Genomic DNA, 112,071 nt, shown 5'->3' with positions numbered 1-112,071 from the left:
ACCAGATCCTGAATTTCAGCCGCCAGGGACCGCAGGAACGCCGCCCCCTGAAGCTGATCCCGCTGATCAAGGAGGCCATGAAGCTCCTGCGCTCCAGCATTCCTTCCAGCGTGGCGATCCATACCGTGTTCGAGACGCGGGAGGATCTGGCCCTGGCCGACCCGACCCAGTTCCACCAGATCGTGCTCAACCTCTGCGCCAACGCGGCCCAGGCCATGGGCGAGCGCGGCGGCGAGCTGGTCATCCGCCTCGCCGACGCGGACGAGAACGCCCCTGCCCGACTCCACGATCCGCGCTGGTTCCTGCACCTCAGCGTGAGCGACACGGGTCCGGGCATGGATCCGGAAATCATGGAACGCATCTTCGAGCCGTTCTTCACGACCAAGGCACCGGGCGAAGGCACGGGCCTGGGCCTTTCCGTGGTCCACGGCATCGTCAAGACCCACGAGGGCGCGGTCAGCGTGGAGAGCGAAAAGGGACGCGGAAGCACGTTCCACGTCTACCTGCCGCGCGCCCGCGCCGAGGCCGCTCCGGCTCCGGCCGCGCTGCCCGTGCTCCAGCCCGGCAAGGGCCGCGTGCTCGTGGTGGACGACGAAAAGCCCCTGGTGGACATCGCCCGCGAGATGCTCGAAGGCTTCGGCTTCGAGGTCACGGCGCGCACCTCCAGCGTGGAGGCGCTGGAAGCCTTCCGCTTCCGGCCCGAAGACTTCGACCTCGTGGTCACGGACTACGCCATGCCGAACATGACCGGGGTGGAACTGAGCCAGGAGCTGCTGAAGATCCGGCCCGGCCTGCCCGTGATCCTCTGCACGGGCTTCTCGGACACCATCAGCGTGGAACGCGCCCAATCCCTGGGCATCTGCGACGTGATCATGAAGCCCATCCTGAAGAACAAGCTCGTGCAGAGCGTGAGCCGCCTGCTGGAAACTCCGCCGAACGGCGACCCCGACGCCTGAAGACCTCGTTGCCTCAATATCCCGACGAAAACGCGCCCTGCGCCCGAAACGGCGCGGCGGATTATTCCACGAAGTAGGAGATGCGGGTGCGCGGGCTGAGGTAGGCCAGAATTTCCGCAGGCAGATGGCTGAGCCGGATGCTTTTCTCCACCTTCAGTTCCGGCTCTTCGGCCAGGTCCACGATCAGGGCTTCCTTGCGCGGTATTTCCGGGTCGTACATGACCAGGCTGGGGCAGAGCTGGTTGTCCGGGTTCACGGCCATGACCATGCCGATGGAGCCGTTGCTGAGCTGGACCACCGTGCCCGGCGGATAGACGCCCATGCAGCGGATGAACAGGGAGAGCAGTTCGGCGTCGAGCTGGTCGCGCCGCTGGGTGAACATGTAGGAAAGGGAAAGATACGGGGTCAGGGAGCGGTCCGGATCCTGGTGGTTGCAGAGGTTGTCGTAGACGTTGGCCACGGCCAGAAGGCGGGCCTCGGTGCAGATGGCCCCGGCGGTGAGTCCCAGGGGATAGCCGCTGCCGTCGAGCATCTCGTGGTGCTGGTAGACGGCCTCGACCATGCGCAGAGGCATGGCGGGCAGCTTCATGAGCAGGTCGCGGCCCAGCTCCACGTGGCGCTGGAGCAGCTGGACCTCCGGCCGGGTCAGGGGGCCGCGCTTCTTGAGCAGCTTGCGGTCGATGCGTTCCTTGCCCACGTCGTGCAGCAGGGCGGCCATGCCCAGCAGGACCAGGCGTTCCCGTTTCAGCCCGCCCTCGCGCGCCAGCATCATGGAGAGGATGGTCACGTTCAGTTCGTGCGAGTAGATCTGCTCTTCGGGCGTGAGCACGTTCATCAGGTGCAGGGTGGATTCGGGATCGCCCAGGAAGACCTCGGCGAGCCTGCTCACAAAGGCCTCGGCCTCGGCTCCCTTGGCATTCTCCCCGGCGAGCACGCCGCGCCGCAGCTCCGCGGCCAGCCGAACCGCGTCCACATAGCGCTCCTCGCACTTGGCGATGGCCTGCCGTTTCTTGCGCAGGCGCTCGGCGCGTTCGCGCTTGATGCACCAGAGCCGTTCCAGCTCGGAGCTGAGCGCGTCGCAGGCCGAAGGCGCCGGGTCGGGCGGAACAGCGACTCTGGCTCCGTTCCCGTTGCCCTTGGCGCGACCGGGGAGGCAGTCGCTCTTTTCCGGAATGCAGGTGACCACGTCGATGCCCAGCTCGCGGAGCACCTCGATCTGTCCCTGGTCGCCGATCTTGAAGCTGTTGAACAGAAACGGGTGGCTGAACCAGTTGCGGCGGTCCAGGCGGATGAACACGCCCGGCCGAAGCTGGTCCAAACTTACCTTGTATTCAGGCATCCCGTATTCCGACATCCGGTCATTTCTCCCTATTGTTCACCCTGCCCCCATCGAGCGGGAAATTCAAACGCATCCTGCTATATGGGAGGAACGCAAGTCCGCCTTGGGCCGAGCGTCCCGCAACGAGGAAAGCGTTCATGACGCTTGCTCGGACAAGTACGGAAAAACTTTATATCGAATGGATGAAACAGTTTGTTTTTTATCAGGTTTGCACCAAATTTCGCTCTTTTTCGCCCTGAATCGTCCGGACCGGAAAAAAACCTGGCCCGGAAAAGATGGATTTCGGCAGGCTGCGGACACGGCGGGCTCCGACTGCCGCAGAAAAAGAGACAAGCCTATTTTCGAGCAGGGACCGGATCATCCGCTCTTGGCCGCGCCTCGCGCCGTGGCTCCCAGATAGATGGCGGTCAGGGCGGTCGCGGCTCCGGCCAGCTCCAGCGGGGTGACGGGCCGGGCGAAGAAGAGCACGTCCCAGAGGTAGGATAGCGCGGGCTGGAGCAGGAGCAACAGCCCGCCCATGGCCGCGCCCACCTTGGCCAGGCCCCGGCTGACCAGCACCCAGCCGAAGACCTGGCCGAAGAGGCCGTAGGCCGCGAGCACGAGCCAGTCCCGCGCGGCCGGAACCGCGAAGCTCTCGCCGCGCAGCAGCATCAGCCCGGCCAGACACAGGGCCGTGGTCACGGAGATGACGAAGACCACGCTCATGGAATCCACCCTGCCCACGCGCTCCGGGGTCATGGTCCGCTTGAGGCTGAGCAGGTAGGCGGTGTAGAAAACCGCCGTGGCCAGGGCCAGCCCCACCCCGGCGCGGTAGGCCGGGGACTGCGACTCCCACTGCGGCCCGACCATGAGCCAGAGCCCGGCCAGGGCCAGGGGCGCGGCGAAGTAGAAACGGCGGCCCCGGCGCTCTCCCTGGACGACGTAGGCGTACGCCGCCACGAGCACGGCCTGGAAATTGCCGATGATCGTGGCCAGGCCGGGGCCGAGGGCGTGGATCGAGGAATGCCAGCAGGCGATGTCCAGGGCGAAAAACAGTCCGCAAAGCGCGCCGCCTCCCAAAAGACGCGCCAGTTCGCGTCCCTTGGGCTGCTCCGGGGCACGGCCCAGGGCGGCCCGCCCGGACAGCGCGACCAGAAGCCCCAGCGCGCCGAAGAACATGCGGTAGAATCCGGCGGCGTCGCCGGAAACCTGGGCCAGCTTGACGAAGACCGCGGAAAAGCTGATCAGCACCGCGCCGAGAAGAAGTTGCAGCATGGCCTGGACTACCGCACTTTTCATCGCGGCGAAAGCGGTTTACCCTTGATGGCCCGGCGGGGCGGTTCCCGCCGCAGGCAGGAAACGCCAGCAAAGGAGAAGACATGCCCGATGCCGCTGATTCCGGTCCCCTCTTCCGGGACGTGGCCGTGGCGCCCGGCAACCCGCTCTGGGAACAAGCCGTCAGCCGACGCGACCAGCTCTACCGCCGCGCCCACGACCTGCGCAGCCCCTTTTCCCGGGACTACAACCGCATCCTGCACTGCACGGCCTACCGCCGCCTGAAGCACAAGACCCAGGTCTTCTTCGCGCCCCAGAACGACCACATCTGCACGCGCATCGAGCACGTGGCCCACGTCATGTCCGTGGCCGAAACCATCGCCAACGCCCTGGGCCTGAACCGCGAGCTGACCGCGGCCGCGGCCATCGGCCACGACCTGGGGCACGCGCCCTTCGGCCACAGCGGCGAATCCGTGCTCAAGGCCCTGGCCGGAGAGCGCACCGGGGCCAGCTTCTGGCATGAACGCAACTCCCTGCGCTTCGTGGACGACCTGGAAACCCTGGAGGATCCCGGCGGCACGCACCGGCACCTGAACCTGACCTACGGCGTGCGCGACGCCATTGTCTGCCATTGCGGCGAGGTGGGCAGCGCGGCCCTGCGCCCCCGCGCCGAGGCCCTGCCGCTGGAGGCCATGGACCGGCCCGCGCAGCACGAGCCCTTCACCTGGGAGGGCTGCGTGGTCAAGCTTTCGGACAAGATCGCCTACCTCGGCAGGGACATCGAGGACGCGCTGGCCACGGGAATCCTGACCGCGTCGCAGCGCGGCGAGCTGGACGAACTGGCCCGTGGCTACGGCGAGATCAAGGCGCGGGAGATCAACAATACGGTGCTGCTCCAGTTCTTCATCCAGGATCTGCGCCGCCATTCCGATCCGGACCGGGGCATCCGGCTCTCGGCCAAGAACGCCGAGTTCATGGAACGGCTCAAGGCCTTCAACTACCGGCACATCTACCTGCATCCCAAGCTGGAGCAGTACAAGAAATACGTCCGGCTCGTGCTGGAGACGCTCTTTGCCGAGCTGGAAGCGCTCCTCGACCGTGGCGAGCCTGTGGAGCGCGTGCGCCGCGAGGCCGCAAAACGGCCCATCCTCTTTCGCGTCTTCCTGGAATGGCTGGAGAAATATTCGGCCCAGGGCCGCGAAAGCGCGCCGCCGAACAAGTTCGGCAACCGGATTCTCTACGACCTGGAACTGCCCGAAGACCGCTTCCAGACCGTGCTCGACTTCATTTCCGGCATGACCGACAATTACGCCCTGCGGAGTTTTGAAGAGATCATCAGCTTCTAGAAGGAACGCTCCGTCACCCCCAGCCGCCGCCCCAGGCCGATGCCGCGCGGCGTGGCCACGGCCTCGTAGGGCCAGGCCTCGACCCCGGCGTCGAGCGCCCGGTACAGCAGTTCGGCATAGGCCGGATCGATCATGTCCGCCGGGCCGAAGCACTTGCCGTCGGGCCGCTGCACGAGGAAGAACAGCGCCACGCGCGCGCCCGTGCGCGCCAGGGCCATGAGCTCGCGCAGGTGCTTTTGCCCGCGCTCGGTGACGGCGTCCGGAAAGAGCGCCACCTCGTCCTCGACCATGGTCACGTTCTTGCACTCCACCCAGAGCTGGTCTTCCGGCGCGAAGTCCGTCGGCTCGAGTCCTGCCTTGCGCGATTTTCTTCCGGAAAGAGCGCCTCTGCCGGGGCCGACGCCGGAGCCGCCCCCGGCCCCCCGCACGAAAAGCCCGTCCAGGCGGCTCTCTCCGACCTTGGCCTCGGCTCGAAAACCGTCATACCCTTCTGCTTCGGGCAGCAGGCCCGCCTCCCAGGCCAACCGGAGCATGCGGTTCGGGGTCTGGGTATTGATGCCGACCCAGAAGCCTTGATGGCGTACCAATTCCCAGGTCCAGCGCAGCTTGCGGTCCGGATTCCGCGCCGGGGAAAGCAACACTTCCGCCCCGGGGCGCAAGAGTCCGAGCATGGATCCCGTATTGTTGGTGTGGGCGAGCAGCGTTTCGCCCACCTGCCGGTCCAGGCCCTCGCAGACCACGGTAAAGCGCTTGCGCCGCTCCAGGAATCGCGCGCACGCAGTTCTCCGGGAACATGATCAGATTCCGCATTCATCCGCTCCCTGCGCGGCGCGCCTGCCGCGGTGCAAAATTCCATGTAACACGAATCCAGTTGCCAAACTTGAACTATTCATATTATCGCCCTCACTGAGGGATATCATGCACGAGACTTCAGCTTCCCGGCAGCAGGTTCTGAACCTGAAACTGCTGTTTGGAAAACAGCTTTTGCGCCTGCGCAACGCCTCCGGACTCAGCCGCGCCGCCCTGGGCGAGCGGGCCGGGGTCACCGGCGTGTACATTTCCAAGATGGAGCGCGGCCTGGCCTCGCCGTCCTTCGAGGTCATCGTCCGGCTGGCCGAGGTCTTCGGCGTGGAGCCCGCCCAGTTTTTCCTGCGGGAGGATCTTTCCCGGCTCTGCTCCCTGAGCCGCAGCGAAAACCGCTACCAGGGGCTTTTCGAGAGCACGCCCATCTCCCTCTGGGAGGAGGATCTCTCCGAGCTTTTCGCCTACTTCGAGGAACTCAAGGACCAGGGGGTTCGCGATTTCCGCGCCCACTTCGCCGCCCACCCCGAAGGACTGGACGAATGCGCCCGCCGGGTCAAGATCCTGAACGTGAACCAGGCCACGCTGGATCTGCTCAAGGCCCCGGACAAGGAAGCGCTCTTCGCCGGGCTGCCCCAGGTGCTCACCGAGGAATCCCACGCCGTCTTCGGCGAGGAGATGGCCGTGCTGGCCGAGGGCGGGCGCGAGTTTCACGGCGAGATCACCCACCGCGCCCTGGACGGCTCCCCGCGCTACCTGACCATTCATTTCCAGCTTCTGGACGACCCGCTCTCCTCGGGCCGCGTGGTCGTCTCGCTCATCGACGTGACCGAGCAGAAGCTCACGGAAAACGCCCTGCGCCTCAGCCAGGCCCGGCTGGACCGCGCGCAGGAGATCGCGCTCTTCGGCTGCTTCGAGCACGGCCTCGAAAGCGGGGAAATCTACTGGTCCGACCAGACCTACCGCCTCTTCGGCTATGCGCCCGGCGCGGCGGAGCCGACCCTGGACCTCGTGCTGGGCCACATTCACCCGGACGACCGGCCCGAACTGCAAGCCAGGCACAGAAACGCCCGCATTAACGGCGAGCCGTTCGAAATGGTCTTCCGCATCGTCCGCGCGAGCGGAGAAATCCGACAGGCGCACTGCCGGGCCAATGTGGAGCGGGGACCGGACGGCTCCCCCCAGCGGCTCATCGGCGCAGTCCAGGACGTCACCGAACAAAAACGCATGGAGCAGATGCGCCGCGACGTGGAGCGCATCCTGCGACACGACCTCCAGACGCCCCTGGCCGCGGCGGCCACCGCCGCCCGCGCCTTCAAGGACGACGAGAACCTGCTCCCGCCGCAACGCTTCGTGCTCCAGGAGATCGAACGGACCACCAACCGCGTGCTGACCATGGTCCGCCGCCACCAGGACATGTTCCGCATGGAAACGGGCAAATACGTGCTGCGCCCCAGGACCGTGGACATCGTGGAGGTGGGCCGGGCCGTGAACCGGGAACTGGCCGAAATCCTGCAACGCTGCGGCGTGGGCTTCGCCATCATCGCCGGGGACAGGCCCGCCTGGACCAGCGACCGCCTGCTCGTGGACGGCGACCCCTTCCTGCTCCAGACCATGCTTTCCAATCTGGTCAAGAACGCCGTGGAAGCCTCGCCCCAGGGGCGCAGCGTGACCCTGCACCTGGAGGACGTGGACGGGATCGTCCGGATACGCGTGCACAACCACGGCACCGTGCCTCCGGCCGTGCGCGGCAACTTCTTCGAAAAGTACGCCACGGCGGGCAAGAGCCAGGGCACGGGCCTGGGCACCTATTCCGCACGGCTCATCACCCGGACTCTGGGCGGCGAGATCGAGATGCGGACCTCCGAGGCCGACGGGACCACCGTGACCGTGCGGCTGCCCGCGCGGGCCGAATCTACTTGAACCCTTCCGCCAACTCCGACCCCATGCCCTCGTAGATGCGCCGCTGCCCGCGCGGCAGGGGATCCGTCACCGGCGGCCATTGGCCGGACCGGGGCTCCGCCCCCTCCCGGGCGACGTCCGTGGGATCCTTGTCCATGAGCACGGGCCGCGCCCGCACGTCCATCTCGGCCACGCTCGCGCTGAACTCGATGGCGATGTTGTTGGGGTCGAAGGAATAGAGCGAATGGATGAAGCCGTGGTCGATGATCTCGGAAACCCAGAATCCGGCCGCGTCCAGCTTGTCCTTGAGTTCCCAGAGGTCTTCGTCCGAGGCCACGCCGATGGAAACGTGGTCGAAGGTGTGCGGTCCGGCCACGGGAGCGCCGTGGTCCTTTTCCGGTCCCGGCTCCACGTCGGGCCATTCGAAGAACGCGATCATGTCCGTGGCGGAAATCTCGAAGAAATAATGACGGTAGCCGGCGCGGCCCAGCCCGGCCACCATGCGCATGCCCAGCAGGTCGCGCCAGAAGCGGATGGTCCGGTCCAGGTCGCCCGTGGCCATGGCCAGATGGTTGACGCCCGTATACGTGGTCATCGGCGATGTTCCTCCATGTTTCGAAAAGCATAGCAGCTTCCCGCCGGGAAGGACAACCCGCCCCGGAAATGGACGCTTGCCATTGCCCTGCGCGGCTTCTAGAGTCATGGAATGAAAAACCCACCCGCACTCCTCCGGCCAGGGAACGCGCCGCGCCGCGCGCCGAAGCGTCCGCGTCTGTCCACGAGCCTCGCCTTCCTGCTCGTCGCCCTGCTCGCCTCCCTGCTGTCCGGCTGCCTGCCCAAGGCACCGCCGGAGCCGCTGCCCCTGGGACCGGAGTGGCCCGCGGAAGTCGATCCGGGCCGCGTGGCCTGGCAGCCCCGGAGCATGGCCGGGACAGAGGCGGCCCGCCGCGCCCTGGTCGATACGGCCCCGCTGCTGCGCGTTCCGGGAAGACCGGAAAGCCGCGTCGAGGTGCTGTTTTCCACGCCGCGCCTGCTGACCTTCAAGCTCGGCTGGACCGAATACGAGTGGCGCACGCCCATGATCGAACGCTGGCCCGTGGGCCTGTGCATGCCCTTCTGCGAGGAGGAGGCCGGACCGCCGCAGCGCGTGGCCGTGCGCCGCGAGAGCGCGCTGGTCCTGCCGCTGGACCGCGTGGACGACCTCCGGCTGCACCGCGTCCTGGCCGAGACTCCCGGCGGCGGCCAAAGCGAGGAATGGCGGGTGCGCGTGCTGCACGAATCCGGCAGGACCACCGAGCTGGCCGCCCCGGACGGGAAAACCCAGACGCTGCTCGCGGACGCGCTCTTCACCCTTTCCCGCGCCTTCGGCGGCTCGACGCCCAGCACGGCCCGCCCCCTGTTCACGGACCTGACCCGGGCCCAGGCAACGATCCTGGGCGTTCCCGGCGGCGCGCTGGTGCTCTCCTGGCCGCTGGAGCCGGACGCGGAGGGAATGCGCCCGGCCTGGCCGGACGTGGTCCTCGCCGTGGACGGAAAGCCCGCCACGGCGGCGCTTCTGGAACGCCGCGCGGCCGAACGCGGGCTTTCTTGCCTGGAAGTCTTGCGCTGGGGACTATATTCGGGATATCCCCGGCTGCGCAGCGCGGTCTTCGCCCTGCCCTGCGCCGAGGACGCGCCGACAAAAGCCCGCTGAAAAGGCGCGCCGCAACCACGGCGTAGCGGACAATCGCTCGGCCCGGCCCGCGCAAGACGCGCCAGGGGCCGGAAAACCGTTCCACATGGTGCGATCCACCGAGGGTAGACGGCAGAACCGCTTGACGTTTCCAGGGGTATCTGGAATACATGCATGTGTTTTATACGTGAGTATTTTCACAAATTTCGCCATAGGGTCGAAAATGGCGAAAGCAAGGCGGGACGCCGATTCGTCGTTCCGCCCTTCGTGCGCGGGAGAGAGGGAGCTGATGGACTTTTCTGATCGTCTGGCCCAGGACAGGGCGAAACTCGTCAGCGGCTGGGCCGACCTGATCCTGGGCACCTATCCGCCCGAGACGCAGGCGGTCTGGCGCAAGCAGACCGACCGTTTCGCCAACCCCGTGGGCATGGCCATTCTTGAGGCGGCGCAAGACCTTTTCGACGCCTTTCTGGCCTGGGACGACGCCGAGCAGGTCGCGGGGGCGCTGGAAGCCCTGGTCCGCATCCGCTCGGTGCAGAACTTCAAGCCGTCGCAGGCACTCTGCTTCGTCTACCTGCTCAAGAAGGTTCTGCGCGACGCCTACCTGAAGGAACTGGCCGAATCCGGCGAACTCGCCGAACTCATGGCCATGGAAACGCGCATCGACAACATGGGACTGATCGCCTTCGACCTCTACAGCCAGACCCGCGAGCAGATTTTCAGCCTGCGGGTCGAAGAGGTCAAGCGCGCCCAGTACAATCTTCTGCGCCGCGCGCGCATGATCGTGGACAGTCCGGCCGCTGGGGCCGACGAACGGTAAGGTTCGGGCGAAGGGGTTGCCCGTACCGAAAATAGAAGCGAGGTGACGGTAGATGACTGCAATGTACTCACTCGTTTTCGTCTTTCTGCTGGTGCTGATCCCGTTGCTTGGGGTCGGTTCCGCGCACCTGGAGTTTTTCTTCGCGGTGTGCGTCCCGACAACGGCGATCATCATTTTCCTGGCAGGATTCGTTTACAAAATTTTCAAATGGACGCGTAGCCCTGTTCCGTTCCGGATCCCGACCACGGGCGGACAGCAGCAGTCCCTGAGCTGGATCAAGCAGAACAAATGGGACAACCCCTCCACCGGGGCCCAGACCTTCATGCGCATGCTGCTTGAAGTGTTCGCCTTCCGCTCCCTGTTCCGCAACACCAAGGTGCAGCTGAACAAGGAAACCGGAGTGCTCGGCTACGCCTCGGCCAAATGGCTCTGGCTTTTCGCCATCCTCTTTCACTACGGGTTCTTCATCGTGGCCGTCCGCCACATGAGGCTCTTCACCGATCCGGTGCCCTTCTTCTTCACGGCCCTGGAATTCGGCGACGGCATCCTCCAGGTCGGCGTTCCGCGCCTGTATCTTTCCGATCTGCTGCTCGTGGCGGGCGTCAGCCTGCTGCTCGTCCGCAGGCTCTGGGACGCGCGCATCCGCTACATCTCCCTGTTCACGGACTACTTCCCGCTGCTGCTCATCCTGGGCATCGCGCTCTCCGGCATCTACATGCGCTACTTCGCCAAAGTGGATGTCGTGGCCATCAAGGCCGTGACCATGGGTCTGGTGACCTTCCACTACGCGGATCTGCCCTTCGCGCAGATCGGCATTTCCTTCTACGTCCACGTCTTTTTGGTCAGCACCCTGCTGGTCTACTTCCCGTTCTCCAAGCTGATGCACCTGGGCGGCGTGTTCCTGTCCCCGACGCGGAACCTGCCCAACGACTCGCGCATCAAGCACCACGAGAACCCCTGGAACCCGGCGATCAAGCCGCATTCCTACGAGGCGTACGAGAAGGATTTCGGACCGGCCATGCATGAAGCCGGCCTGCCGGTGGTCGACCCCGCCAACCGCGGCGAGGAAGGCTAGACGGGTCAGTCGTCTGTCGGACAAACAACTACGGAGAGATGACAATATGGCGAAAATGAAACCCGAAGAGCTCATCAAGGGCCTCGACTACAATCCGCCGTCCACCAGCTGGATGGACCTCAAGGCGGACACGTCTGCGGGCAACTGGGCCTACCCCGGCAAGCCCGAGATCGTGAAGTACCTGATCGGCGAGGGTCTGCCCCTGGCCAACCCGCGCGAGTGGGTTCCCAGCGACGAAGACTGGAAGCTGCCCCCGAACTGGCGGGACATCATCCATCAGGGCTTCCACGAGCGCCTTGAAAAATACCGCTCCCTGAAGCTGTTCATGGACGTGTGCGTGCGCTGCGGCGCCTGCGCCGACAAGTGCCACTACTTCATCGGCTCCGGCGACCCGAAGAACATGCCCGTTCTGCGCGCCGAGCTGATGCGCTCCATCTACCGCAAGGACTTCACCCTGGCGGGCAAGATCCTCACCAAGCTGACCGGCTCCCGCGTCATGGAAGAGGACGTGCTCAAGGAGTGGTTCATCTACTTCTACCAGTGTACGGAATGCCGTCGCTGCTCGCTGTTCTGCCCCTACGGCATCGACACCGCGGAAGTGACCATGATGGCCCGCGAGCTGATGCACCTGGTCGGCCTGAACATCAACTGGATTCTCGAGCCGGTGGCCAACTGCAACCGCACGGGCAACCACCTCGGCATCCAGCCCCAGGCCTTCAAGGACATCATGGACTTCATGGTGGACGACATCGAAGAGGTCACGGGCGTGCGCGTCAAGGCCCCGCTCAACGAGCCCGGCCATGAGATCCTGTTCATCACGCCTTCCGGCGACGCCTTTGCCGACCCCGGCATCTTCACCTTCATGGGCTACCTGATCCTCTTCCACTACCTGGATCTGGACTACACCTGGTCCACCTACGCCAGCGAGGGCGGAAACTTCGGCCTCTTCACCTCCTCGGAGACCATGAAGAAGCTGAACGCCAAGATGTACGCCGAAGCCAACCGCCTCGGCTGCAAGTGGATCCTCGGCGGCGAGTGCGGCCACATGTGGCGCGTGATCAACCAGTACATGGACACCATGAACGGCGAGATCCAGGGCCCGCAGATGACCACCCCGGTCAACCCCATCACCGGCACGGTCTTCAAGAACGCCGCCGCCACCAAGATGGTGCACATCACCGAGTTCACCGCGGACCTGATCAAGCACGGCAAGCTCAAGTTCGACAAGAGCCGCAACGACCACCGCAGGATCACCTTCCACGACTCCTGCAACCCGGCGCGCGGCATGGGCCTGCTCGACGAACCCCGCGAGGTCATCAAGGCCTGCGCGAACCACTTCTTCGAGATGCCCTCGAACACCATCCGCGAAATGACCTACTGCTGCGCGGGCGGCTCCGGTCTGAACACGGACGAGATCATGGACATCCGCCTGCGCGGCGGCATGCCCCGCGGCAAGGCCCTCGCCCACGTCCAGGAAAAGCACGACGTGAACACCCTGTCCTGCGTCTGCGCCATCGACCGCGCGACGCTGATCCCGCTGTCCAACTACTGGGCTCCGGGCGTTCAGGTCAGCGGCGTGCACGAACTCGTGGGCAACGCCCTGATCCTGGAAGGCGAACACGAACGCACCATGGATCTGCGTCAGGAGCCCCTCAAAGGCTTCGAGGACGAGGTCTAACCTGCGGGCCCTGCCCCACCAGGAGGAATATTAGATGAAATTCCACTACGGTATGCCTATCTTCGCCGGCCTGATCATCTTCCTCGGGCTGGTTACGTTCCCGCTGTGGTTCAATGCGCCCAGCGAGGCTTACAAAGGCCCGGAACCGAAGCTTCCCACCGAAGCCGAGGTCAAGGCCGCCGGTTTCAAAACGTTCGCATGCGTCGAGTCCACCCAGTTCATGCGGGAAAACCACATGCAGCTGCTGGACGAGTGGCGCGACTGGGCGCTGCGCGACGGCGAGCGCGCCTACACCAACGAGCGTGGCGAAACCTTTGAGATCAGCCTGCAGAAAACCTGCATGAAGTGCCACACCAGCAAGAAGGACTTCTGCGACAAGTGCCACACGGCCGCCGCGGTTTCCCCCTACTGCTGGGACTGCCACATTCAGCCGGAGGGGTACAATGAAACGCACTAGGAGAAGCTTCCTCAAGTTCGCCGGAGCCTCGGCTGCGGCCGGCCTGTGCCTCAGCCCGGCCCTGAGCTTCGCCTCCGGAGGCGCCGCCGCCAGCGGGCCCAAGGTTGCGCCCGAAGCCGTTCACGCGGCCCAGTGGGCCATGGTCATCGACACGACCAAGCTGAACACCAAGGAACAGATCGAGGAATTGGAAAAGGCTTGTCATTCCTGGCACAACGTGCCCCACATCGTGGACGAGAACGGCAACCTCTCCAAGCAGGGGATGAAGTGGATCTGGGGCGACCATTTCCACGCCGTCTTCACGGAAAAGCACAACAACTTCCCGGCCGAGGAAGTCATGAGCCGCGAATACGTGCTGCTGTGCAACCACTGTGAAAACCCGCCGTGCGTGCGCGTCTGCCCGACCAAGGCGACCTTCCGCCGCCCGGACGGCATCGTGGCCATGGACTACCATCGCTGCATCGGCTGCCGCTACTGCATGGCAGGCTGCCCGTACGGCTCGCGCAGCTTCAACTTCATGGACCCGCGCCCGTATATCCACGAGCCGAACCCGAAGTTCCCGACCCGGACCAAGGGCGTCGTCGAGAAGTGCAACTTCTGCGTGGACAGGCTGGCCCAAGGCATGCAGCCCGTCTGCGTGGAAAAGGCCAACGAGCTCGCTCCCGGCGCCATGGTTTTCGGCGACCTTCGCGATGAGAACTCCGACGTCCGTCAGGTGCTGCGCGAGACGTTCACGATTCGGCGCAAGCCCAGCCTCGGTACCGAACCGAGCGTCTACTACATCATCTAAGGGGAGGGTGAGATGTTAGAGAGAGCTTTGAAAGGTGGCCCCAAATACTGGGGCTGGATCCTCTTCCTCCTGGTCGTCATCGCTGCCGGCGGGGCCGTCTGGGCCTGGCAGCTGACCGTCGGTCTGCAGCTGACCGACATGAGCCGCGACGTGTCCTGGGGCTTTTACATCGCCCAGCTGACCTACCTGGTCGGCGTGGCCGCCTCCGGCGTCATGATCGTGCTGCCCTACTACTTCCACCACTACAAAAAATACAAGCACTTGGTGATCTTCGGTGAGTTCCTCGCCATCGCCGCGTGCCTGATGTGCATGCTCTTCGTCGTGGTCGACCTCGGCCAGCCCCAGCGCATGCTGAACATCATCTTCCATCCGACGCCGAACTCGATCCTGTTCTGGGACATGATCGTGCTCAACGGCTACCTGTTCATCAACCTGATCGTGGGCTGGACCTGCCTGGGCACCGACCTGCGCAACCAGCCGCACCCCAAGTGGGTCAAGAGCGTGGCCTACCTGTCCATCGTCTGGGCCTTCTCGATCCATACGGTCACGGCGTTCCTGTACCAGGGCCTTCCCGGCCGCCACTTCTGGCTCACCGCCGTGCTGGCCGCCCGCTTCCTGGCCAGCGCGTTCTGCGCCGGACCGGCCATCCTGCTGCTCCTGCTCTACGTCGTGAAGAAGACCACCCAGTTCGAGCCGGGCTGGGATGCCACCAAGAACATCGCCCGGACCATCACCTACGCCATGTGCGTGAACATCTTCCTCTTCCTGCTGGAAGTGTTCACCGCGTTCTACTCCAACATCCCCGGCCACATGCACACGATCGAATTCCTGTTCGTGGGCCTGGACGGCAACACCACCCTGGTGCCCTGGATGTGGACCTTCGTGGCCGGTTCGGTGATCTCCCTGGCCATTCTGATTCCGCCCAAGCTGCGGGAAAACAAGACCCTGCTGCCCATCGCCCTGCTCATCCTCGTGATCGCCACCTGGATCGACAAGGGCCTGGGACTCATGATCGGCGGCTTCACCCCGAACATGTTCGAGGGCGTGACCTCCTACTGGCCGAGCTGGCAGGAGATCGCCATCTCCATGATGGTCTTCGCCATCGGCGGACTGGTCATCACCGTCCTGTTCAAGGTCGCCACGAGCGTGAAGCAGGAACTGGAAGTATCCCAGCAGGGCGAAGTGCCCGGCCCGGTGGACGACGCCGAGGCCGAGGTCGCGGAAGCCCACTAACCCCACTTCCCACCTCGCTGATCCCCAGGGCCGCTTTCTCCGGAAAGCGGCCCTTTTTATTGTGCGCAGAGCTTCCGGGGGAAAACCTTTCTGAAGACAGGTTCTTCCCCCGGACCCCCTTTCCAAAGACTTTCCTCGGCAAAACGCCGGACGGCGTTTTGCGCGTCGAGCACTATCCTTACCGTTGAACTGCTCAGAAGACTGCCTCTTCTCGAAAGAACCCTTCCGCGTTGCGTGCCGGATGCGCAGCATCGGCCCGCAACGCAGAACGGGGATCCAAGGGGCCGCGGGCCCCTTGGCCGCCGGAGGCAATTGCCTTCCCCTTCCCGCCTTCCTCTTCCCGCCTTTCCCTTCCCGCGCTCCTGTGGCAATCTCCGTTCATGCTCGATCCCCTCGAATTCTTCGGCTTGCGCACGGCTCGCCGCCGCCACGAGCTTTCCGTGCCGGGCAGCCCGGAACGCTGCGTTTCCCGCTCGGTCCTGGAAGACACCTCCGGCCGCCTCTGGCTGCTGGAGCGGCTCGCGGCCCGGCAGACGCCCCGCCGAGAAGCCATTGCCGCCGTGCTCCAGGCCCTGCAAGACCGCTTTCCCGCCCAGGACAGGGCCATGATCCCGGCTTTCCGGAAATCGTCCCAGGGCGGCCGCAGCGCGGAAATCGCAGGCATGCGCTGGCAGCTTTCCCCCTATGTCCTTTCCGACGAACTGCCCCGGCCCGACTATCTGGGCGAGGCCGCGCGCGGCGCGTCCCTGGCGGGGTTCATGCTCGCGTTCCAGGACGCTTCGCGCGCCCTGCCCCCGACCCTTCTGAACGACCTTGCAGCGGCCCAGCGCGGTCTGCCGGAACTGTCCGCGTACGCGGCCGACCTGCTCGCCACGACGCACCTGCGCTCGCCCGATACGCACGCGGTCCTGGAGCGGCTCTTCCCCCGGCTGGAAACGGCCATGACGCAGTGCCGCGCCCTGCCCATGCGGCTCCAGCACGGCGATCTGCACCCGTTGAACGTGCTCTGGCAGGGTCGGGACGCGGTCGCGGTCATCGATTGGGAATTCCTGGGCCTGAAGCCAGAAGTCTATGATCTTGCCAACCTGCTCGGCTGCCTGGGCTTCGAACATCCCGACGGGCTGACCGGCCCGCTGGCGCTGCGCTTGACGGAAACCTTGCGGAACGCGGGATACCTCGCCCCGGGCGCATGGGAGCTGCTCCCGGAATGCACGGCCCTGCTGCGCCTGGCCTGGCTTTCGGAGTGGCTGCGCAAAAAGGAGCGCGACCTCGTGGACATGGAGCTGGAATACATGAAACTGCTATTGGACCGCGCGGACGGACTTCGCCGCGCCTGGACCGGGTAAGGCCCGGATGATGCGGACGGCAAAGCAAGGAGCGCGCACATGAGCCTGCGGCTGGTGGAAATCATCGTGGACAACGCGGGAAAGGACCGGATCATCTCGGAACTGGACAAGCTGAAAAGCGAGGAGTTCCTGAGCTGGTGCACGGACTGCGAGAACGACGACAAGCCGCTGCGCGCCCGCATGCTCCTGGAAGCCGAAGCCGCCGCCGAGGTGGTGGACCGGCTGGAAAAGAAGTTTTCCGGGGAAAAAGGCTTCCGGATCATCATTTATCCCGTGCAGGCCACCATTCCCCGACTGGAAGAGCCGGAAGAAGAGAAAGACGAATCATCCGGCGGCAAGAACAGCGGCAAGAACAGCGGCGAAGGCGAACGCAAGGAAGGCGTCATCCGCGAGGAGCTGCGCTCCAACGTGCTGGAAGGCGCTCAGCTCACGTTTCTTTACGCGCTCCTGGCCGCGCTCTCGTCCATCGTGGCCTCCATCGGCCTGCTGCGCGACGCTCCGGCCGTGGTCATCGGCGCCATGGTAATCGCCCCGCTGCTCGGACCGAACGTGGGCCTGTCTCTCGCCACGGTGCTCGGAGACGTGCCCCTGGCCCGCGCCTCGCTGAAGACGCTCGGCGCGGGAATACTCCTGGTCGTGCTTCCGGCCCTGGGCCTGGGCGCGATTTTGGGCGCGAACCCGCAAGGCGTGGAGCTGGCCGCCCGCACGAGCGTGGGACTCTCGGACGTGGCCCTGGCCCTGGCCGCGGGCGTGGCCGGAATCCTCTCCCTGAGCCAGGGGGCGTCCACGGCGCTGGTGGGGGTCATGGTGGCCCTGGCCCTGGTGCCGCCCCTGTCGGCCTGCGGCCTGTTTCTGGGCTCAGGGCTGGACGCCCCTGCCGGACAGGCCGGGCTGCTGGCCCTGACGAACGTGGTCTGCCTGAATCTGGCCGGGGTCGTGACCTTTGCGCTGCGCGGAGTGCGGCCCTTGCGTTCATCCGAACAGAAAACCGCCAAGTGGGCGATCCTGCGCGCGCTGGCCTTCTGGGCCGTGCTGCTTCTGGCGGTCAGCGGGGTCATCCTCCTGAACGCGCGCCCCTGACAGCGCCGTCTCATCCGCGGCTGATGCACCAGATGGCCGCGAGCACCAGTCCGCACCCGGCCAGTTGCGCCAGGGTCACGGACTCGCCGAGCAAAAGCCAGGACAGCGTCACCGCAGTCAGGGGCATCAATCCCGTGAACACGCCCGCCACCCCGCCGGAAACCCGCACCACTCCCCGAAACCAGAGCAGATAGGCCGCCACGGACAAGGCCGCGCCGGACCAGCCCACGGCCAGCCAGCCGCGCAGCGAAACGGCGCTGAAGTCGAAGCTCGCGGCCTGCCCGGCGGCAAGGGGCAGGAAGAAGAGCACCCCGTAGAGGTTCATGACCGCGCTGAAGGCCAACGGGCTGACAGGCTCGCGCACGGACTTGCGCTGGAGCAGGAAGAGCGTTTCCCCGGCCACGGCGCCGAGCACGAGCAGATCGCCGAGCAGCAGCCTGAACGAGAGCGGGTCGCTCAATCCGCGCTGCGCTCCCTCGCCCAGGGTCAGGGCCAGAACCCCGGCCACGGCGAGCAGCACGCCGAGCCCCGCCCGCCCGCGAATGCGCTCGCCGAAGAGGAGCCACGCGGCCACGGCCATGCTCGCGGGCGTGACGCTGGTGAGAATGCCTGCGTGGCCCGCGCTGGTCAGCTTGAGGCCGGAAAGCAGGCAGGCGTTGAAAACGACCACTCCTCCCAGGGCCTGGAGACCCGCCACGAGCCAGGTGCGCCTGCTCAGGCGGGGCAGGCCGCCCTCGCGCCGATGAACAAGCCACAGCAGAAACGGCAGGGCCGACGCGAAGCGAAGCTCCTGGGAAAGGGCGACGGGCATCTCGGCCACGAGCACCTTGCCCACCACGGCGGACGTGCCCACGATGAGCATGGCCCCGGCAAGGCTCAGATACGCTCCGAGCAGACCTTCTGGTTTCGTATTCATGGATTCCCCTGTTCCGGCGGTTCCGGATTCAGGGGCATAGTGCCCGAAAAGAGTCTCAGCGGTCTTGAACGATCTTGCGCCAGCGGCCCGGAGGCAGGCCCACGATGCGCTTGAAGTGGCGGTTCAGGTGGCTCTGATCCGCAAAGCCGACGCCGGTCGCGATGTCCGCCAGGGACTGCGGTCCGGCCAGCAGCGCGCGTGCGCGGCGCACGCGCACCTGGATCAGGTAGGCATGGGGCGGCAGCCCCACGCTGCGGCAAAACACGCGGGCCAGATGAAAGGGGCTCAGGCCCGTGGCCCGGGACAGCTCGTCCAGGCCCACGTCCTCGGCATGGCGCTCTTCCAGGAGAAGGCGCGCTCGGCGCACGGCCTCCGGCTCGCGGCCTGGTTCGCGCGGGCAGGCGGTCCGCTGCGCGCCGTGGCGGGAAACCCAGCGCATGAGCAGGCCGTAGAGCCTGGTCTGGGCCTCCAGCGCGGAGAGGGAACCGCGCTCCAGTCCCGCGTGCAGCGTCCGGATGTTCGCGGCCAGGAGCGGATCGTCGAGCACGCCCGCGTCGAAATGCGGAAGTCCGGCCCGGGCGCGGCCGGAAATCTCCCCGGCGGCCCGCGCCAGCCAGTCCGGGTCGAGGTAGAACATGCGGTAGGTCCAGCCTGCGTCCACGGCGGCGTGGCCGTCGTGCGGCTCGCCCGGAACCACGAGGTTCACGCTGCCCGCCGGAGCCACGAGATCGCGCCCCAGATAGCGAAAGGCCATGCCGCCCTGTTCGATGACCCCCACGGCGTAGCGGCGGTGGAAATGCCGCGCGAAATTCTGCCGCACGAAGCTGGCACGCAGCATCTCCACGCCCGGAAGCGCGGCCGGCAGCCAGGACAGGGCGGATTCGGACCGGGAGCGCCCTCCGGCGGCGCAGCGTGTTCCGTCCATGGACATGCCCCAAGCTATGCGCCCGGCGCGGGTTTGACAAGAGCCCGCGCCGGACGCGCGCAAAGGCGCTGTGCCAAAGCCACAGCAAGTTTCCCCGGCTTTACGCGGCCGTTCATCGACATTAATGATGCCGAGCATCGATAATCACCAGCGAAACCTCAAGGGGAGCAACCATGACGAGTCCGTATAAGGAAATGTGGGAACGCCTGGACCTGGACCTGGAAGCGCACGACGCGCTGCTCGACGTGCTCGGCAAATTCTACGGCGACATCTATCTTTCCCAGCAGGGCCGCCTGCGCGGGGCCGAATACCTCGACTTCGTGCTCTCCGAGGTGCACGGGCTGCGCATCAAGGAAATCCAGGACGCCAAGGCCCAGGGCCGCAAGGTCGTGGGCACCTTCTGCGTGTTCGTTCCTGAGGAGATCACCCTGGCCGCGGACGCGGTGCAGGTGGGGCTCTGCGCCGGGGCCGAGGCGGGCAAGGAGCTGGCCGAGACCATGGTTCCGCGCAACACCTGCTCCCTGATCAAGTCCTTCATCGGCTTCAAGCTGGCCCGGCTCTGCCCGTACACCGAGTCCTGCGACCTGATCGTGGGCGAGACCACCTGCGACGGCAAGAAAAAGGCCTACGAGCCGTTCGGCGAGCTGGTGAACATGCACGTCATGGAGGTGCCCCAGCAGAAGAACGCGGCGGACCGCGCGCTCTGGAAGGCCGAGGTGCTGCGCTACAAGGAGGAAATCGAAAAGCTCACGGGCGTGACCATCACCGCGGAGCGGCTCGCAACGGCCATCAGGACCGTCAACGACAAGCGGCGCGCGCTCCAGCGGCTGACGGCCCTGCGCGCGGCCTCGCCCGCGCCCATCTCCGGCCGCGACGCCCTGCTCGTGAACCAGATCAGCTTCTACGACGACCCCGTGCGCTTCACGGCCAAGATGAACGAGCTCTGCGACGAGCTGGAGGCCCGCGTGGCCAGGGGCGAGGGAGTGGCCGAGGCGGGCACGCCGCGCCTGCTGCTTTCCGGCTGTCCCATGGCCGTGCCCAACTGGAAGCTGCCCTACATCGTGGAAAGCTCCGGCGCGGTCATCGTGGGCGAGGAGTCCTGCATCGGCACGCGCAACTCGCGCGACCTCGTGGACGAGTCCGGCGCGACCCTGGATGAAATGCTGGACGCCATCGCGGACCGCTACATGAAGATCGACTGCGCCTGCTTCACGCCCAACACGGAGCGGCAGGAAAACGTCATGGATCTGGCGAAGACTCTGAACGCGGACGGCGTGATCCAGTACAACCTGCTCTTCTGCCAGCCCTACGCCAACGAGAGCATCCGCCTGGACAAGACGCTCGCGGCGGAAGGCATCCCCAGCCTGAGCATCGAGACGGACTACAGCATGGAAGACGTGCAGCAGCTCAAGACCCGCGTGGAAGCCTTCGTGGAGACGCTGGATTGAGCCGGGTCGCCGGGCTCGACATCGGCTCGCGGAGCATCGAGCTGGCCGTGGTGGAAAACGGGCGGGTCGTGCATGCGGCCCGCCTGCCCACGACCTTTTCCCCGGCGGGGCAATGCCGAAAGCTGCTCGAGGAAATCCGCGCCGACGGGCTGGTGGCCACGGGCTACGGCCGCGAACTGGCCGGGAAGCTCGGCCTGGGGCTGCCGCTGCGAAAAGTGACGGAAATCAAGGCGCACGCGGCCGGAGCCGCGCATTTTTTCCCGGCGGCGCGCACCGTGCTGGACATCGGCGGGCAGGACACCAAGGCCATCGCCCTGCTGCCGGGCGGGCGCGTGGCCCGGTTCGAGATGAACGACCGCTGCGCCGCGGGCACGGGCAAATTCCTGGAGTACTCCTCCTCGGTCTTCCAGATGCCCGTGGAGGAGTTCGGGGAGTTCGCCCTGCGCGGCACCAACCCGCCGACCATCAACAGCATGTGCACGGTCTTCGCGGAAACCGAGGCCACCTCGCTCATGGCCGAGGGCGCGGAGCCGGAGGACATCGCCCTGGGGCTGCACCGGGCCATTGTCCTGCGCACGCTCTCCATGCTCAGGCGCGTGGGGCTGACGCCGCCCCTGGTCTTTGTGGGCGGCGTGGCCAACAATCCCTGCGTGCGCGCACTGCTGGCCGGGGAATTGCGGCTCGTGCCGGGCGAGAGCCTGCTGCTGCCGGACGAGCCGGACATGACCGGCGCGGTGGGCGCGGCCCTGCTCGGCCTGGAATAGCGCGTCAGGCGGCGCGGCAGGATCAGAGATTGAGGATGCGCGAGCCCGGCTTGACCCCGTGCCTGGCCGCCAGGTTGCGGTAGATGCGCAGCGCGTCCTTGACCTCGCGCCGCAGGCAGCGGTCGAGCCGCTCCCAGGAGCAGACGTTTTCCCTCGTCTCCAGAACCACGCCGTCCTTGAGGTTCAACGTGAGCACGAACCGCGCCTTGCCCGTTGGGTATTCAAACCCGTGGACATCCTTGTCCCTGTCCTCGGTCACATAGAGGCTGGCCGAGGCCAGCAGCTCGCTCTCTCCCGCCAGTTCGCCCATGAACAAGGGCAGGGAATCCGCATCCACGCGATGCTCGGCGAGCGTCTCGTTCAGCCCGCGAAATTCGCAGCCCACGGGCCACTTCGCCTGCGAGGCGGCCAGAGCGGGCCAAGCCGAAAGCGCCAGGAAAAACGCGAGCAGAAGAGACGTCGGCAGCGCCCGCCGCCCCCATCCCGCGAAACGATCCGGATCGCGCAATTTGTCCTGTTTCATCCGTCTTCCACGCTTCCTTCTCGCAATGGCTTGCGAACTTCCTGCGTAGCACAAACAGCTGGCTGAAAAAAGAGCCCCGGCGACCAGGGCAAGCACTTCGGGAAAGTCCCCCTTTTTCCATACAGGGGCGCTGCGGGCGCGGACCATGGGATTCCTTTGATTCTTCGGCTTGTTTTCCAAAATATGATTGCCGCCATGCTGGTTCTGGCATAATTTGAAGCAAAATACGTCAAGGGGTCAGACCATGCTTCGCCTCATCGCGGTTCTGCTGGCCGTGGCCGGAATGCTCCCGGCCTGGAACGCCGACGCGGGCCAATTCAAGGTGCTCGTCGTCCACAGCTACCATCGCGAGATGCCCTGGACCGTTCAGTGCGACCGCGGAATCCACGAGATCCTCGGCGAAATCGCCCAGCTGGACATGGTGTATCTGGACACGAAACGAATTCCGGAATCCGAGTTCGCGGGCCGGGCCGAAGCGGCCATGGACGTCTTCCGCCGGGTCGATCCCGACCTCGTGATGCTCGGCGACGACAACGCCCTGCGCCTGCTCGGGCCGCGCATGGCCGACAGCGGAAAACCCGTGGTCTTTTTCGGCATCAACAACAATCCCCGGAAATACTTCAGGGAGGGCATCCCCGGCAACGTCACCGGCGTGCTGGAGCGCGTGCCGCTTTTTCCCTGGCTCCGCCACCTGATCAGGATCATCCCCGACCCGAAGACGGCGCTCGTGCTCATGGACGACAGCCCGACCTCCAGGGCCATCGTGGAGGTCAACTTCATGGACCGGAAGCAGGTCTTCCTCGACAGGGTCAGCGTCGGATACGAAATGGCCGCGAACTGGGCCGAGTGGCAGCAGGTCATCCTGGGCCATAGGAAATACGACTTCATCACCATGCCCCTCTACCACAACCTGAGGGACGCCTCCGGAAGGTACGTGCCCGTGGAAGAGGTGATCCGCTGGACCTCCGAACACAGCCCGGTCCCGATCTTCGCCTACCAGGACTACGCCGTGGGCGACGACGGCGCGGTCGGCTCCTACGTCATCTTCGGAGAGCAGCACGCCCGCCTCGCGGCTTTGATCGCCAGGGACATCCTGGAGGGAAAGACTCCCCGCCCGCCCTCGGCCTCCATGGACCAGCAGGGAACGTTCTTCTTCAACAAGAAGCAGTTGGCCCGCTTCGGCCTGACCCTGCCCGAAGACATCCGCTCACGGGCCGAATTCCGCTGACTCCGTCGCGGAAAACAGCCAGAAACGCGGAAAACGGCGAATCCCCGCGGCAAAAGATGACGCAAAGTGCCGTAGATTTGGCGGAAAGAGCCGGCTTTCGTGAGGCGTTCAGGGATGCCGGGCGATGTAGGCGTACATCATCCAGAAATGGCAGAAGCTGCCGAGCAGCACGAAGAGGTGGAAGATCTCGTGGAAGCCGAACACGCGCGGCCAGGGATCGGGCCGCTTGAGCGCGTAGACCACGCCGCCCAGGGTGTAGCTCAGCCCGCCCGCCACGAGCCAGAAGACCGCGCCCGAGGAAAGCGCCTGGACCAGCGGCCAGATGCCCACCACGGCCACCCAGCCCATGACGATGTAGAAGCCCGTTGAGAGCAGGCGGGGCGCGCCCATCCAGAAGAGCTTGACCACGCCGCCCGCCAGCGCCATGCCCCAGACGACCCCGAAGATGGACCAGCCCCAGGCCCCGCGCAGGGGCACGAGGCAGATGGGCGTGTAGGTTCCCGCGATCATCACGAAGATCATGACGTGGTCGAGCTTGCGCAGCCGGGCAGTGCGGCGCTCGCCGTAGGGCAGCCAGTGGTAGAGCGTGCTCGCGGTGTAGAGCAGGATCATGCCCGCGCCGAACACGGCGAAGGAGGTCACGTGCCAGGCCGTGCCCTGGTGCGCGGCGCGCACCAGGAGCAGCACCAGGGCGACGATCCCGCCCAGCGCGCCGAGCAGATGCGTGAACCCTGCCAGGGGGTCGCGCAGGCCCCAGATGGCTCGCCGTTCCACGCTTGCGGTCATGGCCTTCCTCCGTCGGTCGCGCGGCTGCGCCGCGAGCGGGACGCGCTAGAGCGCGTCCGTCACGTCCTTGTCTTCGGTCTCCACATGTTCCTTGCGCCCGGACTCCTGGCCTTCCCCGTCCGAAGCCGTCTCCAGCGGAGCCTCGATGGCGGATTCGGGCACGCCGAACTCCGCGTCCATGCCGTCTTCCAGCTCCAGGGTGCCGCCGTCGGTCTCCTGGGGCAGCTCCGGGCACGCGGGCGCGGCTTCGCCCTGTTCCGCGCCGGATTCGGGCAGGCCGGGCGCGGCGTCGGGCTCGATGTAGCGGGCGAAGATCAGGAAGCCCGTGTGCGCGACCATGCGGTCTTCCGGACGCAGGCGGTCCGGCACGGGCTTGTAGCGTCGCACCAGGATTTCCAGCACTTCGATGTCCTGGAAGGGGCCGTGCTCCAGCCCGCGCAACAGGTCGCTGACCTGGTTCACCGTGGGCAGCAGAAAGCCGCACATGGCTCCGGGAATGACGGCCGAGGGAATGGCCTCCAGGTAGTCCCAGGGCGTGCGCACGTCGAGAAAGAGCGCGTGCGCGCCGCTGTGCCGGAAGCCTTCGGAAATGTCCTGATTGACCTGCTCCACGCGGTGGGCCAGGCCCACGCGCTCCAGGTTCTTGCGCGCCAGCTTGTAGAATTCCTCGCGGCGCTCGTAGGTGACGACCTTGCCCGTATCGCCCACGTACCAGGCCAGGGCCGTGGTCAGGCCGCCGGAGCCCGTGCCGGACTCGATGACCGTGGAGCCGGGGCCGACGCCGAGCTTGAGCAGCAGATAGCCGATCTCCTTCGGGTACATGATCTGCGTCGAACGCTTCACGTTCTTGATCAAATCGTGCACAGTGGGACGGAGCACGAGATAGGGTCTGCCCAGATGGGTGCGGACGCGGTGTCCGTAGCCTGCGGCGGCCACCTCGGACATGAGGATGCGCCCGTCGTGGGTATGCACCTCGGCCTGCGGGTCGAGCTTATGCAGATACCGCTTGCCCTTGGGGCTGATGAGCAGTACCAAATCTCCCGAATTCAACATGGTATCCTCCTGGCGCTGTGTGCGCACCATCAGGTACGGCAGCGGCCCGCACCTCGTCAAGCCGGAGACGGCCCGGAAACCGACATGGCATTCACATACATCTTCGGACCGGTGATGTCCGGCAGGCTCGGCCTCTCGCTGGGGCTGGACCTGCTCCGAGAAAAAATATGCAGCATGGACTGCGCCTACTGCGAGGTCGGGCCGACCAGCGCCCTGACCCTGGAACGGCGCGCCTGGGTTCCGGCCCGCGACATTCTGGACGAGCTGGCCCAGTGGGCCGCGCAGGGCCGCGACACGGAGTACGTGACCCTGGGCGGTTCGGGCGAGCCCACGCTGAACACCGAGTTCGGCGAGGTCATCCGGGGCGTGCGGGAAATCCTGCCGGGCAAGCCCGTGGCCGTGCTGACCAACTCCACGCTGCTGCACGTCCCGGACGTGCGGCGCGACCTCTGCCTCGCGGACGTGGTTCTGCCGTCCCTGGATACACTCGTACCCCAGGAAATGCGCAGGCTCAACCGTTGCATTCCGGGTCTCGGCCCGGAAACCATCGTCCGGGGCCTGCTGGACTTCCGCAAGGAATTCTCCGGGGCCGTCTTCCTGGAGATCCTCCTGGCGCGCGGGTTCAACGACTCCGAGGAGAACCTGCGCCTGCTCTCGGAATTCATCCCGCGCCTGGACCCGGACCGGGTGGACGTGGTAACGCTGACAAGGCCGGGAACGCTGGACTCCGCCCGCGCCGTGGACGCGCCGACCCTGGCGCGCTGGCGCGCGGCACTGGGCGCGCACGAGCGCCGCAACCTGCGGGCCGAGGCGCGCGAGCGCGACCTGCCCGACCAGGAGGCCAGGGAAGCTCTCCGCTCCTCGCTTGCGCGCAGGCCGCAAACCGTACTACAGTTGGCGGGCGGCCTCGGCCTCGGCCCCGAACGGGTGCGCAGGCTCCTGGACGCCCTGGTCGCGGAAGACGAGCTGGACGCGCGCGAGGTCGAGGACGGCCTGTTCTATTCCCTGCGCCGTTCCGGCCGTTAGCGGCCCGGCTTTTGCACTTCCGGTTCCGGCGGCGCGGGACGAGTGCGCGGACGCCCGGAGCGGCACGCATCGGGACATCCGCATCGGAACGTCCGTACCGGGACGTCGGCATCGGAAGCCGCCGAATGATTTTTTTTACTAGGCCGCGTCGGCCCAGACGCGGCAGGCGGAGAAGCTCCCCCCTTCCCCAGCCGGGCACCCTCCTGGCCGGAGCTTCTCCAAGGGACACCGGAACGCGACCGGAAAACGCGCACGCCCCGGCGACGGATCGCCCCGGCGTAACGAATTTCAATATTTTTTAATCTTTTTCCTGCGAGGAACGCATGGTTTCGAAACGTCAAAAAATGTTCATCAGCACCCTTCCGGGCGAACAGGTCGAAGTGGTCATCGCCGAGGAAGGAAAAGTCTCGGAATACTATGTGGAAATGGTCCACATGGCCAAGACCAAGGGCAACATCTACAAAGGCTACATCCACAACATCGACGTGGGCCTCCAGGCCGCCTTCATCAACTACGGAGCCGAGCGCAACGGCTTCCTGCAGATCGACGAGGTCCACCCCGAATACTACCAGGGCGGCTACAAGCTCCAGAAGGGCCAGAAATACCCGCCCATCCAGAACGTGCTGCGCCCCGGCCAGGAAATGCTGGTCCAGGTCGTCAAGGAGCCCACGGGCAAGAAGGGCGCGTTTCTCTCCTCCTATCTTTCCCTGCCGGGCCGCTTCTTCGTCTACACCATCGGCCGGGGCCAAGTCGGGGTTTCCCGCAAGATCGAGGACGAGAAAGAGCGCGACCGCCTCAAGCAGATCATCGAGCAGATCCAGCCCGACGAGGGCGTGGGCCTCATCGTGCGCACCGCGGGCGTGGGCCGCACCAAGCAGGATCTGACCCGCGACTACAAATATCTCAGCCGCCTCTGGGCCGAAATCCGCAAGCGCGGCCAGAGCGCCAAGACTCCGGCCCTGATCTATCAGGAGCTGGAACTGGCCACCCGCGCCGTGCGCGACTATCTTTCCACGGAGATGAGCGAGGTCTGGGTGGACGACAAGGAAGTGGAGGACAGCATCAAGGAGTTCATGCGCCTCGCCTTCCCGCGCACGTCCATGATCCTCAAGCTGCACACCGACCCGGACAAGACCCTCTGGGAGCGCTTCAACCTGCACCGCCAGATCGAGGAAATATACTCCCGCGAGGTCACGCTGCCTTCGGGCGGCCAGCTCGTGTTCGACGGCACCGAGGCCCTCACCGCCGTGGACATCAACTCCGGCAAGATTTCCGGCGAGCGCAACTTCCAGAAGATGGTGCTCAAGACCAACATGGAAGCCGCGGAAGAGATCGCCAAGCAGCTCAAGCTGCGCGACATCGGCGGCCAGGTCGTCATCGACTTCATCGAGATGAAGAGCCCCAAGGACTGCCGCGAGGTGGAAAAGACCATGCGCCAGGCCATGAAGTCCGACCGGGCGCGCACCGTGGTCAGCCGCATTTCCGAGTTCGGGCTCATGGAGCTGGTGCGCCAGCGCATGGGCTCCTCGGCCCTGGCCGTGACCACCGAGCCGTGCCCCTGCTGCGGAGGCACGGGCGTGCGCCGCAACATGGAATGGCAGTCCCTCCAGGTCATCAAGGACGTGTTCCGCCAGATCCGCAGGCCCGGCCATCAAAACCCGCTGCCCATGCCCCTGGACGAGGAACTGGCCCTGTACATGCTCAACCACAAGCGGGAAAAGCTCATGGAACTGGAGCGCCGCTTTGAGACGCGCATCGACATCATCATCGACCGCAAATTCTCCGCGTAGGGCCATGCCGGACCGGAGAGAAAGCATTTCAACGCGGGAGCGCGCGGCATGAGCGGCCGGGTGCTCCTGCACGTCTGCTGCGGGCCTTGCGCCGTGGCCACGGTGGAGATGCTGCGGGACGAGGGCTTCGAGGTCACGGGCCTGTTCCTGAACCCGAACATCCATCCGCTCCAGGAATACCTGCGCAGGCGCGACGCGGCCCTGGAAACCGCCGAGCGCATGGGCTTCAAGCTCATCGTGCGCGACGCGGAATACGACCCCGCGGCCTACATGCGCGCCGTGGCCTTCCGCGAGGCCAACCGCTGCTTCCACTGCTACGAGATGCGCCTTTCGCGCGCGGTGCAGATCGCCAAGCGCGGCAATTTCGACGCCTTCACTTCCACGCTGCTCTATTCCAGGCACCAGAAGCACGAGGTCATCAAGGGCCTCTGCGCGGACCTCGCCGCCGGGGGCGTGCCCTTTCTCTACCGCGACTTCCGCGCGGGCTGGCAGCGCGGCATCGAGGAATCAAAGCGCATGGGCATCTACCGCCAGCAGTATTGCGGATGCCTCTACAGCGAGGTCGAACGCTACCAAAAGGAGCTGCGCCGTGACCGGGATAGCTCCAGTTGACGGCTTTGCCGCTGTTTTGGGCTGTTCGGGCAGCCCCCGCCGGGGCGGCAACTCCGACCTGCTCCTGCGCGCGGCCCTGAGCGGGGCCGAATCCGAAGGCGCGCCGGGCTTCGCGGCCCACCTTTCCGAGTATGCCTTCAGCCCCTGCGTCGGGTGCGAGCAGTGCCGCACGGCCAAGGCCTGCACCCGGCTCCTGGACGGCATGCAGCTGCTCTATCCCCGGCTGGAAGCCGCGCGCGGACTCGTGCTGGCCTGCCCCACCCACCACTACAACATCACGGCCTGGATGAAGGCCTTCATCGACCGGCTCTACTGCTATTACGATTTCGACATGCAGGCGCGGCCGCGCGGCTGGTCCAGCCGCCTTGCGGGCCAGGGCCGGGCCGCTGCGCTCCTGGCCGTCTGCGAGCAGGAGGACGCCTCGGACATGGGCATGACCCTGGAGGCCATGCGCCTGCCGCTCGAGGCGCTCGGATACGAGATCGTGGGCGAGCTGGCCGTGCTGCGCGTCTTCGACAAGGGCGGCGTGCGCGGGCACGAAAACGCCCTGTCCAAGGCGGAAGAACTGGGCCGGAAGCTGGGGCGGTTTCTGAGCCGGCCTGGCGCGGAGCGCGGAGCATGACAGACGCCCCGCGCATTTTCGGGGAATCCCCCGGCCCGAAGAAGAAGAAGAAGGGGCCGCTGCCCCCCAGGACGTCCGGCAAGGCGCTGCTGCTCTACGTGCACGTGCCCTTCTGCCGCTCCAAGTGCCGCTACTGCGCCTTCCATTCCCAAGCCTTCAACCAGGTCACCTACGCCTGGTACCTGAAGACCCTGCACCGCGAGATCGAGCTTTGGGGCGATCGCCTGGAGCGTCCCCGGCTGGAGACGGTCTATTTCGGCGGGGGCACGCCGAGCCTGATGCCCCTCAGCGACATCGACGACATTCTCGGCCTGCTGCGCGACCATTTCACCTTCACGGAGCAGATGGAGATCACCCTGGAGGCCAACCCGGACTCGGCCCAGGACGCGAGCTGGTTCCGGGGGCTGCTCTCCATGGGCGTGAACCGTCTGTCCATGGGCCTGCAAAGCCTTTCGGACGAGGATCTGGCCCGGCTCGGGCGGCCCCACTCCGCGCGCATGGCCGTGGAGGCCTACGGCATGGCCCGGCAGGCCGGGTTCGCCAACATCAGCCTGGACATGATCTGGGGCCTGCCCCGGCAGAAGCTCAAGCACTGGCTGGACCAGCTCAAGACCGTGGCCCGGCTCGGCGCCGAGCATCTTTCCTGCTACGGCCTGAGCATCGAGGAGGGCACGGAGCTGCACCGCATGAGCGCGGAGGTGGACCTCCAGCTGGCGGCGGAGCAGGAACAGGCCAAGATGTTCGTCTACGGAGCCGAGCTGCTCGAATCCCTGGGCTACCTGCAATACGAGATTTCCAATTTCGCGCGCATGGGCTTCCAGTCGCGCCACAACTCCGGCTATTGGGAAGGCCGCGACTACCTGGGGCTCGGCCCTTCCGCCGTGAGCACCCTGGGCAGGCGGCGCTTCACCAACCCGCGCTTCATGGACGAGTACGACGCGGCCGTGCGCGGCGGCTTCGCCGGGCTGGACTACGAAGACCTGGACGACGCCACCCGGCTCGTGGAGATGGTCATGCTCTCCCTGCGCACCACCAAGGGGCTGGACCTGAAGCGCCACCGCGAACTGGCCGGGTTCGACCTGGTCAAGAGCAACGAGCGCATGATCCAGGCCCTGGTCCAGAACGGGCTGATCAAGATCAATCGCGGCCGCCTGCGCCTGACCAAGGAAGGCATGGCCGTTTCCAACGTGATCATCGAACGCCTGGCCCTGGCCGATCCGCCGCCCAAGACCTGATTCGTCCCGGCAGAGCTTGCCGTTTGCCCAACCCGGAGGTATTCATACGCCATGTGCGCCGTCCTGATCACCGGAGGAGCCGGATACATAGGCTCCCACGTCAACAAGCTCCTGGCCTCCCGCGGCGTCGAGACCGTGGTCTTCGATTCCCTTGTCACGGGCCACGCGGACTTTCTGCAATGGGGCGAGTTCATCGCCGGGGATCTGCTCGACCCTCCGGCCCTGGAGCGGGCCTTTGCCGCCGCGCCCATCGACGCGGTCCTGCACTTCGCCTCGTACATCGCCGTGGGCGAGTCCGTGGAAGACCCGAACAAGTACTACCTCAACAACGTGGCCGCGACACTGAACCTCCTGGACGCCATGGTCCGCCACGGGGTCCGCGGGCTGGTCTTCTCCTCCTCGGCCTCGGTCTACGGCGAGCCGGAGCAGGAACGCATCGACGAGAACCACCCCAAGCGGCCGCTCTCGCCCTACGCCCACTCCAAGGCCATGGTCGAGCAGATGCTGGAGGACTACCACCGCGCCCACGGTCTGGCCTCCTGCCGCCTGCGCTACTTCAACGCGGCCGGAGCCGACCCGGACGGCGAGATCGGCGAGCGCCACGTGCCGGAAACGCACCTGATCCCCCTGGTGCTGCACGCGGCCCTGGGCCTGCGCAAAAACATTTCCATCTTCGGCACGGACTACGCCACCCCGGACGGCACCTGCGTGCGCGACTACATCCACGTCAGCGACCTGGCCGAGGCCCACGCCCTGGCCCTGGACTGGCTCAAGGGCGGCGAGACGCGCGCCTTCAACCTCGGCAACGGCAGCGGCTACTCCGTGCGCGAGGTCATCGAGGTGGCCCGCGCCGTGACCGGCCGCGACATCGCCGTGGTCGAAAGCGGCCGCCGCGCCGGAGACTCGCCTGTGCTCGTGGCCTCGTCCGGCCGCGCCAAGGCCGAGCTGGGCTGGGAGCCGCGCTTCGGCGACCTGGAAACCATCGTGCGCACGGCCTGGGACTGGCATCTCAAGGACTGCCGGGACTGACGCCGAACCCCGCGGACACGTCCGCTCCGGGATCAGGAAGAGGCGGCGGCGCTCCGGCGACGCCGCAACCGCATCACACCCCATCGGAACCGGCTTCGCCGAAGCCAAGGAGGCTCCATGCCCGCACAGGCCGGAACGCTTTTCGATCCCGCGACGCTCAATGGAATGAGGCTGCGCAACCGCTTCGTGCGCTCCGCCACCCATGAGGGGCTGGCGGACCAGGACGGCAACGGCACCCCGGCCCTGGCGAACCTCTGGCGCGCCCTGGCCGAGGGCGAGGTGGGGCTGGTGGTTTCCGGCCACGCCTACGTCTCGCCGGACGGCAAGGTGCGCGCGGGGCAGCTCGGCGTGGATGCGGACGAGCGCCTTTCCGGGCTGGCCATGCTCGCCGAGGCCGTGCACGCGGCGGGCGGCGCCTGCGCCCTGCAACTGGCCCACGCCGGAGCGCACGCCGCGCCCCTGCCCACGGGCGAGCTGCCTGCCGGGCCTTCGGAGCTGATCCTGGACGGCAAGACGATCTGCACCGCCATGGACTGCGAACACATCGGCAGGATCGTGGACGCTTTCGGCTACGCGGCCCGCCGCGCCAAAAAGGCCGGATTCGACGCCGTGCAGGTCCACTCGGCCCACGGCTACTGCCTGAGCCAGTTCCTTTCGCCGCACTACAACAAGCGCGAGGACGAGTACGGCGGCAGCCTGGAAAACCGCGCCCGCTTCCTGCTGGAAGTGCTCCAGGCCGTGCGCGCCGAGGTGGGCGACGGCTTTCCCGTGCTGCTGAAGATGAATTCCCAGGACTACCTGGACGACGGACTGGTGCTCGAGGACGCGCTGCTGCTGGCCCGCAGGCTGGAAAACATGGGCGTCGACGCGGTGGAGCTTTCCGGCGGAACCATGCTCTCCGGGGCCAATGTTCCGGTGCGCACGGGCCGATTCGACACGCCCGACAAGCAGGCCTGGTTCCGGGAGGCGGCCGGACGCTTCAAGAAGGAACGCGGCCTGCCCCTGATGCTCGTGGGCGGCATCCGCAGCGCGGACGTGGCGGAAGATTTGTATGCGCAGGGAATTTGCGACTTCGTTTCCATGTCCCGGCCGCTGGTGCGCGAGCCGGGCCTGATCCGGCGCTGGCGCGCCGGGGACCGCAGCCCGGCCCGATGCGTCTCGGACAACCTCTGCTTCCGCGCGGCCCTTTCCGAGCGCGGGCTTTGCTGCCTCACCGAGGAACGCGAGCGCGACAAGGCCGCCGGGGCATAGTCCTGTCCGGGGTTCAGCCCTTGCGCAGCCGCACCTCGAAGACCGCGCCCGGCTCGGCCTCCAGGTGGAGCACGTCGCCGTTCAGGTAGCGCCGCGCGAGCAGCCGGGCGTAGTACAGCCCCAGGCCGCGGCCCTCGCCCTTGGTGGTGAAGCCGCGCTGGAACAGTTGCAGACGCACCCTTTCCGGCAGCGGATCCGGCGAGCCAACGCGCAGGCCCACCTCGTGGCCGTAGTCCACGCAGCCCGCATGGATCTGGCCTTTGCCCTGCGCGGCTTCCAGTCCGTTTTCGAACAGCTGGCGCAGCACGTAATCGAGCAGGTGGCGATCCGCGAACACGGAAAGCCCGGCGCAGGGGTCCAGAACGACGTCCCCTTCCCGGACCTTTTCCAGCCCCGCCAGGGCCTGCTCCAAGGCTTCGCAGGCGTTCAGCCGTTCCTCGGCCACGCCGAGCAGGCCGTCCTCCGCGTCGAAGAGCCGGGACTGGTCATCGATCTGCTCCATGAGCATGCGCGAGGCGTAGCCCAGGGCGAACAGGCCGCCCTTGGCCGACTCGCTGCCCTGGTCGCGGCTGACGCTCACGTACATGCGGTTGATGGCCTCGGCCCGGCGACGCACGTCGGCCAGGAATTTGTGGCGGATGGACTCCAGGCGCAGTTCCTTGCTGATGTCCAGCACGCTGAAAAGCACGAAGGGCACGCCCTCGCAGAGCAGCGGCTCCGCGAAGACCTGGAAGTCGAGACAGGTATGCTCGCCCCGCTTGCGCACGAGGCGGCAGAGCTCCACGGAATGGCCTCCGTCCAGGCTTTGCAGGATGGCCCGCGCCGCGCCGCAAAAGCGGCAGAAGCGCGTGGTTCCGCAGCCGCCTTCGCTCAGCGCGGCATAGGCGCAGCCCAGCGCTTCGCCCGGTCTGCGGCCCAGGGGGAGAACGTCCTCCTGCTCCCGCGAGAACACCTCGAACTTCTTGTTGCAGAAGACGATCTGACGCTTCGAATTGACCACGACCACGGGAAGCGGCAGTCCGTCGATCATCATGCGGGGGCTGTGCCGGGCGATGAGCTTGGCCTGCTCGCGGATGACCTCTTCCGTTTCCCGCTCCGCAGGAGCGAAATCCGTATGCAGCGCTTTGTCCGGCATTGCCTTCCTCCTGGGCTGAAACGTACAGGTCATATTCATACCCACATCCGGGCAGCAAGAGCAAGAGGCGCATGGACGCGCGCCCTGGTTTCTCCTATGCTCCGGGCATGAGAATCCTCCGCCTGGCCAACCGCGTGGCCAACATGGCCCTGGAAGCGGTCTGGGCCTACAAGCTGCGTTCCTTCTTCGTCATTTTGGGCGTGGCCTTCGGCATTTCCTCCCTGACCCTCATCGTCACCTCGGTGGACGGAGCCAACCGCATGGCCCACGAGATGGTCGAAATGTTCGGCCCGGACGCGGCCTTCGTCATCGGCGGGGACATCAAGAAACGCGCCCTGGGCATGCGCACCATGACCCTTTCCTGGGAGGACGCCCGCCGCATCAAGCAGTCCCTTCCGGGCGCGTACCTCGTGGTGCCCATGCGCGCCAAGGGCGACCTCACGGTCAAATACCAGAACAAGAACTATACGGGCGTGCAGGGCGTGGGGGCCACGGCCAACTACGCGGATTCCTGGAACTGGCCCCTGGCCGAGGGCCGCGACATCTCCGAGCAGGACGTGCGGCGCGCGGCCAAGGTCTGCCTCCTGGGCGCCCAGCCCGCGCAGGAGCTTTTCGGCGACGAGTCCCCCGTGGGCAAGGTCATCTTCGTGAACAACATCCCGGTGCAGGTCGTGGGCTTGCTCTCCTACAGGGGCATGGCCTCCGGCGGAGGACGCGACCTGGACAACCGCCTGATCATGCCCCTGACCACGCTGACGGTCCGCTTCAACCTCGACCGGCAGTATTTCCGGGCGCTGCGGGTCAAGTTTCTGCAACCGGAACTGATGGCCGCGCACGTGGAGAACCTGCGCGGCCTGCTGCGCGACTCCCACGGCCTGCGCGACGGCCAGGACGACGACTTCATGATCCTCACGGCGGACGAGGTGCTCAAGTTCGTGGCCATGTTCAAGGGCGGACTGCTGGTCTTTCTCGGCGTCACCGCCAGCATCGCCGTGCTCGTGGGCGGATTCGTGCTCGTGAACCTCTTCACCCTTTCCGTGAGCGAACGCAGCGAGGAAATCGGCCTGAAAAAGGCGATGGGGGCGCGTTCCTCCGCCATCCTGCTGCAATTCTTGGTGGAGGCCGCCGTGCTGACCCTGGCCGGAGGCCTGCTCGGACTCTTTTTGGGCCTGGGCCTGGGCCAGCTCCTGACCCGGCTGGGCATTCTGACCATCCAGTTCTCCTGGAAGGTCTTCTTCCTTTCCCTGCTCAGCGCCCTGGCCATCGGCATCGTGTTCGGGCTCAAGCCGGCGCGGCAGGCCGCGTCCCTCGACCCCATCAACGCCCTGCGCGGCGGGGAATAGAAAGGGGAGGCCGAAGCCCCCCCGTGATCCGCCGCCGCGACGCGCCGCGCGCCGCAAGGCCGCGATTGGCCTTCATGGAATCTAATAGCGCCCGTATTCGTCGTCATCCAGAGAGATGATCTCGCCGGGCTCCTGAGCCTTGCCGTCCCAGGCTCCCTGCTCCGCGGGCCGGGACTGCCGGGCGCCCTTCTCCGTGCGCACGCCGGACCCCGGCAGGCTCCGGGGACGCTCCCGCCGCACTTCCATGCGCACGGGCTTCTCCTCGTCGGAATCCGGCCTGCCGCCCATGCCCTCGCGCCTGACCTTGAAGCGGTGCATCAGCCCGCGCAGCTCCGTGGACTGGGCGGAAAGCTCTTCGGCGGCGGAGGCGGTCTCCTCGGCGTTGGCCGTGTTGCGCTGGGTCACCGCGTCGATCTGGTTGAGGCCGTCGGAAACCTGCTGCACGCCCTGGGCCTGGCGGTCCGAGGCGTCCGAGATGTCCGCCACGAGCGCGGCCACGCTGGCGGCCTGCTCCACGATGGCGGAAAGGGAATCCGCGGTTTCACGCACGATGCTGTCGCCGTGGGCCGTGCGGTTCACCGAGCCTTCGATGAGCTGGGCGGTCTCGCGGGCGGCCTTGGCGCTGCGCGAGGCCAGGTTGCGGACCTCCTCGGCCACCACGGCGAAGCCCTTGCCGTGGCTGCCTGCCCGCGCCGCCTCCACGGCCGCGTTCAGGGCCAGGAGGTTGGTCTGGAAGGCGATCTCGTCGATGACCTTGATGATCTTGCTGATGGCCTGGCTGGATTCGTTGATCTGGTCCATGGCCTCGACCATGCGCCGCATCTCGTCGCCGCCCTGCTCCGCGGACTTGCGCGCGCCGTCCGCCAGGGAGCTTGCCTTGGCGGCCTTTTCCGCGCTGGAGCGGGTCTGGGAACCGATCTCGTTCATGGCGCTGGTGATCTGCTGGATGGCCGCGGCCTGTTCCGTGGCTCCCTCGGAAAGGGACTGGCTCGACTCGGAAACCTGGTTCGCGCCCTCGTCCATCTGGGCCGTGGCCTCGCGCACCTGGCTGATGAGCTTGTTCAGCTCGCCGCTCATGCGCTGAAGCGCCTGGCCGAGCGTGTCTCGGTCCGAGGCCACGCGCACGTCCGAGGTGAGATCCCCGGCGGCGATGCGCTCGGCCAGCCGGGCCTTGTCTTCCAGTCCCTCGGCCATGGCGTTGAGCGCCTCGCCGAGCTTGCCGACCTCGTTCTGCTGGTCGAAGTCGAGCCGCTTGCTCAGGTCGCCGAGCCGGATTTCCCCGGCCAGCTCCACGGCGCGGTGCAGCCTGCCCACGATGCCCCGGATGATGTAGAACACGAGCACCATGACCAGCAGGGAGCAGCCGATGAACGGGATCAGGATGGTCCAGCGCAGCTTTTGGGTCTGCGCGGCCACGTCGTCCACGTAGATGCCGCTGCCCACGACCCAGCCCCAGGGCTCGTAGAGCCGCACGAAGGAAATCTTGGGCTGCGGGGCGTCATGTCCGGGCTTGGGCCACATGTAGTCCACGAACCCCTTGCCCTCGGCCTTGGCCACCTTGGCCATTTCCACGAAGAGATGCTTGCCGTTGGGGTCGGCGCTGCCGGAAATGTCCGTGCCGTCCAGTTCCGGCTTGATGGGGTGCATGACCATGAAGGGCCGCAGGTCGTTGATCCAGAAATACTGGTCCCCCTGGTAGCGCATGTTCCTCACGTCATCTATGGCCCGCTGCTGGGCCTCCTCGAGGGTGAGCTTGCCCTGGGATTCCAGCGTGCCGTAGTGCGCGACAACGGACCAGGCAACGTCCACGTGGTCGCTGAGAGCCTGCTGCTTTTCGCCCATGAGCGTGCGCTCGAAGAGCGGCAGGTAATAAAAGAGCATTCCCCCGAAGACCAGGGCTAGAAACCCCACGAACAAGGACATGACCTTGGCGAAGATGCCCCAGTCGCGAAACCGCTTGATACGCATATTATGCCCCCTCGTACTCAAAGAAATCTCCAGGATTTCTTCCTTGTCTTCTGCATAACACGCTTCCAGCGGAAATAACCAGAACAATCTGCCGATTTTGACTATTCCGGGCACTATTCACCCGTTCGCCCTTTTCTGCTACTCTTGCGCATGACGCAGCGCGGAACTTCGCCCGCTGCCACTCCGCACCCCAGCCGAGGAACTCTGAAAACATGCGCCTTTTTTCCATCAGCGGGAAAACCCCGCTCGAAAGACTCATCCGCATGCTGGCCATGCTCCTGGTCGTCGCCCTGGTGGGCTGGGCCTTCTGGCAGAACAACCGCAACATGCTCGAACGCATCTACGCGGACAAGCCGCTCTGGGACGAGACCGGAAAGCTGGAACCGCAACTGCGGGCCTACGCCAAGGACTTTTCCCGGACCATGCGCGAGAGCTTCGGCATCGACGCCCGCGTGCGCATCCGCAAGAGCGCCGTGTCCCGTCCGGAGCCTGTCCAGGGCCGTCTGTTCCTGGGCATCAGCCCGGAGGAACGGCAGGTCGTGTTCGTGGCCCCGCCCGAGTGGGATCCCGAAAAGGCGCGCGAGCTTCAGGACTACCTGGAACACAAGCACTTCGAGCGCCACTGGGACAAGAACTGGCAGACCGGGCTGAAGTCCGCGCTGGTGCTGATCTGGAACCAGCAACGCGACCGGGGCGCCAGCCTGGAGCAGGCCATGGACGAAAACGCGCCCCTGCTCGACGAGACAGGCAGCCTGGACGAACAGACGCGCAGCTTCGTCATGCGCTTTGCCGAGGCCCTGGAGCGCGACTTCGCCCAGAAGGCCGTGGTCCGCATCTTCAGCGACAAGATCATCGTTCCCGACCTGGACAATCAGACCATGTTCCTGGGCATCGCGCCCAAGACCCGCCAGGTCATCGTCAGCTTCCCCCCGATCATGCGCCGCGCCCTGGGCGCGGACTTCGAGCGCGAGCTCATGACCCGGCATTTCGACGAATACTTCGCCTCCGGGGATTGGCCCCTGGGGCTCAAGACCGCCCTGATACAGATCTGGCAGACACTGGCCGGAGAGGAACTCAAGTGAACGAAGTGACCATCTACACGGACGGCTCCTGCCTGGGGAACCCCGGTCCGGGCGGCTGGGCCGCCGTGCTCAGCTACGGGGACAAGCGCAAGGAGCTTTCCGGAGGCTTCCGCAACACCACCAACAACCGCATGGAACTGCGCGCCGTGATCGAGGCGCTCTCCGCCCTGAAGAAACCCTGCGCCGTGACGCTCTTCACGGACTCCCAATACGTGCGCAACGCCCTGACCAAGGGCTGGCTCGACGGCTGGGTCAAGAACGGCTGGAAGACCGCCGCCAAGAAACCCGTGAAGAACCAGGATCTCTGGCGCGCGCTCATGCCCCTGGTGCGGGAGCACAAGGTGGATTTCCGCTGGGTGCGCGGCCACGCGGGCAACCCGGAAAACGAGCGCTGCGACGTGCTCGCCCGGACCCAGGCCGGCATGAGCGGCCAGCCCGAGGACAAGGAAGCCTGATTCCGGCCTCGGGGCCGCATCCGTGCGCGCCCGATTCCGGTCTTTCATTTCCCGTTCCCGTCTTTTCGCGCCGTCTTGGCATCGCGCCCGGTTCATGGCAAAGTTGATCGGGGAGGATCGCCTCCCCGAAATCAACCGGAACGACCATGACCAACGACCACGACTCCATTCCTGTTCGGGAATCCCTGCCCGGCGCAGAGGAAACCGCAGACGCCCGGAACGCGGCCTCCCCGATTCCCGCCGACGCCGCAGCCGTGGGGGACGCGATCTTCGAGACCTCCTCGGACCCCATGTTTCTGCTCGACGAGGAACGGCGCGTGCTCCAGGCAAACCCTGCCGCCTTGCGCCTCTTCGACCCGGACGGCCGGGGCGTGGAGGGCCGGGACGTGGTGGAGCTGCTCGCCGCCGAGCATCGCAACCCCTTCAGCGCGGCCCACGCCACCCTGGACAACGATGAGACCTGGACCGCGCGGCTGACCGCCCAGAACAGCTCCGGGCACGACCTGCCCGTGCGCGCCCAGCTTCGGCGCATGGACGCGGACGACCAATGCCTCTACCACCTCGCCCTGCGCGACCTCACCGACCGCACCCGCCTGGAGCGCGGGCTGGAGCGCAAGAGCCGCGAAGTGGAAGGCATGAACCTGGCCTTGCAGAGCATGGTCCGCTCCGCGGACGAGGCAGCCACCCTGGCGCGGCGGGAGCTGATCGAGGAATTGCGGCGCGACCTGCTGCCCGCGCTGGAACGCATGGCCGGGGAATCCTCCCCGGAACTGCGCCGCAGCTATCTGGAGATGATCCGCGAACGCCTGGAGGGACTTTCCGAAGGCGATCCCGAAAGCCTCTCGCCGCTGCTGCTGCGGCTGACCCCGCGCGAGCTGGAAATCTGCCGCCTGATCCGCACGGGCCGCAGCGGCTCCGAAATCGCGGACCTGCTCAGCTCCTCCTTCGAGACCATCCAGACCCACCGCAAGAACATCCGCCGCAAGCTGGGCCTGCGCGGGCGCAAGCTTTCCCTGGCCACCTTCCTGCAAGGACAGCCCGGCCTGGACTGACGCCGGAAGCATCTTCGAACCCAGGGCGCGCACCCGGCCGCGTCCTCTTCCGCGTCCTCTTCCGCGCCCCCAAGGCGCGCCGTTGCAGGCTCATTTGTTCCGAGGCCGAATCGGGTAGCTTTATATACCCGATAGCTGCCCGACAGCCCCCCTTGAACGCAAGACCAAGCTCCGACTATTCTTCTCTCAATTCGCCGCCGATCCGGCACATACACTTTCGGGACATCCGCGCCTGCTCGCGACACCTCATCCGAAGCATCGGGCGCATCATTCATGGAAACGACGCATTGCAGCCGCTTTTCGTCTTCGTCCCTGTCCGGCGGCAATAATCAGGCATGCCCACCTCCCCGAAGCCCAGTGCGGGGAGGCGGAAGCGCCCACGGCGACGGCCCGAACCGAATCCGGCCGCGCCCGCAAACAGGAGGAAAAATGCAGCGCATCGAAGAACAGCAACGGCAGGTGGCCCGCAGGGTGGACAAGGAAGACTGGCGGAACAACTGGACCGACTGGAAATGGCATGTGCGCCACTCCGTACGCGACATCAAGAGCTTTGAGAAACTTCTCGGCGTGGAGTTTCCGGACCTGGAGCGGCGCGCCTTCTCGCGCACCGTGGACAAGTTCCCCATGTCCGTGACCCCGTATTATCTTTCGCTGATCGAGGCGGACGACTACGAAAACGACCCCGTGTTCCGGCAGGCCTTCCCCTCGCCCCATGAACTGGAAATCGGCAGATTCGACATGAAGGATCCGCTGCACGAGGACAAGGACAGCCCGGCCGAAGGCATCACCCACCGCTACCCGGACCGGGTGCTCTTCCACGTCAGCAACCTTTGCTCCATGTATTGCCGCCACTGCACGCGCAAGCGCAAGGTCGGCGACGTGGACTCGGTGCCGTCCAAGAAAACCCTGCAAAAGGGCATCGAATACATCCGCAACACCCCGCAGGTGCGCGACGTGCTGCTCTCCGGCGGCGACCCGCTCATGCTCTCGGACGAGCGCCTGGACTGGATTCTCGGCGAGCTGCGGGCCATCGAGCACGTGGACGTGGTGCGCATCGGCACGCGCATGCCCGTGGTCCTGCCCTACCGCGTCACGGACGACCTCGTGAACATGCTCAAGAAGCACCACCCGCTCTGGCTGAACACCCACTTCAACCATCCGCGCGAGCTGACCGACACCTCCCGCGCGGCCCTGGCCAAGCTCGCCAACGCGGGCATCCCCCTCGGCAACCAGAGCGTGCTGCTCGCGGGCGTGAACGACTGCCCCCGGCTGATCAAGACCCTGAACCACAAGCTCGTGAAGAACCGCGTGCGCCCCTATTATCTCTACCAGTGCGACCTCTCCGAGGGCCTGACCCATTTCCGCACGCCCGTGGGCAAGGGCATCGAGATCATGGAGAGCCTGCGCGGCCACACCAGCGGATTCGCCGTGCCCACCTACGTCATCGACGCGCCCGGCGGCGGCGGCAAGATTCCGGTCATGCCCAACTACGTCGTGTCCTGGGGCACGAACAAGGTCATCCTGCGCAACTACGAGGGAGTGATCACCACCTATGCCGAGCCCAAGGACTACGAGGCCCAGTACTGCGACCGCAACTGCGACGACTGCAACCTCCAGCTCAAGGAAGAGGACGCCGAAGAGAAGTGCGTGGGCATCGAGAAGCTGCTTTCGGACAGCGACGACACCCAGAGCCTGACGCCCATCGACAACGACCGCATCGGAAGGAGAACGGATGCAGCCTGATCGGGTCACGCAATTCGGCAATTCCACGGTCCAGCACGGACCGCTCAACGGCAGGGCCTACCTCATGCGCCTGGATCCGGAGGACTGTCCGAGGATCGTCAGCCGCCTGGAACGGCTGGCCGAGGACAACGGCTACACCAAGATCTTCGCCAAGGTTCCGGCCGGAGCCGCCGAGGACTTCGCCGAGGCGGGCTACCGCACCGAGGCCGTGGTTCCGGGGTTCTTCAACGGCGAGGAGTCCGGCCTGTTCATGGGCCGCTATTTCGCGGACTGGCGGCGCGTTCCGGCCAACGCGGCCGAACTGCGCGACGTGCTGCGCACGGCCAGGGCCAAGGCGCGCCCCTGCGCCGGGGACGGGCTCTCGCATCCCAAGTGCGGCCTGCCCGAAGGCTACCGCCTGCGCAAGCTGGGACCGGAACACGCCGAGGACATGGCCGCGCTCTACGCCGAGGTCTTCGAGTCCTATCCCTTTCCCATCCACGACCCGGACTACCTGCGCGGGACCATGGACGACGACGTGCACTACTTCGCGGCCTATCGCGGCGACGCGCCCGCGGCGCTCTGCTCGGCCGAGGTGGATCGCGACGGCGGCGCCGCGGAGATGACGGATTTCGCCACGCTGCCCGCGCACCGGGGGCGCGGCCTGGCCGCCCACCTGCTGGCGCGCGCCGAGCGCGAAATGGCCGCAGAGGGGCTGGCCACGCTCTACACCATTGCGCGCGCAGCCTCCTTCGGCATGAACATCACCTTTGCCAGGGCCGGGTACGGCTTTGCCGGAACCCTGCCCAACAACACGAACATCGCGGGCGGGCTGGAAAGCATGAACGTCTGGCACAAGAGCCTTGGGTAGCCGGAGAAGAGAAAAGCAGCGCCTCCGGCGGCCAGAGGGCCCGCGGCCCTCTGGACTCCCTTTCTGCGCCGAAACCTGGTGCTGCGCACCCGCGCTTCGGCGCGGAAGGGGCTCATCGCGACGCAAGCTGGTGGCGCTCCGGATCGCACCCCGCTGAACGGTCTTTGGGAAGGGGGTTTGGGGGAAACCCGTTCTGCAAGAAAGGGTTTCCCCAATGCCTCTCTAGCCCTCGACCATCCTGCCGTCGTGCAGGCGGATGACCCGCCTTGCGGCGGCGGCCGTGGCTTCGTCGTGGGTCACGAGGATGATGGTGGTCCCGGCAGCGTTGATCTCGGTGAACAGCTCCAGGATTTCCGCGCTGGTGGCGGAGTCGAGCTGGCCCGTGGGTTCGTCCGCCAGGATCACGGCGGGATTGTTGAGCAGGGCGCGGGCCATGGCCACGCGCTGCTGCTGGCCGCCGGAAAGCCGCGAGGGCTTGAACTGCTTGCGGTCGCCCAGGCCGACACGCTCCAGGAGCCTTGCCGCGCGCTCGCGCAGCTCGGCCTGGGGCGTGTCCGCGTACATGCCCGGCAGGAGCACGTTTTCCAGGGCCGAGGCGTAGGGAATCAGGTAAAAGCTCTGGAAGACGAACCCCAGGCGCTGATTGCGCAGGTCCGAGAGCGCGTCGTCGTCCAGGGTGGAAACGTCCCTGCCGTCCAGCAGGTAGCGGCCCGACGTGGCCCGGTCGAGCAGGCCGATGATGTGCAGAAGCGTTGACTTGCCGGACCCGGACGTGCCTTGAAGCGCCAGAAACTCGCCCGCGCGGATGGTCAGGTCGATGTCGCGGAGCACTTCCACCCCGCGCGCGCCCTGCCTGTTCCCGTCCTTGCCGTCCTTGCCTTCCTTGCCGTCGGTCGGCTCCTGCGCGCCGTCGCCCGGCAAGGCAAAGACCTTGCCCAGCCCCTCCAGCCGGATGATTTCTCTCGATTCCTCGCCCACGGCTAGCCCTTTCCGCCCTTCTTCTGGCCGGGCAGCACGAGCTGCGTGGCCACCTTCTGGCCCTCGCTCAGACCGGAGACGACCTCGCTGCGTTCCAGGCCGCGCAGTCCCAGCTCCACCTCCGCCCGGACGGGCTTGCCGTCCTTGAGCGCGTAGACGGCCTGCTTGCCCGCGACCCACTTGATGGCCTCGTTGGGCATGGTCAGGACGTTCTCGCGCTTCTCCACGACGATGCGGCACTGGGTGGTCATTTCGGGCCGCAGCGGGTATTCGCGGTCGTACTCCACCCCCACCAGCGCGCGGTAATAGACGATGTTGTCCTTGATCTCGGGCTCCGGGTAGACGAGCTTGATCAGCCCCTTGAAGGTCCGGTCCGGATAGGCGTCCACGAAGAACTCCACCTCCTGACCGGGCTGGGTGCGGCCCACGTCCGTCTCGTCCACGTAGATCCACATCTCCAGGCGCGTGGGGTCGAGCACCGTGATCAGGTTGGAGACCTGGAGCCCGGAAACCACGGTTTCGCCCTCCTGAGCCGTGATGTTCGAAACCACGCCGTTGATGGGGCTGAAGATGCGGTAATAGGAAAGCTGGATGCGCAGGCTGTTCAGGCTGGCGTTTTCCGCATCCGCCTCGTAGCGGGTCACGCGGGCGTTTTCCAGGGCCTCGTCCAGGGAGGACTGGGAGTCGAGCTTCTGGGAAACGAGCTGGCGCTTGCGCACCAGATCCTTGGCCGCCCGCTCGGCCTTGGCCTTGGCAAGATTGTAGCGCGCCTCGGCCTCGGTCAGCTTGGCGCGGATCTCCCGGTCGTCGATCTCGGCCACGAGCTGGCCCGCGGCGACCTCGTCGCCCACCTTAACCGGGATGTTCACGAGCACGCCCGTGGCGCGCGCGCCGATCTTGACCTGCGCGCCGACCTGGGCCTTGACGATGCCCGTGGCCTCCAGGATGCGGCGCACCTCGCCGCGCTCGACCACGCCCGTGGCCACCACGGTGATTTCCGTATCCGCCCCGGTGGAGCGCCAGAACACGACGCCCGCCACCACCGCGAGGAGAACCGCCAGCAAGATGTATTTCTTCATGATTCCTCGTCCGAATCCGGACTTCGATCGTGTGGTTCAGCGTTCCGGGCCTCGGCCTGTTCCCGTTCCCGGTCGAGCAGGCGCTCGAAGGTCCGCTCCGTTTTGGGACGCTCGCCGCGCAGAAAGCCGAACAGGTCCGGTCCTTCCAACCTATACCCGCATGAGCGGGGAAGGTCCACGCCCCGCAGCCAAAGTCTGGGACTCGGATAATGACGGCAGAGGGGAAGCCGGTCCTCGTGGCAGAGGCAGCGCCTGTCCGCGCCGAGCCAGGAGCAGCTGAAGAGCAGCCTGCCGTCCGCGTCGCGCCCGACGGGCTCCAGGCGTTCGTATCCGGGTTCCAGCGCGAGCAGCTCGGCGAACCGTTTGGGCGAGGTCACCCAGCGCCCGTCGTGGCAGAGCACGATTTCGCGGCAGCAGCGGCCGCATTGCAGGCAATGCCCGGTCACGCGGGGAGCGCGTCGGGTAATCAGGCAGAGCAGCCTCCGCCAGAAGGAACGGAAGGCCCACTCGGTCAGCATCGTCCTCTCCGGGGGAACAGGCTTGCGACGGACTCGGCGCGCAGGCTCAGCCGAGGGAGCGCCTCGCCCTTTCCACGGCCTCGCGGATCAGGCGCTCGATTTCCGCCAGCCGCGCCTCGCTCTCGGCCTCGAAGCGCAGGGTCAGCTCGGCCTGGGTGTTCGAGGCGCGCACAAGGCCCCATCCGTCCGGAAAGACCACGCGAACCCCGTCCACGTCAATGATATCGAACCGCGCGGCCAGATCCTCGCGCACGCGCCGGACCACGTCGAACTTGGACGCCTCCGGGCAGGGCATGCGGATTTCCGGTGTGGCCCAGCTCTCGGGCCAGTCGTCCAGCATGGCCGACAGCGGGCCGACCGACCGCACGAGCAGGGACGCGAGGCGCAGGGCCGCGTAGGGCGCGTCGTCCCAGCCGAAAAAGCCCTCGCCGAAAAACATATGTCCGCTCATCTCCCCGGCCAGGGCCGCGCCCTGCTCCTTGAGCGCGCGCTTCATGATGGAATGGCCGGTGACGCCCATGACCGGCACGCCGCCGTGGGCCGCGATGTCCCTGAACAGGAGGTGGCTGCACTTCACGTCCGCGATGATCCGCGCGCCGGGCGCGCGCCGCAGCACGTCGCGGGCGAATAGCGCCAGGAGGCGGTCGCCGGGCCAGAGCCGGCCCGTCTCGTCCACCACGCCGATGCGGTCGCCGTCGCCGTCCAGGCCCACGCCCAGGTCCGCGCCCGTCTCCAGCACGCGGGCCTTGAGCCGTTCCATGTTGGATTCGACCACGGGATCGGGGTGGTGATTGGGAAACGTTCCGTCCGGTTCGCAGAAAAGGCGCTCCACCTCCAGGACGGGAGCGGAGGCGGCCTCCGGATCGGCGTTCTGCGCGGCGCGCTCCAGGAGCAGGGCCGTCAGCTCCCCTGCGGAGCCGTTGCCGCCGTCCACCACCACGCGCAGGGGGCGGCTTCCGGGGCGCGGCTCGAGCCGTTCGAGCGCGGAAACCTCTTCCAGCCAGGCCGGGATGGGGTCATGGCTGCTGACCACGCCGCGCCCGACAGGATGATCCCCCGCGTCCATGAGATCGCGGACCTGGAGGATTTCCTCCGGACTGAGCACGCAGTCTCCGCCCCAGAGCTTGAAGCCGTTGTATCGCGGCGGATTGTGGCTGGCCGTGACCATGACCCCGGCCCGCGTGCGCAGGGTGCGCACCGCGTGGTAGAGCATGGGAGTGGCCAGCAGCCCCGCGAGGATCACGTCCACGCCCGTGGAGGCGAGTCCGCGGGCCAGGGCGGCCAGGTATTCGGGGGAGGTGGCGCGGCAGTCCCGGCCGAGCACTGCGCGGCCCAGGCCGCGCGAAAGATACCACGCGCCCAGGGCGCGGCCCAGTTCCTCGACCCAGGCCGCGTCGAAATCCACTCCGGCCACGCCCCGGATATCGTATGCGCGAAAAACCGCGCGCTGCTCGATTTTCATAGATTTCGCCTCGAAACACGCCGACCGCGGCGTTATCTTTTTTCTCTTCACCTTGACCTGGAAGCCCACAATGCCTATGTCAAACGAATGAACTGGGACTGGGAAAAACTGCAAAAGCAGCGGCAAAGGCGCGGACCTCTCGGCGGAGGCCCCCCAAACTTGGACGACTTCAGCGAGAAGTTCAAGCAGTTCAAAAATTTCAAACTTCCCGGCTTCAAGCTGCTGATCCTCGCCGTGATCGGCATCTGGCTCCTGACCGGCATCTTCATCGTCGGCCCGGCAGAACGCGGCGTGGTCAAGCAATTCGGGCAGTTCGACCGGGAAACCGGGCCAGGGCTGCACTATCACATCCCCTACCCGATTGAAAGCGTGCTGACCCTGAACGTGGACCAGGTCCGCAGGGTGGAGATCGGCTTCCGCTCCGCCTCGCGCGACCGCGACTTCCAGCAGGGGCAGACCCGCAGCGTCGAGGACGAATCCCTGATGCTCACCGGCGACGAAAACATCGTGGACGTGCAGTTCTCGGTGCAGTACCAGATCGCCGACGCGCGCAGCTACCTCTTCAACGTGGACGGGCCGGACACCACGGTCAGATCCGCGGCCGAGGCGGCCATGCGCGAGATCATCGGCAAGAATCTCATCGACGACGCCCTGACCACGGGCAAGCAGCGCATCATGACCAACACGCAGGAATTGATGCAGGAAATTCTGGACAGGTACAAGACCGGCATCCTGCTGGTGAACCTTCAGATGCAGAACGTGCATCCGCCGAGCGAGGTGGTGGACGCGTTCAAGGACGTTGTCAGCGCCCGCGAGGACCGCGACCGTCTCAAGAACGAGGCCGAGGCATACAGCCGCGACATCCTGCCCAAGGCGAGCGGTCTGGCCGAGGCCATGATCCGCGAGGCCGAAGGCTACCAGGCCACGAAGATCCTCGACGCCCAGGGCGACGCCTCCCGCTTCAAGGCCGTTGCGGACGAATACAAGAAGGCCAAGGAAGTCACCCGCACGCGCCTGTACCTGGAAACCATGGAGCACGTGCTTTCCAACCCGGAAACCGAGAAGCTCATCCTTTCCAGCGACGCCCTGCAGAAATCCGTGCCGTACCTCCCGCTGGGCCAGCTGCCCCGCGCCCCGGAGACCCCGGCCAAGCAACAGGGGGCCGCGCAATGACACGTACCACCCTCATCTCCCTGATCGTCGTCTTCATCTGTCTCGTTTCGGCCCTGGAATGCGCCTATACCGTGGATCAGACCGAACAGGCCATCGTGCTCCAGTTCGGCCGTCCCGTGGGCGACGCCGCCTACGGCCCCGGACTGCACTTCAAGCTGCCCTTCGTCCAGGACGTGATCTTTTTCGACTCGCGCATCCTGGATTACGACGCCAAGCCCGAAGAGATCCTCACCGAGGACAAGAAGAACATGGTCGTGGACTCCTACGCCAAGTGGCGCATCACCAACCCGCTTGAATTCTACAAGAAGTTCAAGACCATTCCCGGCGCCCTGGCCCGGCTGGACGACGTCATCCGCGGCCAGCTGCGCGAGGTTCTCGGCCGCTACGGCCTCAAGGAGATCGTCGCCCACAAGCGCAAGCAGCTGCTTGAGGAAGTGACCACCAAGACCCGCGACCAGCTGCTCAGCTTCGGCATCGACGTGGTGGACGTGCGCATCAAGCGCACGGACCTGCCCCTGGAGAACGAGCGGGCCATCTTCAACCGCATGCGCGCCGAGCGCGAGCGGCAGGCCAAGCAATACCGCGCCGAAGGGCAGGAAATGGCCGCCAAGATCCGCGCCCAGGCAGACAAGGAACGCGCCGTGCTGCTCTCCGAGGCCAAGCGCAAGTCCCAGATCATCCGAGGCGAAGGCGAGGCCAATGCCACGCGCATCTACGCCGAGGCCGTGAACGACGCGCCTGATTTCTACGAGTTCAAGCGCAGCATGGAAGCTTACGAAAAGAGCCTCAAGGACAATACGCGCATCATCATGACGCCGGACTCCCCGTTCCTGAAGCACTTCCGGTAGCCTCCCGAACCTCTAAAGATTAATCCCATTGAAACCCTACCTTTCGCCCCATGCGATAGGTAGGGTTTCGTTTATGCTTCTACGTTTCTTTTGCCTTTATGCACTTGTGAACATAGTTCAACCTATTGAAATAACTGCACTTGTAGACAATAGCAAAACCTATTGACTTTTCTTCGCAGTTGTATAGTAGAAGGAACCAGCACGCATTATGGGTGCTAGCACGAGGGAGTCGGGGCTTTTTCCCGATATCAACGAGGGGCGCGGGATTCGCATCCCGCTTTTTTGTCCGGGGCGCGTTTGCCGTTCACAGATCAGCAGAATCCGCCGCCTATGAGCGGGGCTGCCATCCTTCTTCATTCGTTCGCGCTTCCCCAACCCACACGCACGAGCTCGACAATCACTGCCCACACTCGGACGCAAGCCAGTATGGAAATAGGAGACATTGAATGCCAAAACCGAAAAAAAAATGTGACGAAGCACTTGAAAAATGGTTTGAGTCCGCGCTGGAACGCGTCAAGAAAGCCACTGGCGCCCGGACCCAGGTGCAGCTTGCCGAAGTCCTGAACGTTCGCCAGTCCAGCATCTCGGACGCCAAACGTCGCTGCTCCATTCCCGCGGAATGGTTTCTCAAGCTCTACCGCAGCCACGGACTGAACCCCGACTGGCTCGCGGACGGGGCCGAACCCGTGTACCTGAATGCAAGCATGGCCAAGGTTTCCGCGGACCAGATCCTGCGCGAAACCCCGGCTCCCTACGGCAAACCCCATTCCCGCGGCCGCGTGGTGCCCGTCTCTTCCACGGGCGGCAAGGACGCCGGTTCCGACACCTGGGAAGCCCTGCCCATCGAAGAGCTTTCCATTCCCGAATCCTTCTACCGCGACTCCCTGCTCGTGGTTCGGCAGGACAACCGCAGCATGGAACCGCTGATCCTGCGCAGCGCCTTCGTCGGCATCGACACCAAGCAGCGCCAGCACCCGGACGGCGACCTCTGCGCCGTCCACTTTCCGCACCAGGGCCTGCTGATCCGCCGGGTCTACTTCCGCGACGACCAGTTCGTTCTGCGCGCCGAAAACAAGGAGCACGAGGACATCCGCGTGCCCGCCGACCAGATGGACGCCCGCACCGTGGGCCGGGTCATCTGGGTGCTGCAGAACTTCGCTCCCCTCTGATCCCCAGAATACGGCAACCCAAAGGCCGGACGGGCAACCGTCCGGCCTTTTCCTTTCCAGGCTTGACTCCGCGCGGGACCACGCCTAACTTGACTCACCCCGCAAACCAGCCGCAACGGTTCCGGAGGTACCCCCACATGTCCAGCCACACCGCCCCAGAAAAACAGATCACGGCTCCCGACATCCTCGCCGCCAAGGGCGAGCGCAAGCTCTGCATGGTCACCGCCTACGACTACCCCACGGCCCTGCTCGCGGACAAAAGCGGCATGGACATGATCCTCGTGGGCGATTCCCTGGCCATGGTCGTGCTGGGGCACGAGGACACGCTCTCCGTGAGCATGGACGAGATGGTCCACCACACCCGCGCGGCCGCGCGCGGAACCTCCCGCGCCCTGCTCGTGGCGGACATGCCCTTTCTTTCCTACCAGGCGGACGTGGCCGAGGCCGTGCGCAACGCCGGGCGCTTTCTTTCCGAGGGCCGGGCGCGGGCGGTCAAGCTCGAAGGCGGACGCGACTACGCCCCGCATGTCGCGGCCATGGTCCGCTCGGGCATCCCGGTCATGGGCCACATCGGCCTGACCCCGCAATACGTGGCCACGCTCGGCGGTTTCAAGGCCCAGGGGAAATCCGCGCAGGCGGCCCGCGCCATGGTCGAGGACGCCAAGGCCCTCGAAGACGCCGGCGCGTTCAGCATCGTGCTCGAATCCATGCCGGAAGAAACCGCCGCCCTGATCACCGAGGCCGTCTCCGTGCCCACCATCGGCATCGGAGCCGGCAACGTCACGGACGGCCAGGTGCTCGTGATGCATGACCTGCTCGGACTCTTCGACCGCTTCGTGCCCCGCTTCGTCAAGCAATACGCCCAGCTCGGCTCCGTCGTGATCGAAAGCCTGGAACGCTACCGCGCCGAAGTGGCCGACGGAGCCTTCCCCGGACCGGAACACACCCTGCACCTGAGCCCGGAGGAGCGGGACAAGCTCGCATGACGTTTACGAGGCTCGCCGGCCGCAGGCTGCTGTTCTGGCGCGTTCTCTGGTGCGCCTACGTCGCCTGGGTTCTGGCCATGGCCCTCGGCCCCATGACCGTGGGCCTGGACCTGCCCCTGGGGGACAAGATGCTCCACTTCGGAGCCTTTCTCGTCATGCTCGTGGCTTTTCCCTTCCGCATCTCCTGGCCCACGCTCTGGATTCCCACGGCCCTGACCGTGAGCCTCTCCGGGTTCATCGAAATCGCCCAGGATCTTTCTCCCGCCTGGGGACGCCACCCGGAATTCCTCGATTTCTTCGCGGGCGTGCTCGGCGGCCTGCTCGGCCTCGGCCTGCGCCTTCTCGCCCTGAAAAAAACCACCAACGCCAGGTAGCCCATGCCCGCCCCGCTTGATCCGCACATGCTCTGGAACGGCCTCGGCTGGCCGCTCATCCGGCTGACCTTCTTCATCAGCCTGGGCCTGATGGTCGGCAACTTCATCGAGTCCCTGAACTGGACCCGAAGCGTTGCGAAGCTCGCCGAACCCCTGATCCGCACGGCCAGACTCAAGGACATTTCCGGTGCGAGCTTCTCCCTGGCGTTCTTTTCCGGCGTGGCCGCGAACACCATGCTCGCCGAGGCCTACGAGAGAGGCGAACTGAACCGGCGCGAGCTGGTCTTTTCGAACCTCTTCAACAGCCTGCCCACATATTTTCTGCACCTGCCCACGGTCTTCTTCATCACGGCCCCGTTCATCGCGGAGGCCGCCTTCGCCTACGTGGGCCTGACGGCGTTCGCCGCGCTGCTGCGCACGGCCTTCATCGTGCTGCTCGGCCGCGTCATGCTCCCGCCCCTGCCCGAAGGCTGCGTCGTCTGCCTGCTCGGCGACGAAGAGCAGCCCGCGAACCGCTGGCGCACGGCGCTGAAAAAAACCTGGCAACGCTTCAAGAAGCGCCTGCCCAAGATCATGTACATCACCGCGCCCATCTACGCGGGCTTCTTCCTGCTCAAGCAATACGGAGCCATCGACTGGATCGAGGGCTTCATGGCCGAGCACGTCTCGCTGCTGGCCTGGCTCGAGCCCCAGGCCCTGAGCATCGTGGCCTTCCACATGGTCGGCGAATTCACGGCGGGCCTCGCCGCGGCTGGCGCGCTCATCAGCGACGGCGGCCTTTCCACGCAGCAGATCGTCATCGCCCTGCTCGCGGGCAACGTGCTCTCCTCGCCCATGCGCGCCATGCGCCACCAGTTCCCCTACTACGCGGGCATCTTCCCGGCGGGCATGGCCCTCCGGCTGATCGTCTACAACCAGACCCTGCGCGTGCTCAGCGTGATGCTCGTGGCCGTCGGCTACGCCGTCTTCTCCTGACCGACGCCGCCCCTTCCAACATAGACGTCAAACAAGCGTTTGCACGTTTCTGCACCAGTACGAATCACGCGCAAGGCCCTGTTTCCGGGGCTTGCAGGCCACCGGGCGAATTGCGCCGCGACTGCGCGCAGCCGGCGGACCGGGCGTGCACAACGCCAAACGCTGCCCCAGGCATGGATTTGCGCCATTTTGTGCAGGGCGGAATAACACTTCTGCACATGTTGTGCAACGCACTGCACAGATACACCGGTCCTGGCACGGACCCAGCATAGCAAAAATACCGTAACTATCCTGAACAAATCATATTTTCAGTTCATGGCACGCCCACTGCATTATGAAAAAGCAGGAAGCACGTCCCGCAGAAAAAACAAAACGGTTGAAGTGGGTGCGGGGCGGGCGTTTCCTGTCCATTACTCCCTCCTTTTTTGGGCTGGGGCCGGGTTCTCCGGCCCCTCACATTTCGGGCCCCGCAGCGGGCCGGGCGCGTCTCCCTCCCGACAGGCGCACCCAGCCGAGCGGCCCCCCTCCCTCCCCGCGGGCTGCGGGCCCAGCTCCCCTCAGGAGCCAATGAAAAGCCCCCGCTTCCAACCGGAAGCGGGGGCGATTCTCATTCGTCCGCAATTAGACTAGCCGACTTCCACGGCCTCGGCGTCCTCAACCTTGTCGAAGTCCGTCACGCCGGAATCCGTTCCGCCCTCGACGGAAAGCTTGGTGGAGGAAACCACCAACGCTCCCCTGTGGTCGCGGTCGCTCATTTCCACGTCGCCCTCGATGGTGGCGCCTTCCTCGACCACCAGGGCCGGGGTGCGCAGGCTGCCGTCAAGGATGGAATGCTTCTGCATCACGGCCTTGATGGAGGCGGAAACGTCCCCGTAGATCTGGCCGTTGGAGATCAGGGTGCCGATCCGGATCTGGCCCTTGATCATGGCGTCCTTTCCGAGCACCAGAGTGCCGTCCGAGGAGATTTCGCCGTGGAACATGCCGTCGATGCGCACCGTTCCGACGAAATCCAGCCGACCGCTATATTCGGTGCCCGCACCGAGAAAGGCGTTCAGGTCGTTGCTGGAACGCTCGCCCGCGCCGGACAGGTTTTTCTTGAAAAAGCCCATGGTCAGCTCCTTTCAGGATGCATAGGAAACACTCGGATACTTTACGATTCGCGTTCTCGTATACGCTGGATCACGCAAAAACCCAAGGGGTTTTTAGCTGGAGCCGGGTGGCCCGGGTCCGCCTGCCGACCCGGCAAGCCTATCCTTTTCCGGACATCCTGCGTGTTGTGCTTTCATGTAAAAAAAGCTAAATTTTATTTGATAGGGGCATCATGGCCCGAGCAGTCCGAAGCTGAACACGCACAAGGAAGCATCATGGGCACGGAGCTATCCAACGTCAAGTCGTTCTACAAGGGACAGACCATCTACCGCGAGGGACAGTCTGGCAGCACCGCGTTCCTGATCAAGAAGGGTACGGTCAACGTCTACCGGACCCAGAACAACAAGAAGCAGATCCTCGTGCGGCTCGGTCCCGGCGAGATCTTCGGCGAGATGGGCGCCCTTGCGGGCGCGCCGCGTTCCGACAATGCGGAAGCCGCGGAATTCGCCGAAATCATGATCCTGACCCAACAGTTCCTCAAAAATCTCCTCGCCCAGTGCCCCAAGACCATCCAGCGCCTGCTCGCCCTGACCACGCGCCGCCTGCGCGAGGCCGACGCCCGCGCCAGCGGCGTGCCCGCGCCCGGCCACGGCAACACCTTTCTCTCGGTCTGCCGCCTGCTGGAAATGGCCCACCGCAACCACACCCAGACGCCGACAATCGAAGCCAAGAAAGACCCGCACCACGCCCTGGGCCTGCGCCGCTCGGAATTCACGCGCATCTGCAAGGAAGTGCTGCTCGTCTCCCAGCTGGAGATCGACCGCGTGCTCGAACAGCTCGCGAGCCTCAAGATCATCGAGGTCAGCTCCCGGCAGATGGACAAGGCCTTTGCGGAAAAGTTCATCAAGCTCGCCGATCCCAAGACCTTCCTCCAGGTGGCCGCCAACCTCCAGCGCGAGCTCAAGGACCGCGAGGCCGATTCCTGCGCGCTCGAATATTTCGACATCCACGACCTCGCCAAGGAGGTCGAAAGCACGCCTGAAATCCTCTACAAGAAAATATCCCAGGGCGAGTTTCCCGAATCCCTGTTCTTCTTCGACCAGAAAAACACCCTGGCCTGGGCCCAGGGCAAGGGACCGGAGTTCTTCAAGACCGTCAAGCGCCGCAAGAAGCGCATCGAAGAGCTGGAGGACGTCAACGACGTGGTCCATGTGGACAAGAACACGCTCAAGGAAGTGCTCGCCAAGCTCGGCTACTACAAGATCGGCGTGCTCCTGGCCGTGGCCGGGGACGAGGCCCGCCAGCGCATTCTCGGCGTCCTGGCCAAGAAGATCGCCAAGATCGTCGAGGAGGAGGCCGCGAACCGGCCCGAACCGGACGAAGGCGAGGCCTGGGACGTGCAGGAAGAGCTCATCGGCATGATCAAGGGCAGCAAGGGAGTGCAGGAAGCGTGAACATCGCCACCATCATAGGCATCATCTGCGGCGTGGCCATCCTCTGCGGCGCCACCTACATGTCCACCGACTCCGTGGACGTCTTCCTCAACCCCGCCGGCTTCGCCATCGTCTTCGGCGGCACCATCGCCGCCACCTTCATCTGCTATCCGCTCAAGGAGGTCATGCGCGTCCTCTCCGTGTTCATGACCGCGCTCGGCGCGGAGGAGCTGCCCATCGGCAACTACATCAAGGCCCTGGTGGACCTCTCCAAGCAGGCCAGCGCCCACGGCGAGGAGCACCTCGAAACCCTGATTCCCCGCATCGACAACGAATTTCTGCGCGACGGGCTGCAAATGCTCGTGGACGGCTATTCCAAGCACGAGCTGCGCGAAATCCTGGACAACCGCATCCAGCAGTTCCACGAGCAGGAATATTCCGCCGCAGGCATCTACCGGACCATGGCCCGGCTCTCGCCCGCCTTCGGCATCATCGGCACCCTCATCGGGCTCATCGCCATGATGCAGGCCATGGGCGAAGACATCGCGGCCATCGGACCGGCCATGGCCACGGCCCTGACCACCACCCTCTACGGCGCGCTCTTCGCCAACATGTTCTTCACGCCCATCGCCATCAAGGTCGAGAAGCGCGTGGAGGAACGCACCATCCTCATGTGCGTGCTGCGCGACGGCATCCTCTTCATCAAGGAAAAGACCCCCGCGCCCATCGTCCGCGACAAGCTCACCGGCTACCTGCCCCCGAAGCGCTGGTCCAGCATCAAGGGCTGAGGAGCGACAGCAGATGAAGCCCTTCGTGCCCAAGCGCAAGCCCCGCGACGACGACCCGGACTCCGGCTGGAGCCTGACCCTCGCGGACATGATGACCCTGCTGCTCTGCTTCTTCGTGCTCATGCTCACCGTGGCCAAGGTGGACCGCGACAAGTACGACGCCATGTCCTCGGTCATGGCCCAGGCCATGGGCGGGAAGGCTGCTCCGGTACGGGAGGGCAGGCCCCTGGACGGCGCGGTGCGCACGGCCGTGGGCCAGGAGCAGAAAAATCTCTTCGAGCTGCAACTCGAACTCGCCGCGCTCATCGGCCAGGACCGCGACCACGTCGAGCTGAAGATGCGCGCCGAGCCTCACGCCGTGGCCATCAGCCTCGGCGACCGCATTCTCTTCGACCTCGGCAAGGCCGAACTCAAGCCCGCGGCGCGCGCCCTGCTCGCCCGGCTGGCCGGGCCGCTCTCCGGCACCCGCTACGCCCTGACCATCGAAGGCCACACCGACAACCTGCCCATCCAGTCCGCGCAGTTCCCCTCCAACTGGGAACTTTCCTCGGCCCGCGCCAGCGCCGTGGCCCGCTTCTTCATCGAAGACGGCTTCCCCAAGGAGCGCATCCGCGTGGTCGGCCTCGCCGACACCCGGCCCAAGGCCTCCAACGACACCGAAGAGGGACGCAGGAAGAACCGCCGCGTGGTCATTCTCGTGCGGCCCGATCTCGAAAAATAGCCGTCGGTCTTTCTCCGCCTTTCCTTCTTCCGCCTAATCCTATTCCGCCCGATCCTGTTCCATCCGAACCTATTCCGCCCGGATGCCGCACGCGCGTTCCCATTCCGCGAGGGCGTCGAGCAGCGCGGGCAGCGCCTGAAAGCGCTCGTCGCGGCTCCGGCCCAGCAGGTCCGCGAGCAGCGCGGGCAGGTCCGGAAACAGCGCGCGCAGGAGCGGCGAAGCCTCCAGCACGCGGTCGTCGCGCGGCGGCAGCGCGGCCATCCGCTCCACCAGGGCGTGCGAACCGGGCTGGAACGCGGGCAGCGTGCGCAGGGAGTGCGCGAGCTGCGCTGGCAGGCAACGCAGCAGCCGGGGACACTCGACGCCTTGGGCGAGCCGCTCGGCCAGGGGCAGGCGCAGGTAGCGCGCGAGGTGCTGATCGAGCAGGGGCAGGGCCAGGCCCAGGCCGTGCGCGCCCGCGGCCAGCCGCAAGCCAGCCAGGCCTGCGGGACCGTCCCCGCGCGTGAGCCGCTGGAGCTGCATGCGCCGCAGGCTGGAAAGCTCCCGCCAGCCAAAGCACTGTTTGTAGAAACGCAAGAGCCTGGCCGCGTCCGCTTCCGGAGCGTGATGGGAAAGCAGCTCGATGCGCGCCTGCTCTCGCGTGGAGCGGTAGGGGCGCGGAGCCAGGGCGTGGAGCACGAAGCCGAACTGGTCCGCGGCGCTTCGCCCCAGGGAGCCGAGTCCTGCCGCAAGGCTCCGGCGCAGCATCAGGGCCGGCAGCACGCGCCGCCGCCGCGCCAGCGCGTGCATGGCCTCCCCGGCGAATCCCGCGCCCAGGCCGAGCAGGCTGCGCGCGCCGCTTCCGGCCCAGGCCGAGGAGAGCGCGTCCGCGCGCATGGCCTCGCAGAGCAGGTCCATCTCCAGGGCGGGAAAGGGGTCGACCAGGGGCAGGCCCGTGCGCCGGACCAGCGCGAAACGGCGCGCCTCCAGCTCGGCGTGTTCGGGCCAGGGAACGCTCGCCAGGGCAATGCCGAGGCTTTCCGAGACGGCCGCGGCAGGTGCGGGCGCGCGGCCGGACTGCTCCAGGGCGTAGAGAACGCAATTGCTTTTCCCGACATGCTCCACGGCCAGGGCGGCCACGGCGGCGGCTCCCGGACCGCCTGTCCAGGCGATGCCGAGCCTGCCGGATTCCGGCTCCCGCAGGGCCGCGGCGCGGCGCACGTCCGGGCAAAGACGGGCCGCGTCCACCGGCAGGTCCACGAACGTCTCCAACAGGCTGAAGCGCAACAGGTCCGTTCGGATTCCGCCCTGCCCGCCGTCCACCTGAAGCACGCAGCCGGGACGCAGGCGCAGCAGCTCCGCATAGGCCGTGTCTCCGCTTTCCGGCAGAAGACGCGCTCCGGAGGCGAGGCAGGCCAGCAGCCATTCCCGGTCCGGACGCCTGGGGAGCCCGGCCAGGGCCAGGGCCGTTTCCGGCGCGGTGGCCGCGGCGAAACGCTCCGGTCCGGCGTGATAATACAGCGCCTCGGTGCCCACGCGGTCGCCGCAGAGCGTCAGGCGCTTTTCCCGTGCAGCGAGATGGACCGCGCCCCATTCCCCGGACAGCTCCTGAAGCGCGGACGCGCCCCTGCGCGAGAGCAGCCCCAGCAGGCATTCGGCCTCGCCGCCCGTGGACGCCGGGCCGCAGACCAGCTCCCCCAGCAGGGCGCGGGCATTGCGCGCCCTGCCCGCCAGGGCCAGGGCCTGCCCGGCTTCCCCGTCCAGGGCCAGACCGGGAATCGCCCCGGCCGTTTCGGCGTCCGGCCCGGTCCCGCAGACGCACAGGGCCAGGGACCATTCGCCGGAAACAGGCCGTTCCGGCGGCGCGGCAACAAGCCGATCCGCGCCGTCCCAGAAAACCGCGCCCAGAGGGGCGGCTCCCTGCTCCTGGAGGGCATGGAAAAAATCCGAAGCCCGGATGTCCTTGCGGGTGCTCCAGAGGAGCGCGATGGCTGTCATGACGGCATTCTCCGTTGGTTTCGCCCCAGCGTGTACTACGCGGCCCGGCCGCGAGGCAACGTTTCCCGCGAGCGCACGGACCGGGGCAAGGGCCCGCTTTCCTGAAAACTTGACCCCCGGCGCAAATGCGGTAATGAACACACACCTTGCGCGCGACGCCGACGCGCACCGGACCGGAGCGGAATTCGCGCCGGAACGGGCAGCGGCCGGGCGACCTGCCGCGCAGGCTCATCTTTCAAGGAGATACGACCATGAGCGACACCGCCATACTCTTTCCGGGCCAAGGCTCGCAGGAAAAGGGCATGGGCCGCGACCTCGCCGAGGACCGCACCTGGGCCCTGGATCTCTGGAGGCTCGCCGAGCGCGAGTCCGGCCTGCCCCTGCGCGAGATATACTGGGACGGCGAGGCCGAGGACATGGCCGACACCCGCGCCCTGCAACCCGCCCTGACCGTGGTCAACCTGAACCTCTGGATGCTCCTGCGCGAGCGTTTTTCCGGGGCGGACCTGCCCCTGGCCGCAGCCGGGCACAGCCTGGGCGAGTTTTCGGCCCTGGTCGCGGCGGGCGTGCTGGACGCGGAGGAAGCGGTCAAGGCCGTGACCCTGCGCGGACGCTTCATGGCCGACTGCGGCGGCGAGGACCACGGCATGGCCGCGATCCTCAAGCTGGACCGCGAGACCGTGGAGGACATCGTGGACAAGGCCCGGCAGGAAGCGGACGAGCTGCTGCTCGTGGCCAACTACAACTCCCCGGCCCAGTTCGTCATCTCCGGCCAGTCCGGCGCCCTGGCCGCCGCCGGAGCCCTGGTCAAGGAACGCAAGGGCCGCGCCGTGCCCCTGGCCGTTTCCGGCGCGTTCCACAGCCCGCTGATCCAGGAGGCCGCCGACGAGTTCGGCGCGTTCCTCAAGTCCCTGGATTGGCGCAAGCCCGAATTTCCCGTATACCTCAACGTCACGGGCGGGGCCGAGAGCGACCCGGCGGAAATCGCCCGCACGATGCAGCGCCAGATGACCTCGTCCGTGCGCTGGATCGAGACCATGCAGAACCTCTGGAACGCGGGCGCGCGCCGCTTCGTGGAGGTCGGCCCCAAGGGCGTGCTGGCCAAGCTGGCCGGGCAGAACCTCAAAGGCCGCGAGGGACTCGTCGCGGAAAACATCGCCAACATGGAACAGGCCACTGCCTGATCGCGCCGTCGCGCGCATAGAGGACGAAACGCATGAGAGCGAAACGACATCTGGAGACCCTGCTCAGGGGCATTGTGGAAGCCAAAGGCTGGGCCTGGCCGGATAAGGCCACCATCGACCCGCCCAAGGACCGTAAATTCGGCGACCTGGCCGCCAACGTGGCCATGATGCTCGCCAGCGAAGCCAAGATGCCCCCGCGCAAGGTCGCGGAGGAAATCGCGGCCGCCGTGGCCCAGGCCGGAGATCCGGCCGTGGACAAGGTCGAGATCGCGGGTCCGGGCTTTCTGAACTTCTTCTTCGCCCCGGATTTCTGGAAACAGACCCTGGCCGAGGTGCTGGAGGCCAAAGACGCCTACGGCGACATCGACCTGGGCCAGGGCAAGCGCGTGCAGGTGGAGTACGTCTCGGCCAACCCCACGGGGCCGCTGCACATCGGCCACGGACGCGGCGCGGCCCTGGGCGACGCCCTGGCGCGCATCCTGGAAAAGTCCGGCCACGACGTGGAGTGCGAATACTACATCAACGACGCGGGCCGCCAGATGCTCATTCTCGGCCAGTCCGTCCACTACCGCGTGCAGGAACTCCTGGGGCGCGGCCCGGCCGAGCCGGAGGACTACTATCGCGGCGACTACATCAAGGACATCGCGGCGGACGTGCTCCGGCTGCATCCGGAGCTGCCGGAGCTGGACACGGACGCGAGCGTGGCCATCTGCCGCAAATACGGCATGGACGTGATCCTGGAAGGCATCAAGGAAGACCTCAAGGACTTCGGCGTGCGCCACGACGTCTGGTTCCCGGAGTCCAGCCTCGTGGACGACGGCAAGGTGGACGAGACGTTCGCGGACCTGGAACGACGCGGCATGGCCTACCACAAGGACGGCGCGTTCTGGTTCCAGTCCACCAACCTGGGCGACGACAAGGACCGCGTGCTGCGCAAGTCCAACGGCGACAATACCTACTTCGCCTCGGACATCGCCTACCACGACAACAAGTACAAGCGCGGCTTCGATCTCGTGGTGGACATCTGGGGCGCGGACCATCACGGCTACGTGCCGCGCATGCAGGCCGCCGTGGAGGCCCTGGGCAGGAAAGGCTGCCTGGAGGTCATCCTCGTGCAGCTCGTGAACCTGCTGCGCGACGGCGAGCAGGTGGCCATGAGCACCCGGGCGGGCGAGTTCGAGACGCTCAAGGCCGTGGTGGACGAGGTCGGCGCGGACGCGGCGCGATACATCTTCCTCTCCCGCAAGTCCGATTCCAAGCTCGACTTCGACCTGGAACTGGTCAAGCAGAAGAGCATGGACAACCCGGTCTTCTACGTGCAGTACGCTCACGCCCGCATCCATTCCGTGCTCCGAAAGGGCGCGGAAACCGGCTTGGCTCCGGCCCCGCTGGAAGACGAATTCCTGGCCCGGCTGGACACGCAAGAGGACATGGAGCTGCTGCGCATCATGGAGCGCTTCCCGGACGCGGTCCAGGCCGCAGCCGAAAGCCTCAGCCCGCACGTGATCAGCAATTACCTCCAGGAGCTTGCCTCGTCGCTGCACAAATACTATACACTGCATCATGTGCTTTCCGCCGAAACCGCGCAGTGCCGCGCGCGGCTGCTGCTGATGTCCAGCGTGGCCGTGGTGCTCAAGGGCGGCCTGGCCCTGCTCGGCGTGAGCGCGCCCGAGAGCATGTAGCGGCCCGGCGGCATTCGTAAACGGCGAGAAGCGGAGGAAAAGGATGATGAACAAGGTGGTGCCGGGCAGGCGCAGCAGGGAACCCAAGACCTACACGATCACCCTGCGGTTTTCCGACCTGGTCTGGATGGGCGTGGGCGCGGCCCTGGCCCTGAGCATCTTTTTCCTCTTCGGCCTGCTCATCGGACGGGGCTACGTGCCCGCCGCTCCGGAGGAACTCACGCCCGGCGCGGCCATGCACGCGACCGTGGAAGGCGCGGAAGCCAACGCCAGCGTGCAGGAACAGAAAACGCCCGAACCCGTCGTGCTCAAGCCGGAAGAGCTGACCTACCCGGAAAAGCTGGGCCAGACCGAACCCCAAGCCAAACCCGGCAAGGAGACTGCGGAGCAGGAAGCTCCCAAGGCGCCGGCCGCGGAACAGGCTCCGGAAAAACCCGCGGCAAAAACCCCGGCCAAAGCCGAGGAGCAAGCCGAGGACGGCGGACCGGAAGAAGGCGCGGCCTTCGACATGGGCCAGCCCGAACCCGGCGAATCGCCCTTCCATTACGTCTACCAGTGCGCGGCCTTCAAGGACGCGGCCAAGGCCAAGGCCCTGGCCAAGCGCCTCGCCGACAAGGGCATGAAGACCCAGGTTGCGGAAGGCTCGGTCAAGGGACAGGTCTGGCACCGGGTGCAGGTGCTCTTCACGGGCACGCCCTCCCAGACCGTGCCCCTGCGCGACGGCATCGAAGCCGTCACCGGGCAAAAGCCCATCCGCGTGAGCAAGAAGCCCGCGAACTGAGCCGCGCTCCGCTGATCCGCAAAAGACGAAACAAAGGCCGCCCCCGGAACACCGGGAGCGGCCTTTTTCATGCGCGCGGGCAAAGGGGACTAGGCCGCGTCCTCGGCGCCGGGCCGCTCGTCCAGAGGGGTGATGCGGCGGGCCAGATAGATGAACGGGGTGTCCGCAATGGCCACGAAGAGCTTGAACACGTAGGTGGTGCCGAGAATTTCCAGGAACACGGACGTCTCGAACTGGCCCCAGAACGCGATCAGGCAGAAGATGGCCGAGTCCAGAAACTGGCTGACCAGGGTGCTGGCGTTGTTGCGCAGCCAGAGATGCCGCCCGCTGGTGCGCTCCTTGATGAAGTGGAAGGCCCAGACGTCGTGGAACTGGGAGACGAGATAGGCGCAGAGACTGCCCAGGGCCACGCGCGGCAGGAACCCGAAGAGCGTTTCCAGGCTGGGCTGGGCAAAGTCGCCGGGCGCGGGCACGAAGCGCAGGGCGATCTGCATGTAGACCGCGGTCATGACCAGGGTCACGAAACCGAGCAGAACGGCCTTTTGCGCGGCCTTGCGGCCGTATTTCTCGCTGAGGATGTCCGTGGAGAGAAACACGCTGGCGTAGAGCACGTTGCCCAGGGTGGCCGTGAACCCGAAAAGCTCCACGGTCTTGAGCACCTGGATGTTGCAGAGAATAAGATTGAAGACCACCAGCCCGAACAGGCCGATGCGTCCGAAAAAACGGTAAATGATCAGGACCAGGGTCAGGTCCATCAGGGCGAAGCCGATCCAGAGCAGTTCGTTCATGGTTGTCCTCCGGGGGGAGGCATGCCCGGCTTCGGTCGCCGGGTCAAGTGCGCGCTAGGGCTGATCCTCCAGCGCCAGGTCCAGCGCGGCCAGGGCGTGGAGGCGGGTGGTGTCGAAGAGCGGCAGGTTTACGTCCTGCTGCCGGACGAGCAGCGGGATCTCGGTGCAGCCGAGAACAACGCCCTGCGCGCCGCGTTGGCCGAGGCCGCGGATGATGCGCAGGAACGCCTCGCGGGATTCGTCGCGCAGCACGCCCCGGCAGAGTTCTTCGAAAATGACCCGGTGGACCAGTTCGCGGTCCTCCCCATCGGGCACGAGCACGTCCAGGCCCTGGTCCGCGAGGCGGTCGCGCAGGAATTCCAGCTCCATGGTCGGCCGGGTGCCGAGCAGGCCCACCCGCTCCAGCCCGGCGGCCTTGACCGCGCGGCCCGTGGCGTCGCCGATGTGCAGCACGGGCAGGTCCGCGGCGCAGGAAATCTCCTCGGCCACGCGGTGCATGGTGTTGGTGCAGATGAGCAGGAAGTCCGCTCCGGCCAGGCGAAGCCCCCGGCCCAGCCAGCCCAGGTGCGCGGCAATGGCCTCCCATTCCTCCATTTCCAGCAGGGAATGCATCTCCGAGAAATTCACGGAATGGATCAGCAGGGACGCGCTGGACAGACCGCCGAGCCGCCGGGCCGCCTCCTCGTTGAGAATGCGGTAGTATTCCTGCGTGGACTCCCAGCTCATTCCGCCGAGCATGCCGATGGTCTTCATGCGCTCTCCCTGTCGAATTTCTGCATCCCCATTCAAGCGATACCGGATGATGAAACGATCCCTTCAAAAAGCCTCAATTTCCTGTTGACCTGTTTTGCGCACGAACGCAAGGCATGAACGCCGTACGCATTCCCCCCGCGTTCAGAGCAGCAGCATGGACAGGCCCGCCCCGGCCAGCACGACCCAGAGCACGTCCGCCTTCATCCGCAGGGCCGCGAACGCGGCCAGGCCCACGGCGGCCTCACCCGGCCCCCACGGAACCGCGACCAGAAAACGCGCGCCCATGGCGGCCATGAGCCCCACGAGGCTGACGAGGCTGCCCGCGAAGGCCCGGCGCGCGAGCACCGAGCGGGCCAGACGCTCGCCCAGGGGCACGGCCAGCGCAAGGAACAGGAACGACGGGGCAAAGACGAACAGCGTGGCCAAGAGCGCGCCGAGGAAGCCGGACACGGCGTAGCCCACGAAGGCGGCGGTCATGACGATGGGGCCGGGCGTGACCTGCCCCAGGGCGATGCCGTCCATGAGCATGCGCTCGCTCATGATCCCCCGCGAGGTGACCTCGTGGAGCATCAGCGGCAGGGAGACGTAGCCCCCGCCAAAGGCGAAGCAGTCGATGCGGGCCATCATGGCCGCGAGATCGAAATGGGCCTTGTCGAACAGGTACAGCGCGCCCAGGCCGACGACGAGAAACAGAGCGCCCCCCAGGGCCGCGCCCCGGCCCGTCCTGTTGGTCCGAAGGGGGCTTGGCGGGGCGCTGCCGCCCGGCGCGGCGAAAACGGCTCCGGAGCCTGTTTCCCCGCGAAAAAGAACCAACGCCAGCAGACAGCAGGCAACCAGCGCCCAGATCGGGTTTCCGCCCAGGCCGAGCCAAAGCCCCGCACCCAGCGCAAGGAAAAGATGGGCGGGCCGCTCCAGGTAGCGGGCCGAAAAATTCCAGGCCGCGTCCAGGACCAGGGCCGCGACCACGATCTTGAGCCCGGCAAAGGCCGACTGGACCATGCCCAGGTCGCGGGACTGGAAATAGAGCACGGAGAGGCCGAGCATGAGCAAAAACGCGGGCAGGCCGAAGCCGAGATAGGCGGCGAGCGCGCCCAGGCCGCCGCGCGAGCGCAGCCCCACGAAGGCCGCGACCTGCATGGCCGTGGCTCCGGGCACGAGCTGGCACACGGCCATGCCCAGGCGGAACTCCTCCTCGCCGAGCCAGCCGCGCTTTTCCACGGCCAGCCGCCGAATGTGGGGGACCATGGCCGGGCCGCCGAACGCGGTGCAGCCGAGGCGCAGCAATTCCCAAAAGAGCAGCGCCAGTCCCGGACGCGGACAGGGCGGGACAGTCTGCTGAGCCTGGAGCCGATCGCTTTTGGGGGCGTTGCCTGGTGCGGGGTTCATGGCCGCATCAGACATGGAAGCCGCGCCCGCGTCAACCCGTTCTCACGGTCCCGCTGCCCGACGCGTTGCATCGCCCCGCGCAAGACGCTATGCTCGCGGCCGATCCCCACCCCCCCGCAACCGCAGACAAGAGGAAGCACCATGATCACGGACAAGCCCTTCACCTTCGACCGCGTAGTGCGACTGGCGCTGACAGCCGGCCTGATCTGGGGGGCGGTGGTTCTGCTCCGGCAGCTCAGCGGCGCGCTGGTGCCGTTTGCCGTGGCCGTGGTCCTGGCCTACCTGCTCGACCCGGCGGCCAGCGCGCTCCAGCGGCTCTTTCGGGGGCGCAGGGGACCGGCGGTGGTCGTCACCCTGCTCGTCTCGCTGGTCCTGGCCGTAACCCTGCTCTGGATCGTGGTGCCCATCGTCACCGCGGAGCTGACCCACATGGGCAAGGTGGTCGCCAATTTCGCGGGCGATTCCAAGCTCGCCCAGGCAGCGGCCAACCGCCTCCCGCCCGATCTCTGGCAGGCCGCGCGGGAGCTGATGCAGCGCGAGGAGGTCCGGCGCTTCCTGACCTCGGACGGCCTCCTGGGACTGGCCAAGCAGGCCGCCGCCCATCTCCTGCCCGGCATCTGGGACGTGGTCGCGGGGGCGTGGCAGGCCGTGCTCGCGCTTACGGGCGTGCTCATCATCGCGCTCTACGCCCTCTTCCTGCTGCTCGACTTCGACCGCCTGCGCGGCAACTGGCTGGACCTGATGCCGCCGCAATGGCGCGAACCCGTCCGCGCCACCGCCGCCGAGTTCGAGGAAGGCATGCGCCGCTATTTTCGCGGGCAGACCCTGGTGGCGGCCATCGTGGGCGTGCTCTTCGCCGTGGGCTTCGCGCTCATCGGCCTGCCTCTGGGCGTGCTGCTCGGCCTGTTCATCGGCCTGCTCAACATCGTGCCCTATCTCCAGATCCTCGGCCTGGTCCCTGCCTTCGCCCTGGCCGTGCTCCAGGCCCTGGAACAGGGGCTGGGCTTCTGGGAAGCCGCGCTGCCCGTGGCCGGGGTCTTCGTCGTGGTCCAGTCGCTCCAGGATCTCGTGCTCGTCCCCCGGATCATGGGCCGCCAGATGGGCCTTTCGCCCTGGGTCATCCTGCTGTCCCTGTCGGTCTGGGGCCAGCTTCTGGGATTTTTGGGCCTGCTCATCGCCCTGCCGCTGACCGTGCTCTGCCTGGCATGGTGGAAAAGGCTCCTCCGTCCCGCAGTATCCGCCTGAACCCGTCCAATCCCCTTGGCAGTTCTTGCGTAATGCTCTATAGAGCAGAATCGGGTATATTGGTCCGCCTGCCCGAAACAAAGCGCCACTGCACTTTGACAGGAGGGGAGCTCCCTTGATGCGGATTTCAGGATCGCCAGCCGAAACGTTTGGAGCCGGGCCGCGCCTCGCCCGAAGCGAGCGAATCCGCAGGAAACTCTTTTGCACGCTTTTCGGCGCGCTCCTGCCAGCCCTGGCCGCCGCCCTTGCACTCGGCATGACGGCCTTTCCCCAGACCGCGAAGGCAAGTGCGGCCGGAGCCGACCCCGCCGAAGCCGGGAAAACCTGGCACGTTCTGCTTGTCAGCTCCTACCATCCCGACTTTCCGACATTCTTCCAGCAGATCCAGGGACTGCGCTCCGCCCTGCCCGGCTCCAGCGTCCGCCTCGACGTGGAGTTCATGGACTCCAAGCGGTTCTTCGACCAGAAGAACTTCAAGCTCTTCCATGACCTCCTGGCCTACAAGCTCTCCAAGCTCCCCCGCTACGACGTGGTCGCCACGGCGGACGACAACGCCCTGCACTTCGTCCTGGAAGCGGGCGCCGATCTCTTCGAGGACACCCCCGTGGTCTTTTTCGGCGTCAACGACACGGAATTCGCCCTGCAAACCGTGAAGAAGGGCAACGTCACCGGCGTGGTGGAAGAGATTTCGGCCCTGGACACCCTGCTGGCCGCGCAAAAAATGCTTCCGAACCTGAGGACCGTCCACGTCATCTGCGACAATTCTCCGAGCGGGCTCGGCGACCTGCACAGCCTGGACCACCTGCGCCCCAGGCTGGCAGCCGCGGGACTCGCACTGGACGTCATTTCCCTCGCAAGGCTGTCCTGGAACGAATTCGCCGAACGGCTGCGCAACCTGGGGCCTTCGGACGCCGCGCTGCTGCTCTCCGCATACCGCGACAGCCGCTCGGAATCCAAGACCTTCGACCAAAGCCTCGACCTGATCACCGCCAACCTGAACATTCCGCTCCTGCACCTCTGGCAGCACGGCATGGGCGACGGGGTGCTCGGAGGCAAGCTCATCGACCAGGGCCGCCAGGGACACCTGGCCGGAGAGATGATCCTGCGCATCCTCAACGGCGAAAGAATTTCCTCCATCCCGGTGATCCGCGGCGGCGAAGCGAACCGATTCGTCTTCGACCAGCGCCAGCTCAACCGCTTCGACATCCCGGATTCCCGCGTGCCGGAGTCGGCCGAAATCCTTTACCGCGTGCCCAACCCGCTGCTGCGCTATCTCTGGCCGCTGCTTCTCGCTTTAACGATCATCTCGCTCCAGGCCCTGGCGCTCTGGGCGCTTTTCGTCAGCCGCCGCAAGCTGCGCCAGAAGCAGCAGAACCTCATGGAATATCAGGCCCTCGTGGAACATTCCAAGGAAATCATGGTCGTCATCGACTCCGATCAGGTCTATCGGATGGCCAACGAGGCCATGCTCGCCCAGCGGGGGGCCAGGCTCGAGGACGTGGTCGGCCACCACGTCCGGGAAGTTCTCGGCGAGAGGGCCTACGCCGACATCCTGCCCCACCTCAAAAGCTGCATCGCAGGGGAGAGCCGGCGCTTCGACCTGACGATCACCTACGAACATCTCGGCCCCCGCTTCCTGGACGTCTCCTACAGCCCGATCCCCTATGGGGACGGCTCCTGCTGCGGCGTGGCCGCCGTGCTCCGCGACGTCACCGCCGAACGCGTGGTGCACGAGGAACTCGTGCGGGCCTGCGCCCAGGCCGAGGTCGCCAACCAGGCCAAGTCCGAATTCCTGGCCAACATGAGCCACGAAATCCGCACTCCCCTGAACGGCATTCTCGGAATGCTCCAGCTGCTCTCGCTTTCCCAGCTCGATTCCTCCCAGGACGAATACGTCAAGGCGGCCACCAATTCGTGCAGCCGACTCTCGCACCTGCTGACCGACATCCTCGACATCAGCAAGCTCGAAGCGGCCAAGATGCACCTGCGGTCCGAAACGTTCTCCCTGGCGGCCATGCTGGAAGATGTGCACGCCATCTTCGAGGGCGCGGCCAGGGAAAAATCGCTCCTGCTCACCCTCCGCTGCGGCGAGAATGTTCCGGACAGGGTCGTGGGCGACCCGACGCGGCTGCGGCAGGTGCTCTTCAACCTCGTGGGCAACGCCATCAAGTTCACGCAGCAGGGCGGCGTGGACGTGGAGGTGGACCTGCTGGAAAAGACCGAAACCAGCGTCCGGCTGCTCTTCCGCGTCACGGACACGGGCGTGGGAATACCGGACGACAAGATCGACTTCATCTTCGACATGTTCACCCAGATGGACGGCAGCTACCAGCGTCCGCAACAGGGCGCAGGGCTGGGCCTGCCCCTGGTCCGGCGCATCGTCGGCCTCATGGGCGGGCACATTTCCGTGGAAAGCGAACCGGGCAGAGGCTCGTCCTTCCATGTCGGCCTGAAACTCGCACTGCCCACGGCCGCCGCGCCTTCCCGCCAAGGCGGGACCGAAGCCTTGCCCAGCGCGGGAGAGGGCAAGCGCGCCTTCATCGCCGAAGACGACGAACTCAACCGCATCGTCCTGCGCCGCATGCTCGAACGCCTCGGCATGTCCGTGAGCGAAGCTGTCAACGGCGCGGAAGCCCTGGAAAAGCTGCGGATCGAAACCTTCGACATCGCCTTCATGGACATCCGGATGCCGCTGCTGAACGGGGAGGAGGCCATCCGCATCCTGCGCACCGACCGGGACTTCAGGCACCTTGAGGACATGCCCCTGGTGGTGGTCTCGGCCCATGCCCTGCCCGGCGACGAGGAACGCTTTCTCTCGGCCGGGGCCAGCCGCTATCTGGCCAAGCCCCTGCATATGGACACCCTCAAAAAGCTGATCGAGGAATGCTTCGCGCCCGGACGCCCGGAGTGCGGCCCTCCCACGCAATGAGGCGGCCCGGAGGCCGCCTCTTGCCGCCCTTTGCGGGCGAACGCCGGACCCGCCGACAGCGCGGCGGATCGCACGTCAGATCACCGCGTTGAAGAGCCAGCCCACCAGCAGGATGCCCCCGCCGACGACGCCCACGAACACGGCGATGAGCTTTCCGGTCAAGACCTTGCGCAGAATGAGCATTTCCGGCAGCGAAAGCGCGATCACGCTCATCATGAAGGCCAGGGCCGTGCCCAGGGCCGCGCCCTTGCCGATCAGCGCCTGAAGCACGGGAACGACTCCTGCCGCGTTGGTGTACATGGGAATGCCGATGGCCACTGCCGCGGGAACCGACCACCACGCCGAGCGGCCCATGAGCCCGGCCATGAAGTTCTCGGGCACGTAGCCGTGGATCAGCGCGCCCACGCCGATGCCCAGGATCACGTACAGCCAGACCTTGCCCACGATCTCGGCCACTGCCTCGCGGCCCGCGTCGAGCCGGTCGTTCCAGGTCGGTCTGCGCTGCGGCCCGGCGCCGCCGCCCATGGCCAGCATGTTGCGCACCCAGTCCTGGAGCCAGCCTTCCAGCTTCAGCCTGCCGATGACGAACCCGGCCACCACGGCCACGAGCAGGCCCGTGCCCGCATAGAGCAGCGCCACCTTCCAGCCGAACATGCCGAAGAGCAGAGCCAGGGCCACCTCGTTGACCATGGGCGCGCTGATCAGGAACGAGAAGGTCACGCCCAGCGGCACGCCCGCCGTGACGAAGCCCACGAACAGCGGCACGGCCGAGCAGGAACAGAACGGAGTGAGCACGCCCAGGCCCGCGGCCATGACGTTGCCGACCAGCTCCGCCTTGCCCGCCAGAGCCTTGCGCGTGGCCTCCGGGGTGAAGAACGAGCGCACCACGCCCACCCCGTAGACGATGAGCAGAAGCAGCATGAAGACCTTGGGCGTGTCGTAGACGAAGAAGCGCACGGCCTCGCCCAGGTGCGTGCCCGTGTCCAGGCCCAGAAGGTCCGTGGTCAGCCACAGCGCCGCGCGTTCCAGAGAGGCGTAGACCGCCACCCAGGCCGCGAGCCCCAGCGCCAGCAGGCCCAGCCGCAACGCGACGCGGCGCGGCTTTTCCGGCGCGGGCGTCTGCGGCGCGGCGTTGCAGGCGCATCCGCCGTTCATGTCGTTGATGATGTCTTTCATGTCCCCGTACCTGTTCGCCTTGCGGGCGGTTAGATTTTGCCTTCCAGGCATTGCAGAAAGCCCGGCACGCAGGTCAGCGCCAAACGGTAGTGCATCCAGTTGCCCCGCTTCTCGCTGGCGACCACTCCGGCGTTGCGCAGCACGCTGAGGTGCTTGGACACGGTGGACATGTCCAGGTCCACCAGGTCGCGCAGCTCGCAGACGCACTTCTCGCCCTGGCCGAGCGCCCGGACCATGCGCAGCCGGGCCGGATGGCCGAGGGCCTTGAACACTGCGGATTGCGCCTCGATCAGGCTGGGATTGTCCAGCAGCAGCTCTTTGGGCATGACGATTTCTCCCGCGTCGATTGTTTGCTGTTTGGCAAAATAGCCAAATAGAATATTGCTGTCAAGGGCGGCGAGAGGCGTCGAAGAAGCCGAAGAAGCCTCCGGCGGCCAAAGGGGCAATGCCCCTTTGGAATCCCACTCTGCGCCCGCGCTTCGCGCGGCGCGGGGACAGAACTGGACACGACGCATCACAGGGCGGAATCCAGCACTCCGGGCGCGGGAATCGTACCTTGCACGCCGGAAGCCGCAGGCGTCCGGCAGGGGAACGGCTTTGGAAAGGGGGGTCCGGGGGAAGAACCTTTCGCAGAAAGGTTTTCCCCCGGTGATTTTCTAGAGCGGTTTTCCGGCCTTGAGCTTCTCGACCATGCCGCGCACGGGGGTTCCGTCGGGAGCCGTGGCGTTGGGGTTGACGCTGAGCAGGTCTTCCCAGGCCGCTATGGCTCCGGCGGTATCCTTGAGATCAAAATAGAGCACGATGCCCTTGTTGAAGCGGGCGGTCTCGTGGGACGGCTGGGCGATGATGGCCCGGTTGAAGCTGTCCACGGCCTTTTGGGGCTGGTGGTCGCGGCGATACATCACGCCCAGGTCGGTCCAGACGTCCGCGTGGTCCGGGCTGAGCGAGAGCGCGCGCTCATACGCGGTGATGGCTTCCTTGGGCTTGTCCGTGTCGAAATAGGCGTTGCCAAGGTCGATCCAGGCGTGCGCGTCGGACGGATTGGCCTCGGCCGCGGCGAGCAGCCCCTGCACGTCCGGACCCGGCCCGGCGGACGCCTGGGGCGCGATGGCGGGCTGGTTCTGCGGAGGCGCGAGCGTCACTGTCTGCCGCTCGGCGTTCATGAAGAAGCTGACGTTGAAGCCGATGAAAAGGCCGCCGCAAAAAGTGGCCGCGGCAAGCAGCACGGCAGTGCTGCGCCGCACCACGGGATCGAGCCGGACCTTGGTCTTTCGGGACATTCGTACCCCCACGAATACTCTTGATGTTGAATCGGACGGCCGCTCCCGCCGAATCCGGCGGAGAACGGTCCAGCAGGAGTCTAGCACACCCTGAAGAGAATGCCATCCTGCTCGTATCAATGCTGGAAGAATGCCGCAATGGGCGTGTGGGCGCGGCGCGGAGTCTGCCCGCGCCCGCTGATCGACTGGTAGCCGGATGTCGGAAGGGCTGTCAACAGGGCAAAAACGTCTTTTTCCCCTCCTTTCGCTTTCCGATTTCATTCCGCCGCGAAAACCGGGCTTAGGCTCGCCTCGTGCCCGGCCCCGCTCCGTGCGGAAGCCCCGAAACGGACACCCTCCCCGCACGGGGAACGGGACACCACGGGCCGCCTCATCAACCGCAACCCAAGGAGGGTTTGAACAGTGTCGACGGAAATCACCAAAGCCTTCATCACCCAATACTGCGCCGACGTGCATCAGGCGTATCAGCAGCGCGGCTCCAAGCTGCGCAACACCGTGCGGCTCAAGACCGGCATTTCCGGCTCGCGCTGCGTGTTCCAGACCAGCGGCAAGGGCGCGGCGGGCCTGAAGACCCGTCACGGAAACGTGCCCCTGATGAACGTGAGCCGAAGCAGCGTGACCTGCACCCTGGAGGACTGGTACGCGGCCGACTACGTGGACAAGCTGGACGAGGTGCGCACCAACACGGACGAGCGGCTCATCGCGGCCAACGCCGGGGCCTGGGCTCTGGGCCGCAAGATCGACGAACTGCTCATCAACAAGCTCGCGGGCGCGTCCAACGTGGTCGAGCCGGGCGGCACGGGACTGACCAAGGCCAAGATTCTCGCGGCCTTCGGCACCCTCAACGGCAACGACGTGCCGGACGACGGCCAGCGCTTCGCCGTGGTGGGCGCGCACCAGTGGAACGAGCTGCTGGACATCAGCGAGTTCAAAAGCTCGGACTACGCGGGCGAACAGTATGCCTGGCTCAAGGGCACGGAGTCGCGCCGCTGGCTGGGCATCACCTGGATGTTCCACACCGGCCTGCCCCTCGACGACGGCGTGCGCAGCTGCTTCATCTACCACAAGAACGCCGTGGGCCTGGCCGAGGCCCAGGAGGTCAAAGCCTTTGTGGACTGGGTGCCGGAAAAGGCCGCCCACCTCGTGGACCACATGCTCTGCGCGGGCTCCTGCCTCATCGACGCGGACGGCGTGGTCGAAATCCAGTGCGACGACGACGCGGTCATGGCCAACTAGCCTGACCGCCCGATACCAAACGAATCAAAGGGAGACATGGAAATGGCCTACAGCAGTGAAGACATGCGGCTCATGGGCGGCGTGCCCGGACAGCAGCCCTTTCTCTACCGCAGCGCGGACGACGCGGCCACGGTCCGGACCGAGGGCTACTTCGACCTCGCCGTGGAACACTACAACCTGAGCAGCGGCGACATCGTGCTCTGCGTCAGCGGGTACGGGACCAGCCCGGTTCCGGGCCTGCTGGTGGCGGACGTGAACGCGGGCACGGCCGCGACCATCCCGCTCAGCTAAACGACGAACACCGCCCGCCGGAACAACGACAGGGAAGCGCCGACCAGACGAAAACACGGCAGCCCCGGTTGGTCCGGCGGGCGGCATGACCTCGCCCCCCGACCTTGCAGAAGATACCGATCTACGCCTGGAACATCCCCGCCAACCGCTCCACATATTCCCGCGCCGCATCCGTGAACTCCTCCGGCGCCCAGGCAGCGAAGGCCTTGTCCGTGGCCTTGGCATAGGGTCCGGGCTTGACCTCGAAGAGCACGGTATCCGGCTCCAGAACCACGAACGAGTGGTACGCGCCCGGCTCCATGTCGATGCCCACGGCGTCCTCATCCGGTCCCAGGACGTACGTTCCGGTCACTTCCCCGGCCGCGTCGAAGGTCACGAACCCGATGCGGCCTTGCAGGACCACGAGGGATTCGGCCTTGGGCGGGTCCAGGTGGCGGTGCGGGCGGATGTAGGTTCCTGGCTGGGCCACGTTGAGCATGCGGTGCAGCGGGGAGTCCGCCGTCTTGTGCAGCGGCTGGATGATCCGCCTGCGCGGGCTGCGGCGCGAGGCCGCAAGGGCCGTGTGGATCATGTCGCCGGAGATGGCGGTCAGTTCGGTTTCCGGGGCCTCCAGGGCCAGGGGAAAGGATTTGCCTTCATCCATTCTCGACTCCCTTTCTCGGCAGCGGCTTCCGGGCGGCTGCTTCGGGGCGTCCGCGCGCTGCGCCGTGAACCCGGGCAGGCCTTTTCCCGCCGCGCGGTCCGGGCGCGGCAGGCGCGCCCCTTCACCCTCACTTGCGTTCCAGCACCCAGGCTTCCAGCGGAAAGCGCTGCTCGGCCCAGTGGCGCTTGTATTCCATCTTCTCCCCCGTGATCGGCCCCAGGTCGTAGCGCGCAGCGCCTTCCTCGCAGAGCCAGGCGATCTGTTCCATCTGGAGCAGGTTGCCCACGGAGTATTCCTTCCAGTCGTCGGCATAGCTGAACTGCTGGCCGCGATAGATGTTTCCGGCCAGGCCGCCGAACACGAAGCCGATGTCCCGGTCTTCGTGTCGGGCGAAGATGATCCGCGCGCCCTTTTCCGGCGCGAGGCGGTGCAGCATTCTCTCGTAGAACCTGCGCGAAAAGCCGCTTTCCATGCCGCAGCCGCCCATGCCCTTCCAGCTGCGCAGCTCCACGCCGAGCACCCGCGCATAGGCCTCGGCGGTTTCCTGGGCCGTGTCGGGCAGGACGCGCTCGAAACGAATGCCCTTGTCCAGCGCCTTTTTGCGTTCCCGTTTCAGATTTCGCCGATGGTTGGCGGAGCGGCGGGAAAGGTAGCCGTCCAGGCCGCCGCGCAGGGAAGCCGCGCACTGGGTGCCCGTGGGCTGGACGTGGATATCGTGCGTCGCGCCGAACTGGCTGCGCAGACGCCCGGCCAGGACGCCGCCGGGCCGCACCCCGCTGACGACGATCTTGGAAAAGGTCAGAGCCTGCGTGGTGCGGATGGCCTCGACCACGAAGCGCAGGAGGCCCACGGCCCGCTTGCCGAGCAGGGGGCAGCCGAACATCCAGAGCCGCTCCAGCGGCAGCAGCACCGCCTGGCCGAATTGATCCGACGCGGCGGCAAAGGCCATGACGCTCTGGTCCTCGGCGTGGACCAGCAGTTGCCAGGCGGGGTTCTGCACCTCGTGAAACGCCAGCTGCCACGCCGGGGCGGTGCAGAACGGGTCGGCCTGGCGCGTGGTGATCGCCGCGCGCTTCCAGCGCTCCATGAGCTCCGAAGCGGTTCCGGCTTCCCCGTCCCTGGCCGTCTTGTGCATCGCATCCTCCTGTTCGGGCTCGCCTGCCCTGGCTCAGGATTTATCCCATCGCCCCGCGCATAACAATGCGCGAAACGCCCGCGCCGCCCTGCCGCGTCCCGGAAAGGGCCAAAACCGGGCGCGGACGGACCTGATTCCAATTTCCATCCCCTTCCGAATCTGCTACCCACAAGGGGCAACCGGAAAACCACGGGGAGCCCCATGAGCGTCATCAATCTCGAACATCTCTTCAACCCCAAGTCCATCGCCGTGATCGGCGCGACGAACGACCCGACCAACGCGGGCAACATCGTCATGCGCAACATCATGGGCGGCGGCTTCATGGGTCCGGTCATGCCCGTCAGCTCCGACGCGGAGGCCATCGCGGGCGTACTCACCTATCCCGGCATCGCCCAGCTGCCCAAGGCCCCGGACCTGGCCATCGTGGCCCGTCCCGTGCGGGAGGCTCCGGACGTGGTGGCCCAGCTGCGGGCCATCGGCGCGCGCGCCGTGATGCTCCTGGGCGGCAGCTTTCAGGGCATGGACCCGGACGACCGCCTGCGGCTCAAGAACGAAATTCTGGAGGCGGCGGAAACCCCGGCCATGCGCGTGCTCGGCCCCAAATGCCTGGGCTTCATGGCGCCGGGCATCAACCTCAACGCCAGTCTGGCCCACGCCACGATCCAGCCGGGCAAGACCGCGTTCATCTCGCAGTCGGACAGCCTTTTCACCGCGGTGCTCGACTGGGCGCGGGGCCAGGGCATCGGATTTTCCCATCTGGTCGCGCTCGGCGCGCGCATCGACGTGAACATCGCGGACGTGCTCGACTACCTTTCCAGCGACCCGATGACCCGCTCGATCCTGCTCTATGTGGAGAGCGTCTGCGACGCGCGGGAGTTCATGTCCGCGGCGCGGGCCGCCTCGCGCAACAAGCCCGTGCTGGTCATCCGGCCCGGCCAGGCCTTCGAGACGGTGCTGCGCGAATGCGCGGACACGGGCCTGGAGGGCATGACCCTTTCGGACGAGATCTACGACGTGGCCTTTCGCCGCGCGGGCATGCTGCGCGTGGACACCATCGACGGACTGTTCGACGCGGCGCGCACCCTGGCCGACATCAAGCCCGTGCGCGGCGACCGGCTGGCCATCGTGACCAACGGCGTTTCCGCCGGAATCCTCGCGGCGGACGCCCTGCTCATGGGCGGCGGCAGGCTGGCGCGGCTCTCGGACGAAACCAAGACCGCCGTGGACGAGATCATCGACCGAAAATGGTCGCGCACCAATCCCGTGGACATCCCCTTCAACGCCTCCGGCAAGGAATACGCCGAGCTGGTGCGCGCGCTGCTCAAGGACAAGGGCGTGGACGCGGTGCTGACCATGCACGTGCCCTTTGCGGGCCTGCCGGAAGAGGAAGTGGCCCAGGCCCTGGCCGACTCGCTGAAACGGGTGCGGCGCATGGTCTTCGCCTGCTGGCTCGGCCTGGGCAAGGCCGAAAAGGCGCGGGAGATCTTCCGCAACGCGGGCGTGCCCACCTACGACACCCCGGACAAGGCCATCCGGGCCTATCTCTACATGGTCGAGTTCCAGCGCAACCAGGAAATGCTCATGGAAACGCCGGACTCGCTGCCCACGGACTTCTTCCCGGACACCATGGCCGCGCGCGAGGTCATCGAGACGGTCCTGGCGGACGGGCGCGACACCCTGACCGAACCGGAAGCCAAGCGGGTTCTCGCGGCCTACGGCATCCCCGTTGTGGAAACGCGGCTGGCCGTCTCCGCGCGCGACTCGGTCATCGCCGCGGACGAGCTGGGCTACCCCGTGGCCGTGAAGCTGCGCTCCCCGCAGATTCCCCAGCCCTACGACGTGGGCGGCGTGCTGCTCGACCTGGAAACCCCGGAACAGGTCTGGGAAGCCGCGGCCAACATCCTGGCTCGCGTCAGCCGCGAGCGGCCCGACGCCTACATCGAGGGCTTCACCGTGCAGAAGATGGGCCGCAGGCCCGGCGCCCACGAATTGTTCATCTCCGCCAACACGGACCCCGTGTTCGGGCCGACCATCTATTTCGGCCACGGCGGCATGTCGCGCGAGATCATCATGGACCGGGCCGTGGCCCTGCCGCCGCTGTCCATGAGCCTTGCGCGGGAGCTGATCTCCCGCACGCGCATCGTGCGGCTGCTCAAGGGCACGCCCACCACAGCGGCCACGGACCTGGACGACGTCTGCCTGACGCTGATCCAGGTCTCCCAGCTGCTCATCGACCTGCCCCAGGTGCACACCCTGGACATCAACCCCCTCTACGCCGACGACCTCGGCGTGCTCGCGCTCACGGCCCGCATCCAGGTGGCCGCGTACGAGGGCGACGGCGCGCAGCGCCTCGCCATCCGCCCCTATCCGCGCGAGCTGGAAGAGTGCGTCGTGCTCAAGGACGGGACCAAGATCACCATCCGGCCCATCCGCCCTGAGGACGAGGCCGCGCACCGGGAATTTTTGGCCAGCCTTTCGGACGACGATCTCCGCCTGCGCTTCTTCGGCGCGGTCCGGCGCGAATTCGACCACAAAGACCTCGCGGCCTTCACCCAGATCGACTACGACCGCGAAATGGCCTTCATCGCGCAGCGCACGGGCGAGGACGGCGAACCCGAAACCCTCGGCGTATCCCGGACCATCACCCGGCCCGACAACTCCGAGGCGGAATTCGCCATCGTGATCCGCTCCGCGCTCAAGGGCCAGGGCCTCGGCTCCATGCTCTTCAAGAAGTCCATCGACTACACGCGCGAACGCGGCACGGCCAAGCTCGTGGGCCAGACCATGCTCGAAAACCAGGGCATGCAGGGCCTGGCGCGCAAGTTCGGCTTCGCCATCACTTCGGACCCGGAAGACAACCAGCTCGTGGACATGGAGCTGGACCTGCACGGAGCCTAGCAGACCGAACCTCCGCAGCCCGCGCGGACATCGCCGCCGCGCGGGCTCGACCGCAATCCTTTCCCGGAGACCACATGGACATGCTTCATCCCGGCTACCTCGCCGCCCTGCTGACGTTCGCCATCGCCCTGGCCGGAGGGCTGGCCGTCCTGCTGCGCTCGCGCAGGGGGGCCTACGAGCGCGAACGGCTCTCCGAGCAGGCAGGCACCTTTCAAGCCCAGTACATCGACGTCTGCGCCGAACTGGACGCCCTCCGGGAGGAGCTGCGCTTCGTTTCCGAGGAGCGCGCCTCGGCCCTGGCCACGGCGGGCAGGATTCCCGAACTGGAGACGGAACTGCGCGCGCTGCGCGCCGAGGCCGCGCAGCTCGCCCGCGCGCGGGCCGAGCTGGAAACCCGCATGGAAGGGGAACGCAAGGCCGCCGAGGAAAAAATCGCCCTGCTTTCCGAGCTGCGCGCGAATCTGGCGAGCGACTTCAAGGCGCTTTCCGGCGAAACGCTGCAAAACAACAACAAGGCCTTTCTCCAGCTCGCGGGCGAGTCCTTCGCCCAGTTGCGGCAGTCGGCCCAGAGCGACCTGGAGCTGCGCCACCAGGGCATCCGCCAGCTCGTGCAGCCCCTTTCCGAATCCCTGAAGCAGGTGGACGGCAAGCTCTCCGCGCTGGAGAAGGAGCGCGTCGCCGCCTACTCCAGCCTCACGGAACAGGTCCGCAGCCTGGCCCTGACCCAGAACAAGCTCAAGGACGAGACCGGAAAGCTGGTCCACGCCCTGAGCAAGCCCGTGGTCCGTGGCCGCTGGGGCGAAATCCAGCTGCGCCGCGTGGTGGAGCTGGCAGGCATGACCCCGCACTGCGATTTCTACGAACAGCGCCACGCCGAAGGCGACTCCGGCAGGCTGCGGCCGGACATGGTCGTGCAGCTGCCGGGCGGCAAGAACATCGTGGTGGACGCCAAGGCCCCCCTGGAAGCCTACATGGAAGCGGCGGACGAGCCGGACGAGGAGCGCAGAAAGCAGCTCCTGCTGCGCCACGCGGGGCACGTCCGCACGCACATGAAGCAGCTCGGCCAGAAAAGCTACTGGGCGCAGTTCAGCCCCGCCCCGGAATTCGTGCTCATGTTTCTTCCGGGGGAGGCGTTTTATAGCGCGGCCCTGAGCTGCCAGCCGGGCCTCATCGAGGACGGCGTGGACAGCGGGGTCATCGTGGCCTCGCCCACCACGCTCATCGCCCTGCTCCGGGCCGTCCACTACGGCTGGCAGCAGGAAACCATCGCCCGCAGCGCCCAGGAGGTGAAAAAGCTCGGCAAGGAGCTGTACGACCGGCTGCGCGTGTTCACAGGCCACATGGACGCCATGGGCAAGCGGCTCGACTCCACGATCAAGGCGTACAATCAGGCCGTGGGCTCGCTGGAGTCGCGCGTGCTCGGCTCGGCGCGCAGGCTCCACGACCTGGGAGTGGCCGACGGCGAGGAAATCCCGGAACTTCCGCCCCAGGACACGGCTCCGAGGGAAATGCGGACGAACAAACTCCCTTCCGGATCCCAGGACGCGGACGAGTCCTAGCGGGAAGACGCGGATCCGCCTGCCCCCATTTTCGGAATTGCAGGTTCGGGACATTGCAATTCGAATGTTATTTCGACATTGCGATTATTTTATTTCACCCTCTTAGCACATGATATCGTACGTTATTGTCTGCGAATGAAGCATATTTCCCAGCCGCAAAAAATTATATCGCTTGACTTTATTCTGCAAACAGCGAAGGGTCGGCATCTCATACACCAGCGGCACCCGTGGAGGCGCGGCCCCAATGTTTGGCCGGCGCTGGTCTGAACGAAACAGGTAAATCGAGGGGCAGTGTACGCATCTTGTACCTTGCTCCTTTTTTATTGGTGCACGGGCACCATAGTTCCATCACTTTTATTACTGGAGACTATTGAATGTCTAAGAAATTGTACGTCGGAAACCTGTCCTGGTCCGCCACTGAGAGCGAAGTCCGCTCCGCCTTTGAAGCCTTTGGCGAAGTGACTTCCGTCAAGCTGGTCGAAGACCGCGAGACGGGCCGCCCGCGTGGCTTCGGCTTCGTGGAAATGGACGATTCCGGCGCTCTTGAAGCCATCAAGAACCTGGACGGCAAGGACTTCGGCGGCCGCAACATCAAGGTCAACGAAGCCAAGCCCCGCGAAGAACGCCCCCGTTGGTAGCTCTCGCGAGCCAGATTTAGTCCGGCACGGCGCCCGTCTCTTTCGGGAGACGGGCGCTTTCTTTTCCGAACCGCGCCCGCAAGGCGCGGCAAAATCAGGAGGAAGTCTTGCCCGAACGCAACTACAAGTTCGAGAAGCGCCAGAAAGACCTGGCCAAGCAGAAGAAAAAAGAAAAGAAACTCAAGCGCAAGCAGTCGAAAAACCAGACGGAACAGGACGAGAACGGTCCGGCCGGGGATTCGAGTGAACGCGTCGACGCGGACTGACCGTCCGGCACAGCGCGGAAGCGGGGTTCATCCGGTCCCGTACACGCCGACCGGATGAGCCGCGCTTTCCTTCTCCAGCCGCCCTTCCGAAGCCCTCTCCCAGCGCAGCGTCCTCCGGGGCATTCCCCGCCGCACCGCGCCAGCAGCGACCTCATTCCTCCAGCACGCAGCAAACCTTGTTCCTGCCGCTTTCCTTGGCCTGATACAGGTGCTTGTCCGCATGTTCCAGAAGGTTCTCGGCCCAGGCCCCCTTCCAGGCCGGGTCGAGCCGGGCCACGCCCACGCTGACCGTGATGCGCACGCCCTCGTGCAGGACGTTGCCGCTGTTGTCCTGAATGGTGAAATTGTAATGCTCCACGCGGGAACGGATGGTCTCGCCCATTTGGGCGGCCTCTTCCAGGGGGGTGCGGTTGAGCACGACCGCGAACTCCTCGCCGCCGTACCGCGCCGGAAAATATCTCCCCTTCCTGCCCGCGTCCGGCCTGCCGTTGACCTCCTCGCCATGCAGCAGCAGAACCTTGGCCACCACGCGCAGGGCCTGGTCGCCGATGCGGTGGCCGTAGGTATCGTTGAAGCGCTTGAAGTGGTCGATGTCGATCATGATCAGGGACAGGGGCTGCCCCGCCTGCACGCAGGCCTCGGCCGAGGCAGAGAGGTGCTCGTCAAAGGCGCGCCGGTTGTAGAGCTGGGTCAGGGCGTCGGTCATGGAGATGCGCGTCAGGTCGGCCATGTCCGTCTCCATGGCGTGGACCACCTCGTGAAAGGCCTTGCGCATGGCCGAAATCATCTCCTTGGGGCTTTTCTCGCTTTCCACCAGCCCGACCGTGAGCACCTCCAGCTCCTGCACGTCGCCCTTCTTGCGCAGCATCAGATCGCGAAAATCGCGCAGCAGTCCCTCGGACTCGTCCAGGGTCATGCGCAGCTTTTCCTTGTGCGGCCCCAGCAGAATCTCCTCCTGCCGCTTGACCACTTCCTCGTAGTGCCTGTCCGTGTAGTCCCGCGCCTTGAGGGTGTCCACGATGAGCTGCTGGATCTCGCTCTTCTGGCGTTCGGAAAGAAAATAGAACCCGCGCACGTTGCGCATGTAGAGAATCAGCGTGCGCCAGCGCACGTCCGGCGGAACCCCGGCCTTGTCCAGCCGGGCGATGAGTCGGTCCCATTCTTCGGCGCGGCTCTTCAGCGAAGTCGGCATGCTGCCTCCAGGATCGGGTCGAAAGACGCAGGATGGCCGCCTTTCGAATAGCATACCCCGTCACATGGGTACAACTGTCATCTCGCGCAAAACACAATCCGATTCGGCCCGCAGCAACATGAAACATCGCCCTTGCGAAGCGCGGCACGCCGCCTGATTCGCTTTTCCGCATTGCGGGAGCAGCAGAACAGCGGGCGCGCCTTGTCGAGCGCGGAGCAGACGAAAAAGCCCGGCTCCCTGGACGCTCTCGCCAGGAAGCCGGGCTCTTGAAGCGGAGCCAAGACCGCTCCGGCCGATTCTAATCCAGTTCGAACTGGTCGCGCCAGTCGCCCTGCTCGTTCCAGTCGGGCTGCTCGCTCTTGCTGAAGAGCAGGTTGCCCAGCACGAGATAGTCCATCTCCGTGCGCATGAAGCAGGTATAGGCGTCCTTCGGCGTGCAGACGATGGGCTCGCCGCGCACGTTGAAGCTGGTATTGACCACCACGCCGCAGCCCTGCTCCTTGCGGAACGTCTCGATCAGATCCCAGTAGCGCGGATTGGTCTCGCGGCTGACGCTCTGGATGCGGGCGGAGTTGTCCACGTGGGTGATGGCCGGGATGTCCGAGCGCTGCACGTAGAGGCGGTCGTACATGGCCATCTGGTCGTAGCCGTCCGGCAGGGGCTTGAGCTGGCCGTCCGCCACCTGGGCTACCAGGAGCATGTAGGGCGAGGGGCGGTCCAGGTCGAAGTAGTCGGGGATGGACTCCTCGAGCACGGACGGCGCAAAAGGCCGGAAGCCCTCGCGGTATTTGATCTTGAGGTTGAGCTTCTTCTGCATTTCCGGATGGCGCGGATCGCCCAGGATGGACCGGCCGCCCAGGGCGCGCGGGCCGTACTCCATGCGGCCCTGGAACCAGCCGATGGCGTTGCCCTCGGCCAGGAGCCCGGCCACGGTGGAGCAAAGCTCTCCGAAGTCCGCATATTCCCTGTAGGGCGCGCTGAACTTGATGCCCACGCGGCGGCAGGCTTCCGGTCCGAAGTTCGGACCCAGGTAGGCGCCGCGCATGGCGTCCTTGCCTTCCGGCGAGGGGCGCTCGTGTCCGCGCCAGATGTGGTGGGCCGCGTAGGCCGCGCCCAGGGCGCCGCCCGCATCGCCCGCCGCGGGCTGAATCCAGATGTCCTTGAAGGTGCCGCGCCGCAGCAGCTTGCCGTTGGCCACGCAGTTGAGCGCAACGCCGCCGGCCATGCAGAGATTTTCGCACCCGGTCAGCTCGCGGGCGGTTTCCGCCAGGCGGAAGACGATGTCCTCGGTGAGCTGCTGGATGGCCAGGGCCATGTCCATGTATTCCTGGCCGATCTCGCTCTCTGGCCGGCGCGCGGGAATGCCGAAGAGCGCGGCCCACTTCTCGTTGCGGCACATGGTCAGGCCCGTGGCGTAGTCGAAGTAGTCCATGTTCAGCAGCAGGGATCCGTCTTCGCGCAGGTCCACCAGCTCGTCCAGGATGCGGGCCTTCCATTCCTCCACGCGCGGGGCCGAGGGGTTGCCGTAGGGCGCGAGGCCCATGAGCTTGTACTCGCCGCTGTTGACCTTGAAGCCGCAAAACGCGGTGAAGGCCGAATAGAGCAGGCCCAGGGAGTGCGGGAAGTGCAGCTCGCGGTGGACGGTGATGTCCTTGCCGCGCCCGGTGCTGATGGTCGTGGTGGCCCATTCGCCCACGCCGTCCACGGTCAGGATGGCGGCCTCGTCAAAGGGCGAGGGGTAGAAGGCGCTGGCCGCGTGGGAGAGGTGGTGCTCCGGGAAGAGGATGCGCGGCCGGCTCTTGCCGAGCTTGGCCAGCTCCTCGTGGAGCATCTTGCGCATGAAGAGCTTCTCGCGGATCCAGACCGGAATGGCCGACAGGAAGCTCGTCAGCCCGCGCGGCGCGAAACCGTGGTAGGTTTCCATGAGCCGCTCGAACTTGAGGTAGGGCTTGTCGTAGAAGGCCACCGCGTCGATGTCGCCGAGGGAGAGTCCGCCCTCCTTGAGCACATAGGCCGCGGCCTTGGCCGGAAAGTCCGGGTCGTGCTTCTTGCGCGTGAAGCGCTCCTCCTGGGCGGCGGCCACGATGCGGCCATCCACCAGCAGGACCGCCGCGGAATCGTGGTAATATGCCGAGAGGCCGAGAATCGCCTCGGACATGGCGTCGCTCCCTGAAGAGGTTGCTAGAAGATGGTGTAGATGAACGGACCGATGGCCGAACCGCCCGCAAAAACGATCAGTGCGCCGAAGAGCAGCAGCGTAAGCAGGATCGGCAGCAGCCAGAACTTCTTGCGGACCTTGAGGAAGGCCCAGAGATCACGAATGAAATCCATATCGAGACTCCGTTGATTCCGATTTTAGAAAGGTTGTTCCACGTCCTGGGGGGCGTAGGTGTGGTCGCGGGCGACAAAGACCGAACCCTTGCCGTTTTTCCACTGGCGCAGCCGCAGCGTGTCCTTGCCCATGGCGCGCCGCCAGAGCCCCACGGGCGTGACCAGCACGAAAAAGAGCACGGTGAGCAGAACCCGGGAAACCACCGCGCCCATGAGCCCGGACAGGCCGAACCAGAGGTAGCCCAGCGGCTTGAAGGCCGCGGGAACGGTCATGGTGACCACGAGGGCTCCGATGGCCGCGTATGTCCAGACGGGTTGGTGCGTGGCCGCGGCCGCGATCAGGGCGATCAGGGTCATGGCCATGCCGGTGTCGCGGCATTGCGTGCGGCTGATGGAGGTGGGGAAAATGCCCCCTCCGCCGTGGGATTTGCTGTCTATCATGATTGCTTGCGCTCGCTTGGGCAGGTTCTGTAACGACCAGCCCTGCTTGCCAGAATACGCCGAAAAATACAAGGCCAATCCCCGGCGGCGCCAGCGGCGGCCCCTGGATGCGGATTTGCTCCGACATCCAGGGGCTGTGCGATGCTTTTGACGCGCTAGAGCTTGCTCTTGAGCACCATGTCCGTGATGGGCCCGCGCGAGCGCTCGCCCTTGAGCACGATGTGGGCGTAGTTCCGGAAGCCCTTGAGCTTCTTGACCACCCAGTTCAGGCCGTTGTTGGATTCGTTCAGGTAGGGGTGGTCCACCTGGCGGGTGTCGCCCAGGCAGATGCACTTGACCCCCTCGCCCATGCGCGTGAGCAGGGCGCGCGTTTCCCCGCGCGAGAGGTTCTGCATCTCGTCGATGATGACCACGGCGTTCTCGATGTTCATGCCCCGGATGAAGGCGATGGGCTGGACCTCGAAGCGCTTGGGGTTCAGGCGCAGGTTTTCCGAGGCCGGGTCCAGGAAGACGCGGTTGGCCGGGCGAAGGTCGTGGAGCTTGAGCAGCAGGTCGTGCACGTAGCGCACGTAGGGCAGCATCTTCTCTTCCACGTCGCCGGGCAGGTAGCCCAGCTTGGAGCCGATTTCCACCACGGGCTTGACCAGGTAGATCTTGCGGTAGGGATTGTCCTTCTTCTCCAGCGTCAGGAACAGGGCCGCGGCCAGGGCCAGGAAGGTCTTGCCGTAGCCCGCCTCGGACTGGATGGAGACGAGGTCGATGTCCGGGTGCAGCAGCAGCTCCAGGGCGAGGTTCTGGTAGACGCTGCGCGGCCGCACGCCCCAGACCTCGTTCTGCCAGGTCACGGGCCGGGGGCCGTCCGGGCCGTGGAACACGGGGGTGCCCGCCTCCCAGACGAAGCTGTTGGCCACGGGGTCGTCCCCTTCTTCAAGAAAGCCCGTATAGCGCTGCGATTCGGACCGGAAAGGATCGGAATCGCGGTACCCCTCGCACGCGATTCCGTAGACCTTGGCCTTGAGCTGGAGGATGCGGTCGTTGGTGATCAGGATGGGCTCGGACAGCTCGCCGCTCTTCTCGGCGTTGCCCACCTCCTTGAGGATCCTGTCGTCAAAGCACTCGTCGTGCAGATCCTTCGCGAAAACAGGATCCATGACCCGGACCAGCTCGTCGCGCAGCAGGGTCTGCACGGCCTGGCTGACAACATGCCCGATGCGGGCGTCTTTCTTGAGGCGATCGAGTTCGGAGAGGACGGTGTACGGGACGTGGATCTTGTTTTCCTGACCATTGCGCAGCGCGGCGATGCACTTGGGGTTCTCGATCAGGACGTTGGTATCGAGGACGAATCGCTTTTCAGCCATGTCTTACCGCTCCGTTGTAAAGTGTCGGCTGCTTCGAGCGAAGCATGCGCGCGGAAATCACGGGGCCGGACCTCGCCAAGAGTCTAGACAAAGTATTTCAAGCGGCCTTCCCCCTTGAAAGAAGTTCTAAAGTTGCTCTAGACGTAGCATGAAAGCGGGTTGCCGGGAAAGTTAAAAGCAGGTGACGAGAACCGGAAAAGGCTCGCTCTTCCTGGCTTCGTCCGCATCGGCGGCTGGTTGGACGGGTGTTTTTTTCCGCTGCGAACGCTGCGGATTATCGGAAAGCTATCGCAAATCGCAAGAAAGGCTTTTCAGCTCATCGGATCCATGGCTGCGGCCAGCTGCATGGCGATGTCCTTGATGTCCGCCTTGTAGGTTCCGGCGCGAATCTCTTCCTTGAGACGGCGGAGCTTGTCCTCGCGCCGGAGATTCTCCTGCCCGGATTCGCGGCCGCGCTGCCACTTGGCCGCGTCTATTTCGTCCTGCCGGGCGCGGCGGTGCGCGTCCAGGTCGATCCAATCGTGCATTCTGCCCCTCCGTAACGCGTTGCCCTGAAGGGGGGATACCCTCCCCCCAGGGGCCCCTTCCCTGGGATCCGAAGCGACATCCGTATCGCTCCGCGCAGGCGGATGGTCTCGGCCCGCCCGTGGCGATTTCCTGCAAAGGGAAACCGCCGTGGTCTTCTTATCGGCCGCGAGGGGGGGGAGATTAGGTTCGCCCCCTTTTTTTCTTTATCTTGAAAATCAGTATCTTGTCTTTGAAGCAAAGCCATGGTCCCGCTATTGTTCGCTTTCCGGCGCCGACGGGTTCCGGACAATTTCGCGATTCGCCGCCGCTCTGTTCGCCCGGCCTTTTCTTGCGCATTGCCCGCGCCCGCCGCAGCGGCTATACACGGAAGCATGTCCGAAAACCCGACCCAGGACGACCGGCGGGCCGACCCCGTTGCCGAGCCGCTGCGCATCTGCTGCGTGAGCGTTTCCCCGGCCATCCGCAGCGCCCTGGCGGATCAGGGCCACGAGGTGCTGCACCTCGCGCCGTTGCCGGGCGCGAGCCCGCACCTGCCCGCCCTGCTCGATCAGGCCGGCTTTCAGCCCGACGCCATTCTCCAGCAGGAAATCCTGCTGCCCCGCGTGCTGCTCGCGGGCCTGGGCGAACTGGACTGCATCAAGGCGTTCTGGGCCGTGGACCCGCACCTGAACGCCTTCTGGCAGTCCTGCTATTCCCGGCTCTTCGACGTGGTTTTCTCGACGCAGCGGCGCTGGCTGCCCGATCTCGCCCGCCATGGCGCCCCGAACGTCGTCCGCCTGCCCTGGTACGCGCGGGCCGGAGAATGGCACCCCTGGGCGGAACGCGAAACCCCGCTGGCCTTCGTGGGCCGCGTGACCCCGGAACGCCCGGCCCGGATGCGCTTCGTGCACATCCTGAAGGAGCGCTTCGGCCCGGACTTCGTCCACGCCCAGGATCTTGATCCCGCGGGAATGGCCCGACTCTATGCCCAGACCCGCATCGTGCCCAACGAATCCATCCTCGGCGAGGTCAATTTCCGGCTTTTCGAGGCCGCGCGGTTCGGCTGCCTCGTGGCAGGCCAGAACCTCGGCCCGGAACAGGACGAGCTTTTCGAACCCGGCAGGGAAACGCTCTGCTACGGCGACGCCCTGGAACTTCTCGAACTCCTGGATTTTTATCTTGCCCACGAGCGGCAGGCCACGGCCGTGGCCCGCGCCGGATGGGAACGGCTTCGCGCCGAGCATCAGCCCGAACACAGGGCCGCGACCCTGGTCCGCGCGCTGCGGGACGCTCCGCTCGTGGCGGCCAAAGGGAGGGAGGCCGACGCCTGGCTCGCGGCGGCCGCCGCGCAACTGCGCCGGGCAGGACGCCTGGACGCGGACCTGGAGCCGATTCTGGCCGCGCTGCGCCGCAACGAAGCCGAGCCCGCCTGCTGCGCCCTGCGCCTGCGCCTGCTGGCGGAAGAAGGAAAACAGGACGACCTGGCCGCGGAACTGCACGGCCTGCTGGCCCAGGGCGTCCACGCGGCCAGCCTGGAGGTCAACGCCGCCGCCAGCCTGGCCGCGCGCAGCGCCGGACTGCCGGACTACGCCAGGGCCTTCTGGCTGCGCCACGCGCAGGGACAGATGCGCAACGGCCGCACGCACCGCCCGGCCGAGACGGATGCAGGGGCGAACCTGGTGCGGCTTTGGGCCGGAGCGCTGCGCAAGGCCGGAGTGGCCGTGAACGCGGGCTTCGTCTTCCATGAGCAGCGGCACGTGCCCTCCTCGGCTGCGGACTGCCTGGCCCTGGCGCTGTTGGAGGCACCCGCGGACCTGGACCTCGTGCGCCAGACTGACGCCCTGTTCGCCTCCCTGCCCGGTCAGGAGCACGCCCGTCTGGGACTTCTCTCGACCCTGACGCTGCATCGCCGCGAGGATTGGCGGCTGGGCCTGGAGGCCGGACTGGTCAATCTGCGCGCCTTCCGCATCGAGGCCGGACGCGAGGAGCTGCAACTGGCGTTGAAGCTGGCGCGCGCCCAGGGAGCCGAGGCCCGGCTGCTTTCGGCCCTTGCCGGACGCGATCCTTCGGGCCGGATTCGGCGGCTGCTGGAATCGTAAGCCCTCCCCGGAACGCAGGACCATGAAAAAGCGCGCCCAGGATCGAATCCGGAGCGCGCTTTTCGTTGAATGCGTCTTATAGCTGCGGCTGCGGGCTACTGCTCCACGAACCACCCCGTCACGAATACCGTGACGCGCCGATTGCGCTGGCGGCCCGTTTCCGAGGAGTTGTCGCCCAGGGGGAAGTTCTCGCCGTAGCCCACGGACTGCAAACGGCTCGGCGCGATGCCGAACTGCTGCGAGAGATACTCGCGCACGGCTGCGGCGCGGTCGCCGGAGAGGTGGATGTTGGAGACGTAGGAACCCACCGCGTCCGCATAGCCCACGATCATGGCCGTGGTTTCGGGATAGCGGTTCATCAGGTCGCCCAGCTTGGCGATTTCGTCGTGGAATTCCGGACGGATCTCCGACTTGTTCGTGTCGAACTCGAGATAGAGGTCCATGCGCACGGTATGGAACTCGCGCTTGGGCGCGGGCGCGGGTGCGGGCAGTGCGGGCGCGGGCTTCATCTCCCAGAGGGCGTCGCGCACAAAGGCTTCCAGCTTGGCCGGGTCGTTGAGCAGATCCTCGCCGGAGGCCATCACCGTGCAGTGGTTCAGCGCGGCCAGACGGTCCACCTGGGCCTGCTCCGAAGGCGTGTTCGCGAAGCTGACGATATGCAGGCAGATGTCGTAATTGGCGTAGAGCTGCTCGGCAATGGGCTGGGGCAGCGGGCCTTCGTTCTGGCCGCCGTCCGTGAAGAGGATCACGGCGGAGGGACCGGGCACGGCCGAAATGGGCCAGGCCAGGTCGAACAATCCGTCGCCCAGGGGCGTGCGGTTGCCGAAGACCGGAACATCGTACGGCAGCTTCGCGGAGGCCTCCATGAACGCGGCCTGGTCGTGCAGGGCCAGGGGCCGCAGTTCCTGATACGGCGCGAAGCGGTACAGCGCGGTCTTGTAGCCCAGGTCCGGCATGACGCCGGTCATGCGCTGGAGCAGCTCGCGGGCGCTCGAAAGGTCGGTCTTCTTTGTTCCGTGGTAGTCGGACATCATGGAGCCGGACGTATCCACGCAGAAAAACACGTTGTCGGCCTTTCGGACCATCATGTCCTCCGCCTGGGACAAGGCAGGGAACAGCAACAGGGCGGCCAGGACGAGCAGGGCCGCGCCGGGAACCGGATATTTCATTTTCATGGCAACCTCCCTGGATTTGCCGATTTTTCATTATGTACGGGCACGGTCCCAAGGTCAACCACGAGGATGAACGCGGAATGATTCTTTCCGCATCTGGACAAGGCTGCCCGCATTCTTTAGGCTGACTGGCCTTCAACCAGAGGAGGTTTCATGCATCGCAACGGAAGCAGCCGACGCGATTTCCTCAAGGCCGGGGCCGCTCTGGCCCTCTTCGCCGCCACCAAAGCAGCGCCGCGCCCAGCGTTTGCCGCCGAGCAGGTCAACGGCACCCCCTGCGTGAGCAGCACGCGTGCGCTCATGGGAACCTTCGTGACCGTGACCGTGGCGCACTCCTCGCGCGGCTTTGCCGAGGACGCCGTTGGACGCGCCTTTGAACGCATGGGCGACCTGATTCCGTTGTTCGACCGTTTCGACGCGGCCTCTCCGCTTTCCGTGCTCAACGCCGAAGGCTCGCTGCAAGGCGGCCCCCCGGAGCTGGGCGGACTGCTGGAACACGCCCGCGACTTCCATTCCCTGACCGGCGGCGCCTTCGACCCCACGGTCAAGCCCGTGCTGGATCTCTTCGCGGCCACGGCGGCGCGCGACCCCAAGGTGCACGTTGCGCAGGAGGAAATCCGCGAACTGCTGCCCCTGGTGGACATGGCCGCCCTGCACATCGAGCCGCGCAGCCTGAGCCTGGGCAAACGCGGCATGGGCCTGACTCTGGACGGCATCGCCAAGGGCCGCATCGTGGATCTGGCCTCGGAAGCGCTGCTCGCCCTGGGCGCGGTCAACCACCTGGTGGACGCGGGCGGGGACATCCGCACCTCGGGCGAACGCGCCCTGGGGCGGCCCTGGGCCGTGGCCGTGCAAAACCCCGAGGGGGGAGAATTCCCGGACGTGTTCCGCATGCGCAACGGCGCAGTGGCCACCTCCGGAGCCTACGAGGTCTGGTTCGGCGAGAACCGCCTCTGCAATCACATAGTCGACCCGCGCTCCGGCCATTCGCCGGCGCTGCTTTCCAGCGCGACGGTCCGCGCGCGCCGCGTCGCCGACGCCGACGCTCTTTCCACGGCGCTGTTCGTTGCCCCGCCGCGCCAGGGTCTCGAATTGATCGATTCCCTGCCCGGCACCGAGGCCCTGCTGCTCACGGCGCGAGGCTCCCGTCTCGCTTCGCGCGGCTGGGACAACTCTCTTACCTGAACCTGAACAAAACGGAGAAATCAATGCTTCGCAAAGTGCTTGTCGTCGCGCTTCTCATCCTGCCCCTGCTGGCGGGCTGCAATCAGGAATCCGCCAAAAGCGGCGGCATCGCCGTGGTGGACATGACCCGCGTCCAGAAGGAAAGCGATCTGGTCAAACGCATCCAGACCCACCTCAGCGAAATGAACAACAGCCTGATGACCGAGGCCCTGGCCGCGGACAAGGCCCGCAAGGAATCTCCCAGCGAGGAGAACGACAAGGCCTTCAACGAGACCATGAGCCGCCTCCAGGGCTCCATGCAGGCCGAGCAGGAACGCCTGGGCGGCTACCTGGGCCAGGAACTGAAGCGGATCATGGAGGAGTATCGCACCGAGAAGAAGCTCGACGCGCTCCTGCTCAAGGAAACCGTGGCCGCCGTCGATCCTTCCCTGGACGTCACGGACGAGATCCTCAAGCGCCTGGACACGCTTGATCCCGGCCTGGAAGCCCCGGCCGCAGCGGAACAGCCCGCCGTGGAAGAAGCTCCCGCCGCCGGCGACCAGCCTGCCGTTGAAAGCGCTCCCGCTCCGGAAGCCGAACAGCCCGCCGCGGAAGGCGCCGCTCCCGAAGCGCCCGCCAAGCCCGCTGAATAGGCGAGCCCGGACACTGCAAGAACAAAGAAACCCGCCTTTCGGCGGGTTTCTTTGTTTCGGACAAGCGCCGGAGACAAGGCTCAGGTCGGAGACGCGCTCCCCGCGACATCGGCCATGTGGGCCATGTCGGCCAAGAATTCCCGCAGGACCGCGCCCATCTCCTCCCTTCGCCGCAAAACGACCAGCTCCACCTCGGGCAGCGGCGAATCCGCAATGTCCAGATAGTCCACCCCCACGCGAGCGGAGCGGCGCATGCCCGCCGGAACGAGCGCCACGCCCAGCCCCGCCGCCACCAGTCCCACGGCGGCCTGCTTGCTGGCGGTCTCCTGCGCGACGCGCATGGTCATGCCCCGCGACTCGAATGCCGCGGCCATGCTGTCGTAGAGGCCCGGATTTCCCTCCCGGGGATACAGCACCAGCGGCAGGTCGCGCAGCGATTCGAAAGGAACGCCTCCGTCCCCGGCCTTGATCCGTCCGGCCGCGACGGCCAGCACGTAGGGCTCGCGCAGGAACGCCGCGGCGCGAAACCCCTCCGGGCTCCCGAAGCCGCGCACCAGGGCGGCGTCCAGCTCCCGGCGGGCCAGCTTTTCCCGCAGGGACTTGGAATCGCCCTCGACCATCGCCAGCTCCACGTGCGGCCTGCGCGCGCGAAAGCGCGCCACGGCTTCCGGGAACGGCGTGCTCGCCGCCATGGGAATGAAGCCCACGCGCAGCCGCCCGGCCGCGCCCCGGACCATGGCCGACACGTCCGCCACCCCGCGCTCCACGGCCCGGAAGATCTCCCTGGCCATCGCCGCGACGCGCTCGCCCTCGGCAGTCAATGCGACCCGGCGGCTGCTGCGCAGCAGGAGACGCGCGCCGAGTTCCTCCTCCAGGGCGGCCACCTGCCGGGACAACGGCGGCTGGGACACGTGCTCCCGCTCGGCCGCGCGGGAAAAATGCAGCTCCTCGGCAACGGCCAGGAAGTATCTAAGTTGTCTCAATTCCATAATCATACTTTTTTTGCATCAACATGAAACAAACAAGACATTGGACGCATGGATGATCTTGCCGTCAGATGAGCCATCACGTCAACCAAGGAGGCCTGAATGCATTCGAAGCGGTATGAAAAAGGATTGGAACAACTGATCGCCCTGGACGGCGAAGCGGGCGAGGCCGTGGTCCAGCGCCTGGAAAAGCTCTTCCCGGACATGGGCCGCCTGATGGTGGAGTTCGGCTTCGGCGACGTGTTTTCCCGGCCGGGGCTGGACATGCGCTCCAGGGAGATCGCCACCCTCGGCGGGCTCATCGCCCTGGGCCACGCCCAGCCGCAGCTCGCAGTCCATACGCACGCGGCGCTGAACGTGGGCGTCACCCAGGAGGAGATCCTGGAAATCGTCCTGCACATGGCGGTCTACACGGGATTTCCAGCGGCCCTGAACGCCCTCTTCACCGTGTCGTCGGTCTTTGCCGAGCGCGACGGCAAAGCGGCGTACGCCGCATCCTGACGTCCTGAACGCGACAGGCGCCGGAAACGTTTTCACGTCTCCGGCGCCTGTCGCCTTTCCGGTTCAAGCGGGGCCGACCTAGCGAAGATACTCCCCGGCCTGGCTCAGGACGCGTTCGAGATCGTCCCGGAAAGCCGGAAAAATCTCCCGGATTTTCGCGATGTTTCCGCTTCTCCCGGCCATCTCCAGTTCCAGGGCCTTCTGTTCCAGGGCCGCGATGCGGATGACTCCGGTCATGCCCTTCAGGGAATGGGCCGCCGTGACCACCGCTGCCGCGTCTCCTTCCTCGACGCCGCGCGTCAGCGCCGCGAGGCGCAGGGGAGCGTCCTCGACATAGGCCCTGAGCAGTTCCTCCAGGAGTTCCTCGTCGTTGTCCAGGCTTTCCATGAGACGTTCGGCGTCGAATGCTATTCTTTCGGACATCATTACACGTATCCTTTCCGGCTTGGTCTGCCTTTCCTTACATTTCGGAAGGCTGGGCCAGCTTCTGGTCTGGTCCGATCCCCTTGCCGCGCCAACCTGCGGCACCGCAACGGCACGTTCCGTTTCCGCGGTCCCCGGAAGGCACGTGCCTATGCCTTCACGCGATCCTGACTTTTCTGTACCATCCGGGGAGGAAAGTGCAACATTTTTCAAGCATTCGTCTCCCTGGCGCAAACAGCAGCCCCGCCCCTGCCCGCTTCGAAGCGGTGCGCAGGGGCGGGGTCCGGCGGCTGCGGGCGAGCTAACGCTTGATTCCGATCAGGGTGTTCAGGATCGCGTCCGAGGTGGTGATGACCTTGGTGTTGCTCTGGAAGCCCCGCTGGGTCACGATCAGGTCCGCGAATTGTTCGGCCATGTCCACGTTGGACATCTCCAGGGAGTTGCCATAGACCGCACCGCGGCCCTCCTCCCCGGCAAATCCTTCCAGGGCGGCTCCCGAATCCGGGCTCTCGGAGAAGAGATTGCCGCCTTCGCGGCGCAAGCCGTACTCGCTGTTGAAGCGGTAGAGTCCCACCTGGTAGAGCTTCTCCTCCTGGCCGTTGGTGAACTGCCCGGTGATGAAGCCCTTTTCGTCCACGATCAGCCCGCGCAGATACCCTTCGGCATATCCGTCCTGGCGCGCGGCCAGCGTGGTGGAGCCCCACTCGTAGTTGGTGGTGGAGTAGGCGTCCTTGGCGGGCGTGGCCATGTTGCCCAGGGCGGCCACGTCCTTGCCCACCGCGCCCGCCGACCCGGCGACGTTCGTGTTCCAGGACGCCGAAGAGGTGGTCAGGCCGAAATTGAGGGACAGATCCTGCGACGCGGTTCCGCTGAAGGTGGCGCTGAACACGGGCGCGCCCTCGGCGCTGAAGGAGGCCGGGGTCCAGTTGCTGAGCACGGACGGGTCCGAGCCCGTCAGGCTGAAGGCGGTCTGCCCGGTCAGCTCGCCGTACTTGTTGAAGGTCAGCACGCCCATGCCCAGCAGCCCCGCGCCCGAGGTGCCCGCTGCGGCGGAGCCGTCCTCCGAGGGAGGCATGGTCACGAGATATTCCCAGTAGCTGCTGCCCGCGGCGGTGTTGCTCAGGGTCGAGGTGTCCACGGGGTCGAAGTGCACCGTGAGGTTATGGGCCGTGCCGTTTTCGTCGTAGACCTTGAGCGCGGTGTCGTAGCCCGTGGCAAAGCCGAGCGGGTCGTCGTTGAGCCCGTTCCAGGCCTTGGCCATGGCGAAGAAGGGATCGGCCGCGTCCGTGTAGCTGTCCCCGGTGGCGTAGTCCAGGTTGGTTTGCAGGGTGATGGCCGTGGTGGCCTTGGGCTCGGAAACGATGGCCGGAACGGTTTGCCCGTTGACCACGATCTCCTGGTACGGAAGGCGGATGTCCTCCATGGAGCCCACGGCGCCCGTGGCGCGGTCCACGGCGCCGCCCTGGACGCGGTAGCCCTGGGGCGTGAGCAGGTAGCCCTGCTGGTCGAAGCGAAACACGCCCGCACGGGTGTAATATTGGTTCCCGTCCTCCGGGTTGACCACGCCGAAAAATCCGTTGCCGGAAACGGCCATGTCCGTGGCCGTGGTCGAATTCTCGAACGAGCCTTGCAGAAAGCTGGTCCGTATGGACGCCACGCCCACGCCGAGCCCCTTCTGGCTGGTCTGGACCACGGAGTCCCCGCTGCGGGTCGTCCCGCAGGCCAGCTGCTCGCTGATGAGGTTCTGGAACAGCGCGTCCGCACGCTTGTATCCGGAGGTGCTCACGTTGGCGAGATTGTTGCCGATCACGCCCATGCGCTGCCCGTGGCTGACAAGCCCGGTCGCGCCGATGTACAATGATGAAAATGCCATGACGACTCCTTGGGATGTCCGCGAACATGCGGACGCTCTCCTTGCTCCGGTTTCCTCCCCTGCTCCGAAGGAGCGGGCCCGGAAAAAACTTCCCCGCTCAAGGAAGAGCAACCCTTGTGCCAAAGGTTGAGTTTTATTTTTCTGGATTTCGAAACCTTTTTTTTCGCAAAGAGGATATGCTCCGGCCAGAGGGCCGGGCATCGGGCCTGTTCCCGGAAGACCGATCCGGGAACAGGCCGCCAACGGGAATGCCTGCACCCGGAGGAGGCGAACATGCGTGTTTTTCCGCACAAAGGACCATGGAGCGTTTCGGCCCGCTTTCGGGCGCTGCTCGGCGGGCTGCTGGCGGCGCTGATTATGCTGGCGACGTCGCATCCCGGCCTGGCCCAGCCGGCCCCGCCCACGGACCAAGAGACTCCAGTCGTCGTAAGCGGCGCGGACGCCGGGGGCACGGGCTCGGAGCCGGGAGCGGCCCTGGACGCCGGAAACGGCGACGAGGCGGCGCAGGCCATGCACGACCCCGTGGCCGCAGCGGAAGCGGCGGCGGCCAGGGCAGGAGCGGACACGCTCGAGGCCGAGCAGAACCTGGCCGAGGCCATCCAGTTCGGCGATCCCGCCGCCATAGAGGACGCCAACATGGCTCTGGACAGATCGCGGGCAGGCTTGCGGGACGCGGAAGAAACCCTGAACCGGGCCAGGGAGCGCAGGGAGCGCGCCGTCGACGTCGCGCCCGGGCAGACCGGCCTGGACGCCGCCCAAGGTGCCGCCGCACAGGACCAGAAAGCCTACGCGCCCCAGGTCCGGCCGCGCACGACCACGAACCGGAACGAGCAGCAGAGCGGACTCGGCGTGACGCCCCGCGCCACGCGCCAAGGTCCGGACGACATTCCCGAAGACGCGGCCACCCGCAGCTGGAACAGCCGCGAGCAGGTCCAGCCCGACGGCCAGGGACGATCCCAGGAAAGGGAACGCGCCCAAAAGAGACACCGGCTCGGCGTCCAGACCGGCAAAAAGAACTGAACGCCGCTCCCGGAAAAGAAAAGGCCCGGCATAGCCGGGCCTTTTGTCGCGCTCACTCGCCGGGATCCTTCATTTCCCGGCCTGTTCGGGCCAGGGAATCGTATAGCCGCGCATACCGCGCAGCCATGGCTTCCAGGGAATAATCGCGGATCATGCGCATTCTGCCTTCGCAGCCCAGGCGGGAGCGCTCCGCAGCGGGCAGGTCCAGAAGGCGCAGCATGGCCCTTGCCAGCGCATCCGGGTCGCCGGGCCGGACGATCTCGCCGGAGCGGCCCACGATGGCGGCGGAGTCGCCCACGTCCGTGGCCACGCAGGGCACCCCGCAGCAAAGCGCCTCGCCGAGCACGTTGGGGAAGCTCTCCCCCATGGACGAGGACGCGCAGAGGTCCAGCCCGGCAAGGAAGCGTTCCACGTCCCTGCGCTGCCCCAGCAGATGCAGCCTGCCGTTCAGCCGGGCCTGCTTGGCCCAGCGGTCCAGCTGCTCGTTTTCCGGATCCACCCCCTGCCCGCAGCAGACGAAGTGGACGTCCGGACGCTGGGCGGCCGCGATTCCTGCGGCGCGCACAAAAGTGCGATGGTCCTTCATGGGATCGAAACGGGCGGCCATGCCCACGAGGAGAGATTCGGGAGGAACGCCCAGCTCGCGGCGCAGCAGCGCCGCCGCTGCGGGCTGGGACCGAAACAGTCCCGCGTCGAAGCCGTTGGGGATGACCTCGAACCGACGCGGGCTGTAGCCCAGGGAGATATGCCGGTCCACGGCGGCGCGGGAGTTGGCCGCCACGGCGTCGGGAAGGCCGGACAGCCGGGCGCAGAGCCGCACGGTCCAGGCCGTGGAGCGCCGATACTGCGAAAAATCCATGAACGAACAGCGCAGGTTCCAGGCCACTGCGGGGCGGCGGCCCAGGGGAAACGCCGTTCGCGCCGCAACCAGTCCGAGCAGGTCCGCATGGTAGAGCCAGGTCTGGACCACGTCGGGGTGGTGCTCGTGCAGCAGGGAAACGAGCCGGACCAGAGCCAGCGGGGAGGGAAGCCCCCGGCTCATGCCCAGGTCCAGCAGCTCGGCGCCGGACGCGACGATGCGCTCGCCCATCAGCCCAGGCTTGATCATGCTCACGACCACGGGCTGGTAGAGGCCGGCGTCCATGCTCTCGAGCAGCTTGGCCAGCATGGTTTCCGCCCCTCCGGTCTCCAGGGCGGTGATCAGATGCAGAATCTTCATCGCCGATTCCCTCGCCGAAAGCCGCGGCGGTTGACACCCTTTCGACTCATGCCGTACCTAATTTCCAACGTGCAGCAAAGCGAGGTGCGCATGTACAAACCGTTCAACCAGTTCGATGCCCTTGCCCTGGCCGCGATCGTCGCCCTGGCGCTGTTCTGCCGACATTACGCCCAGGTGGACGCCCAGGTGGAAGGCAGCGCCCTGGCGCACATCTTCGGCTCCCTCGCGGACATCGCCGGAAAGACGTTCTGAAACCGGGCTACTGGGCCGCGCCCTGGGCAGCGCCCTGCCCGGCGACAGCCGCCGCGTCCGCTTCCGGCGCGGCACCGTCCTTGATCTTCTGGTTCATCTCATATTCCATCTTGTCCAGCAGCAGCCGCGACATATTCAAAATTTCCTCCAGCCCCTGGCGCACGACCTTTTCCTTGAACTGCTCGTCGTTTCCGAGGTCCACCAGAGGCTTCGTCGCGGCGGAGGCGGCTTCCCCAGCCTTGGCCTCCAGGGCGGCGAGACGTTCGTCCACGGCGGCGACGCGCTCGTCCATCTGCCGTTCCAGTTCGTCCAGGCGGGCCTGAAGCCGCGCGTTCTCGGTTTCCAGGGCGTCCAGCCGATTCTGCAGGGCCGGGTCCGGAGCGGGCTGCGCCGTCTGCCCGGAAGCGGGCTCGCCGGGCTGCTCCAGCCCCTGCACGGTCGTGAATCCCGCCGGATCCTCGGTTCCCCCCTTCTCCATGGTGCAGCCCGCGAAAAGGGCCAGGGCCGCCATACAGGCGGCGGTCAGAATGATCTTGCGCATGTGGCCTCCATTGTCCGGCACGGCTGGCCGGGGATTGTCGTTGATGCATGAATAGCAGAACCGGGCGCATCTTGTCGAATCCAACCAAGAGGGAAGCGGCCTGGACTCCTGCGCCTCCGGAGGGTATTCTGGCATTTATTTTTCTCAAAAGCGGCAGCGCCCCGCCCAAGGAGGCTCCATGAACCGACCCCGCCGCCGGATTCGTTTCCGGGCGACCATGTTTTCCCTCGCGCTTCTGCTCGGGCTGCTTTGCGCGGCGGCCGTGCTCCCCCTGCCTGTCCATGCCCAGGACGGGAACCCCGCAGTGCGGCTCTTCCGCGACTACGCCCTGGACATGGCCCGCCGGGAGGTGCTCGCCCGTGCCGGAGCCTACGACTGCTCGGACCTGCTCGGCCCGGACGCGGTCTGCATGGACCAGGTGCGTTTCCTGGATCAGGAATGGGACATGGACTTCAGCTTTTCCAGCAATGGCCTGCGCACTGTTTCCCTGCGCGCGCCCTTCAGCCGGGAGCTCTACGCCCGTGCGTTCGCGGCCCTGGACGAACGCTTCGAGCTGGTCGCCTTGCAGTCGGACGCACCCCAGCTCGACCTTGTGGCGCTCTGGCGCGGGGCGGCTGATTCCGGCGAAGCCTCGCGCCGCATGGCCGAATACGAGGCCGAGGGCATGGCCCGAAGCAATCTGGTCTATGTTTTTCTGGAGCGCGGCGGCGTGCACGAGGCCTTGCAGCAGGCCCGCGACCTGCGCGAACTGCTCGCGGACACCCGGCCCGGCACGCGTTCCGCCGGACTGGCCCTGCGCAAGGACGGCGCGGGCTCGGACTGGATCGTGCTGCAATTCGACGCGGTGCGCCGGGACGCGGCGAGCGGAATGGAGCGCTGACGACAGCGAAAGGCACGGGAGGGGAATCGCCCGAAAACGCTCCGGAGGATCGGAAACTGCTTTTCGGCAAAAAGCACGGCCCGATCAGACGGCAGGGGGGCACGGGGTCGTGATTGCTGTCTGTCCGGGCCGTGTGGTCCCCGAATCGGGAGTCGCATTGCGACCTTGCGCGCATATTGCCGCAAAACTGGAAGGGGTGTCGATAGGGGGGATTCCCGATCTTCTGGGCGAAAGGCCCTAATTCATCCGGGGTTCAGCTTGCCCAGGTGTCGAGGTCGATGAGTCCGAGCTTGGCCGCGTAGCGCACCAGTTCCACGGTGCTTTGCAGGCCGAGCTTTTTCATGATGTTCGCGCGGTGGTTTTCCACGGTCTTGGGGCTGATGTAGAGCCGCTCGGCGACCTCGCGGGTCACGAGTCCCTCGGCCAGCAGGCGCATGACCTCCTGCTCCCTGGGGGTCAGCAGCTTGTAGGGATCGTCCGCCGCGCCCTGTCTGCCGTTGCGCGACTTGAGCAGCTTCTCCACGACCTCGCCGGAAAGGGCGCTGTCCAGGAAGATCTGCCCGCGCGCCACGGTGTCCAGCCCGCGCAGCAGGCCCTCGCTGGCCGAGTCCTTGACCATGTAGCCCGTGGCCCCGGCCTGGAAGGCTTCCACGATGTAGTCCGCGTTGGCGTGCATGCTCACGATGATGAACTGGATGTCCGGCATGATCTGGCGCAGCTCACGGATGAAGGCGATGCCGTTCTTGCCGGGCATGGTGATGTCCACGAGCATGATGTCCGGGCGCACATCCTTGACCTTGCTGAGGGCTTCCTGGGCGCTGCCCGCCTCCCCGCTGACGCGGAAACGGTCGCTCCTGCCGATGAGCGCCTTGAGGCCCTCCCGGAAAAGCGGATGGTCGTCCACAATCATCACGCGCTTGAACTGGTCTTTCATAGTCATGCCACCTTGATTCCAGCCTTTTGGCTTATGTCGCGCCACATGCCGTTGTCGATAGGGAAAACCCCCAAATCCCCAGAATCATGGGCAGCGCAGGACTTCCAGCCGATTCGGCCCCGCCGCCTTCGCTTTATCCAGCCCGGAGCGCAGCCGCTCCACCAGGCTTTCCTGGGTGTCCGCGGCGGCCACTTCGGCCACGCTGAGAGAGATCGTAATGCGCTGGCCGTCCGCAAAAGCGAGACGCTCCGCGAGACGCCGCAGCTTTTCCGCTAGGTGCGCGGCCAGGTCCACCCGCACGTGCGGAACAAGCACCATAAACCGCCCGCCCTGCCAGCGGAAGAGAGAATCCGTCGAACGCAGATTCGCGGCAAGGGCTTCGCCCAGCGTCCGCAGAACCTGGTCCCCCGCGCGAAAGCCGCGCTCACGGTTGATCCGGCCCAGGCCGTCCACGTCCAGCATGATGCAGGAGGTGACCACGCCGTAGCGCCGGACGGATTCCAGCTCCCGCGCCAGGACGCTCTCCAGCATGGTCCTGGTGAACGCTCCGGTCAGCTCGTCCCGTCCGGACAGTTCGGCCAGCCTGCGCCGCAGCTCTTCGGTTTCTTGCTGCCTTGCCGCGGCCGCGCGCCGGATGCCGCTGTAGACCACGACGGCCTGGCCCAGGAGCAGCGCCCCGCCGAGCAGCGCCAGCAGCAGGGGAAGCGAAGACTCCCCGCCGACGGCGTCGGTCGGCACCAGGGCGAAAGGCCCGGCCAGCAAAAGAATTCCGATGGCCGCCAGACTGGCGGCATAGAGCGTGATTGCCCGGTTTTCCATTCCTCCCTCCCCCGATTTCCGTGGCCGTCGAAGGCCGATCCTCCCTCTTTCTCTTCCGGTGTATCCGCTGCGCCCGGAAAAATCCAGACGGCACGCTTTTTCCCGTCGCTTTCTCAGGCTTGATTGTGCCCCCGGTTGAACATATAGAGATGGAAGAAAAAAAAGGAAATCCAGGACAGATGCTGCTTTCGCGCTACCAGCTCACCCTCTATTCGAATTGGGGAAAACCGCTCCTGACATTGAGCGCGAACGGCTTGGCCCTTCTTTTCCTGCCTCTTCTGCTCCTGGTCCTCGCCTTCGGCAACGGCTTTCTCGCCGTACACTGGCACCAATGGCGCGAACTCAAGTCCTACGAATCCGCCCTGCTGGAGCAGCGCCGCCGGCTCTCCCACGACATCCTGCTCCAGACATCCGCGCTGAACGAGATGGAAAACCAGGTGGTGCGCATCGTGGATTTCAACACCAAGCTGCGCATCATGCTCAACATCGCGGATTCGGGCGACGACGCGGCCTCGCTCGCGCTCAGCCCGCGCGACCGCCTCGGCCTGGAACGGCTGCCCGCGCTCTATGGGCGCAACCATTTCCGGGCCATGCGCATGCGGCTCGACCGCGTTGACGGCGAGACGATCTCCGAGGAAGTGCGCCAGCAGCGCATCGGCCACGCCATTGCCGAACAGCTCGAAACCCTGGCCACCATCCCCGTGATCATGCCCACGCGCGGGCGCTTCTCCTCTCCCTTCGGCTGGCGCAACGACCCCTTCAACGGCGGCCGCCGCTTCCACAAGGGCATCGACCTGACCGCGCCCACGGGCACCCCGGTCCGCGCGGCGGCCAACGGAATCATCAGCCACCTGGACCGCTCCCCCTCCTACGGGCTGGTCATCGTCATCACCCACAGCAGCGAGCTTTCCACGCGCTACGCGCACCTGAGCAAGGTGGCCGTTGTGGAAGGCCAGCGCGTGCTGCGCGGCCAGATCGTCGGCTTCGTCGGCAACACAGGGCGCAGCAAGGCGCCCCACCTGCACTACGAGGTGCACCAGCACGACAAGCCCGTGAATCCCCGCAACTACATCCTGCAATGAACGCGAACCCCCCCGGAACATTCCGTTCCGGGGGGCCTGCCATGCTCGGAGCGAGGCGAAAGACGCGCCTATTCCGACTCCGGGTCGCGCTCCAGCGTGTACGTCAGGGCGTGCATGCCCGAATCGTCCAGCGGTCCCAGGCTCACGGAAAAATCCTCCCAGGTCCAGCCGTAGAGCGGGCCGAGCTGGCGGCCGGGGCCGAACTTGGAGATAAGCATGTCCTTGACCAGAAAGGCGTTCACGTCGCCCTGCATGGTCAGGATCACGGAGCGCAGGCGATCCTTGCGGAAATAATAGGCCACGGAAACGATGCTGGCCTCGCCCAGGGTCGGGGGCTCCCCTTCCCGGTAATAGACGTCCTTGAAGCGTTCGCCCGCGCGGGGCATGCGCTCGGAAACGGGGTGCAGGCCGGGAATCTCCTCCAGCGTCGCGCCGAAGCGCGCGCCCCGAAAGTCCTCCGGACGACGGGCGTCCGGGTAGCCGGGTCCGGCCGCCAGAGCCGAGCCCGCCAGCAGCGCGCCCAGCAGGGCGAGAACCAGGAGCGTCGGTTTTCCAATCGTCCGCATTGCACGCTCTCCTTGCTTTCTTTGAGGCTCAGATCAGAGACGAACCGCTGAGCATCTCGATGAACCGCTTGTATACGCTCATGTCGAAGGCCCCGGCCATCTCGTGCCGCATGAGGATCAGGGCGTCGTAGGCCCGCATGGCCGGCGCGTAGGGCCGGTTCGAGGTCAGCGCGTCAAAGACGTCCGCGATGGTGATGCACTTCACGGCCAGGGGGATGTCCATGCCTCCGATGCCCGAGGGGTAGCCCGTTCCGTCCATGCGCTCATGGTGGAACAGAATGCAGTTGAAGGTGCGCTGGCTGATGTCCAGCCCGGCGCAGAGGGCCACGCCCTGGACCGAATGCGTCTCCACCAGGCTGCGCTCCTCCTGGGTCAGAGCGCCGCGCTTGTTGAGCACCTTCAGCGGGATGCGCGTCTTTCCGATGTCGTGGAGCATGGCTCCCAGGCCGTATTCGAAATGTTCCTCCTCCGGAACGTCGAAACAGGCCAGCAGCGACAGGGCGTAGACGAAGACGTGCAGGCTGTGGGTGTAGGTCTTGTAGTCGTGGCTGATGAACGGCCCGATGGCCTTGAGCGCCCGCTCGTCCTTGAGGAAATCCATGCTCTGCCGGACCATGCTTTCGATGCGGACGAACTTCTCCTCCATGAGCCTGGGGGGGAGCTTGTCGTTGAAGGCATCCCGGACCACGTTGGCCGTGGCCTCGTAAAACAGCCGCGAACGCTCCTGCATGGGCAGGGATTCGTCCGTGAGGATGCCGCCGAGATTGTCCTCCACGTATTTGTCGAATCCGGGCTTCTCCACGGTCTGGACAAAGACCTCCCCGACCCCGCTCTCAAAGAGCTTGACCCGCTGCTCCGCGGTGAACTTCTCGCCGGAGCGCGCATAGAGCACGAATTCCTTGTTCTGCCGCAAATAGACAGAAAACTCGCCCAATGCCTCGGGGACGAGGATCAGGGGAGAGACGGGAAAAAAGGAGGCCGGAATCCAGTTGCGTTCTTTTTTTTCCATGGAGGTCATGTTCTGCGTTCGCCTTCTCGCCGGTCCTAGTGGGGGTAGAACAGGAAGAAGAGCAGGGAAATGGCCGAAAGCACCCACATGCCCGCGGGAACCTCCTCGGGCTTGCCCACGAGAATCTTCATCACGGGATAGGCCACGAAGCCCGCGGTCATGCCGATGCCGATGTTGTAGGTGAAGCTCATCAGGACCAGGGTCAGAAAGGCGGGCAGCAGCTCGTCCATGCTCTTGAAGTTCATGTCGCCCGCGCCGGACATCATGAGCATGCCCACCACCACCAGACTGGGGCCATACGCGCAGGCCGGAACCGCCGTCAACAGCGGCGCCATGAACAGGGCCAGAAGAAAGAGCAGCGCCGTGACCACGGCCGTCAGGCCCGTGCGCCCGCCGGACTCGATGCCCGTGGCGGACTCGATGTAGACTCCGGCGCTGGTCGTGCCCAGGCAGGCCGCCACCACCGTGGTCATGGCGTCCACGAGCAGCGGCTTCCTGATGTCGGGCACGTCGCCGTTCTCGTCGAGCATGCCTCCCGCCTGATGCACGGCGTGCAGCGTGCCCATGGTGTCCACGAAATCCATGACCAGCACGGTCAGGATCACGGAAAAGAAGCCCCAGGCCAGCGCCCCGCCAACATCCATCGCCAGGAAGGTCTCGCCCAGGGAGGGCGGCAGGCCGAACCAATGCTCGGGAATCGGGGCCGCGCTGATGCCGAAGGCCATGGCCGAGATCACCAGGATGCCGATGATGATCGCGCCGGGAGTGCGCCAGGCCATCAGCGCGGACATGAGCACGAAGCCGCACACGGCCAGGAAGACGTTCATGTCCCCGAAATTGCCGAGACTGACGGGAACGCCGGGGGCCGCGCTCTGGGTGATGACCCCGGTGGTCATCAGTCCGATGAAGGTCAGAAACAGGCCGATGCCGATGGTGAAGCCCTGCTTCAGGCTCTTGGGAATGGAGCGCACCAGCCATTGCCGGACGCCGAAGAGGGTGATGAGCATGAACAGCACGCCGCTGATGAAAATGGCGCCGAGGGCCGTCTGCCAGGAATAGCCGAGCACCCCGCAGACCGTGTAGGCGATGAAGGCGTTCTCGCCCATGTAGGGGGCCACGGCCAGGGGACGGTTGGCATAGAGCCCCATGGCCAGCGTGCCGAAAAATGCGGAAAGGATGGTGGCCACCATGCTCGCGCCCACGGGAATGCCCGCGTCCCGGAGGATCAGCGGATTGACCACGATGATGTAGGACATGGTCACGAACGTGGTCAGCCCGGCCACAAGCTCGCGCGGGACGGTGCTCCCGGAGTTTCTTACTTTGAACCAACGGTCAAGGGCCGCAAGCATGCTTTTTCCTCCTCGGCGAACCATGATCTGCAACGCGGACGCGCCCCTCGCCCATGCTTGCGGCGGGGGCCTGTATTTCATGCGGAATCGGAACGCTTCAGGGGTCGAGGTTCCGCTCCTGCCCGGAAAACAGCTCGTTCAAGAGTTCGGCGAATATCTTGAAGTCGAGCGGTTTGGCAAGGTATCCGTCCATGCCCAGCTCCAGGAAGCGCTCCATGTCGCCTTCCATGGCGTGGGCCGTGAGCGCCACCACGGGCAGCCCGCGCGGGATTCCGTCCACCCCGGCGCGGATGCGGCGCACGGTTTCCACGCCGTCCAGCACGGGCATCTGGATGTCCATGAAGACCACGTCGAAAGGTCGCCCCTCGGCTGCGGCTTTCTCCAGCGCGTCCAGGGCCAGCTGGCCGTTTTCGACGCCCACGGGGTCATGCCCGAGCTTGCGCAGAAAGCGCTCCGCCAGGATCATGTTCACGTTGTTGTCCTCGGCCACGAGCACCCGCAGGGAACGCTCCGGAGTGACCGGAAGCGGTGCGCTCTCCCTGGGCTCTTCCTCGTCCACGGCTTCGCCGGGGAGCGCGCTCTGGGCAAAGACCGTGAAGACGATGTCGGTCCCCTTGCCCAGCTCGCTGCCGACGCAGAGCGAGCCATGCATCATGTCCACCAGTCTCCGCACGATGCCGAGGCCGAGGCCCGTGCCCTGATAGCGCCGGGAAGGGGCCTCGTCCGCCTGGACGAACGGTTCGAAAATCCGCTCCAGATTGTCATCGGCTATGCCGATGCCCGTGTCCTCGATCTCGAAGTAGAGCTGGAGGTCGCCGCGCGGGTCCGAGCGATGGAAGGCATGCACCCGGACGCGCACGCTGCCCCTGTCCGTAAACTTGACCGCGTTGCCCACGAGATTGAAGAGCACCTGCCGCAGCCGGGACTCGACACCGTTGAGAACCCTGGGCACCGCGTCGCTGACCTCGAACTCCAGGTCGACGCCCTTGCTGCGGGCCTGCTCGGCCAGGGCGCGCTCCACGGTGCGCAGCATGGCCGCCATGGAAAAACGCTCTCGCGGGGAGTGCATGCGCCCGGATTCGATCTTGGAATAATCGAGGATGTCGTTGATCACGGCCAGCAGCCCCAGGGCCGAGCCCAGGGCCGTGCCCACATATTCGGCCTGCTCCCCGGAAAGCTCCGTCAGGTTCAGGAGCTGGAGCATCCCGATGACGCCGTTCAGGGGCGTGCGGATCTCGTGGCTCATGTTCGCCAGGAAACGGCTCTTGGACTCGGCCAGGAACTCGGCCTCGTCCTTGGCGCGGCGCAGCTCCTCCTGAAGACGCCGGGCCTCGGTGATGTCGCGGACCACGCCCACGAGCAGCCGCCCGCCGTCGCGCCCCTGGAAAACCGCCTTGCTCGTGGCCAGCAGCCGCCAGACCCCGGAGGCGTCCCAGAAATCTTCCTCGTGCATGACCTTGCCGCCGCTCCGCAGGGCGCGGTCGTCCATGGCTGCGAATCCCTCGGCCTGCTCGGAATCGAAGAGTTCCCAGGTGGTCCGTCCCACCACGTCTTCGCGCCCGCGTCCGAGCAGCACGCACATGGCCCTGTTGGCCATGACGTAGCGATGCGCGCCGTCCTTGACGTAGACGGGATCGGGCACGGCGTCGATGATGCTCTCGACGAAATCCTTGGCCTGCTGGGCTTCGAGCTGGGCCGCGCGCCGCACGGTCACATCGTGCAGGGAGCCGACCACCTTGCGGCTGCTTTCCGAGTCCGAGACGAGGCGGGCCGTGACCGAAAAATAGCGCACGGTCCCGTCCTTGTCGCGGAAGCGTATCTCCTGGTCCGACACGTGGCCGAACCGCTCCAGCTCCAGGAGCATCCGTTCGCCGTCCTCCGGGCCGTCCAGCAGCGGAAGAACCCCGGTTTCGAGTATCTCCTGCCGGGTGTAGAAACTGATGCGCTCCACTGCGGGGCTGATCTCCAGGATGTTGCCCTCGAAATCGCACTCGAAGTAGACGTCCTGAATATTTTCAAAAATGTCACGATACTTGCGCTCGCTGCGGGCCAGGGCCTCCTCGGTCTGCTTGCGCAGGGAGATGTTCGTCAGCCGCCCGGCAGCGCCGAGGTATTCTCCGTTTTCCACCAGGGCGCGCGCGGCCATGCGCACCCAGACCGGAGTGCCGTCCTGCGCCAGGATGCGGCATTCCGCGCTGGCCTCGCCCGTCTCCAGGATGGCACCGAGCGAGGAAACGAGCGCCTGCCTGTCCTGGGCATGCACCAATTCCTCGAGGCGGCGGCCATGCAGCCCCTCCGGCTCCAGCCCCGCGAGACGGATCATGGCCGGGCTGACGTATGTCAGCTCGCGGTCCGGGCCCAGGGTCATGATCACGTCGCTGATGCTCTCGACCACCTGCCGGAACCGCGCGTCCGCCCGGCGGCCCGCCTCCTCGGCGAGCTTGCGGCGCGTCAGGTCGCGGGATACCACCACCACGTGGGTCACGCCCGCGCCGTCCTCGCGGTAGGGCGTGTAGGTGACTTCGTAATAGCCCTCGGGCTGGCCGGGAAAACCGAACCAGGCCTCGTAGACCACTTCCCGGCCGGAAAGGCATTCGTCCAGGGCCTGCTTGATCACCCCGCTGAAGACGCGCTCGCTCCAGACCTCGGAAACGTGCCGTCCCAGAGGGTTGCGGCAGATGGCCTTGACCGATTCCAGAAAGGCCCGGTTCGCGGCCTTGTACTGGTAGTCCCTGCCGATCAGGCTCATGGGGTCGCGGGTGGCGTCGGTCATGAAAAGATGACGCCGAAGCATGCTCTCGGTCTGGCGCGTGGCGGTCACGTCCCGGGCCACGCCTTCCACGTGGGTCGGCCGGCCGTCCTTGCGCACCAGGATGGTGCGCAGCAGGATGCGGCGCTCCTGGCCTCCCCGCGTGACGACGGCGATCTCGTATTCGCCCTCGTTGCGGCCCGCGTCCATCTGGCGCAGCGCCTCTTCCACGTAGTCGAGCCAGCGGGGGTGGATCACTTCCCGGAAGATGCCGGGAGTTCCGCAGAATTCACTCCGGACGTAGCCGGTGAGCGCTTCCATGGCGGGATTGATGTATTCGAAGGTGCGGTCGCGCAGGCGCAGGCGGAAAAGCCCGTCCGGAACGCCGTCCGCGAGTCGCCGGAAAAAGCGGCGCTCCCCGCCGCTTTCCCGCGCCTCGAGGAGCAGGCCCTCCAGCTCCCGGCCCATGACGAGTCCCTGTTCTCCGGCTTCTCCGGCTGCCAGGCGCTCAACGCACGCGGCCAGCTTTTCGAGCAACTCGTCGAGTCGGGGATGCATGCAGTCTCCGGGATTGAATGTTCAATACCCTCATTCAATAGCCCAAAGCAGCCCGGCTATCAATGTCCCCCCTGCCCCCGGCGGCGAATTGCGCCCGCTTCCGCGCGTGCGCTGTTCCGGGGGCTGGGCAGGGGCCGCGACCGGGCGTATGCTCCGGCCATGCGCTTTTGCAACCGCTCCGCAACCGGCTCCGCAAGCCGCTTATGCCTTGTGCCCGCATCGCGGGGAACGCGCCGGGCCTGCCTGCTCGCCTTCTGGATCGCGCCGCTGCTCCTCGGCGTCCTGGCCGCGAGCGGCCGCGCCCAGGAAAATCTTCCGGCCCCGCGCGACAGGGTCCGCTGCATCACCGCGCTGGACGGGGACTCGCTCCTGGCGGAACGGGAAAACGGGCCGCCGGGCCGGTTCCAGATCCGCCTGCTCGGCCTGGATTGCCCGGAAAAGGGTCAGGAATATGCGCAGCGCGCCAGGGAACTGAGCCGAAAATTCTGCAAGGGGCAGGTGCTGGAGCTGGAATACGGCCCGCGCCGCACGGACCGCTACGGACGGATCCTGGCCTATGTCTGGAAGGACGGGCGCATGCTCAACGAGGAACTCGTGTCGCGGGGACTGGCCCTGGCCGTGGCCTACGACGAGGCGGAGCGGCACGCGGGACGGCTGGCCCGGGCCGAAAAGGACGCCAGGGCCGCACGGGCGGGATTCTGGGCGCAGGGCGGACTGAAGATGACCCCGCGCCGCTTCCGCGAACTCCAGCGGCGGCGCTGAGGACGTCGCGACCGGTCTAGTCGGCCACAAGCAGGCGCTGGCCCGGATGAATCACGCTGTCCGGCTTGAGGCCGTTGGGCCGCAGCAGCGCGTTCAGGGGCACGCCGAGCCTGCGGGCGATGGCATGGACGTTGTCCCCCGGCCTGACCACGTAGGTGCGCAGTTCCTTTTTGGAGGGGTCCACCCCCCGCGCCGGGGCAGAGGCGGATTGCGGCGCGGCTTCCACGCCCTTGAGCCGGGCCACGAAGCCCTTGGCCGAGCCCTTGGGCAGCAGCAGCACGTGCGTTCCGCGCACTAGGTCGTCGCCCAGGATCTGCGTGTTCAAGTCCTTGATGACCTTGTAATAGGTTCCGGCCGCTGCGGCGATGTCCGCCAGGGGCGTGTCCTTGGCCACGGTCAGGGTGATGCGGTCGAAGTCCGGCGCGTCGTAGAAGTCCTGCTCCTGAAAATGAAAGCCGTACCGGGCCGGGTCCGAGAGGATCATCTTGGCCGCCATGGCGCGAAAGACATAGGCCTGGGTTTCCAGCGGGAGATACAGCCGGTAGTAGTCCTGCACGCCCTGGATGCGGATGCGCTTGCGCATGCCGTTGTCGCCCATGTTGTACGCGGCGCAGGCCACGGCCCAGGAGCCGAATTCGTCGTGCAGCTCCTGGAGGAAGTCCAGGGCCGCCTCGGTGGAGGTGAAGATGTTGCGGCGTTCGTCGATGTTCCCGTCCACGCGCAACCCGTATTTCTGGGCCGTGGGGCGGATGAACTGCCAGTAGCCCACAGCCCCCCTGTGGGATCCGGCGTGGGGCCGCAGCGCGCTTTCGATGACCGCGATGTACTTGAGGTCGTCGGGCATGCCGCGCTTGGCGAGCCGCTGTTCGATGTAGGGGAAATACCGGCCCGCGCGCTTGGCGTTGAGGATGACCTGGGCGCGGTCCCAGAGCAGCACGAGCATTTCCTTTTCCAGCCGTTCGCGCACGTCGTCCAGTTCCAGGGGCACGGGCTCGCCGCAGAAGTCCAGCGGTCCCTCCACCCGGATGCAGGAAAGCAGCGACGGAAACGCCGCGGCTTCGGCAACGGCCTCGGCCGTCCTGTCCGCGCCGGAAACGGCCTGCCGTTCGAACGCGCCCGCAGGCAGGGACGCGCCCAGAACGAGCGCGGCGAGCAGGGCCGGACAAAGGAAAACAAAAGTGCGCTTGGCTTTTCTCATTTCTTCAGCATACCGCATCCGGAGCACGACCCGCAAGGGGCGCACGGACAACGCAGAGCGCCGGAGAGCGGGCCGCCTCCCGCGAGGCCGGGGAAGCATCCGTCTCCCCGGCCATGCGCATTCAGACTCGCTCCCGGACCTCGACCGCCCTGCGCGTCAGAGGTCGAGCGTGGCCAGCTCCGTACGCAACGTCCTTGCCCGCGCCTCGATCTCGGCGAGCCGCGCCGTGTCCGCCGCGTCCGGCGCCACCCCGGCCAATTGGGCCGCGAGCACGGCCCGCGCCGGGCGGACGGCCGCGGCATCCAGGGAGGCCAGCTCGATTTTGATCGCCTCCTGCCGCGCCGCGTCCCTGGCCGAGGCGTCCACGACATATGCTCCGGCAGCTTTGTCCCACGTTTCAAACGTCTCCGGCTTGTCCGGGGGGACAATGTCGCCGTCCCCGTCCACGATCCATCCGGCGAGAACCGCCCCGCCCACCTCGGCGATCTCGATGCCGGGATGCAGAACAGGCCGCTGGTCCCAAACCTCGCGGACCACGCCGCCGAATATTCGCGCGTATTTCATTTCCTTCCTCCCTATGCGTTGTATTCGATCACGATCAGGCCTGCGCCGCCGTTGCCGCCGTACTTTGTCCCGGTGGTGTTGCTCGACGCGCCGCCGCCGCCACCGCCATATTGCCCAGCGTATCCGTTGCCGACAGACGCTCGCTGGTTTCCCCCGGTTCCGCCCCAAGGACCGCCTGCCCGTCCGCCGTGGCCCGATGCCAGCGTGGCATCATCGCGTGGCCCACCACCGCCGCCTCGGTAGTTGATGTCTCCACCAATGCCTGTGCCGCCGGCACTGGTTGCGTAGTACGGGCTTCCTCCCGTCGCGGAGCAGTGCGCCCCGAAGCTCGACGTGCCGCCGTCCGTGGCGTAATTCCCACTACCAGATGACCCAGCAGACCCTGCGCCGATGGTGCAGGAGATGACTTCTCCGGGGGCGAGCGAAGAGACGACCTTGTAGGCGCAGCCTCCACCGCCGCCGCCCTCGCTTCTGGAAGACCCGGCGTTGTAAATCCCTTCTCCGCCGGCGCCGCCGCCGACGACCCAGACGCGGACCTCCGTGACGCCGGAGGGAACCGTCCAGTCCTGCGAGGACGTGATGAATTCGCGGACGACCCCGGCACCGCCGGGGAGCACCCCCGCAGGCAGCTTCCCGTCCTCGCCCAGCACGGGAACCGCTCCGGCAACCGTTCCCGCGTCCAGAGCGGCGGCGGTCCCGGCGTCGGCCACGTCCGCGAGGACGTGCGCATGGCTGAGGCCCGCCTTGCCCGCCAGGGCCGCGTCCAGCCCGTTGATGGCGCTCAGAGGGTGGCAGTCTTCCGCATCGCGTCCGGCGGTGCTGTTGTGTTCGCCCCCGGCCAGCGCCTGGGCCGCGTCCCGTGCCGCCTCGGCCGCAAGCCGCGCGGACTCTGCTCCCTCCCTGGAACCGTCGGCCTCCTGGGCGGCCTGGGCCGCACTCTGCGCGCAGGCCGCCGCGCCTGCGATGGCCGCCGTGCCGGGACCGTTGACGAGATTGCCGTCCTCGCCCCAGGCCAGGACCGAGCCAGTGGCCGGAGCCGGAACCACGGGAGCGGTTCCGGCGCTGGCAACCGGGAGCAGGAGCGCCCGCTCGATGCGCTCGCGGTTGGACTGCGCCAGCATGGTCAGCAGGTCCAGGGCGTTTTCCCGGGCCTTGGCCGAGAGCGGAACCCCCTCCTCGTAGACGGTTTCCTGAAGCAGCGGCGGATCCCTGCGGATGGCCAGCCTTTCCCCGGACGCCGGAGCCTGGGACAGGATGCAGGTCCCGCCGCTGCTCGACTCGCTGCGCGCCAGGACATATTCTCCGCCGGGCGCGAGCGTGCGCTCCCCGCCGTCCGCCCCGCGCAGCACGACCTCCAGGTCCGCGTCCCGCATGTAATGGAACGGCACGGTGAACTCCCTGGTGGATCCGTTGCCTTCGTAGATGACCTTGGACTGCTCCGATGAGATGGTCATTGTTTCTCCTTTTGCTTCGACCGGATGCGCGGTCTAGTAGTCAAAAACCCTGCCGCCGCGCGCGAGCAGCGAGCCGGTCCGCCGGAAAGCCTCCGCCCCGTCCGCGCCGGACGACCCGCTGCGCAAGGACTCGGCCCGGTTGCGGTAGCGCGCCGCGGCCGAAGCGCCGGACCCCAATTCCGCCGAGGCCGCGCTCTCGCCCCGCTCCAGCAGGTCGAGCTGCTCCTGCTCGTCCTCGGCCGCGCGCCCCTCCAGCACTGCCAGGGGCGAGCCGGACGCGAGCGACACTCCGGAACGGCCCCAGCCCGCCCGGCCCCGCGCCTGCGATTCGCGTTGCCGCTGGCGCAGGGCGTCCCGTTCCTTTCCGGCCTGTTCGCGCGTTTTCCTGGC

General features: G+C 66.2%; 104 protein-coding genes (2 of these 104 only partly in view). 57 read left to right on the top strand and 47 right to left on the bottom strand.

Features of this window, described 5'->3' with window-relative positions:
- A protein-coding gene (locus tag G452_RS0110745; RefSeq protein WP_022662264.1) for a hybrid sensor histidine kinase/response regulator crosses the window boundary here: on the top strand, positions 1–956 show its 3' portion. The gene continues 811 nt to the left of window position 1, outside the view; the window shows 956 of its 1,767 coding nt (coding positions 812–1,767); the start codon falls outside the window, past its left edge; the stop codon is at positions 954–956.
- Between the two features lie 61 nt (positions 957–1,017).
- Here the strand turns inward: G452_RS0110745 and G452_RS0110740 are convergent, their stop codons facing one another.
- Positions 1,018–2,295, bottom strand: a complete 1,278-nt coding sequence (locus G452_RS0110740) for an HD-GYP domain-containing protein (RefSeq protein WP_027189183.1) — start codon at positions 2,293–2,295, stop codon at positions 1,018–1,020.
- Positions 2,296–2,652: 357 nt separating this feature from the next.
- A complete protein-coding gene (locus G452_RS0110735; RefSeq protein ID WP_022662262.1) occupies positions 2,653–3,549 on the bottom strand; it encodes a DMT family transporter in 897 nt (298 codons plus the stop codon).
- 104 nt (positions 3,550–3,653) lie between these two features.
- Here G452_RS0110735 and G452_RS0110730 point away from each other — a divergent pair, with 104 nt between their 5' ends.
- The gene (locus G452_RS0110730) at positions 3,654–4,895 is read left to right on the top strand and encodes a deoxyguanosinetriphosphate triphosphohydrolase family protein (RefSeq protein WP_022662261.1); all 1,242 of its coding nucleotides are present in this window, start codon (positions 3,654–3,656) and stop codon (positions 4,893–4,895) included.
- Here G452_RS0110730 and G452_RS19120 read toward each other — a convergent pair.
- Entirely contained in the window at positions 4,892–5,635 is a 744-nt protein-coding gene (locus G452_RS19120; protein ID WP_022662260.1) for a DNA/RNA nuclease SfsA, read from the bottom strand. The two genes, G452_RS0110730 and G452_RS19120, sit on opposite strands and share 4 nt — an antisense overlap.
- Before the next feature lie 178 nt (positions 5,636–5,813).
- Here G452_RS19120 and G452_RS20640 point away from each other — a divergent pair, with 178 nt between their 5' ends.
- Positions 5,814–7,619: a PAS domain-containing protein gene (locus G452_RS20640; RefSeq protein ID WP_051142035.1), complete on the top strand. Its 1,806-nt coding sequence runs from the start codon at positions 5,814–5,816 to the stop codon at positions 7,617–7,619.
- Here G452_RS20640 and G452_RS0110710 read toward each other — a convergent pair.
- On the bottom strand, positions 7,612–8,193 hold the full coding sequence (locus tag G452_RS0110710; RefSeq protein ID WP_022662259.1) for a VOC family protein: 582 nt from the start codon (positions 8,191–8,193) through the stop codon (positions 7,612–7,614). The two genes, G452_RS20640 and G452_RS0110710, sit on opposite strands and share 8 nt — an antisense overlap.
- Positions 8,194–8,304: 111 nt before the next feature.
- Here G452_RS0110710 and G452_RS0110705 point away from each other — a divergent pair, with 111 nt between their 5' ends.
- The 9 genes from G452_RS0110705 (at position 8,305) to G452_RS0110665 (ending at position 17,749) form a co-directional block, all read left to right on the top strand.
- Positions 8,305–9,291, top strand: coding sequence for a hypothetical protein (locus G452_RS0110705; RefSeq protein WP_022662258.1), 987 nt, complete (start codon positions 8,305–8,307; stop codon positions 9,289–9,291).
- A 268-nt stretch (positions 9,292–9,559) separates the two neighbouring features.
- The gene (locus G452_RS0110700) at positions 9,560–10,090 is read left to right on the top strand and encodes an RsbRD N-terminal domain-containing protein (protein WP_022662257.1); all 531 of its coding nucleotides are present in this window, start codon (positions 9,560–9,562) and stop codon (positions 10,088–10,090) included.
- A gap of 52 nt (positions 10,091–10,142) precedes the next feature.
- Positions 10,143–11,165 carry a sulfate reduction electron transfer complex DsrMKJOP subunit DsrM gene (gene dsrM, locus G452_RS0110695; RefSeq protein WP_027189180.1) on the top strand — a complete coding sequence of 341 codons (1,023 nt, stop codon included), beginning with the start codon at positions 10,143–10,145 and terminating at the stop codon, positions 11,163–11,165.
- Positions 11,166–11,211: 46 nt separating this feature from the next.
- On the top strand, positions 11,212–12,843 hold the full coding sequence (gene dsrK / locus G452_RS0110690; RefSeq protein WP_022662255.1) for a sulfate reduction electron transfer complex DsrMKJOP subunit DsrK: 1,632 nt from the start codon (positions 11,212–11,214) through the stop codon (positions 12,841–12,843).
- A gap of 34 nt (positions 12,844–12,877) precedes the next feature.
- Positions 12,878–13,300: a sulfate reduction electron transfer complex DsrMKJOP subunit DsrJ gene (gene dsrJ / locus G452_RS0110685; RefSeq protein WP_022662254.1), complete on the top strand. Its 423-nt coding sequence runs from the start codon at positions 12,878–12,880 to the stop codon at positions 13,298–13,300.
- Positions 13,287–14,090, top strand: a complete 804-nt coding sequence (dsrO, locus tag G452_RS0110680) for a sulfate reduction electron transfer complex DsrMKJOP subunit DsrO (RefSeq protein ID WP_022662253.1) — start codon at positions 13,287–13,289, stop codon at positions 14,088–14,090. The genes dsrJ and dsrO overlap by 14 nt, the downstream gene beginning before the upstream one ends.
- A gap of 12 nt (positions 14,091–14,102) precedes the next feature.
- Entirely contained in the window at positions 14,103–15,323 is a 1,221-nt protein-coding gene (gene dsrP / locus G452_RS19105) for a sulfate reduction electron transfer complex DsrMKJOP subunit DsrP (RefSeq protein ID WP_022662252.1), read from the top strand.
- A 380-nt stretch (positions 15,324–15,703) separates the two neighbouring features.
- The gene (locus G452_RS0110670; RefSeq protein ID WP_022662251.1) at positions 15,704–16,669 is read left to right on the top strand and encodes a phosphotransferase; all 966 of its coding nucleotides are present in this window, start codon (positions 15,704–15,706) and stop codon (positions 16,667–16,669) included.
- A 39-nt stretch (positions 16,670–16,708) separates the two neighbouring features.
- Entirely contained in the window at positions 16,709–17,749 is a 1,041-nt protein-coding gene (locus G452_RS0110665; protein ID WP_022662250.1) for a TIGR00341 family protein, read from the top strand.
- A gap of 10 nt (positions 17,750–17,759) precedes the next feature.
- On the opposite strand, the gene G452_RS0110660 is transcribed toward G452_RS0110665, so the two are convergent.
- On the bottom strand, positions 17,760–18,665 hold the full coding sequence (locus G452_RS0110660; RefSeq protein WP_022662249.1) for a DMT family transporter: 906 nt from the start codon (positions 18,663–18,665) through the stop codon (positions 17,760–17,762).
- A 55-nt stretch (positions 18,666–18,720) separates the two neighbouring features.
- Entirely contained in the window at positions 18,721–19,590 is an 870-nt protein-coding gene (locus tag G452_RS0110655; protein ID WP_027189178.1) for an AraC family transcriptional regulator, read from the bottom strand.
- Between the two features lie 173 nt (positions 19,591–19,763).
- On the opposite strand from G452_RS0110655, the gene G452_RS0110650 reads away from it, so the two are divergent.
- On the top strand, positions 19,764–21,038 hold the full coding sequence (locus G452_RS0110650; RefSeq protein ID WP_027189177.1) for a double-cubane-cluster-containing anaerobic reductase: 1,275 nt from the start codon (positions 19,764–19,766) through the stop codon (positions 21,036–21,038).
- Entirely contained in the window at positions 21,035–21,802 is a 768-nt protein-coding gene (locus G452_RS0110645; RefSeq protein ID WP_022662247.1) for an acyl-CoA dehydratase activase, read from the top strand. Before G452_RS0110650 ends, G452_RS0110645 begins: the two co-directional genes overlap by 4 nt.
- A gap of 22 nt (positions 21,803–21,824) precedes the next feature.
- Here G452_RS0110645 and G452_RS0110640 read toward each other — a convergent pair whose 3' ends face one another.
- Positions 21,825–22,325 carry a hypothetical protein gene (locus tag G452_RS0110640; protein WP_022662246.1) on the bottom strand — a complete coding sequence of 167 codons (501 nt, stop codon included), beginning with the start codon at positions 22,323–22,325 and terminating at the stop codon, positions 21,825–21,827.
- Between the two features lie 244 nt (positions 22,326–22,569).
- Here G452_RS0110640 and G452_RS0110635 point away from each other — a divergent pair, with 244 nt between their 5' ends.
- Entirely contained in the window at positions 22,570–23,553 is a 984-nt protein-coding gene (locus tag G452_RS0110635) for an ABC transporter substrate-binding protein (RefSeq protein ID WP_022662245.1), read from the top strand.
- Between the two features lie 108 nt (positions 23,554–23,661).
- Here G452_RS0110635 and trhA read toward each other — a convergent pair whose 3' ends face one another.
- Together trhA and G452_RS19100 are read right to left on the bottom strand one after the other, a co-directional pair.
- Positions 23,662–24,339 (bottom strand): PAQR family membrane homeostasis protein TrhA, encoded by a 678-nt coding sequence (trhA, locus tag G452_RS0110630; protein WP_022662244.1) that lies wholly within the window; start codon positions 24,337–24,339, stop codon positions 23,662–23,664.
- Positions 24,340–24,384: 45 nt separating this feature from the next.
- The gene (locus tag G452_RS19100) at positions 24,385–25,392 is read right to left on the bottom strand and encodes a tRNA (adenine-N1)-methyltransferase (protein ID WP_022662243.1); all 1,008 of its coding nucleotides are present in this window, start codon (positions 25,390–25,392) and stop codon (positions 24,385–24,387) included.
- Positions 25,393–25,476: 84 nt separating this feature from the next.
- Here G452_RS19100 and G452_RS0110620 point away from each other — a divergent pair, with 84 nt between their 5' ends.
- The 7 genes from G452_RS0110620 to G452_RS0110590 all read left to right on the top strand — a co-directional run bounded on the left by G452_RS0110620 (position 25,477) and on the right by G452_RS0110590 (position 32,957).
- Positions 25,477–26,418: a radical SAM protein gene (locus tag G452_RS0110620; protein ID WP_022662242.1), complete on the top strand. Its 942-nt coding sequence runs from the start codon at positions 25,477–25,479 to the stop codon at positions 26,416–26,418.
- Positions 26,419–26,741: 323 nt separating this feature from the next.
- Positions 26,742–28,208, top strand: a complete 1,467-nt coding sequence (locus G452_RS0110615) for an Rne/Rng family ribonuclease (RefSeq protein ID WP_022662241.1) — start codon at positions 26,742–26,744, stop codon at positions 28,206–28,208.
- Positions 28,209–28,256: 48 nt separating this feature from the next.
- The gene (locus G452_RS19095) at positions 28,257–28,820 is read left to right on the top strand and encodes an epoxyqueuosine reductase QueH (RefSeq protein WP_022662240.1); all 564 of its coding nucleotides are present in this window, start codon (positions 28,257–28,259) and stop codon (positions 28,818–28,820) included.
- On the top strand, positions 28,798–29,442 hold the full coding sequence (locus tag G452_RS0110605; RefSeq protein WP_235619611.1) for a flavodoxin family protein: 645 nt from the start codon (positions 28,798–28,800) through the stop codon (positions 29,440–29,442). The genes G452_RS19095 and G452_RS0110605 overlap by 23 nt, the downstream gene beginning before the upstream one ends.
- On the top strand, positions 29,439–30,677 hold the full coding sequence (gene hemW, locus G452_RS19090; protein ID WP_022662238.1) for a radical SAM family heme chaperone HemW: 1,239 nt from the start codon (positions 29,439–29,441) through the stop codon (positions 30,675–30,677). The genes G452_RS0110605 and hemW overlap by 4 nt, the downstream gene beginning before the upstream one ends.
- Before the next feature lie 51 nt (positions 30,678–30,728).
- Complete coding sequence (gene galE, locus G452_RS0110595) at positions 30,729–31,706, top strand: UDP-glucose 4-epimerase GalE (protein WP_022662237.1); 978 nt, start codon at positions 30,729–30,731, stop codon at positions 31,704–31,706.
- A 117-nt stretch (positions 31,707–31,823) separates the two neighbouring features.
- The gene (locus tag G452_RS0110590) at positions 31,824–32,957 is read left to right on the top strand and encodes an NADH:flavin oxidoreductase (protein WP_022662236.1); all 1,134 of its coding nucleotides are present in this window, start codon (positions 31,824–31,826) and stop codon (positions 32,955–32,957) included.
- A gap of 13 nt (positions 32,958–32,970) precedes the next feature.
- Here the strand turns inward: G452_RS0110590 and G452_RS0110585 are convergent, their stop codons facing one another.
- Complete coding sequence (locus tag G452_RS0110585) at positions 32,971–34,092, bottom strand: sensor histidine kinase (protein ID WP_022662235.1); 1,122 nt, start codon at positions 34,090–34,092, stop codon at positions 32,971–32,973.
- Positions 34,093–34,199: 107 nt separating this feature from the next.
- Here G452_RS0110585 and G452_RS0110580 point away from each other — a divergent pair, with 107 nt between their 5' ends.
- Complete coding sequence (locus tag G452_RS0110580; RefSeq protein WP_027189174.1) at positions 34,200–35,435, top strand: ABC transporter permease; 1,236 nt, start codon at positions 34,200–34,202, stop codon at positions 35,433–35,435.
- A gap of 81 nt (positions 35,436–35,516) precedes the next feature.
- On the opposite strand, the gene G452_RS0110575 is transcribed toward G452_RS0110580, so the two are convergent.
- On the bottom strand, positions 35,517–37,403 hold the full coding sequence (locus G452_RS0110575) for a methyl-accepting chemotaxis protein (RefSeq protein WP_027189173.1): 1,887 nt from the start codon (positions 37,401–37,403) through the stop codon (positions 35,517–35,519).
- Between the two features lie 212 nt (positions 37,404–37,615).
- On the opposite strand from G452_RS0110575, the gene G452_RS0110570 reads away from it, so the two are divergent.
- From G452_RS0110570 to ablB, 5 genes are all read left to right on the top strand, one after another.
- On the top strand, positions 37,616–38,485 hold the full coding sequence (locus G452_RS0110570; protein ID WP_022662232.1) for a hypothetical protein: 870 nt from the start codon (positions 37,616–37,618) through the stop codon (positions 38,483–38,485).
- Complete coding sequence (rnhA, locus tag G452_RS0110565) at positions 38,482–38,940, top strand: ribonuclease HI (RefSeq protein ID WP_022662231.1); 459 nt, start codon at positions 38,482–38,484, stop codon at positions 38,938–38,940. The genes G452_RS0110570 and rnhA overlap by 4 nt, the downstream gene beginning before the upstream one ends.
- A gap of 146 nt (positions 38,941–39,086) precedes the next feature.
- The gene (locus tag G452_RS0110560) at positions 39,087–39,992 is read left to right on the top strand and encodes a PAS and helix-turn-helix domain-containing protein (RefSeq protein WP_022662230.1); all 906 of its coding nucleotides are present in this window, start codon (positions 39,087–39,089) and stop codon (positions 39,990–39,992) included.
- A gap of 429 nt (positions 39,993–40,421) precedes the next feature.
- On the top strand, positions 40,422–41,735 hold the full coding sequence (kamA, locus tag G452_RS0110555) for a lysine 2,3-aminomutase (RefSeq protein ID WP_022662229.1): 1,314 nt from the start codon (positions 40,422–40,424) through the stop codon (positions 41,733–41,735).
- A complete protein-coding gene (gene ablB, locus G452_RS0110550; protein ID WP_022662228.1) occupies positions 41,725–42,585 on the top strand; it encodes a putative beta-lysine N-acetyltransferase in 861 nt (286 codons plus the stop codon). The genes kamA and ablB overlap by 11 nt, the downstream gene beginning before the upstream one ends.
- Positions 42,586–42,807: 222 nt before the next feature.
- Here ablB and G452_RS19085 read toward each other — a convergent pair whose 3' ends face one another.
- From G452_RS19085 to G452_RS0110530, 4 genes are read right to left on the bottom strand one after another with little or no spacing between them, the layout of a single operon-like run.
- The gene (locus G452_RS19085; RefSeq protein ID WP_022662227.1) at positions 42,808–43,563 is read right to left on the bottom strand and encodes an ABC transporter ATP-binding protein; all 756 of its coding nucleotides are present in this window, start codon (positions 43,561–43,563) and stop codon (positions 42,808–42,810) included.
- A 2-nt stretch (positions 43,564–43,565) separates the two neighbouring features.
- Positions 43,566–44,642 carry an efflux RND transporter periplasmic adaptor subunit gene (locus tag G452_RS0110540; RefSeq protein ID WP_022662226.1) on the bottom strand — a complete coding sequence of 359 codons (1,077 nt, stop codon included), beginning with the start codon at positions 44,640–44,642 and terminating at the stop codon, positions 43,566–43,568.
- Positions 44,639–45,160 carry a hypothetical protein gene (locus G452_RS19080; RefSeq protein WP_022662225.1) on the bottom strand — a complete coding sequence of 174 codons (522 nt, stop codon included), beginning with the start codon at positions 45,158–45,160 and terminating at the stop codon, positions 44,639–44,641. Before G452_RS19080 ends, G452_RS0110540 begins: the two co-directional genes overlap by 4 nt.
- Before the next feature lie 46 nt (positions 45,161–45,206).
- Positions 45,207–46,622, bottom strand: coding sequence for a phosphomannomutase/phosphoglucomutase (locus G452_RS0110530; RefSeq protein ID WP_022662224.1), 1,416 nt, complete (start codon positions 46,620–46,622; stop codon positions 45,207–45,209).
- 159 nt (positions 46,623–46,781) lie between these two features.
- Between G452_RS0110530 and hflK the strand changes: the two genes are divergently transcribed.
- The 6 genes from hflK (at position 46,782) to G452_RS0110500 (ending at position 52,147) form a co-directional block, all read left to right on the top strand.
- The gene (hflK, locus tag G452_RS0110525; protein ID WP_327077707.1) at positions 46,782–47,795 is read left to right on the top strand and encodes an FtsH protease activity modulator HflK; all 1,014 of its coding nucleotides are present in this window, start codon (positions 46,782–46,784) and stop codon (positions 47,793–47,795) included.
- Positions 47,792–48,643 carry a protease modulator HflC gene (hflC, locus tag G452_RS0110520; RefSeq protein ID WP_022662222.1) on the top strand — a complete coding sequence of 284 codons (852 nt, stop codon included), beginning with the start codon at positions 47,792–47,794 and terminating at the stop codon, positions 48,641–48,643. The genes hflK and hflC overlap by 4 nt, the downstream gene beginning before the upstream one ends.
- A gap of 446 nt (positions 48,644–49,089) precedes the next feature.
- Positions 49,090–49,812 (top strand): LexA family transcriptional regulator, encoded by a 723-nt coding sequence (locus G452_RS0110515; RefSeq protein WP_022662221.1) that lies wholly within the window; start codon positions 49,090–49,092, stop codon positions 49,810–49,812.
- A gap of 137 nt (positions 49,813–49,949) precedes the next feature.
- Positions 49,950–50,798 (top strand): 3-methyl-2-oxobutanoate hydroxymethyltransferase, encoded by an 849-nt coding sequence (panB, locus tag G452_RS0110510; protein ID WP_022662220.1) that lies wholly within the window; start codon positions 49,950–49,952, stop codon positions 50,796–50,798.
- Positions 50,795–51,172, top strand: a complete 378-nt coding sequence (locus G452_RS0110505) for a VanZ family protein (RefSeq protein ID WP_022662219.1) — start codon at positions 50,795–50,797, stop codon at positions 51,170–51,172. Before panB ends, G452_RS0110505 begins: the two co-directional genes overlap by 4 nt.
- Before the next feature lie 3 nt (positions 51,173–51,175).
- On the top strand, positions 51,176–52,147 hold the full coding sequence (locus tag G452_RS0110500) for a membrane protein (protein ID WP_022662218.1): 972 nt from the start codon (positions 51,176–51,178) through the stop codon (positions 52,145–52,147).
- 626 nt (positions 52,148–52,773) lie between these two features.
- Here the strand turns inward: G452_RS0110500 and G452_RS19075 are convergent.
- Entirely contained in the window at positions 52,774–53,256 is a 483-nt protein-coding gene (locus tag G452_RS19075; protein WP_022662217.1) for a bactofilin family protein, read from the bottom strand.
- A 255-nt stretch (positions 53,257–53,511) separates the two neighbouring features.
- Here G452_RS19075 and G452_RS0110490 point away from each other — a divergent pair, with 255 nt between their 5' ends.
- From G452_RS0110490 to G452_RS0110480, 3 genes are read left to right on the top strand one after another with little or no spacing between them, the layout of a single operon-like run.
- Positions 53,512–54,690: a Crp/Fnr family transcriptional regulator gene (locus tag G452_RS0110490; protein ID WP_022662216.1), complete on the top strand. Its 1,179-nt coding sequence runs from the start codon at positions 53,512–53,514 to the stop codon at positions 54,688–54,690.
- Positions 54,687–55,457 carry a motility protein A gene (locus tag G452_RS0110485; protein ID WP_022662215.1) on the top strand — a complete coding sequence of 257 codons (771 nt, stop codon included), beginning with the start codon at positions 54,687–54,689 and terminating at the stop codon, positions 55,455–55,457. The genes G452_RS0110490 and G452_RS0110485 overlap by 4 nt, the downstream gene beginning before the upstream one ends.
- Before the next feature lie 13 nt (positions 55,458–55,470).
- Entirely contained in the window at positions 55,471–56,178 is a 708-nt protein-coding gene (locus tag G452_RS0110480; RefSeq protein ID WP_022662214.1) for an OmpA/MotB family protein, read from the top strand.
- 69 nt (positions 56,179–56,247) lie between these two features.
- Here G452_RS0110480 and G452_RS0110475 read toward each other — a convergent pair whose 3' ends face one another.
- Entirely contained in the window at positions 56,248–58,155 is a 1,908-nt protein-coding gene (locus G452_RS0110475) for a hypothetical protein (protein WP_022662213.1), read from the bottom strand.
- A 251-nt stretch (positions 58,156–58,406) separates the two neighbouring features.
- Between G452_RS0110475 and G452_RS0110470 the strand changes: the two genes are divergently transcribed.
- The 3 genes from G452_RS0110470 to G452_RS0110460 are packed head-to-tail and all read left to right on the top strand — an operon-like array spanning position 58,407 to position 61,802.
- Positions 58,407–59,339 carry an ACP S-malonyltransferase gene (locus tag G452_RS0110470; RefSeq protein ID WP_022662212.1) on the top strand — a complete coding sequence of 311 codons (933 nt, stop codon included), beginning with the start codon at positions 58,407–58,409 and terminating at the stop codon, positions 59,337–59,339.
- A gap of 32 nt (positions 59,340–59,371) precedes the next feature.
- The gene (gene argS, locus G452_RS0110465) at positions 59,372–61,021 is read left to right on the top strand and encodes an arginine--tRNA ligase (protein ID WP_022662211.1); all 1,650 of its coding nucleotides are present in this window, start codon (positions 59,372–59,374) and stop codon (positions 61,019–61,021) included.
- Between the two features lie 46 nt (positions 61,022–61,067).
- Positions 61,068–61,802 (top strand): SPOR domain-containing protein, encoded by a 735-nt coding sequence (locus G452_RS0110460; protein WP_022662210.1) that lies wholly within the window; start codon positions 61,068–61,070, stop codon positions 61,800–61,802.
- Positions 61,803–61,891: 89 nt separating this feature from the next.
- Here the strand turns inward: G452_RS0110460 and G452_RS0110455 are convergent, their stop codons facing one another.
- The 3 genes from G452_RS0110455 to chrA form a co-directional block, all read right to left on the bottom strand.
- The gene (locus tag G452_RS0110455) at positions 61,892–62,590 is read right to left on the bottom strand and encodes a queuosine precursor transporter (protein ID WP_022662209.1); all 699 of its coding nucleotides are present in this window, start codon (positions 62,588–62,590) and stop codon (positions 61,892–61,894) included.
- Positions 62,591–62,644: 54 nt separating this feature from the next.
- The gene (locus tag G452_RS0110450; protein WP_022662208.1) at positions 62,645–63,343 is read right to left on the bottom strand and encodes an aspartate/glutamate racemase family protein; all 699 of its coding nucleotides are present in this window, start codon (positions 63,341–63,343) and stop codon (positions 62,645–62,647) included.
- 141 nt (positions 63,344–63,484) lie between these two features.
- Positions 63,485–64,729 carry a chromate efflux transporter gene (chrA, locus tag G452_RS0110445; protein WP_022662207.1) on the bottom strand — a complete coding sequence of 415 codons (1,245 nt, stop codon included), beginning with the start codon at positions 64,727–64,729 and terminating at the stop codon, positions 63,485–63,487.
- A 141-nt stretch (positions 64,730–64,870) separates the two neighbouring features.
- Here chrA and G452_RS0110440 point away from each other — a divergent pair, with 141 nt between their 5' ends.
- A complete protein-coding gene (locus tag G452_RS0110440) occupies positions 64,871–65,974 on the top strand; it encodes an AI-2E family transporter (RefSeq protein ID WP_022662206.1) in 1,104 nt (367 codons plus the stop codon).
- A gap of 118 nt (positions 65,975–66,092) precedes the next feature.
- Positions 66,093–68,903 carry an ATP-binding protein gene (locus tag G452_RS20635; protein ID WP_022662205.1) on the top strand — a complete coding sequence of 937 codons (2,811 nt, stop codon included), beginning with the start codon at positions 66,093–66,095 and terminating at the stop codon, positions 68,901–68,903.
- A 75-nt stretch (positions 68,904–68,978) separates the two neighbouring features.
- Here G452_RS20635 and G452_RS0110430 read toward each other — a convergent pair whose 3' ends face one another.
- From G452_RS0110430 to G452_RS0110420, 3 genes are all read right to left on the bottom strand, one after another.
- Positions 68,979–70,079 (bottom strand): permease, encoded by a 1,101-nt coding sequence (locus G452_RS0110430; protein WP_022662204.1) that lies wholly within the window; start codon positions 70,077–70,079, stop codon positions 68,979–68,981.
- Between the two features lie 29 nt (positions 70,080–70,108).
- Positions 70,109–70,405: an ArsR/SmtB family transcription factor gene (locus G452_RS0110425; protein ID WP_022662203.1), complete on the bottom strand. Its 297-nt coding sequence runs from the start codon at positions 70,403–70,405 to the stop codon at positions 70,109–70,111.
- Between the two features lie 330 nt (positions 70,406–70,735).
- On the bottom strand, positions 70,736–71,359 hold the full coding sequence (locus tag G452_RS0110420; RefSeq protein ID WP_022662202.1) for a tetratricopeptide repeat protein: 624 nt from the start codon (positions 71,357–71,359) through the stop codon (positions 70,736–70,738).
- A 402-nt stretch (positions 71,360–71,761) separates the two neighbouring features.
- Here G452_RS0110420 and G452_RS0110415 point away from each other — a divergent pair, with 402 nt between their 5' ends.
- Positions 71,762–72,595 carry a phage capsid protein gene (locus tag G452_RS0110415; protein WP_022662201.1) on the top strand — a complete coding sequence of 278 codons (834 nt, stop codon included), beginning with the start codon at positions 71,762–71,764 and terminating at the stop codon, positions 72,593–72,595.
- Positions 72,596–72,637: 42 nt separating this feature from the next.
- The gene (locus G452_RS0110410; protein ID WP_027189169.1) at positions 72,638–72,886 is read left to right on the top strand and encodes a hypothetical protein; all 249 of its coding nucleotides are present in this window, start codon (positions 72,638–72,640) and stop codon (positions 72,884–72,886) included.
- Positions 72,887–73,007: 121 nt separating this feature from the next.
- Here the strand turns inward: G452_RS0110410 and G452_RS0110405 are convergent, their stop codons facing one another.
- Positions 73,008–73,529, bottom strand: coding sequence for a WbuC family cupin fold metalloprotein (locus G452_RS0110405; protein ID WP_022662199.1), 522 nt, complete (start codon positions 73,527–73,529; stop codon positions 73,008–73,010).
- Between the two features lie 127 nt (positions 73,530–73,656).
- Complete coding sequence (locus tag G452_RS19065) at positions 73,657–74,664, bottom strand: GNAT family N-acetyltransferase (RefSeq protein ID WP_022662198.1); 1,008 nt, start codon at positions 74,662–74,664, stop codon at positions 73,657–73,659.
- 201 nt (positions 74,665–74,865) lie between these two features.
- On the opposite strand from G452_RS19065, the gene G452_RS0110395 reads away from it, so the two are divergent.
- From G452_RS0110395 to G452_RS21740, 4 genes are all read left to right on the top strand, one after another.
- Positions 74,866–77,562 carry a bifunctional acetate--CoA ligase family protein/GNAT family N-acetyltransferase gene (locus tag G452_RS0110395; RefSeq protein ID WP_022662197.1) on the top strand — a complete coding sequence of 899 codons (2,697 nt, stop codon included), beginning with the start codon at positions 74,866–74,868 and terminating at the stop codon, positions 77,560–77,562.
- 74 nt (positions 77,563–77,636) lie between these two features.
- Positions 77,637–79,121 (top strand): DNA recombination protein RmuC, encoded by a 1,485-nt coding sequence (gene rmuC / locus G452_RS19060; RefSeq protein WP_022662196.1) that lies wholly within the window; start codon positions 77,637–77,639, stop codon positions 79,119–79,121.
- 374 nt (positions 79,122–79,495) lie between these two features.
- The gene (locus G452_RS0110385; protein WP_022662195.1) at positions 79,496–79,759 is read left to right on the top strand and encodes an RNA recognition motif domain-containing protein; all 264 of its coding nucleotides are present in this window, start codon (positions 79,496–79,498) and stop codon (positions 79,757–79,759) included.
- A gap of 107 nt (positions 79,760–79,866) precedes the next feature.
- Positions 79,867–80,025 (top strand): hypothetical protein, encoded by a 159-nt coding sequence (locus G452_RS21740; RefSeq protein ID WP_169428210.1) that lies wholly within the window; start codon positions 79,867–79,869, stop codon positions 80,023–80,025.
- Between the two features lie 151 nt (positions 80,026–80,176).
- Here G452_RS21740 and G452_RS19055 read toward each other — a convergent pair whose 3' ends face one another.
- The 6 genes from G452_RS19055 to G452_RS0110350 all read right to left on the bottom strand — a co-directional run bounded on the left by G452_RS19055 (position 80,177) and on the right by G452_RS0110350 (position 85,874).
- Positions 80,177–81,217: a GGDEF domain-containing protein gene (locus G452_RS19055; RefSeq protein WP_022662194.1), complete on the bottom strand. Its 1,041-nt coding sequence runs from the start codon at positions 81,215–81,217 to the stop codon at positions 80,177–80,179.
- Positions 81,218–81,515: 298 nt separating this feature from the next.
- Positions 81,516–83,375, bottom strand: coding sequence for a carbamoyltransferase family protein (locus G452_RS0110370; RefSeq protein ID WP_022662193.1), 1,860 nt, complete (start codon positions 83,373–83,375; stop codon positions 81,516–81,518).
- Between the two features lie 23 nt (positions 83,376–83,398).
- On the bottom strand, positions 83,399–83,548 hold the full coding sequence (locus G452_RS21735) for a DUF5989 family protein (RefSeq protein WP_022662192.1): 150 nt from the start codon (positions 83,546–83,548) through the stop codon (positions 83,399–83,401).
- Positions 83,549–83,572: 24 nt separating this feature from the next.
- Entirely contained in the window at positions 83,573–83,989 is a 417-nt protein-coding gene (locus tag G452_RS0110360; protein WP_022662191.1) for a hypothetical protein, read from the bottom strand.
- A 155-nt stretch (positions 83,990–84,144) separates the two neighbouring features.
- Positions 84,145–85,347 carry a PhoH family protein gene (locus G452_RS0110355; RefSeq protein ID WP_022662190.1) on the bottom strand — a complete coding sequence of 401 codons (1,203 nt, stop codon included), beginning with the start codon at positions 85,345–85,347 and terminating at the stop codon, positions 84,145–84,147.
- A 311-nt stretch (positions 85,348–85,658) separates the two neighbouring features.
- Entirely contained in the window at positions 85,659–85,874 is a 216-nt protein-coding gene (locus G452_RS0110350; RefSeq protein WP_022662189.1) for a flagellar biosynthesis anti-sigma factor FlgM, read from the bottom strand.
- A gap of 372 nt (positions 85,875–86,246) precedes the next feature.
- Between G452_RS0110350 and G452_RS19050 the strand changes: the two genes are divergently transcribed.
- Positions 86,247–87,953 carry a glycosyltransferase gene (locus G452_RS19050; RefSeq protein WP_022662188.1) on the top strand — a complete coding sequence of 569 codons (1,707 nt, stop codon included), beginning with the start codon at positions 86,247–86,249 and terminating at the stop codon, positions 87,951–87,953.
- A 95-nt stretch (positions 87,954–88,048) separates the two neighbouring features.
- Here the strand turns inward: G452_RS19050 and G452_RS19045 are convergent, their stop codons facing one another.
- Positions 88,049–89,128 (bottom strand): OmpA family protein, encoded by a 1,080-nt coding sequence (locus G452_RS19045; RefSeq protein ID WP_022662187.1) that lies wholly within the window; start codon positions 89,126–89,128, stop codon positions 88,049–88,051.
- A gap of 150 nt (positions 89,129–89,278) precedes the next feature.
- Between G452_RS19045 and G452_RS0110335 the strand changes: the two genes are divergently transcribed.
- Both G452_RS0110335 and G452_RS19040 read left to right on the top strand, forming a co-directional pair.
- Entirely contained in the window at positions 89,279–90,310 is a 1,032-nt protein-coding gene (locus G452_RS0110335; protein WP_022662186.1) for an FAD:protein FMN transferase, read from the top strand.
- Between the two features lie 23 nt (positions 90,311–90,333).
- Positions 90,334–90,942: an OmpH family outer membrane protein gene (locus tag G452_RS19040; RefSeq protein ID WP_022662185.1), complete on the top strand. Its 609-nt coding sequence runs from the start codon at positions 90,334–90,336 to the stop codon at positions 90,940–90,942.
- An 80-nt stretch (positions 90,943–91,022) separates the two neighbouring features.
- Here G452_RS19040 and G452_RS0110325 read toward each other — a convergent pair whose 3' ends face one another.
- Positions 91,023–91,925, bottom strand: a complete 903-nt coding sequence (locus tag G452_RS0110325) for a LysR family transcriptional regulator (RefSeq protein WP_162141297.1) — start codon at positions 91,923–91,925, stop codon at positions 91,023–91,025.
- 105 nt (positions 91,926–92,030) lie between these two features.
- On the opposite strand from G452_RS0110325, the gene G452_RS0110320 reads away from it, so the two are divergent.
- The gene (locus G452_RS0110320) at positions 92,031–92,429 is read left to right on the top strand and encodes a carboxymuconolactone decarboxylase family protein (RefSeq protein ID WP_022662183.1); all 399 of its coding nucleotides are present in this window, start codon (positions 92,031–92,033) and stop codon (positions 92,427–92,429) included.
- Between the two features lie 78 nt (positions 92,430–92,507).
- Here the strand turns inward: G452_RS0110320 and G452_RS19035 are convergent, their stop codons facing one another.
- Both G452_RS19035 and G452_RS0110310 read right to left on the bottom strand, forming a co-directional pair.
- Positions 92,508–92,855, bottom strand: coding sequence for an Hpt domain-containing protein (locus G452_RS19035; protein ID WP_022662182.1), 348 nt, complete (start codon positions 92,853–92,855; stop codon positions 92,508–92,510).
- 298 nt (positions 92,856–93,153) lie between these two features.
- Positions 93,154–94,725, bottom strand: a complete 1,572-nt coding sequence (locus tag G452_RS0110310) for a flagellar hook protein FlgE (RefSeq protein WP_022662181.1) — start codon at positions 94,723–94,725, stop codon at positions 93,154–93,156.
- Positions 94,726–94,998: 273 nt separating this feature from the next.
- On the opposite strand from G452_RS0110310, the gene G452_RS0110305 reads away from it, so the two are divergent.
- The gene (locus G452_RS0110305) at positions 94,999–95,745 is read left to right on the top strand and encodes a hypothetical protein (protein WP_155887664.1); all 747 of its coding nucleotides are present in this window, start codon (positions 94,999–95,001) and stop codon (positions 95,743–95,745) included.
- Positions 95,746–95,797: 52 nt separating this feature from the next.
- Here G452_RS0110305 and G452_RS19030 read toward each other — a convergent pair whose 3' ends face one another.
- Positions 95,798–96,964 (bottom strand): glycosyltransferase, encoded by a 1,167-nt coding sequence (locus G452_RS19030; RefSeq protein WP_022662179.1) that lies wholly within the window; start codon positions 96,962–96,964, stop codon positions 95,798–95,800.
- Positions 96,965–97,054: 90 nt separating this feature from the next.
- Between G452_RS19030 and G452_RS19025 the strand changes: the two genes are divergently transcribed.
- Positions 97,055–97,216 carry a hypothetical protein gene (locus tag G452_RS19025; protein ID WP_022662178.1) on the top strand — a complete coding sequence of 54 codons (162 nt, stop codon included), beginning with the start codon at positions 97,055–97,057 and terminating at the stop codon, positions 97,214–97,216.
- A gap of 7 nt (positions 97,217–97,223) precedes the next feature.
- Here G452_RS19025 and G452_RS0110290 read toward each other — a convergent pair whose 3' ends face one another.
- Entirely contained in the window at positions 97,224–97,757 is a 534-nt protein-coding gene (locus tag G452_RS0110290) for a hypothetical protein (protein WP_022662177.1), read from the bottom strand.
- A 178-nt stretch (positions 97,758–97,935) separates the two neighbouring features.
- Here G452_RS0110290 and G452_RS0110285 point away from each other — a divergent pair, with 178 nt between their 5' ends.
- Positions 97,936–98,637 carry a hypothetical protein gene (locus tag G452_RS0110285; RefSeq protein WP_022662176.1) on the top strand — a complete coding sequence of 234 codons (702 nt, stop codon included), beginning with the start codon at positions 97,936–97,938 and terminating at the stop codon, positions 98,635–98,637.
- Positions 98,638–98,890: 253 nt separating this feature from the next.
- Here the strand turns inward: G452_RS0110285 and G452_RS0110280 are convergent, their stop codons facing one another.
- A complete protein-coding gene (locus G452_RS0110280; RefSeq protein ID WP_027189165.1) occupies positions 98,891–99,577 on the bottom strand; it encodes a response regulator in 687 nt (228 codons plus the stop codon).
- 78 nt (positions 99,578–99,655) lie between these two features.
- Positions 99,656–100,390, bottom strand: a complete 735-nt coding sequence (locus G452_RS19020; RefSeq protein ID WP_040368531.1) for a GGDEF domain-containing protein — start codon at positions 100,388–100,390, stop codon at positions 99,656–99,658.
- 179 nt (positions 100,391–100,569) lie between these two features.
- On the opposite strand from G452_RS19020, the gene G452_RS19015 reads away from it, so the two are divergent.
- Positions 100,570–101,472, top strand: coding sequence for a M23 family metallopeptidase (locus G452_RS19015; protein ID WP_022662175.1), 903 nt, complete (start codon positions 100,570–100,572; stop codon positions 101,470–101,472).
- Positions 101,473–101,540: 68 nt separating this feature from the next.
- Here G452_RS19015 and G452_RS0110265 read toward each other — a convergent pair whose 3' ends face one another.
- The 4 genes from G452_RS0110265 to G452_RS20630 form a co-directional block, all read right to left on the bottom strand.
- On the bottom strand, positions 101,541–102,038 hold the full coding sequence (locus G452_RS0110265) for a hypothetical protein (RefSeq protein WP_022662174.1): 498 nt from the start codon (positions 102,036–102,038) through the stop codon (positions 101,541–101,543).
- Between the two features lie 28 nt (positions 102,039–102,066).
- On the bottom strand, positions 102,067–103,056 hold the full coding sequence (locus G452_RS0110260) for an HD-GYP domain-containing protein (RefSeq protein WP_022662173.1): 990 nt from the start codon (positions 103,054–103,056) through the stop codon (positions 102,067–102,069).
- Between the two features lie 26 nt (positions 103,057–103,082).
- Positions 103,083–104,396 (bottom strand): NCS2 family permease, encoded by a 1,314-nt coding sequence (locus tag G452_RS0110255; RefSeq protein WP_022662172.1) that lies wholly within the window; start codon positions 104,394–104,396, stop codon positions 103,083–103,085.
- Between the two features lie 97 nt (positions 104,397–104,493).
- On the bottom strand, positions 104,494–107,703 hold the full coding sequence (locus tag G452_RS20630; RefSeq protein ID WP_022662171.1) for a PAS domain S-box protein: 3,210 nt from the start codon (positions 107,701–107,703) through the stop codon (positions 104,494–104,496).
- Between the two features lie 210 nt (positions 107,704–107,913).
- Here G452_RS20630 and G452_RS19005 point away from each other — a divergent pair, with 210 nt between their 5' ends.
- Entirely contained in the window at positions 107,914–108,465 is a 552-nt protein-coding gene (locus G452_RS19005) for a thermonuclease family protein (RefSeq protein ID WP_162141296.1), read from the top strand.
- Between the two features lie 16 nt (positions 108,466–108,481).
- On the opposite strand, the gene G452_RS19000 is transcribed toward G452_RS19005, so the two are convergent.
- The 4 genes from G452_RS19000 to G452_RS0110220 all read right to left on the bottom strand — a co-directional run.
- On the bottom strand, positions 108,482–109,663 hold the full coding sequence (locus G452_RS19000; RefSeq protein ID WP_022662169.1) for a lytic transglycosylase domain-containing protein: 1,182 nt from the start codon (positions 109,661–109,663) through the stop codon (positions 108,482–108,484).
- 156 nt (positions 109,664–109,819) lie between these two features.
- The gene (locus G452_RS21485) at positions 109,820–110,227 is read right to left on the bottom strand and encodes a hypothetical protein (protein ID WP_022662168.1); all 408 of its coding nucleotides are present in this window, start codon (positions 110,225–110,227) and stop codon (positions 109,820–109,822) included.
- Positions 110,228–110,238: 11 nt separating this feature from the next.
- The gene (locus G452_RS21480; protein ID WP_022662167.1) at positions 110,239–111,681 is read right to left on the bottom strand and encodes a glycine-rich domain-containing protein; all 1,443 of its coding nucleotides are present in this window, start codon (positions 111,679–111,681) and stop codon (positions 110,239–110,241) included.
- A 33-nt stretch (positions 111,682–111,714) separates the two neighbouring features.
- Positions 111,715–112,071, bottom strand: the 3' portion of a protein-coding gene (locus G452_RS0110220; RefSeq protein ID WP_022662166.1) for a hypothetical protein. It continues 153 nt past the right edge of the window; only the last 357 of its 510 coding nucleotides appear in the window; its start codon lies beyond the right edge, outside the window — the gene reads right to left on this strand; its stop codon occupies positions 111,715–111,717.

Origin of the sequence: Paucidesulfovibrio longus DSM 6739 (genome assembly GCF_000420485.1) — a bacterium.
Classification (GTDB): Bacteria; Desulfobacterota; Desulfovibrionia; order Desulfovibrionales; family Desulfovibrionaceae; genus Paucidesulfovibrio; species Paucidesulfovibrio longus.
The sequence above is the reverse complement of the archived record's forward strand: the minus strand, read 5'-3'. Positions and strand labels throughout refer to the sequence as shown.

What these genes read in the sequence shown, in the direction of transcription:
- G452_RS0110420 (WP_022662202.1), bottom strand. Translation starts at nt 71,359, where the DNA reads ATGTCCCGAAAGACCAAGGTCCGGCTCGATCCCGTGGTGCGGCGCAGC.
- G452_RS20640 (WP_051142035.1), top strand. Translation starts at nt 5,814, where the DNA reads ATGCACGAGACTTCAGCTTCCCGGCAGCAGGTTCTGAACCTGAAACTG.
- G452_RS0110490 (WP_022662216.1), top strand. Translation starts at nt 53,512, where the DNA reads ATGGGCACGGAGCTATCCAACGTCAAGTCGTTCTACAAGGGACAGACC.
- G452_RS0110430 (WP_022662204.1), bottom strand. Translation starts at nt 70,079, where the DNA reads ATGAAAGACATCATCAACGACATGAACGGCGGATGCGCCTGCAACGCC.
- G452_RS0110515 (WP_022662221.1), top strand. Translation starts at nt 49,090, where the DNA reads ATGCCAAAACCGAAAAAAAAATGTGACGAAGCACTTGAAAAATGGTTT.
- G452_RS0110620 (WP_022662242.1), top strand. Translation starts at nt 25,477, where the DNA reads ATGGCATTCACATACATCTTCGGACCGGTGATGTCCGGCAGGCTCGGC.
- G452_RS0110650 (WP_027189177.1), top strand. Translation starts at nt 19,764, where the DNA reads ATGACGAGTCCGTATAAGGAAATGTGGGAACGCCTGGACCTGGACCTG.
- G452_RS0110395 (WP_022662197.1), top strand. Translation starts at nt 74,866, where the DNA reads ATGAGCGTCATCAATCTCGAACATCTCTTCAACCCCAAGTCCATCGCC.
- G452_RS0110440 (WP_022662206.1), top strand. Translation starts at nt 64,871, where the DNA reads ATGATCACGGACAAGCCCTTCACCTTCGACCGCGTAGTGCGACTGGCG.
- dsrM (WP_027189180.1), top strand. Translation starts at nt 10,143, where the DNA reads ATGACTGCAATGTACTCACTCGTTTTCGTCTTTCTGCTGGTGCTGATC.
- G452_RS19015 (WP_022662175.1), top strand. Translation starts at nt 100,570, where the DNA reads ATGCTGCTTTCGCGCTACCAGCTCACCCTCTATTCGAATTGGGGAAAA.
- G452_RS0110305 (WP_155887664.1), top strand. Translation starts at nt 94,999, where the DNA reads ATGCGTGTTTTTCCGCACAAAGGACCATGGAGCGTTTCGGCCCGCTTT.
- G452_RS19100 (WP_022662243.1), bottom strand. Translation starts at nt 25,392, where the DNA reads ATGTTGAATTCGGGAGATTTGGTACTGCTCATCAGCCCCAAGGGCAAG.
- galE (WP_022662237.1), top strand. Translation starts at nt 30,729, where the DNA reads ATGTGCGCCGTCCTGATCACCGGAGGAGCCGGATACATAGGCTCCCAC.
- G452_RS19050 (WP_022662188.1), top strand. Translation starts at nt 86,247, where the DNA reads ATGTCCGAAAACCCGACCCAGGACGACCGGCGGGCCGACCCCGTTGCC.
- G452_RS19055 (WP_022662194.1), bottom strand. Translation starts at nt 81,217, where the DNA reads ATGCCGACTTCGCTGAAGAGCCGCGCCGAAGAATGGGACCGACTCATC.
- G452_RS0110500 (WP_022662218.1), top strand. Translation starts at nt 51,176, where the DNA reads ATGCCCGCCCCGCTTGATCCGCACATGCTCTGGAACGGCCTCGGCTGG.
- G452_RS0110320 (WP_022662183.1), top strand. Translation starts at nt 92,031, where the DNA reads ATGCATTCGAAGCGGTATGAAAAAGGATTGGAACAACTGATCGCCCTG.
- G452_RS0110665 (WP_022662250.1), top strand. Translation starts at nt 16,709, where the DNA reads ATGAGCCTGCGGCTGGTGGAAATCATCGTGGACAACGCGGGAAAGGAC.
- G452_RS0110405 (WP_022662199.1), bottom strand. Translation starts at nt 73,529, where the DNA reads ATGGATGAAGGCAAATCCTTTCCCCTGGCCCTGGAGGCCCCGGAAACC.
- G452_RS0110575 (WP_027189173.1), bottom strand. Translation starts at nt 37,403, where the DNA reads ATGCGTATCAAGCGGTTTCGCGACTGGGGCATCTTCGCCAAGGTCATG.
- G452_RS0110360 (WP_022662191.1), bottom strand. Translation starts at nt 83,989, where the DNA reads ATGATAGACAGCAAATCCCACGGCGGAGGGGGCATTTTCCCCACCTCC.
- G452_RS19000 (WP_022662169.1), bottom strand. Translation starts at nt 109,663, where the DNA reads ATGAGAAAAGCCAAGCGCACTTTTGTTTTCCTTTGTCCGGCCCTGCTC.
- G452_RS0110260 (WP_022662173.1), bottom strand. Translation starts at nt 103,056, where the DNA reads ATGACCTCCATGGAAAAAAAAGAACGCAACTGGATTCCGGCCTCCTTT.
- G452_RS0110735 (WP_022662262.1), bottom strand. Translation starts at nt 3,549, where the DNA reads ATGCTGCAACTTCTTCTCGGCGCGGTGCTGATCAGCTTTTCCGCGGTC.
- G452_RS0110710 (WP_022662259.1), bottom strand. Translation starts at nt 8,193, where the DNA reads ATGACCACGTATACGGGCGTCAACCATCTGGCCATGGCCACGGGCGAC.
- G452_RS0110655 (WP_027189178.1), bottom strand. Translation starts at nt 19,590, where the DNA reads ATGGACGGAACACGCTGCGCCGCCGGAGGGCGCTCCCGGTCCGAATCC.
- G452_RS0110280 (WP_027189165.1), bottom strand. Translation starts at nt 99,577, where the DNA reads ATGACTATGAAAGACCAGTTCAAGCGCGTGATGATTGTGGACGACCAT.
- G452_RS0110475 (WP_022662213.1), bottom strand. Translation starts at nt 58,155, where the DNA reads ATGACAGCCATCGCGCTCCTCTGGAGCACCCGCAAGGACATCCGGGCT.
- G452_RS0110480 (WP_022662214.1), top strand. Translation starts at nt 55,471, where the DNA reads ATGAAGCCCTTCGTGCCCAAGCGCAAGCCCCGCGACGACGACCCGGAC.
- G452_RS0110635 (WP_022662245.1), top strand. Translation starts at nt 22,570, where the DNA reads ATGCTTCGCCTCATCGCGGTTCTGCTGGCCGTGGCCGGAATGCTCCCG.
- G452_RS0110700 (WP_022662257.1), top strand. Translation starts at nt 9,560, where the DNA reads ATGGACTTTTCTGATCGTCTGGCCCAGGACAGGGCGAAACTCGTCAGC.
- G452_RS0110730 (WP_022662261.1), top strand. Translation starts at nt 3,654, where the DNA reads ATGCCCGATGCCGCTGATTCCGGTCCCCTCTTCCGGGACGTGGCCGTG.
- G452_RS19035 (WP_022662182.1), bottom strand. Translation starts at nt 92,855, where the DNA reads ATGATGTCCGAAAGAATAGCATTCGACGCCGAACGTCTCATGGAAAGC.
- G452_RS0110560 (WP_022662230.1), top strand. Translation starts at nt 39,087, where the DNA reads ATGACCAACGACCACGACTCCATTCCTGTTCGGGAATCCCTGCCCGGC.
- dsrP (WP_022662252.1), top strand. Translation starts at nt 14,103, where the DNA reads ATGTTAGAGAGAGCTTTGAAAGGTGGCCCCAAATACTGGGGCTGGATC.
- G452_RS0110705 (WP_022662258.1), top strand. Translation starts at nt 8,305, where the DNA reads ATGAAAAACCCACCCGCACTCCTCCGGCCAGGGAACGCGCCGCGCCGC.
- G452_RS0110660 (WP_022662249.1), bottom strand. Translation starts at nt 18,665, where the DNA reads ATGAATACGAAACCAGAAGGTCTGCTCGGAGCGTATCTGAGCCTTGCC.
- G452_RS0110570 (WP_022662232.1), top strand. Translation starts at nt 37,616, where the DNA reads ATGCGCCTTTTTTCCATCAGCGGGAAAACCCCGCTCGAAAGACTCATC.
- G452_RS0110615 (WP_022662241.1), top strand. Translation starts at nt 26,742, where the DNA reads ATGGTTTCGAAACGTCAAAAAATGTTCATCAGCACCCTTCCGGGCGAA.
- G452_RS21480 (WP_022662167.1), bottom strand. Translation starts at nt 111,681, where the DNA reads ATGACCATCTCATCGGAGCAGTCCAAGGTCATCTACGAAGGCAACGGA.
- G452_RS0110670 (WP_022662251.1), top strand. Translation starts at nt 15,704, where the DNA reads ATGCTCGATCCCCTCGAATTCTTCGGCTTGCGCACGGCTCGCCGCCGC.
- G452_RS19025 (WP_022662178.1), top strand. Translation starts at nt 97,055, where the DNA reads ATGTACAAACCGTTCAACCAGTTCGATGCCCTTGCCCTGGCCGCGATC.
- dsrJ (WP_022662254.1), top strand. Translation starts at nt 12,878, where the DNA reads ATGAAATTCCACTACGGTATGCCTATCTTCGCCGGCCTGATCATCTTC.
- G452_RS0110540 (WP_022662226.1), bottom strand. Translation starts at nt 44,642, where the DNA reads ATGAAGAAATACATCTTGCTGGCGGTTCTCCTCGCGGTGGTGGCGGGC.
- G452_RS19075 (WP_022662217.1), bottom strand. Translation starts at nt 53,256, where the DNA reads ATGGGCTTTTTCAAGAAAAACCTGTCCGGCGCGGGCGAGCGTTCCAGC.
- G452_RS0110410 (WP_027189169.1), top strand. Translation starts at nt 72,638, where the DNA reads ATGGCCTACAGCAGTGAAGACATGCGGCTCATGGGCGGCGTGCCCGGA.
- G452_RS0110470 (WP_022662212.1), top strand. Translation starts at nt 58,407, where the DNA reads ATGAGCGACACCGCCATACTCTTTCCGGGCCAAGGCTCGCAGGAAAAG.
- G452_RS19080 (WP_022662225.1), bottom strand. Translation starts at nt 45,160, where the DNA reads ATGCTGACCGAGTGGGCCTTCCGTTCCTTCTGGCGGAGGCTGCTCTGC.
- G452_RS0110530 (WP_022662224.1), bottom strand. Translation starts at nt 46,622, where the DNA reads ATGAAAATCGAGCAGCGCGCGGTTTTTCGCGCATACGATATCCGGGGC.
- argS (WP_022662211.1), top strand. Translation starts at nt 59,372, where the DNA reads ATGAGAGCGAAACGACATCTGGAGACCCTGCTCAGGGGCATTGTGGAA.
- rmuC (WP_022662196.1), top strand. Translation starts at nt 77,637, where the DNA reads ATGGACATGCTTCATCCCGGCTACCTCGCCGCCCTGCTGACGTTCGCC.
- G452_RS19065 (WP_022662198.1), bottom strand. Translation starts at nt 74,664, where the DNA reads ATGCACAAGACGGCCAGGGACGGGGAAGCCGGAACCGCTTCGGAGCTC.
- G452_RS0110265 (WP_022662174.1), bottom strand. Translation starts at nt 102,038, where the DNA reads ATGCGGACGATTGGAAAACCGACGCTCCTGGTTCTCGCCCTGCTGGGC.
- dsrK (WP_022662255.1), top strand. Translation starts at nt 11,212, where the DNA reads ATGGCGAAAATGAAACCCGAAGAGCTCATCAAGGGCCTCGACTACAAT.
- G452_RS19040 (WP_022662185.1), top strand. Translation starts at nt 90,334, where the DNA reads ATGCTTCGCAAAGTGCTTGTCGTCGCGCTTCTCATCCTGCCCCTGCTG.
- hflC (WP_022662222.1), top strand. Translation starts at nt 47,792, where the DNA reads ATGACACGTACCACCCTCATCTCCCTGATCGTCGTCTTCATCTGTCTC.
- G452_RS0110425 (WP_022662203.1), bottom strand. Translation starts at nt 70,405, where the DNA reads ATGCCCAAAGAGCTGCTGCTGGACAATCCCAGCCTGATCGAGGCGCAA.
- G452_RS0110310 (WP_022662181.1), bottom strand. Translation starts at nt 94,725, where the DNA reads ATGGCATTTTCATCATTGTACATCGGCGCGACCGGGCTTGTCAGCCAC.
- G452_RS0110370 (WP_022662193.1), bottom strand. Translation starts at nt 83,375, where the DNA reads ATGTCCGAGGCGATTCTCGGCCTCTCGGCATATTACCACGATTCCGCG.
- G452_RS0110285 (WP_022662176.1), top strand. Translation starts at nt 97,936, where the DNA reads ATGAACCGACCCCGCCGCCGGATTCGTTTCCGGGCGACCATGTTTTCC.
- kamA (WP_022662229.1), top strand. Translation starts at nt 40,422, where the DNA reads ATGCAGCGCATCGAAGAACAGCAACGGCAGGTGGCCCGCAGGGTGGAC.
- trhA (WP_022662244.1), bottom strand. Translation starts at nt 24,339, where the DNA reads ATGACCGCAAGCGTGGAACGGCGAGCCATCTGGGGCCTGCGCGACCCC.
- G452_RS19045 (WP_022662187.1), bottom strand. Translation starts at nt 89,128, where the DNA reads ATGAAAATGAAATATCCGGTTCCCGGCGCGGCCCTGCTCGTCCTGGCC.
- G452_RS0110505 (WP_022662219.1), top strand. Translation starts at nt 50,795, where the DNA reads ATGACGTTTACGAGGCTCGCCGGCCGCAGGCTGCTGTTCTGGCGCGTT.
- panB (WP_022662220.1), top strand. Translation starts at nt 49,950, where the DNA reads ATGTCCAGCCACACCGCCCCAGAAAAACAGATCACGGCTCCCGACATC.
- G452_RS19020 (WP_040368531.1), bottom strand. Translation starts at nt 100,390, where the DNA reads ATGGAAAACCGGGCAATCACGCTCTATGCCGCCAGTCTGGCGGCCATC.
- G452_RS20630 (WP_022662171.1), bottom strand. Translation starts at nt 107,703, where the DNA reads ATGCATCCCCGACTCGACGAGTTGCTCGAAAAGCTGGCCGCGTGCGTT.
- G452_RS0110740 (WP_027189183.1), bottom strand. Translation starts at nt 2,295, where the DNA reads ATGCCTGAATACAAGGTAAGTTTGGACCAGCTTCGGCCGGGCGTGTTC.
- hemW (WP_022662238.1), top strand. Translation starts at nt 29,439, where the DNA reads ATGACAGACGCCCCGCGCATTTTCGGGGAATCCCCCGGCCCGAAGAAG.
- G452_RS0110590 (WP_022662236.1), top strand. Translation starts at nt 31,824, where the DNA reads ATGCCCGCACAGGCCGGAACGCTTTTCGATCCCGCGACGCTCAATGGA.
- G452_RS0110450 (WP_022662208.1), bottom strand. Translation starts at nt 63,343, where the DNA reads ATGAAGACCATCGGCATGCTCGGCGGAATGAGCTGGGAGTCCACGCAG.
- dsrO (WP_022662253.1), top strand. Translation starts at nt 13,287, where the DNA reads ATGAAACGCACTAGGAGAAGCTTCCTCAAGTTCGCCGGAGCCTCGGCT.
- G452_RS0110385 (WP_022662195.1), top strand. Translation starts at nt 79,496, where the DNA reads ATGTCTAAGAAATTGTACGTCGGAAACCTGTCCTGGTCCGCCACTGAG.
- G452_RS20635 (WP_022662205.1), top strand. Translation starts at nt 66,093, where the DNA reads ATGCGGATTTCAGGATCGCCAGCCGAAACGTTTGGAGCCGGGCCGCGC.
- G452_RS0110335 (WP_022662186.1), top strand. Translation starts at nt 89,279, where the DNA reads ATGCATCGCAACGGAAGCAGCCGACGCGATTTCCTCAAGGCCGGGGCC.
- chrA (WP_022662207.1), bottom strand. Translation starts at nt 64,729, where the DNA reads ATGAACCCCGCACCAGGCAACGCCCCCAAAAGCGATCGGCTCCAGGCT.
- G452_RS19095 (WP_022662240.1), top strand. Translation starts at nt 28,257, where the DNA reads ATGAGCGGCCGGGTGCTCCTGCACGTCTGCTGCGGGCCTTGCGCCGTG.
- G452_RS0110640 (WP_022662246.1), bottom strand. Translation starts at nt 22,325, where the DNA reads ATGAAACAGGACAAATTGCGCGATCCGGATCGTTTCGCGGGATGGGGG.
- G452_RS0110455 (WP_022662209.1), bottom strand. Translation starts at nt 62,590, where the DNA reads ATGAACGAACTGCTCTGGATCGGCTTCGCCCTGATGGACCTGACCCTG.
- G452_RS0110580 (WP_027189174.1), top strand. Translation starts at nt 34,200, where the DNA reads ATGAGAATCCTCCGCCTGGCCAACCGCGTGGCCAACATGGCCCTGGAA.
- G452_RS0110350 (WP_022662189.1), bottom strand. Translation starts at nt 85,874, where the DNA reads ATGCACGATTGGATCGACCTGGACGCGCACCGCCGCGCCCGGCAGGAC.
- G452_RS0110585 (WP_022662235.1), bottom strand. Translation starts at nt 34,092, where the DNA reads ATGCCGGACAAAGCGCTGCATACGGATTTCGCTCCTGCGGAGCGGGAA.
- G452_RS21735 (WP_022662192.1), bottom strand. Translation starts at nt 83,548, where the DNA reads ATGGATTTCATTCGTGATCTCTGGGCCTTCCTCAAGGTCCGCAAGAAG.
- G452_RS0110460 (WP_022662210.1), top strand. Translation starts at nt 61,068, where the DNA reads ATGAACAAGGTGGTGCCGGGCAGGCGCAGCAGGGAACCCAAGACCTAC.
- G452_RS0110290 (WP_022662177.1), bottom strand. Translation starts at nt 97,757, where the DNA reads ATGCGCAAGATCATTCTGACCGCCGCCTGTATGGCGGCCCTGGCCCTT.
- G452_RS0110255 (WP_022662172.1), bottom strand. Translation starts at nt 104,396, where the DNA reads ATGCTTGCGGCCCTTGACCGTTGGTTCAAAGTAAGAAACTCCGGGAGC.
- G452_RS19030 (WP_022662179.1), bottom strand. Translation starts at nt 96,964, where the DNA reads ATGAAGATTCTGCATCTGATCACCGCCCTGGAGACCGGAGGGGCGGAA.
- G452_RS0110355 (WP_022662190.1), bottom strand. Translation starts at nt 85,347, where the DNA reads ATGGCTGAAAAGCGATTCGTCCTCGATACCAACGTCCTGATCGAGAAC.
- ablB (WP_022662228.1), top strand. Translation starts at nt 41,725, where the DNA reads ATGCAGCCTGATCGGGTCACGCAATTCGGCAATTCCACGGTCCAGCAC.
- G452_RS21485 (WP_022662168.1), bottom strand. Translation starts at nt 110,227, where the DNA reads ATGAAATACGCGCGAATATTCGGCGGCGTGGTCCGCGAGGTTTGGGAC.